The following is a 114,039-nucleotide window of genomic DNA, read 5'->3' on the forward strand; positions in this document are numbered from 1 at the left end:
GGCATCGCCGAACCCGAGTTGACCGCGTTCACCGCCGCTGGCGCCCGCCCGGTCCGCCTGGGCCCGTCCGTCCTGCGCACCTCCACCGCCGGCGTCGCGGCCCTCGCAGTCCTCTCCACCCGCCTCGCCCGCTGGTAACCCCCACCCCCAGGTGCCCGCGCACTCGTCGGGTGGGGGCGGGGTGGGTGGGGGTTAGGTGCGGAGGTGGCTGGCGCCGTTGAGGTCGATGATGGTGCCGGCGGCCCACTCCGCCTCGGGGCTGGCCAGCCAATGGATGGCGGCGGCGATCTCGTCGGGGCGGGCCACCCGGTTGAACGGGCTCTGGGCGCGGATCGCGGCGCCCCGCTCGCCGGCCAGGTGCTCCGTGGTCATGTCCGTCTCCACGAAGCCGGGTGCCACCGTGGCCACCGCGATGCCGTACGGGGCGAGGGCCACCGCGAGGGACTGGCCGAGCGCGTTCAGCCCCGCTTTGCTCGCCCCGTACGCCGGCTGATCCGGCTCGCCCCGGAACGCGCCTCGGGAGGAGACGTTGACGATCCGCCCGCCTCGCTCGCGCATGTGCTGGGCGGCGCACCAGGTCACGTTGGCCGCCCCGGTCAGGTTGGTCTCCAGCGCCTGCCGCCAGCGCCGCTGCCAGTCGGCGTAGGAGATGCCGAAGACCGGGTGCGGGGCGTCCCGCTCGCCGTACACCCCGGCGTTGTTGACCAGCACGTCCAGCCCGCCGAGGCGGGCCGCCGCGTCGTCGACCATGGCCCGTACCGCGTCGGGGTCGGTCAGGTCCGCGCGGACCACGACGTGCCCTTCGCCCGGCAGTTCCGCGCGTAGCTCCTCGGCCAGTTCCGCCGAGTCGCGGTGGTGGATCGCCACCCGGTCCCCGCCCGCCGCGAACCTCGTCGCCACCGCGCGCCCGATGCCGCGCGAGGACCCGGTCACCAGTACCGCCCGTGATGTCACGCAGGCCATCATGCCCGAGCCGGCCGGGACGCCCTACCATGCCCCAATGGGATCCGACTGCCTGTTCTGCCGCATCGCCGCCGGTGAGATCCCGGCGACCATCGTCCGGGAGACCGACACCACGCTGGCGTTCCGGGACATCGACCCGAAGGCACCGGTGCACGTACTGGTGATTCCGAAGGAGCACTACGCCGACGTGGCGGCCCTGGGCCGGGCGGACCCGGCGCTGGCCGGTGAGCTGCTGGCCGCGGCCGCCGTCGTGGCCGAGGACGAGGGCCTGCTCGGCGACGGCTACCGGCTGATGTTCAACACCGGGGCGTACGGCGGCCAGGAGGTCTTCCACGTGCACGCCCATGTGCTCGGCGGCGCGCCGCTCGGCCCGATGCTGTGCCGGTAGGCGGGCGAAGGTGAGCGAGGTCGACGGCCGCCTGGAGCGGATGGTCCGGCGGACGCAGGCCGATGGGCGGGTGCCGGCCGTCTCGGCCGCCCTGCACCGGGTTGACCGACCGTTGTGGACCTGCGCGGTCGGCGGCACCGGCAACGAGACACCGCTCGGCCCGCAGACGCTGTTCCGGATCGGCTCGGTCACCAAGACCTTCACGGCGGTGCTCGTCCTCCAGTGCCGGGACGCCGGCCTGCTCGACCTGGACGACCCGGTCGCCCGGCACCTCGACGTCCCCGCACACGGCGAGCTGACCGTGCGCCGACTGCTGTCGCACACCTCGGGTTTGCAACGGGAGCCGCACGGCGACGTCTGGGACACCCTGGTCGCCCCCGGGGCGGACGAGTTGCTGGCCGACCTGGCCCGCGCCGAGCGGGTGCTGCCGCCGGCCCGCCGCTATCACTACTCCAACCTCGCGATGGCGCTGCTCGGTCAGCTCGTCGCCCGGCTGCGCGGCGGTTCCTGGGCCGAGGTACTCGCCGAGCGGGTGCTCGTCCCGCTCGGTCTGAGCGCCACCACCGACAGGCCGGGCCCGGCGGCGGCCACCGGGTTTCTGGTCGACGCGTACTCCGACGAGGCGCACCCGGAGCCGCCGACCGACTTCGGCGCCCTCGGCCCGGCCGCCCAGCTCTGGAGCACCGCCGCCGACATGGCCCGGTGGGCGGCGTTCCTGGCTGACCCGGGGGCGCTCGACCCCGCCGGAGCCGTGCTCGCCCCGGCCACCCTGGACGAGATGCGCTGGCCGTTGACCGTCACCGACGAGACATCCTGGGGCGCTGGCTTCGGGCTGGGGCTGATCCTGGTTCCGCAGGGGGAACGGGTGGTGCACGTCGGGCACGACGGGGCGATGCCCGGGTTCCTGGCCGCCGTCTACGGCCGGCGCGGCGGCGACGGCACCGCCGGTGCGATGGGCGCGGCGGTGCTCGGCTCGTCCGGGATCGGGGTGGCGGTGATCGACCTGCCGCACCGGCTGCTGGCCGCGTCCGCCGAGTACGACCCGGCCGACGTCGAGCCGTGGCGGCCGGGGGAGCCGGCCCCGGCGCACCTGCGCGGGATGCTGGGCCGCTGGTGGGGCGAGGGCTTCGGATACGACTTCAGCTGGTACGACGGGGCCCTGCGGGCCCGGGGCGCGGACGATCCGGCGGGGAAGCCGCCGGCGGTCTTCGCCCCGCTGCCGGACCGGGCGGACGTGTTCCGCGTGGTCTCCGGGCGGGAGGCCGGCGAGCTGCTCCGGCTGACCCGGGACGCCGCCGGGACGGTGATCCGGCTGCACTGGGCCACGTACCGTTTCACCCGTGGCCAGGAGACCGCCGACCGGTACGACTTCCGGCGCTGATCCCCAGCCGGTCTGGTGCCCGGTTCGGGGCGGCGGAGGGCGATTCGCCCGTTTGGTCGGTGTGGTGGTCAACGGGCCCGGCTGCCGGCAGGAATGGGCGAGGTGCCGCCCTGGGGAAAACGATACGATGGGGGCAACGTCCGACCGCCGGCCCAGCAGGCCCGGCGCCGAGAGTGAGAGCAGGTGGCGCAGGGCCTTCCGGCCCGACCTATGACCGGCACCCCACCTCCCGGCCCGCTCCAGGCGCAGACCAGGATCACCGTCCCCGATCCCAAGATCATGGTCAACCTGCTGGGCGCGGGCGACGAGATCCTGCGACTCGTCGAGCGTTCGGTCACCAGCGACGTGCACGTCCGTGGCAACGAGATCACCATCACCGGAGCCCCTGCGGACAACGCCCTCGCCGAGCGGCTCTTCAGCGAGCTGCTCGAACTGATCGAGAAAGGCGAGACCCTGACCACTGACGCCGTCCGGCGTACCGTCGGCATGCTCGAACAGGGCGGTGCCGAGCGGCCCGCCGAGGTCCTGACGCTCAACATCCTCTCCCGGCGCGGCCGCACCATCCGCCCCAAGACCCTCGGGCAGAAGCAGTACGTCGACGCCATCGACGGGCACACCATCGTCTTCGGCATCGGCCCCGCCGGCACCGGCAAGACCTACCTGGCGATGGCGAAGGCCGTCCAGGCGCTCCAGGCCAAGCAGGTCGACCGGATCATCCTGACCCGCCCGGCGGTCGAGGCGGGGGAGCGGCTCGGCTTCCTGCCCGGCACGCTGAACGAGAAGATCGACCCCTACCTGCGCCCGCTCTACGACGCGCTGCACGACATGCTCGACCCGGAGACCATCCCGAAGCTGATGGCGGCGGGGACGATCGAGGTCGCGCCGCTGGCATACATGAGGGGCCGTACGCTCAACGACGCGTTCATCATCCTCGACGAGGCGCAGAACACCACGCCCGAGCAGATGAAGATGTTCCTCACCCGACTCGGCTTCGGTTCCAAGATCGTGGTCACCGGCGATGTCACCCAGGTGGACCTTCCCGGCGGGACGACCAGCGGGCTGCGGATCGTCCGGGGGATCCTGGAGAACGTCGAGGACGTGCACTTCGCGCAGCTCTCCAGCTCCGACGTGGTGCGTCACCGGCTGGTCGGGGAGATCGTCGACGCGTACGCCCGCTGGGACGCCGAGCGGGAAAACCAACAGGCGCAGAGCGCGCACGCCGTGCCGGGGCGGACGGCCCAGGGCGGCCGGGCCGACCGGCGCCACCAGACCTAGGGAACCCAGTTGTCCATCGAGATCGCCAATGAGTCCGGTGTCGAGGTCGACACCGACGCCGTGCTCGCCGTCGCCCGGTACGCCCTCGACGAGATGGGGGTCAACCCCCTCGCCGAGCTGTCCGTGCTGCTGGTCGACATCGACTACATGACCGAGCTGAACCACCGCTGGATGGGTGGCGACGGTCCGACCGACGTGCTCGCCTTCCCCATGGACGAGGGCAGCGTCGACCACGGGCCGGGCGAGGCCAGCGCATCCGGCGGCGAGCCGGCCCTGCTCGGCGACATCGTGCTCTGCCCGGAGGTGGCGGCCAAGCAGGCGGCCACCGCCGGCCACGCACCCTCCGACGAGCTGCACCTGCTCACCGTGCACGGGGTGCTGCACCTGCTCGGGTACGACCACGCCGAGCCGGAGGAGGAGCGGGAGATGTTCGAACTCCAGGCCCGGCTGCTGGCCGGCTGGCGGTCGACCCGGTCCCGGTGATGCCCACCCAGATATGGGCGGCCGTCGCCCCGGTCGGCCTGCCCGATCTGCAACTGCTCGTCTTCGCGGCCGGGCTGGTGGTGCTCGCCGGCCTGATCGCGATGACCGAGGCGGCACTCGCCAGGGTCTCCCCGGCCCGGGCGGCCGAGCTGGCCCGCGACGGCGCCCGGGGCGCCCGTACCCTCCAGGTGGTCGCCGGCGACGTGGTCCGCCACCTCAACCTGCTGCTCCTGCTCCGGCTGCTGGCCGAGCTGACCGCCACCACGCTGGTCGCGCTGGTGGCGGTCGACACGTTCGGTGCGGGCTGGCGGGCGGCACTGGTCACCGCCGGGGCGATGACCGTGGTCAGCTTCGTGGTGGTCGGGGTCGGCCCGCGCACCATCGGCCGCCAGCACGCGTACGCGGTCGGCCGGGCGGTCGCCCCGTTGGTGCGCTGGCTGGGGCGGGCGCTCAACCCGCTCGCCTCGCTGCTGATCCTGATCGGCAACGCGGTCACCCCGGGGCGCGGGTTCCGCGACGGGCCGTTTGCCACCCAGGTCGAGCTGCGCGAGCTGGTCGACCTGGCCGAGCAGCGCGGCGTCGTCGAGCACGGCGAGCGCCAGATGATCCACTCGGTCTTCGCGCTCGGCGACACCATCGCCCGTGAGGTGATGGTGCCGCGCACCGAGATGCTGTGGATAGAGGAACGCAAGACCCTCTCCCAGGCGCTGACGCTCTTCCTGCGTTCCGGTTTCTCCCGCATCCCGGTCATCGGGGAGAGCGTCGACGACGTGCTCGGCGTGCTCTACCTCAAGGACCTGGTCCGGCGCACCCGGGGCGGCGACCCGGCCGCGGCCCGGCTGCCGGTGGCCGAGCTGATGCGCCCGGCGACCTTCGTCCCGGAGTCCAAGCCGGTCGACGACCTGCTGTCGGAGATGCAGGCGGCCCGCAACCACCTGGTCATCGTCGTCGACGAGTACGGCGGCACCGGCGGCCTGGTCACCATCGAGGACATCCTCGAGGAGATCGTCGGCGAGATCACCGACGAGTACGATGTCGAACGCCCGCCGATCGAGTGGCTCGAGGACGGGTCGGTGCGGGTCACCGCCCGGCTGCCGATCGAGACCCTCGGCGAGCTGTTCGACGTCGAACTGCCCGCCGACGAGGTCGAGACGGTCGGCGGCCTGCTCGCCCAGGCCCTCGGCCGGGTCCCGATCCCCGGCGCCGAGGCAGAGGTGGCCCGGCTCCGGCTGCACGCCGAGGGCACCACCGGCCGGCGAAACCGCATCGACACGGTGCTGGTGAGCCGGGTCGAGCCGAACGATCACACCGACCCCATCCCGGGGCGCGGCGAGCCCGCCGAGTACCGGGGCAACCAGAACCGATCCGAGGAGAGGCAACCCGCCGATGCCTGAGTCACCCGCCGCGCCCGCCGCCCTGCCCACCCCGTCCGCGCCGGTCGAGCTGAGCGCCGAGGACGGCAAGCTGGTCGTCCTGGCCCGGGGGGCCCGGGGCCGGGCGGGCGCCGTGGAGGGAGCGGCGGTACGCGACCAGGACGGCCGCACGTACGCGGCGGCGAGCGTGTCGCTGCCCTCGCTGACCCTCACCGCCCTCCAGCTCGCGGTCGCGTCCGCCGTGGCGGCCGGCGCCAGCCGGCTGGAGGCCGCCGTGGTGGTGACCGAGGCGTCGACCCTGGACGGGGCGGGACACGCCGCCGTCCGGGACCTCGCCGCCGACGCGCCGATCCACGTGGCCGCCCCGGACGGCACCATCCTCGGCACGGTGATCGAGTGAGCGGCCGTCCCACTGCCGGTCGCCGTTCCGGCGGCCCGCGCAAGCGCCCGGTCGGCTCCGGTGGCCGCTTTGGCGGCCCGCGCAAGCGCCCGGCCAGCCCCGGCTCCGCCAGCCCCGGCTCAGCCGCCCCCGCCTCAGCCGGCCCCGTCGGCCCCGGTGTCTCGGCTGCTTCCCGTGGTGTTACCGGTGCCGGCGATCCGGGCGGCTTCGGGTCGCTCCGCGGGCCGGAGGACCCCCGCTACCGGGCCGGGTTCGCCTGCTTCGTGGGCCGGCCGAACGCCGGCAAGTCGACGCTGACCAACGCCATCATCGGCACGAAGATCGCCATCACCTCGAACAAGCCGCAGACGACGCGGCACATCATCCGGGCCGTGCTGCACCGGCCGGACTCGCAGCTCGTCCTGGTCGACACCCCCGGCCTGCACCGCCCCCGCACGCTGCTCGGCGAGCGGCTCAACGACCTGGTCCGCTCCACCTGGAGCGAGGTCGACGTGATCGGCCTGTGCATCCCGGCCAACGAGCCGGTCGGGCGGGGCGACCGGTTCATCACCGGCGAGCTGGCCGAGCTGAAGGCGACCGTGATCGCGGTGGTGACCAAGACCGACCTGGTCGACAAGCGGCGGCTGGCCGAGCAGTTGCTCGCGGTCAGCCAGATGGGCGAGTTCGCCGCCGTGGTGCCGGTCAGCGCGCTCTCCGGGCACCAGCTGGACACCCTGGTCGACGTGATGACCGGCTATCTCCCCGAGTCGCCGCAGCTCTACCCCGACAACATGCTCACCGACGACCCCGAACAGGTGTTGATCGCAGAGCTGATTCGGGAGGCGGCCCTGGAGGGGGTTCGCGACGAGCTGCCGCACTCCATCGCCGTGGTGGTGGAGGAGATGGTCCCCGAGGGCCAGGTCATGAAGGTCTACGCCGACCTGTACGTCGAGCGGCCCAGCCAGAAGGCGATCGTGCTCGGCCACCAGGCCAGCCGGCTCAAGGAGGTCGGCACCACCGCCCGCCTGCAGATCGAGGAACTGCTCGGCACCCGGGTCTATTTGGACCTGCACGTGCGGGTGGCGAAGGACTGGCAGCGCGACCCCAAGCAGCTCCGCAAGCTCGGCTTCTGACCCCGGATCCGCCCCGCATACCGGGACGCCCCGCGCACCGGGGCGTCCCGGCGCGCGGGGCGGATCTGAGCAGTTCTGAGGAGTGTCGGGGATTGCAGACCGTGGCCAGGGCTTCTTACTGTCCGTGCATGAACCCGACACAGTTTCTCAGCCACGAGCTGCGCGCGGTCCGGCAGCGGATGGGCATGACCCAGATCGAGTTCGGCCGCGCCATCCACTTCTCGGACTCGCACGTCTCGTCGGTGGAGACCGGGGCCCGGCCGCCCCGGGCCGACTACTGCCGGCGGGTGGACGAGGCCGCCGGCACCGGGCGGCTCTACCAGGGGCTGCTGCGCCTGGCCAGTCTGGACAGCGCCCCGTCGTGGCTGGCGAGCTGGCTGGAGTACGAGGCGCGGGCGACCGCGCTGCGCTCGTACCAGCCGCTGGTGATCCCGGGGTTGTTGCAGACCGAGGAGTACGCCCGGGCGATCCTGGCGACCGGGCTGGCCTCGCCCGACGAGCAGGTGAGGACGTTGGAGCTGCGGATGAGCCGGGCGGCGCTGGTGTTCGACCGCGAGTCGCCCCCGCTGACGACCTTCGTCATCGACGAGACGGTGCTGCGCCGGGGGCCGGCGGGGGTGCTGCGCCCGCAGTTGGCGCAGCTGCTGGCGATGAGTGATCGGCCCCGCGTCCTGATCCACGTGGTGCCGGCGTCGGCCGGGCTTCACCTCGGCCAGTCCGGCGCGTTCGTGCTGGCCAGCCTGTCTGACGGGGAGCCGGTCGGCTACCTCGACGACCAGCTTGCGGGGCGGGTGGTGGTGGAACCGGAGCACGTTGCCGCGCTGGAACGGACGTGGGAGGCTGTCCGGGCCGAGGCCCTGCCGCGCGTCCAGTCGCGCGACCTGATCAGGAAGCTGGTGGACGAGTCATGACCGATCCGTGCTGGCGTACGTCGACCCGGTCGAGCGCGAACGGCGGCGACTGCGTCGAGGTGGCCGACAACCTGCCGGGCCGGGTGCTCGTGCGGGACAGTAAGGACGTCGCCGGCCCGGTGCTCGCGTTCACCCCGGCGGGCTGGCGCTCCTTCGTCGCCGCGCCACCGTCCCGCTGACCCGCCCGATCTCCCGCTGTCCCGCTGTCCTGCTGCCTGCTGCCGGCCGCTGTCCTGCCGCTGGCCGCTGTCCTGCCGACGGCCGCTGGCCGCTTGCCGGCCGCTCTCCCGCTGATCTGCCGCTGCCCCGGCCGACGCCGACGCTGACCGGTCGACCGCACCCGGTCCCCGCCGTGGCAAATGCCGCCCGGTCACCATGCCGCGTCCGCGTGACCGGTGCGGGGAACGGGCATGCCGCCGCTGCTTACCCCTCCCTCCGGGAGGGCCGTCTCCCGTAGGCCGCCTGAAGTGCTGAACGCTGGGAGACGGACGGGTGCTGGACAGATCTTGGTAGGAAATAGCCCCTCCAGGGGCCGAATTCTTCCAAGGTCTGCCGCGGTGGCCTTGCAGAGCCGGCGGGCGACCGGTTCAGGTGCCGGCCAGGACGGGGCGAGTTTATGGCAATTTTCACTTCCGGGCCGATTTGCTGGCCGTTTGGCGGTACGGGGTCGGAGGGTAGGGAACGTTTGCTCCCTGCCCCCTGACATAGAAGCAGGCTGATGCGAAACCGATACCTGGACCTGCTCCGCTTTCTCGCCATCATCCGTGTCGTCGTCTACCACGTGACCGGATGGGCGACGCTGACGCTGATCTTCCCGGCCATGTCGGTGATGTTCGCGCTGGCCGGATCGCTGATGGCGGCCTCGCTGGACAGGACCGGGGTGCCTGCGGTGGGGCGGCGACTGCGCCGGCTGCTGCCGTCGCTGTGGGTGCTGGCCGCGATCATGGTCCCCGCCATGCTGCTCACCGGGCTGCCGCTGACGCCGAGGGTGTTGCTGTGGGCGTTCCCGATCGTGGACCCGCCGGCCAACGGGTGGGGCACACTGGCGCTCAGCGTGATCTGGTACCTGCGCGACTACCTGTGGTTCGTGCTCGCCTCGCCGGCCGCGCTCTGGCTGTTCCGGCGTGCCCCGTGGCCCGTGCTGCTGGCCCCGTACGTCCTGCTGGCGGCGATCGAGGTCGGCATGTTGCCGAATGCGCCGCCGGTGCTGCGGGACTTCGGCCTGTACTTCGGGGCCTGGCTGCTCGGCTTCGCCCACCACGACGGCCTGCTGCGGCGGACGGCCAACCGGGTGCTCTTCCCGATCGCGCTCGCGCTCGGGGCCGCCGGGGCGGCGTGGATCGTCACCCACCCGGGCCCCCGGGGGTACGACCTCAACGACATGCCCCTCGGTAACGCCCTCTGGTCGGCCGCGTTCATCCTGGTGGCGCTCGGCAGAGCCCCGGCGGCGGCCAGCTGGGTGGATCGCAACGCCCTGCTCAGCCGGGCGGTCACGGTGCTGAACCGGCGGGCCCTCACCGTCTACCTCTGGCACATGTCGTTCGTGGTTGTGCTCACCCCGTTGGTCGACGTGGTCGGCTGGTCCCACCAGGACCCGGTGGGCCTAGCCATCCGGGTGTTGCTGGTCTTCGCGCTGGTCGGCGTGGTCACCGTGCTGGTCGGTTGGGTGGAGGACGTGGCGGCACGCCGGCCCCCGGAGTTGTTCCCCGGTCGCCGGCACCGCGCGGCCGGCCCCGCCGGCACCGTGCCGATCCGTCCAGGCGGGACTGCGGGTACCGCCGGCGCCCCGGCGACGACCGGGCCCGGCACCACGGCGGCGTCCGGCGGTCCTGTCGTGCCGGTCAGTCCCGGGCCGTCAGGGCGGGCGGTGCCGGCACCCCGGGTGCCCGAGGAGTACACCCTCAAGCTCAGCGGGCGGTGACCGTCACGTTCCCGCTCTTTGCGCCCACGTCCAGCAGCAGTGACGCGCCGGGGTCGTCGGTGACGCCCAGGTCGGCGTCGCCGGAGTCGACGCTCGACCGCACCCGGTACCGGCCGGCGGGCACGACGAGCTGGACGTTCCCGCTGGAGGCGTGGGCCCGCGCCGAGGCCGGGACGGAGAGTTCCACGGTGAGGTCGCCGGAGTCGGTCTTGGCGTCGACCTGACCGCCGAGGCCCCGCCCGGTGATGTTGCCGGATCCGGCCCGCAGGGTGGCCGGGCCGCTGACGTCGTCCACCTCCAGGTCGCCGGAACCGGTCTCGGCCCGGACCGGGCCGGTGGCCCCGGTCACGGTGATGTTGCCCGAGCCGAGCCGGAACTCCACCGCACCGACCACGCCCAGCCGGACGTTGCCCGAGCCGCCCTCGCCACGCACCGCCGTCCCCGGGGGAACCGTCACGTCGTACGACACCGAGCAGCGGGAGCCGCAGTCGGAGTCCAGCACCAGCTCGCCGTTGTTGATTTCGTACCGGGTGTCGGGCTCGCCGCCCTGGTAGCGCACCACCCGCTTGACCCGTACCTGCCCGGCGGGCCCTGCGCCGCGTACCGTCACGTCACCCGACCCGGGGCGGACGACGACCCGGGTGACCGTCGCGGACTCGGTGGTGTCGAAGTCGAGCTGGCGCATCGACAGGGTGTCGCACCCGGCGACGAGAATCAGGGCGGCGAGGCCGCCGGCACCGGCGCCGACGGCGCGGGCGCGGGTGCGGCCGGCGGCCCGGGCGGGCGCGGCGGTGGGGTTCGGAGCCATGGCTGGCACGCTACGGCCGGTTCAGCCCGACGCACATCCGGGATCGCGCGCCCAGCTACCCCGATCCGACCCTGATTTCGCACCCTGAGGGAGAATGACCGGATGGCCGGGTACCGCCGACAGCTCTACCGCGACGACGCGGTGGTGCTGCGTGTGCAGAAGCTCGGCGAGTCCGACCGGATCATCACCCTGCTTACCCGCCGACACGGCCGGCTCCGCGCGGTGGCCCGGGGGATCCGCCGTACCACCAGCAAGTTCGGTGCCCGGTTGGAGCCGTTCGGCCACGTCGACGTCCAGCTCGCCGGCGACCCGAAGGGCAACACCGGCAGCTCGCTGCACAGCGTCAGCCAGGTCGAGGGGATCGACCTGTACGGCAAGCGGTTCCTCGGCGACTACCCGCGCTACACGACGGCCAGCGCGATCGCCGAGACCGCGGAGCGGCTCACCCCGGTCGAGCGGGAGCCGTCGCTGCGACTGTTCCAGCTCACCCTCGGCGCGCTGAAGTCTCTGGCCCGGGGCGAGCACGCCACCACGCTGGTGCTCGACGCGTACCTGCTGCGGGGGATGACGCTCGCGGGGTGGGCGCCGGCGCTCACCGCCTGCGCGGTCTGTGGCACCCCGGGGCGGCACCGGGCGTTCTCCGTGCCGGCCGGCGGCGCGGTCTGCCCGGACTGCCGGCCCCCCGGCGCGGCCCACCCCGCTCCGGCCACCGTGGATCTGATGTCGGCGCTCACCACCGGAGACTGGGTGCTCGCCGACGCCACCGAGACGGGGGTACGCCGGGAGTGCAGCGGCCTGGTCGCGGCGCACCTGCAGTGGCACCTGGAGCGCGCGCTACGCTCGCTGCCGCTGGTCGACCGGGGCGGCCCGGTCGTCGGCCCGGGGGAGCAGGCCGCGAGCAGGGAGAGAGCCGAGTGATCCGATCGATGAGGGCTGGCCGCCGCGAGCCGGTGCCGCCGACACCGCACCCGTCGGGCGTCCGGCCCCCGGCGCTGCCCCGCGACGTGGTGCCCCGGCACGTCGCCGTGGTGATGGACGGCAACGGCCGGTGGGCCAAGGAGCGCGGGTTGCCCCGCACGAAGGGCCACGAGGCCGGGGAGTTCAGCCTCTTCGACACCATCGAGGGCGCCATCGAGCTGGGAATTCCCTACCTTTCGGCGTACGCGTTCTCCACCGAGAACTGGCGGCGCTCGCCCGACGAGGTCCGGTTCCTGATGGGCTTCAACCGGGATGTCATCCGTCGCCGCCGCGACCAGCTCGTCGACCTGGGCGTACGGGTGGTCTGGTCCGGGCGGACCGGGCGGCTGTGGAAGAGCGTCATCTCTGAACTCCAGACCGCCGAGGAGATGTCCCAGGGGAACTCGACGCTGACCCTCCAGTTCTGCGTCAACTACGGCGGGCAGGCCGAGATCGCCGACGCCGCCGCCGCGATCGCCCGCGACGCGGCGGCCGGCCGGCTCGACCCTGACAAAATCACCGAGAAGACCGTGGCGAAGTACCTGTACCACCCGGAGGTCCCGGAGGTGGACCTCTTCCTCCGGCCGTCCGGCGAGGAGCGGATCTCCAACTTCCTGCTCTGGCAGACCGCGTACGCGGAGCTGGTCTTCCTGGACACCCTCTGGCCGGACTTCGACCGCCGCCACCTCTGGTACGCCTGCGAGCTGTACGCCCAGCGGGACCGCCGGTTCGGCGGCGCGCTGCCCAACCCGGTCGCCCCGCCGGCCTGACCCAGGCTTACCGAGCCGCCGGGCTGGGTATCACCTTCTCAGTAGCCACGACACGGAGGTGAGTCCCCATGATCCAGAAGCGGATTGCACAGTGGGCGACCATGGCGGTCGCCGTGCCACTGGCGGCGGCCGGCGCGCGCCGACTCAGCCACACGCTGGAGGCCCGCCGTGGCCCGACCGGCGTGAGCCGGGTGCTGAGCAAGGGCGCGGACCTGCTGCGCCCACAGAAGGCCAAGCGTCGTCGGTTCTGGTGAGCCGTCCGTCAGCGCCGTCCCTCCAAGGGGGGGCGGCGCTGACACCTTTCCGCAGGTCGCCGCAGCGGTCGGCGATAGGATCGGCAGCCCGGCCCGGCCTGACCGAGCCCGCCCGCCGAGCCAACGGCCCGTCGAGTCGGCGGGTCGGTCAGCCGGTGTCCTGAGCCGGGCTCAGGCCTCGACCTCGGAGCGGTTGCCGCCCCACAGCGTGTGGAACGCGCCCTCCCGGTCCACCCGGTGGTAGGTGTGCGCGCCGAAGTTGTCCCGCAGCCCCTGGATCAGCGCGGCGGGCAGCCGCTGCGCGCGTAGCGCGTCGAAGTACGCCAGCGACGAGGAGAACGCCGGCGTCGGCACCCCGGCCCGGGCCGCGTCGGCCACCACCCGCCGCCAGCCCGGCACCCCCTCGCCGACCTTGTCGGCGAACCACGGGGCCACCAGCAGCGTCGGCAGCTCCGGCTGCGCGTCGTACGCCTGGCGGATCCGGTCCAGGAAGCGGGCCCGGATGATGCAGCCGCCCCGCCAGATCGTGGCGGTACCGCCCAGGTCGATGTCCCAGTCGAATTCCCGGCTGCCGGCCCGGATGTGGTCGAAGCCCTGCGCGTACGCGACGATCTTGCTGGCCAGCAGCGCGCGGCGGACGTCCTCGACGAAGGTCTCCCGGTCCTCGACCCGCCACTGCTCACCGGCGTCGCCGAACGCCCGGCGGGCGGCCTCGCGCTGGTCGGCGTGCCCCGACAGCGACCGGGCAAAGGTGGCCTCGGCGATGCCGGTGATCGGGATGCCGAGGTCCAGGGCGCTCTGCACCGTCCATCGGCCGGTGCCCTTCTGCTCGGCCTGGTCCAGCACCACGTCCACGAAGGCGTGGCCGGTCGCCGCGTCGGTGTGCGCCAGCACGTCGGCGGTGATCTCGATGAGGAACGACTCCAGCTCGCCGGTGTTCCACTCCCGGAAGATCTCGGCGATCTCCGCCGGACTCGCCGACAGCCCGGCCCGCAGCAGGTCGTACGCCTCGGCGATGAGCTGCATGTCGGCGTACTCGATGCCGTTGTGCACCATCTTCACGAAGTGGCCGGCGCCGTCCGGGCCGATGTGCCGGCAGCACGGTGTGCCGTCCACCTGCGCGGCAATCTTCTCGAAGATCGGGCCGAGCTTCGCGTACGACTCGGCGGAGCCGCCGGGCATGATGCTCGGCCCGCGTAGCGCGCCCTCCTCGCCGCCGGAGACGCCGGTGCCGGAGAAGTGCAGCCCGTGTCCGCGCAGCGCCTCCTCGCGCCGGCGTGTGTCGGCGAAGTGGGCGTTGCCGCAGTCGACGATGATGTCCCCCTCCTCCAGCAGCGGGACCAGCTCGTCGATCACCGCATCGGTGGGGGCACCTGCCTTCACCATCACGATCACCGCGCGGGGGCGCTCCAGCGATGCCACGAAGTCCGCGAGGGACTCGGACGGCACGAACGTGCCCTCGTCGCCGTGCTCGGCGACCAGGCTGCGGGTCCGCTCCGGGGAACGGTTGTGCACCGCCACCGTGAACCCGTTGCGGGCGAGGTTGCGGGCCAGGTTGCGGCCCATCACCGCCAGCCCGGTCACGCCGATCTGTGCCGTCGCGTGTTGCGTCATTCGTACCTGCCATCTCTTGTGTCGTCTGTGCTGCGACCGTATCGCGGCTCGCTGCGCGCCGAGGGCGGACCTCGGAGCGGTGTCACAGGGTGGTCACGCTGGTCCGCGCGGGGGTGGAGCCCCGATGCGGTGTCGCAGGGGGTCGCGTGCGGCCCCGCCGCGGTATGTCGGCGGCGGTGTCGGTAATTCGGGTGCGTCGTTCGGTCCGGCGGACTACCGTCAGGTCCATGCGTAACTGACGCCCCTCTTTCGAAGCAGGCCCGCCGCTGTCGCTGCGGGCCGTTGCTCCGGGCGTCCGCATTCCCGTCGTCGCCGTCGATTTCGTTCGGCGTCCCTCGTGGTCGGGCCCGCCGGGGCACCTCGTTCCCCGCTCGCCGCGTCGTCGGCGCCCCGTTCCGGTGGCGTCGCGGCGCCCACCGGTCAGGAGGCCGCGTATGCCCGCCAAGCGCAGTTCCCGAAAGTCCCGCTCGTCGTCCCCGAGCCGGTCCCCGGTGAAGACGCCGCCGCCCGATCGTGACGGTGTCGCCGTAGTGCCGGTGGTCCCGGCTTCGCCGGTGGTACAGACGCCGCTGGTGGTCCCGGCTCCGCTGGTGGTCCAGACGCCGCCGGATCTTGACGGTGTCGCCGTCCTGCCGGCCGAAGGGGTTCCGCCGGTGGTGCAGACGCCGCCCGCGCCGAAGGCCGGCCCGCCGGTCCGCGGCGCCCGGTTCGCCGGTGCTGCCCGCAGCCAGCGCGCCGGGCAGGCCCGTCGATACGCCTTCCGCCGCAGCTGATCGGCCTAGATCGACTCCGGGTGCGACAGATCGCGGGTTTCATCGCTGGGAAACCCCGACCTGCCGTACCCGGAGTCGATCATTCACGGCTCGCGGTCACGACGGCCGGTAGCGCGGCCCGGTCGGGCGGCCGATCGGCGCGGCCCGGTCGGGCGGGGCTCGGCAGGTCAGCCGATCAGGGGGCGGAACGTGCCGAGCACGACGCTGACCGTCAGCGCCGCCCCGGCCAGCGCCGCCGCCCCGGCGATGAGCACGCCGTCGGCGGCCCGGAAGCGTTGCCGCCGGGCGACGGTGCGGGGGAGGCCCGAGTCGAACCCCCGGGCGTCCATCGCCACGGCCAACCGGGTGCCTCGCCGGATCGCCCCCACCAGCAGCGCGAATGCGGTCGAGACGAACAGCCGCAGTCGGGCCACCGGGTTGCGCCCGGCCTCGACCCCGCGTGCCCGCCGGGCCATGCTGATCATCTGCCACTCCTGGCCGAGCAGCGGCACCAGCCGGAACGCGGCCAGCGCGCCGATCGCGAACCGGGCCGGTGCCCTCGCGTTCTGGATCAGCGCGTCGGCCAGGTCGGTCGGGTCGGTGGTGGCGAAGACGATCACCCCGGGCAGCGCCACCGCCAGCACGCGCAGCGCCAGGCCGAGGGCGGTCAACAGCACCCCGGTGGTGACCAGCACCGGCCCCGCCTCGACCAGCACCCGGCCGGAGTGGTCGGCGGCGAAGAGGACCAGGGTCACCACGATGCCGACCGCGCTGAACAGCAGCGGCGCCGCCCGGCGGGCGAGCATCCGGTACCGGATGCCGAACAGGGGCAGCACGGCCAGCTCGACGCCGAGGGCGATCGCCGGAGCCACCGGGTCCAGGGTGGCGAGCAGCGTGAACGAGAAGATCAGCGCCGCCGCGACCTTCGCCACCGGATTACGCCGGGCCAGCGGTGCGCCGGGCGCGGCCACCGGTTCGATGCTGATCACGACATCCCCGCCGGATCGCGGGTCACGGTGATCCGCCGGTCGGCCAGGGCCGCGACGAAGTCCGAGTCGTGGGTGACGGTGACGACGCCGTGCCCGGCGTCACGCAGCTCGGCGAAGAGGTCGAGCAGCTCCCGCCACGTCCGCCGGTCCTGGCCGAAGGTCGGCTCGTCGCAGACCAGCAGCCGGGGCGCGGTGGCCAGGGCGGTCGCCACACTCAGCCGCCGAGCCTCCCCACCGGAGAGGGTGTACGGGTTGGCACGGGCCAGCGTCGTCAGGCGCAGCCGCTCCAGCAGGGCATCCACGGTCGACGTCACCGCCACCTCCGGCTGACCGGTACGGCGCGGCCCGAGGGCCAGCTCGTCGAAGACCGTACCGGTGACGAACTGGTGCTCCGGGTCCTGGAAGACCGACCCGATCCGGCGGGCCAGGGCGGGAGCGCGCCAGCGGTGCGGGGGAGTGCGGGCATCCCCGCCGGCCAACTCGCCGGTCGCCGCCACCCGGCCGGCCCCGGGCCGGAGCAGGCCGCCGAGCAGCAGGGCCAGGGTGGACTTGCCGGCACCGTTCGGGCCGAGCACGGCAAGCGCCTCACCGGCGCGTACCGCGAGGTCGACGGGCGCGAGACGGGGTGACAGGGCGACCCGGTCAGCGGTGAGCAACAGGTCGCCGGGGGCCGCGGTGGCGTGCCGGGGCGGCACGGTCCGGCCGGGCACCCAGACCCCCTCGGCGGCGAGGGCGTCGCCGTGCGCGGCGAAGACCGCCGCCGGCGGCCCGTCGGCACGGACCCCGCCGCCCGGCTCCAGCACCACCACCCGGTCGACCAGCGGCAGCGCCTCGGCGACCCGGTGCTCGACCAAAACCAACGTGGTGTCGCCGTCGAGCGCGTCGGCCACCGCGCGCCGGACCAGCGCCGCCCCGGCCGGGTCGAGGTTGGCGGTCGGCTCGTCGAGCAGCAGCAGCCCCGGCCGCAGGGCGAGCGCCCCGGCCAGGGCGAGGCGCTGCTGCTCGCCGCCGGAGAGGGCGGCGGTCGGCCGGTCCCGGTGGTACGGGAAGCCGACCCGGCGCAGCGCCTCGTCCACCCGGGGCCAGATGTCCTCGGCGGGCACGCCCCGGTTCTCCAGCCCGAACGCCACGTCGTCACCGCAGCGGGCCATCACGAGCTGAGTCTCCGGGTCCTGGAAGACGATGCCGACCCGCTCCCGGTCCTTGCGGGGATCCACCCCGTCGACCTCGACGGTCCCCTCCTGCTCGCCGGAGTCGTCGGGCAGGAGCCCGGCCAGCGCCGCGAGTAGGGTGCTCTTGCCCGCTCCCGAGGGCCCCAGCAGCAACACCCGCTCGCCGCGCTCGATGCGAAGGTCCACCCCCCGCACCGCCCACGCCCGGCGCCCGGCGTGCCGCCACCCGAACCCCCGCACCACCACCGCGCCCACGCCGCTCCCTCCCGGACCAGCCTCGTCGATCAACAGGTTTGCGTCAGGAGAACTCGCTCGGCTGACGCAAACCTGCTGATCAACACGAGTCGGCCGGCTGGCCGGTCAGACGACGGCCCGTTCGCGTCCGGCGGGGAAGCGGTCGAGGACGCCGGTACCCGCGAGGGCGCGGGTGAGCGCCCAGCCGCCCGCACCGGCGACGACCGTGGCGCTGACGATCGTGAGCAGCGCGTACGGGATGCGGTAGCTGGTCAGGTCGGTCTCGACGTTCCAGATGAGGAAGTCGAACAGGGCGGCGCTGAGGCCGGTGAGCGCCCCGGCGAGCAGCGCGGTGGGCAGCCGGAACGAGCGGTAGCGGAACGCCGCGAAGGCCAGTTCGGCACCGATGCCCTGGACCATGCCCTGCGGGATCACCGTGCCGGCCCACTGGCTACCCAGCAGGGCGGAGAGGACGGCGGCGACGGTCTCGCAGTACAGGGCGGCGCCCGGCTTGCGGATGACCAGGCCGCCGACCACGGCCGGCATCAGCCAGACCCCGTAGAGCAGGGTCTGTGCGGGCGGGAAGAACGCGAACGCCCCCTCGGTGGCGCTCCACACCAGGCCCCAGGCCCAGAAGATGACGCCGAAGGCGACCGCGATCACCGAGGCGACCACGATGTCTATCGTGCGCCACCGATTGTCGTTGTGGTTCATGATGGCTCCCAGTTCTGTGTGAACCAGGAGAAGACGCACGCCGCGCCTGGTGCCCTGGCGGGACCAGACGGCGGCGCGGCTGGAGGTCGACCGAACTCCCTGCGCTGGCATTACCCAGATCAGGTTCGAGGGTCTGCGGGCGATGCCCGCACTCTCAGCGCTGTGCGCTCCCCTGTCGGATGTGAAGTTGTCTCGTCAACGCTAACACCTCCAAAGATCAGCGGGCAAAGTGATCCTTCCGCAGCTCGCCCTGGACGCGGAAACGGCCATCTCGGCGGGGCGGTGCTGCGGTGAACCGGCAGGCGCAGGCCGTGGCCCTGCCGGAAATCAGTACGACTGGGCCGTGAGCACCGTGGGTAGGCTGCCGCTCATGCAGGTGCAGGCGCGAGGGCTGACGTTCGAGGTACGCACCGACGGGCCGGCCGACGGTGCGCCGGTGCTGTTGTTGCACGGCTTCCCGCAGCACAGCGGCGAGTGGGACGAGGTCACGCCCGCGCTGCACGCCGCCGGGCTGCGCACGTACGCGCCGGACCAGCGGGGATACTCGCCGCTCGCCCGGCCCGCCGACGTCGAGGCGTACCGTATTCCCGAGCTGGTCGCCGATGCGGTGGCCCTGCTCGACGCGCTGGGCGTCGACGCGGCGCACGTGGTGGGGCACGACTGGGGTGCGATCGTGGCCTGGGGGCTGGCCGCCGGTCACCCCGACCGGGTGCGCACCCTGACCGCCGTGTCGGTCCCGCACCCTGCCGCGATGGCGCACGCGCTGGCCACCGACACCGAGCAGAAGGCCCGTTCGTCCTACATCGCGCTGTTCCGCAGGCCGGGCAAGGCCGAGAAGGTGTTGCTGGCGCTGCGGGCCACCGCCCTGCGCAAGCTGCTCCGCGCGGTCGGTGGCGCAGCCCGGGTGGCCCGGTACGCCGATCCGATGCGCGAACCGGGTGCGCTGACCGCCGCCCTGAACTGGTACCGGGCGATGTCCCGGGCCGACCTCGTGGCGGTGGGGCCGGTGCCGGTGCCGACCACCTTCGTCTGGAGCGACCGGGACATCGCGATCGGCCGGACCGCCGCCGAGGCATGCGCCGCGCACGTCACCGGGGACTACCGCTTCGTCACCCTCTCCGGGGTGTCGCACTGGATCCCCGACGAGGCGCCCGGCCCGCTGGCCGAGGCCGTCCTGGCCCGGACGGGCACGGCACGGTGACCGCCTCCGCCGTCCCGCCCGCTCCCTGCACCTGGCCGAGTACCGGCAGCCCGCCCCGCCGCGGGAGCGGGTGGGCGCGGCGGTGCGGACCCCCGACGGGGGCCGGGAGCGGGCGTGGTGGGACGGCGTGGGTGCTCGACGCGGGGGACTTCTCCCGGCTCGGGGCGGAGCTGGCGGCGACCGGTGCGGTGCGGCCCGGTCGGCGGCGGGACGGGACGGTTGATGCGTCAGCGGACGGCGGTCGACTTCGCGGTGGGATGGGACGGTTGATGCGTCAGCGGACGGCGGTCGACTTCGCGGTGGGATGGTTGGCCCGTAATCGACAGACGGAGGACACATGACGGTGAGCGCCGAGGACTACCTCGCGGTGGTGACGGAGACGATCGGGCGGGTGTCGGCCGGCCAGCGGGAGGCGGTGGGCCGGGCCGCAGACCTGATCGCCGACGCGTTGCGCGCCGACGGGGTGGTCCATGCCTTCGGCACGGGCCACTCCGAGGCCCTCGCGATGGAGATCGCCGGTCGGGCCGGTGGCCTGGTGCCGACCAACCGGATCGCCCTGCGCGACCTGGTGCTGCGCGGCGGAGCCCCGGCCGACGTCCTGGGTCCACTGCTGGAACGGGACCCGTCGGTGGCCCACCGCCTCTACGAACTGGCCCCGGTCCGACCGTCGGACGTGTTCGTGATCGCCTCCAACTCCGGTGTCAACGGGGCCATAGTGGAGTTCGCCGCGCTGGTCACCGAGCGCGGCCACGGCCTCGTCGCGATCACCTCGGCGCAGCACTCGGCGCGGATGACCTCCCGGCATCCGTCCGGCCGGAAACTGACCGACTTCGCTGACGTGGTGCTGGACAACGGCGCCCCGTACGGCGATGCGACCCTGCCGCTGCCCGGCGGCGGTGCCGTCGGCGCGGTCTCCTCCATCACCGCCGCCCTGCTGGCGCAGCAGATCACGGTCGAGGTGGTGGCCCGGCTGCTCGCGGCGGGGGAGCGGCCCCCGGTCTACCTGTCGGCCAACATCGCCGGCGGCGACGAGCACAACAATGCCCTTGAGTCCCGGTACGCGGGCCGGATCCGCCGGGGGTCCTGACCGCGTCCGGTGACCAAATCGTGAAGCGGTTTCGTTCCGCGTCGCACGGGGAACAGGCGATGCTGCCGGCGGGATACACCCCGCCGGCAGCGCCGTCCCCGGAGGTAGCACGTGTCGAAGGAAACCGAGAAGCAGCGCTGGCAGCGCAACTTCGCCGATCTGCTCCAAGAACTGCGGGTCGCCCAGACGGGCGTGCAGATCCTCTTCGCTTTCCTGCTGACCCTGCCGTTCAGTAACGGCTTCACCCGTACCAGCGAATTCCAGAAGGACGTCTACATCGTCGCGCTGCTGTCGGCCGCCGCCGCCACCGCGATGATCATCTCCCCGGTCGCCTTCCACCGGGCGCTGTTCCGGCAGGGCCGCAAGCCGGAGCTGGTCCGGTTCGCCCACCGGATGGCCAGCGGCGGGTTGGCGTTCATGCTCGTCGCGATGGTCAGCGCGGTCCTGCTGATCACCGACTTCGTGCTGGACCGGGGGATCGCCTTCGTACTCACCGCCCTCACGGCGCTGTGGTTCCTGGCCTTCTGGGTGGTCCTGCCGATCAGCCGGCGCAGCTGGGGCGACGACGACATCGACGACGACGATGACGACCCGCAGGAGCCCATCACCGACTGATCCGGCCGGCAGCGCGGACGCCGGGCGAAATTCGAGGTGCACACAACGCTACCCCTGGGTAACTTGGCGGGGGTAGCGTTGCTTTTCGTCGAGCACGTTGACGCATCCGGACCGAGGTTCGAGGGGGCAGCCGTGACCACGACGGAGAACGATGGCGCCGGTCTGCTGCCGGCCGAGGCCGGGCAGGTGTCCGAGAAGCAGGCCAGGCAGGTCGCCGAGGCGGCCCGGGAGTCCACCTGGGACCGGCCCAGCTTCGGCAAGGAGCTCTTCCTCGGCCGGTTCCGGCTCGACCTGATCCACCCCTGGCCGCGTACGGATCCGGCCGAGGACGCCCGCGCGGCGGAGTTCCTCGGCCGGCTGCGCGCATACCTGGAGTCCGAGGTGGACGGCGCGGCGATCGAGCGCGACGCCCACATCCCCGACGAGGTGTTCCACGGCCTGGCTCGGCTCGGCGCGTTCGGCATGAAGATCGACCGGTCCCACGGCGGGCTCGGGCTGAGCAACCTGCACTACTGCCGGGCGCTGATGCTGGCCGGCTCGGTCAGCCCGGCGATCGGCGCGCTGCTCTCGGCGCACCAGTCGATCGGCGTCCCGCAGCCGCTGAAGATGTTCGGCACGGACGAGCAGAAGCAGCACTTCCTGCCCCGGCTCGCCGCCGGGGAGGTGTCCGCGTTCCTGCTCACCGAGCCGGACGTCGGCTCCGACCCGGCGCGGCTGGCCACCACGGCCGAGCCGACCGCCGACGGCACCGGATACCGGCTCAACGGGGTGAAGCTCTGGGCCACCAACGGCACCGTGGCCACCCTGCTGGTGGTGATGGCCCGGGTGCCCGCCGCCGAGGGCCGGCGCGGCGGAATCACCGCCTTCGTCGTCGACGGCGACGCCGAGGGCATCACCGTGGAGCGGCGCAACACGTTCACCGGCCTGCGCGGCCTGGAGAACAGCCTCACCCGGTTCCACGATGTCTTCGTGCCCAACTCTTACGTCATCGGCGGCGAGGGCAAGGGGCTGAAGATCGCCCTGACCACCCTGAACACCGGGCGGCTCTCGCTGCCGGCGATGTGCGTCGGCGCGGCGAAGTGGTCGCTGAACGTGGCCCGGGAGTGGGCCGCCGACCGGGTGCAGTGGGGCCGGCCGGTGGGCGAGCACGAGGCGGTCGCCCAGAAACTGGCCTTCATCGCCGCCACCACGTACGGCATGGAGACCATGCTCGACCTGAGCTGCCTGCTCGCCGACGACGACCGCAACGACATCCGGATCGAGGCGGCCCTGGTCAAGCTCTACGCCAGCGAGATGGCCTGGAAGGTCGGCGACGAGCTGCTCCAGATCCGGGGCGGGCGGGGCTACGAGACCGCCGACTCCCTCGCCGCCCGGGGCGAGCGCCCGGCCGCCGTCGAGCAGATGCTGCGCGACCTGCGGATCAACCGGATCTTCGAGGGCTCCACCGAGATCATGCACCTGCTCATCGCCCGCGAGGCGGTGGACGCCCACCTCTCCGTGGCGGGGGACATCATCGACCCGGACGCCGGGCTCGGCCGCAAGGCGAAGGCCGGGGCGCGGGCCGGCGCGTTCTACGCGAGGTGGCTGCCCACCCTCGCCGTCGGCCGGGGCCAGGCGCCGAAGGCGTACGCCGAGTTCGGCCCGCTCGCCGGGCACCTGCGCCAGGTCGAGCGATACAGCCGCAAGCTCGCCCGGTCGACGTTCTACGCGATGTCCCGCTGGCAGGGCAGGATGGAGCGCAAGCAGGCGTTCCTCGGCCGGGTGGTGGACATCGGCGCGGAGCTCTTCGCGATGTCCGCGGTCTGCGTCCGGGCATACGCGGAGAAGGACACCCGCCCGGAGAACGTCGAGCTGGCCGACCTCTTCTGTCGCCAGGCCCGGCTGCGGATCGAGGCCCTCTTCGCCGGCCTGTGGGCCAACACTGACTCCGTCGATGTGGCAGCGGCCAAGCGCATCCTCGCCGGCCGGTACGCCGCCCTGGAGGACGGGGTGCTCACCCCGCCCGCCGACCTGCCGTGGGTGGCCACCTGGGCCCCGGGCCCGTCCACGGCCGAGGACGTCCGCCGCCGCATCCCCCGCCCCGAGTGAAAGGAAGGGCCCCCTGTTAACGCCTTCGGGATAGCAAGGGCCCCTTCCTAACGGGTCGACCCGGCCATCAGCGGGCGATCGCCCAGGCCAGCACGGCGGCCAGGATCAGCCCGTTGATCGCCGCCAGCACCAGGTACGCCGCCGGTGGGATCTTGCGGCCCCGGCGGACGAAGTTGACCAGCACGGCGGCGTAGGCCAGCAGCAGCACGGCGAGGACGATCAGGAAGTAGAGCACCGGACCACCCTAGCGGCCGCCCCGCAGCCCGAGTCGGCGCAGCTCCAGCGCGGCGAGCGCGTCGACGGTGGCGTCGTCGCCGCGCCGCCACGCCTCGGCCACGTCCGGGGCGATCCGGGTCAGCTTCCCCAGCGGCTGACTGGTCAGTGCCCGCAGGGCCAGCAGGTCCCGGCCCGCCGGGACGGCGGAGAGCGCCTTGGCCGACGCGGCCCGGCGCATCCAGCGCAGCCGCAGCGGCAGCCAGCCGAACAGCACCAGGGCGAGCGGGAACACCAGCACCGCGATACCGAGCGCCAGGGCGAGTTGGCCGACCAGTTCCTGCTGGTCGCGGCCGGCCTCGGCCATCGACCGGGCGGCCTCGGCGGCCTTTTTGAAGGGGCCGGTCAGCTCGTCGCCGACCAGCGGCACCCGGCCCACCTTGCCGCCGGCGTCGGCCAGGTTGTCGGCGAGGCCGCCGCCGGCCCCCTCCAACTTCTGCCCGGGTACGGCGAGCTTCTGCACCAGGTCGTGCACCCAGAGCGCGAAGCGGATCGCGGCGTACACCCAGACGACGACGAGCAGGTCGGTGAGGAACTGACGGACGGCGGTCGGCAAGCGATCTGCGTAGATCTTCACGCCGGACAGCGTGCCACGACCCGGCCCATCGGGCACGGGTCGGAATTGTCAGCCGGCGCAGGCCGGGCAGGTACCGAAGATCTCCAGGGTGTGGCTGACGTCGACGTACCCGTGCTGCGCCGCCACCCGCTCCGCCCAGGCCTCCACGGTCGGCCCGGCCACCTCCACGGTGCGCCCGCAGGCCCGGCAGACCAGGTGGTGGTGGTGACCCTCGCTGCACCGCCGGTAGAGGTGCTCGCCGCCCGGCGGGCGCATCACGTCGACCTCGCCCGTGTCGGCGAGCCCCTGGAGGGTGCGGTAGACGGTGGTCAGCCCCACCCGCTCGCCCCGCTGACGGAGCATGGCGTGCAGGTTCTGCGCGCTGTGGAAGCCCTCCAACTCGGCCAGCAGGGCGCTCACCGCCGAGCGTTGCCGAGTGTTCCGGACGGCGGTGCCCTCGGTCATGATGCCTCCCCGGCGTGGCTGACCGCGTCGGCCACGATGTGCGCGACGTGTTCGTCGACCAGCGCGTACGCGATCTCACGACCCCGCCGGGAGCCTCGGACCACGCCGGCGCCGCGCAGCACCCGCAGGTGCTGCGAGACCAGTGGCTGGGTGGCACCGAGCGTCTCCACCAGCTCGTGCACGCACCGTTCACCCTGCGCCAGTTCGCTCACGATCGCCAGTCGGATCGGGGCCGCGAGGGCGCGCAGCAGCTCACCGGCACCCTCGTACGTCTCGTACCCTGATCCGCTGGTCACCCTGTCACGGTAACCAATCCCGCCGGCCCGCCGCGGCGCAGGATCAACCGAGCACCACCTCGTGGGGTTCGGCGGTCGGCGTCTCGGCGTCCGTGCGGCGCCGGCGCAGTGCCCGCCGGCCGGCGCCGACGATCGCGACGACGAGGAACGAGGCGATCGCCAGCAGCACCACGGACGCGCCGGGGGCGGTGTCGGCGTTGGCGGCCACCCAGACCCCGGAGCCGGCGGCGAAGAGCCCGAGCGCCATCGCCGCCGCCATCGTGCTGCGGAAGCCCCGGGTGACCTGCTGGGCGGTGGCCACCGGGACCACCATCAGCGCGCTGATCAGCAGCACCCCGACGGCCCGCATGGAGATCGTCACGGTGACCGCGGTGCCGACCGCGAGAAGCATGTTCAACGTCCGCACCGGCAGGCCGGCGACCCGGGCGTACTCCTCGTCGTGGCAGACGGCGAAGAGCGCCGGGCGCAGCGCCAGCATGGTGACCAGGAGCACCACGCCGAGCACCACGATGGTGGTCAGGTCCTGCGGCGAGATGGTGATCAGCGACCCGAACAGGTACGCGTTGAGGTTCGCGCTGGTGGCGTCGGAGAGCCCGACCAGCGTCACGCCGCCGGCGATCCCGCCGTAGAACAGCAGCGCCAGCGCCAGGTCGCCCGAGGTGCGGCCACGGGCCCGGACCAGCTCGATGGTGATCGCGCCGAGCGTCGCCACGACCACGGCCACCAGCACCGGTGAGCGGTTGAGCAGCAGCCCGGCGCCCACCCCGGTCAGCGCCACGTGCCCCACCCCGTCGCCGATCAGCGCCAGCCGCCGCTGCACCAGGTAGATGCCGAGCGCCGGGGCGGCCAGGCCGATGACCAGCGCGCCGATCAGGGCGCGCTGCATGAACGGGTACTGGAAAAGCTCCATGCTCAACTGCTCCACAGCCCGGTGGGCTCGTCGGGTCCGTGCGGGTGCACGTGGTCGTGGTCGGGCTCGGCGTGGTGACCGGCCGGTTCGGGGACCGCGCCGTCGTGCGCGATCCCACCGTGGTGCACCACCACGGCCCGGCTGATCAGCGGTCGCAGCGGCCCCAGCTCGTGGGCCACCAGCAGCACCGTCGCGCCGCCGTCGACGAAGCCGTGCAGCGCACCGGCGAACGCCTCCTGGCTGGCGGCGTCGACCCCGGCGGTCGGCTCGTCGAGGACGAGCAGCTCCGGCTCGCCGGCCAGGGCCCGGGCGATCAGGGTGCGCTGCTGCTGACCGCCGGAGAGGGTGGCCACCGGGTCGCCGGCCCGGTCGGCCAGGCCGACGGCGGCCAGCGCGGCGTCGACCGCGGCCCGGTCGGCGCGGCCCGGCGGGCGCAGCACGCCCCGGCGGGCCAGCCGGCCCGAGGCCACCACCTCGCGGACCGTGGCCGGCACGCCGCTGCCGGCACCGAGGCGCTGCGGGACGTACCCGATCCGTTGCCACTGACGGAACCGCCGCAGCGGGGTGCCGAAGAGCGCGATCGAGCCGGCGTTCAGCGGGACCAGCCCGAGCACCGCGCGGATCAGGGTGGACTTGCCGGAGCCGTTGGCGCCGAGCACGGCGACCACCTCGCCGGCGTCGACGGTCAGGGAGACGTCGCGCAGCACGGGGCGGCCGTCGTAGCTGACGACCCCGTGCGTGACGGCGATGACGGGTGCGCTCACGAGCAGCTCAACGCCGTCCGCAGGGTCGCCAGGTTGGTGCGCATCACCGAAAGGTAGTCCTCGTCGCCGTTGGCGGCGGAGAGTCCCTCCAGCGGGTCGAGCACCGCGGTCTTCGCGCCCACCTGGCGGGCGATGGTCTCGGCGACCTTCGGGCTGACCAGGCTCTCGAAGAAGATCGTGGTGGCCTGGTGCTTCCGGGCCTCCCGGGCGGCCTCGGCGAGGCGCTGGGGGGAGGGTTCGTTCTCCGGGGCCAGCCCGGTGATGCCGATCTGGTCGAGCTGGTAACGCTCGGTCAGGTAGCCGAACGCGGTGTGGCTCACCACGAGCTCCCGGCGCTGGCAGGTCTTCAGCCCGGCGGCGAACTCGGCGTCCAGCTTCGCCAGGTCGGCGCGGAGCGTCCCCGCCCGGGCGGTGTAGTCGGCGGCGCGGCCCGGGTCGACCTCGCCGAGCCGCTGGGCGAGCCGGTCGCCGACGCCCGCCAGCCGGGTCGGGTCGAGCCAGAGGTGCGGATCCTTGCCGCCGCTCGCCTCCTCGGCGTGCCCGGCCTCCTCGCCCTCGTGGTCGTGCCCGCCGGCGCTCGCGGCCAGCAGCGGCTGCACCCCGGCGACGTCGAGGGCCCGGTCGCCGCCGCTCTGGTCGATCGCCTCGTCCACGGCCGGCTGGAAGCCCTTCAGGTAGACGATCAGCTCGGCCTGGCTCACCTCGCCCACCTGCCCGGGGGTGAGTTCCAGGTCGTGCGGCTCGGCGCCGGGCTTGGTCAGGTTGGTCACCCGGACCGCGTCGCCGCCGACCCGCTCGACGACGAACTGGAGCGGGTAGAAGGCGGCGGCCACGTCGACCCGCTGCGGGTCCGCACCGGCACCGTCCTCGGCGCAGCCGGTGACGGCGCAGAGGGCGACCAGGGCGGTCGCGGCGGCCAGGGCGCGGGTCGGACGGCGGAAACTCATGCCCCAACTCTCCGCGATAACGAAATTGATTGTCAAAAACGCATGCTTGCATGTGACGCCCGGGTCTGCTAACACCCCGGTTCAGGGCAGGCGGGTTCCGCACCCCGGTTCGGGCAGCAGGCCGGCTCCGGCAGGCCGCGCGGGCGGTCAGCGCAGTCGCGGGAGGTCAGAGCAGTTTCGCCAGCGCCACGGTGATCAACAGGGTGAGCATCACCAGCCGGATCACCCGGTTGGCCGGGGCCTGCACCGGCCAGGTGGTCAGCAGCAGCGCGACCAGGGCGGCGGCGATCGCCAGCAACAACACCCCGCCGGCCACCCCCGGGGTGAAGAGCGCCACCAGCACCAGCACCAGGGTGACCAGGAAGATCGACGTCGGATTCGCCCGGGCCAACCGGCCCAGCAGGGGGCGCTGCGTACGCTGCATCCCACAGACTCTACGAGGAGGACCTCCGGTGCTGGTCACCAATCGGTTCGTGGTCGACGAGGACGTCGCACCCACCTTCACCGAACGCGCGCACGCCGCCCTCGCCGCGCTCGCCGCCCGCCCCGGCTACCAGCGCGGGGAACTACTCCGGGCGCTGGACGACCCGCGCCACTGGTGCCTGGTCACCGAGTGGGAATCCGTCGGGGCCTACCGGCGGGCGCTGGGCGGTTTCGACGTCAAGGTGCACGCCACCCCGCTGCTGGCCGAGTCGGTCGACGAGCCGTCCGCGTACGAGACGCTGGCCGGCGCCGCACCGGGCGGCGCGGTCGAGGTGAACCCCAGTGATCGGGCCGCTGCCCCGTACCGCTGAGAGGTTGGGCACTACCCTGCACCTATGACCGCACCCGGACCGGCCGGTCCACCCTCGTACCCCGTGGCTCCCGGGTCGGGCGGCCCGCCGCCGACACACCCGGAACCGGGGATCGCCGCGCCCCCGGCGGGTCCCGGGGTCGCGCCCCCGTTCGCCGCGCCCCCGACCGAGGGGCGCAGCGCCCGGCTCTGGTTCGGCATCGGGGCCGGGGCGCTGGCCGTGCTGCTCTGCTGCGGCGGTGGCGGGGCGGCCGTGGTCGGCCTGCTGGTCAGCAACGTGGAGGCGGTCCGGGAGCAGGGCCGCGCGGTGACCGACGACTACTACCAGGGGCTGGCCGAGCGGAAGTACGCGAAGTCGTACGACGTGCTCTGCGACGACGCGCAGCGCCGCGAGTCGCGGGCGGAGTTCGAGCGCCGCGTCGCCGCCGAGCCGCAGATCGACTCGTACCGGGTGGGCGACGTGGATCCCACCACCCTGACCGTGCCGGTCTCCGTCACCTTCAACGGCGGTAACCGGGGAGACCAGCAGGTCACCCTCGCGACCGACGGACAGACCGGGGCCATGGAGGTCTGCGGGGTCAGCTGACCACCCACCCGCGCCCCGAGCTCTGTCGGCCGGCGACCCCAGCACTCCAGGGTGCGGAGGTGGGCCGGGGTGGCCCGCCCCGTCCCGAGTATTCTGCTGGGCTCGGGGCTCCTGCGGTCGTACCGTTGTCCCGAACCGCCCGTTCCATCCACTTCGCGCCCCCGCCGACCGCCAGCCGGCGTAGGAGGAAACATGCCAGCCGACCGTATCGATGCCGTCGTCAGCCTTGCCAAGCGCCGAGGCTTCGTCTTCCCCTCCAGCGAGATCTACGGGGGTACCCGGTCGGCGTGGGACTACGGCCCCCTCGGCGTGGAGCTGAAGGAGAACGTCCGCAGGCAGTGGTGGAAGGCGATGGTCCAGCAACGTGACGACGTCGTCGGCCTGGACTCCGCGGTCATCCTGTCCCGCAAGGTCTGGGAGGCCAGCGGCCACATCGCCGAGTTCGTCGACCCGCTGACCGAGTGCCAGTCCTGCCACAAGCGGTTCCGCGCCGACCACCTGGAAGAGGCGTACGCCGAGAAGCACGGCAAGCCGCTGACCTCGCTGTCCGAGCTGAACTGCCCCAACTGCGGCAACAAGGGCACCTTCACCGAGCCGAAGATGTTCAACGGCCTGATGAAGACCTACCTCGGCCCGGTGGAGAGCGACGAGGGCATGCACTACCTGCGGCCGGAGACCGCCCAGGGCATCTTCGTGAACTACAAGAACGTGGAGACGGTCGCCCGCAAGAAGCCGCCGTTCGGCATCGCGCAGACCGGCAAGTCGTTCCGCAACGAGATCACCCCGGGTAACTTCATCTTCCGCACCCGCGAGTTCGAGCAGATGGAGATGGAGTTCTTCGTCGAGCCGGGCTCCGACGAGCAGTGGCACGACTACTGGCTCTCCGAGCGCTGGAACTGGTACCTCGACCTGGGCCTGTCCGAGGAGAACCTGCGCTTCTTCGAGCACCCCAAGGACAAGCTCTCCCACTACTCCAAGCGCACCGTCGACATCGAGTACCGGTTCCGCTTCGGCGGCAGCGAGTTCGCCGAGCTGGAGGGCATCGCCAACCGCACCGACTTCGACCTCTCCACGCACAGCAAGCACTCCGGCGTCGACCTGTCGTACTTCGACCAGGGCAAGGGCGAGCGCTGGATGCCGTACGTGATCGAGCCGGCCGCCGGCCTCACCCGCGCGGTGCTCGCCTTCCTGCTGGAGGCGTACGACGAGGACGAGGCCCCCAACACCAAGGGCGGGGTGGACAAGCGCACGGTCATGCGCTTCGACCCGCGCCTGGCCCCGGTCAAGGTGGCCGTGCTGCCGCTGTCGCGCAACGAGGCGCTCTCCCCGAAGGCCAAGGGCCTCGCCGCCGACCTGCGCAAGCGCTGGGTGGTGGAGTTCGACGACTCGCAGGCCATCGGCCGGCGCTACCGCCGCCAGGACGAGATCGGCACCCCGTTCTGCGTGACGATCGACTTCGACACCCTCGACGACGACGCGGTGACGGTGCGGAACCGGGACACGATGGCCCAGGAGCGCATCGCCCTGGACCAGGTCGAGCGCTACCTGATCGAGCGCCTCCCCGGCTGCTGAGATGCAAGGAAGGGCACCTTCTTAACACTTACGGTATAGAAGGTGCCCCTTCTCACAGCCCCTGTTCGGCGCGCGGGGCGGGGCGTACCCGGGTGGTGGCGCCGACGCCGCGCCGCGACTCGTACGCGTCCTCCACCAGGCGGCGGACCCGACCGGGGTCCCGGCGGATCTGAGCCGGCGTGAAGTGCAGGATCAGCACTCCATGCCGGCTCAGCTCGTTGTGCCGGTCCAGCGTCCGGGCCCAGTCGCCGGGGCTGAAGTGGTAATCCTGCGAGTCCACCTCCAGAGCCACCGCGGCGTCGGTCAGGTAGCCGTCCGGGGTGGGCAGCGTCGTGCCGTCCTCGGCCAGCAGGCGGGGGTTCCACAGGATCTCCGGCACCAACCGGCTGCCGGCCAGGCACTCCCGCAGCTCGGCCTCCGGCGCTGACCGGGTGCCGTCGACGACCTCCGAGAACGCCTTCCGGACCAGCGCCGTCCGGCTGCGACGTGCCCGGCGTATCTCCTCGTCGAGTGCGGGCAGATCGGCGAAGCCGCGCTGCACCGCCTCGGCGACGATCGCGCGGACCGGACGCAGTTGGCGCAGTCCCCGGGCTGCGTCGACCACGGCCCGGGCGGGCGAACAGACCGGGTAGACCTCCGTCCGCCGGGCCTTCGCGTCGAGCGCGAGGGCGCGGGCGACCACGGCGTGACCGGACGACCGGCGCCGCGCGTGATGCGGCACGATCAGGTGTACGTCGTCGCTGCGCGGGCTGTACCGGAAGCCGTACCAGATCAGGGCGGCGAGCCCGGTGAGCTGAGCCTCCGGGCCGGCGTAGAGGGCGGCGGAGATGCGGCGCTGCTCGTCGGTCAGCGTGCCGGTGAAGAGCGCGTACGTCGCCGGAAGGACGCGTTGCCACCGTCCCCGGCGAGCCTGTCGGTACAGGTACATGTCGTCGAAGCCGGCGGCCAGCAGTTGGCTTCTGGTGACGATCTGCTGCTGGTGCTGTGCCGCCCGGTCTAGCTCGGGTGAGTAGTCGGCCATGGCTGGCAGCATGGCCGCGCCGATAGCGTCGCGTCCTGCTTGACCACGCCGCCTGTGGATGACGGACCGCCCTGTGGATGACGCCCACGGAGCGCGCGGGTGTGATAAGCGTCGGGTTAATAGGGGGCCCCTGCTATGCAAGAAGCGTTAAGAAGGGGCCCTTCCTTACACTGGGTGGGTGAGTGGGATGGGGGAGGGGCGCGGGCTGCGCATCGGGTCGCACGAGGTGTGGCCGCCGGTGGTGCTCGCGCCGATGGCCGGGATCACCAACGTCGGGTTCCGCCGGCTCTGCCGGGAGCAGGGCGGCGGCATCTACGTCTGCGAGATGATCACCACCGTCGCGCTGGTCGAGCGGAACCCGAAGACCCTGCGGATGATCGCCTTCGGCGACGACGAGAAGCCGCGTAGCCTCCAGCTCTACGGCACCGACCCCGAGATCACCGCCGCCGCCGTGCGGATCGTGGTGGAGAGGGATCTCGCCGACCACATCGACCTGAACTTCGGCTGCCCGGTGCCCAAGGTGACCCGCAAGGGCGGCGGGTCGGCCCTGCCCTGGCGGCGCAGGCTCTTCGCCCGGCTGGTGCGGGCCGCGGTGGACGCCGCGTCGCCCGCCGGGGTGCCGGTCACCGTGAAGATGCGCAAGGGCATCGACGACGACCACCTGACGTACGTCGAGGCGGGGCTCGCCGCCCAGGACGCCGGCGTCGCGGCGGTGGCCCTGCACGGTCGTACGGCCGCGCAGCGCTACTCGGGCACCGCCGACTGGGATGCCATCGCCACCCTCAAGCAGGCCCTCGACGTGCCGGTACTCGGCAACGGCGACATCTGGGAGGCCGACGATGCGCTGCGGATGGTCTCGCACACCGGCGTCGACGGGGTGGTCGTCGGGCGTGGCTGCCTGGGCCGGCCGTGGCTCTTCGCCGACCTCCAGGCGGCGTTCGAGGGCCGCCCGGAGCGGCGGCTGCCCACCCTCGGCGAGGTGGCGGTAACCATGCGCCGGCACGCCGAACTGCTGGTCGACCAGTTCGTGGCGGGGGCGCGGAACCCGGCCCGGGGCGAGCGGGACGGCTGCACCGACTTCCGTAAGCACGTCGCCTGGTACCTCAAGGGCTTCCCGGTCGGCGGCGAGCTGCGCCGCTCCCTCGCCATGATCGAAAGCCTGGCCCAGCTCGACGATCTGCTCGGCAAGCTCGATCCGGCCGAACCGTTCCCGGTGACCGCCCTCGGCCAGCCGCGCGGCCGGACGAACTCCCCGGGCAAGGTCTTCCTCCCCGAGGGTTGGCTGTCCAGCCGGGACGACGACACCGTCCCCGAGGGCGCCGAACTGGCCGACTCGGGCGGCTGACCACCGGCACTGTGGACATGTTGAAAGGGCCGGCCCCCGTGTGGGGGTCGGCCCTTTCGTTGTCGTGGTGTGTGTGGTGTGGTCAGGAGGTGGCGTAGCCGCGGGTGGCGATCCAGTCGGCGAGGTTGTCGGTGGTGATGTCGTAGCTGGCGTGGTCGGGGTTGGCGGAGTCGGCGATCTTGACGGTGTTGCCGTTGTCGGTGTAGCCGACGACGCTGATGTAGTGGCCGCCTTCGTAGGCGTGGGTGGTGCCGTTGGTGTCGGTGCTGGTGCCGGCGATGTTGGCGACGACGGCGCGGCCCTGGTCGATGGTGTGGACGATGTCGGTGCGCAGGGTGTTGGTCTGCTTGTCGTCGGCCTTGGCGGTGGGGACCTCGACGCTGCGGTAGGCGTTGGTCTTGCCGGTTTCCTTGTTCAGGATGGGGGTGATGTCGTTGATGGAGTCGGTGCCGTTCTCGGTGGTGCGCATCTCCTTGGCCATGGCGTCGACGCTGATGGCCTTGCCCTGCACGCTCAGGGCGTTACGGGCGGCGGCGGGGCCGCAGTAGTAGAAGTTGGGCTGGGCCTCGTAGCGGACGTCGAGCTGCCGCTCACCGGTGGGCTTACGGTCGGCCTGCACCGAGGCGACCGTGGTGGCCGTGGTGGGGGTGGCGTGGGCGGCGATGGCGGGGGCGGCGATGCCGGTCGCGGTCGCGGCGATACCGGCGGCGGTCAGGGCGGTCTTACGGATCAGATCGGTACGCATGGTGGCGTGCTCCTCTGGTCAAAGGGGGATACGCGGCGCCCGCACGTCCGGGGAAACAACGACGACGACGCGCCACGAAAACAGGGGAAAGAAGCAGAAGACGGGCTGCCCGGCGGCTCGGCCTGCTCGGGTGTCCGGGGGGTGTAACCATCCAGGCCGGGCCCGCATTCCACGCGAGAACCGGCAGCCGGGGCACCTGGCCCCCAGTGGGTTACCCGACGCGGTGAGACAAGGGCCCGGGGGCGGCGGAGCGCCCGGGTATGCCATGTACAACGCCCCGGCCCCCGCCCGGATTCCACCGCCGGGGTGACGCCAGCCACCACAGGTCGCCACAAACCGGACACTCTTTCACGGGACGCCCTTCTGGTACCCGACGCCCTTGCGGTATCCAGACGCGCGGTGGGGCCGGGCGGATGTCGGGATCCGGGCCCGATACCTCGCGGTGGGGCGGAGGCGTGCCCGTAGGGGCGGGGCTCCGGGTGCAGTTCTTGTCGCCTGGGCAGCAACGCGCACCCGAAGGCGATGAAGTTCGGGGCCGGGCCACGCGGTGCCGCCGTCTTCCGCGCCGAAGAGCCGGCTCGGCGACGGCCGGCAGCCGAGGAGGCAGCTGACTCCGGGGCTATTTACGAGCGATGTGGCAATGGTGAGGTTTGGCGGAACCGGGGCCGCCGACGGAGCTTCAGCGGCCCCACCTGCGTGAACATGCGCGTGGAATCGCTCCCAAAGACCCGTATGAACGCGGATGGTGGTGATAGTTGTGCCGATTGTCACCGAACGGGCCCACCTCGCGCGATGTTCGCTTAGCCTTCGCCCACCGAACGGCGATGACATCGGGATTAGCGGTGGTCAACCCCGGGGTATGAGCAACTGAACCTTCGTTAAGTGTCAATTTCCGGCGCGCGTAGGAGGCTCTGGTGGCAGCACAAGAGGCGGTCGAGCACAAGTACGTCTACGGCTTCTCCGAGGGCAACAAGGAACTCAAGGGCCTCCTCGGCGGCAAGGGCGCGAACCTCGCCGAGATGACCAATCTGGGCCTGCCCGTTCCCCCCGGCTTCACGATCACCACCGAGGCCTGCAAGGCGTACCTCGCGACGGGCCAGGAACCGGACGGGCTCGCCGGCCAGATCGAGGCGTACCTGGAGTCGCTGGAACGGGGGATGGGCCGGCGGCTCGGCGACCCCGGCGACCCGCTGCTGGTCTCCGTCCGCTCGGGCGCCAAGTTCTCCATGCCCGGCATGATGGAGACCGTCCTCAACGTGGGCCTCAACGACCGCAGCGTCGTCGGGCTCAGCGCGCAGGCCGGGGGTAACGACCGGTTCGCCTGGGACTCCTACCGCCGGCTGATCCAGATGTTCGGCAAGACCGTCTGCGAGGTGCCCGGCGAAGAGTTCGAGCACGCCCTCGACGAGACCAAGCGCGCCAAGGGCACGCAGAACGACCTCGACCTGGACGCGGACGACCTGCGTGGGCTGGTCGGTGCGTACAAGAAGATCTTCGCGAAGCACACCGGGCGGGAATTCCCGCAGGCCCCGCGCGAGCAGCTCGACCTGGCCATCCGCGCGGTCTTCGAGTCGTGGAACGCCGAGCGCGCGGTGCTCTACCGCCGTCAGGAGCGCATCCCGGCCGACCTCGGCACCGCGGTCAACGTGGTGGCCATGGTCTTCGGCAACCTCGGCCCGGACTCGGGCACCGGCGTCGCGTTCACCCGCGACCCGGGCAGCGGGGCGCAGGGCATCTACGGCGACTACCTGGCGAACGCCCAGGGCGAGGACGTGGTCGCCGGCATCCGCAACACGGTGCCGTTGCAGGAGCTGGAGCAGCTGGACAAGAAGTCCTACGACGAGTTGCTCGGCATCATGGCCCGGCTGGAGGAGCACTACCGGGACCTGTGCGACATCGAGTTCACCATCGAGCGCGGCAAGCTCTGGATGCTCCAGACCCGGGTCGGCAAGCGCACCGCCGCCGCGGCGTTCGTCATCGCCGGGCAGCTCATCGACGAGGGGCTGATCGACCTGGACGAGGCGCTGCACCGGGTCAACGGCGCGCAGCTGGCCCAGCTGATGTTCCCCCGGTTCCAGCTCGAACACGACTTCGAGCCGGTGGCCCGGGGCATCGGCGCGTCGCCGGGTGCGGCGTCGGGCACGGTGGTCTTCACCTCCGCCCGGGCCGTCGAGCTGGCCGGCGAGGGGAAGTCGGTGATCCTGGTCCGCCGGGAGACCAACCCGGACGACCTGAACGGCATGATCGCCGCCCAGGGCATCCTCACCTCGCGTGGCGGCAAGACCAGCCATGCCGCCGTGGTGGCCCGGGGGATGGGCAAGACCTGCGTCTCCGGTGCCGACGCGATCGAGGTCAACGTCCCGGCGAAGAGGTTCACCGTCGGCGGGCGGACCGTGACCGAGGGCGACGTCGTCTCCATCGACGGCACCACCGGCAAGGTCTATCTTGGCGAGGTGCCGGTCATGCCGTCCGAGGTGGTGCAGTACTTCGAGGGCAGCCTCGACCCGGAGCACATCGACAACGCGCTGGTCCGGGCCGTACACCGGATCATGACGCACGCCGACACCCGGCGGCGGCTGGCGGTGCGGACGAACGCCGACACCGCCGCGGACGCCGCCCGGGCCCGGCGCTTCGGCGCGCAGGGCATCGGGCTGTGCCGTACCGAGCACATGTTCCTCGGCGACCGGCGGGAGCTGGTCGAGCGGCTGATCCTGGCCCGTTCCGACACCGATCGGCAGTCCTCCCTGGCCGCCCTGCTGCCGTTGCAGCGCGACGACTTCGTGAAGATCTTCCGCGAGATGGACGGGCTGCCCGTCACCGTCCGGCTGATCGACCCGCCGCTGCACGAGTTCCTGCCCCCGCTGGAGCAGCTCGCGGTCAACGTGGCCGTCGCGCAGGAGCGCGGTGAGGACGTGGCCAAGGAGGAGGCGCTGCTCGCCGCCGTCCGGCGGATGCACGAGGAGAACCCGATGCTGGGGCTGCGCGGGGTCCGGCTCGGACTGGTCATCCCGGGACTGTTCGCCATGCAGGTCCGGGCGATCGCGGAGGCCGCGGTCCGGGTCACCCGCGAGGGCGCGGATGCACGGCCGGAGATTATGGTCCCGCTGGTCGGCGCGGTCCAGGAGCTGGAGACGGTACGCGCCGAGGCCGAGAAGATCATCGCGGAGGTGGTCGGGGACAGCGGGGTCGAGGTGCTGATCGGCACGATGATCGAGGTGCCCCGGGCGGCGCTCACCGCCGGGCAGATCGCCGAGGCGGCGCAGTTCTTCTCCTTCGGCACCAACGACCTGACCCAGATGGGCTGGGGCTTCTCCCGCGACGATGTCGAGGGCGCGTTCTTCTGGCGCTATCTGGAGCTGGGCATCTTCGGGATCTCGCCGTTCGAGTCGATCGACCGCGACGGCGTGGGCCGGCTGGTGCGGATCGCCGCCGAGGAGGGCCGGGCTGCCCGGCCCGACCTGAAGCTCGGCGTCTGCGGTGAGCACGGCGGCGACCCGGAGTCCGTCCACTTCTTCCACGAGGTGGGGCTGGACTACGTCTCGTGCTCGCCGTTCCGCGTTCCCGTGGCCCGGCTGGAGGCGGGGCGGGCCGTGGTGGAGACCGACGGCTCGGACAGCCGCTGACGGGCAGCCGCTGACGGGTAACCGTTGGCGGCCCTCGTCGGTGGGCAGTCGTTGACGAGCCGACGGGATCAGATCGGCGGGCGCCGCCAGCTGTTGGTCCGGGGGGCGTTGGGGGACCGCCCCGGCAGCGTCGCCATCGGGGTCCGCACGGCCAGCGGCGCGTGCGGGTCCGGCATCGGCCCGGAGACGACCGTCATTCGTTGCCGGTCGAAGACGGAGCCCGCCCGGTCGGCCACCTCCCGGGCCTCCGTGTGCAGCGTCTCCAGGTTGGTGCCCGCCCCGGCGATCAGGGTGAGCAGGGCGTGCCGGCCCGCCGGGTAGGTCACCACACAGCCCCGGGCGGTGTGCACCACCGACTCCTGGAACTCGCCGTGCCGCACCGTGTCGGCCACCCGGTTGCCGAGGCCGAAGCTGGCTGCGGCCAGGGCCGCCAGGTGGGTGGCGTCGGTTGTCGGCAGGTCGCTGGAAATGAGCAGGCCGTCGGTGCCGGCGAGCACCGTGCCAGCGACCTCCGGGCGGCGTCGGCGCAGCCCGAGCAACTCGCTTCCCAGCACCGTGTCAGCGTCCACGAGCGTCACTTCCCGTCGTGCGATTCAGGTATATGGATCTCCGGTAACGTTCTGCGTCGGAAACGCTACCTGCCGCCATGGCGGGCCGCGATCCCCGTTACGGTCGGCAATTGGCCGACAACTCTCGACTGATCGGCTGTTGCGCAACCCTGACCCTGTGCGGTCGCCGCCGCGCCCTCCGCGTCGTCCCGGCGTAGCCTGAGCGCGCGAGGTGTCGTATCGCCGGTGGAGGGTGGACCGCATGACCAGCGTCTGGGAAAGTCTGACCGTGGACGCGCGGGACCCGGCCCGGCTCGCCCGGTGGTGGGCCGAGGCCCTGGGCTACCAGGTGGTCATCGACCGGCCGGACGAGGTGGTGATCCGTCAGTCCCCCGACCGGTTCCCCGGCCTCGTTTTCGTGCCGGTCCCCGACGACCGGCAGGTCAAGAACCGGCTGCACCTCGACCTGCGCCCGGCCGACCAGGAGGCCGAGGTCGAGCGGCTCGTCGACATGGGCGCCCGGCACGTCGACGTCGGGCAGGACGATGTCGACTGGATGGTGCTGGCCGACCCGGAGGGCAATGAGTTCTGCGTGCTGCGGCAGCGCGGATAGCGGACGGGTGAACGAAGCGTGATGGCGGAACAGGCGGACGATCAGCACCGGGTCGGCCCCGGCGGCGAGCCGGTCGACGCCGCACGCTGGGTCCCCGAGCCGCCCAAGGACGAGGGCCACGGCCGGTCGCCGTACGAGCGGGACCGGGCCCGGGTGCTGCACTCGGCGGCGTTCCGCCGGCTCGCCGCGAAGACCCAGGTGCACGTGGCCGGCACCGACGACTTCCTGCGTACCCGGCTGACCCACTCGCTGGAGGTGGCGCAGATCGCCCGGGAGATGGGTGCCCAACTGGGCTGCGACCCCGACGTGGTGGACACCGCCGGGCTGGCGCACGATCTCGGGCACCCGCCGTTCGGGCACAACGGCGAGGATGCGCTGGACGGGCTCGCCGCGGCCTGCGGCGGATTCGAGGGCAACGCGCAGACGCTGCGGGTGCTCACCCGGCTGGAGGCCAAGGTGCTCGCCCCCGACGGCGGCTCCGCCGGGCTCAACCTGACCAGGGCCGCGCTCGACGCGACCGGCAAGTACCCCTGGCCGCAGCGCCCGGGCGAGCGCAAGTTCGGGGTGTACGCCGACGACCGGCCGGTCTTCGACTGGCTGCGCGCCGGATCCCCCGCCGAGGGGCGGCGCTGCCTGGAGGCGCAGGTGATGGACTGGGCCGACGACGTGGCGTACTCGGTGCACGACGTCGAGGACGGCGTCCACGGCGGGTACGTCAGCCTCCGCCCGCTGCTGACCGACGCCGACGAGCGGGCGGCGCTCTGCGCCGACGTGGCCGCCGCGTACTCCGGGGAGTCCCTGACCGACCTGGGTGAGGTGCTGGTCGAACTGCTCGCCGATCCGGTGCTCGCCCCGCTCGCCGGGTACGACGGCAGCCACCGCGCGCAGGTCGCGTTGAAGGCCACCACCAGCGTGCTCACCGGCCGGTTCGTCTCGACCGTGGTGGCCGCCACCCGGGAGCGCTGCGGCCCCGGCCCATTGCGCCGGTACACGGCCGACCTGGTGGTGCCGCGCCGGGTCCGGGCCGAGTGCGCGCTGCTCAAGGGCATCGCGCTGCGCTACGTGATGCGCCGTCCCGGTTCCCGGTGCCGGTACGAGCGGCAGCGGCAGATCCTCGCCGAGTTGGTCTCCGCCCTGGGCCGCCGGGCGCCGGACACGCTCGACCCGATCTTCGCTCCGCTGTGGCGGGCCGCCCCGGACGACGCCGCACGGCTGCGGGTGGTGATCGACCAGGTGGCCTCGCTCACCGATCCGGCCGCATTGGCCTGGCACGAGCGGCTGCTGGCCGACTGATCGAGACTTAGGTTAGCCTAAGCACATGACGGAGCGATCGAAGAGTGTCACCACTGCCCGGGTCCTGCGGACCGAGCGGCCCACCCCGCACCTGGTCCGGATGGTTCTCGGTGGTGAGGAGCTGACCGGCCTGCCGGTGGGCGAGTACACCGACCACTACGTCAAGCTGGTCTTCGCCCCGCCCGGAGTGACCTACCCGGAGCCGGTCGACCTCGCCGCGATCCGCCGGGACCTGCCGTCGGAGCAGTGGCCCCGGCTGCGGACGTACACGGTGCGGGCCTGGGATCCGGGCGCCGGCGAGCTGACCATCGACGTCGTGCACCACGGTGACGAAGGGGTGGCCGGTCCCTGGGCGGCCCGGCTGCGCCCCGGCGACCCGGTGCCGTTCGTCGGCCCCAGCGGAGCGTACGCGCCGAGCCCCGAGGCCGACTGGCACCTGCTGGTGGGCGACGAGAGCGCCCTGCCGGCAATCGCCGCCGCCCTGGAGCGGCTGCCCCTCGGCGCCCCGGCGAAGGTCTTCGTCGAGGTCACCGACGCCACCGAGGAGCAGCGGCTGACCAGCCCCGGCGCGGTGGAGCTGACCTGGCTGCACCGGGGTGACCGGCCGGTCGGCGAGGCGCTGGTGGCGGCCGTGCGGGCGCTGGACTTCCCGCCCGGCGACGTGCACGCCTTCGTGCACGGCGAGGCGACCTTCGTCCGCGAGCTGCGCCGGCTGCTGCGCGTCGAGCGCGCCGTGCCCCGGGAACGGCTCTCGATCTCCGGCTACTGGCGGCGGGGCATGGACGACGAGGGCTGGCGCTCCGCCAAGTCCGACTGGAACCGTCAGGTCGAGGCCGACGAGGTGACCACCACCGTCTGACCCGAAGCCGCCGGCCCCGCTGAACCGTCCCGTGAGCGGGCCGGTGGCCGGGTGCGTCACCCGCCGTCCCCCCGACGCCGGATCGCCGCCCGCGGCAGGGCAGGATGTAAGGCCGAGGGGGTGTGGCGGATGGCTGGGCGGATCCGGGACGAGGACATCGCGCTGGTCCGGGAGCGCACCTCGATCGAGGAGGTCATCTCGGACACGGTGACCCTCAAGTCGGCCGGGAGCGGCAACCTCAAGGGGCTCTGCCCGTTCCACGACGAGAAGAGCCCGTCGTTCAACGTCTCGCCCGCCCGCAACGTCTGGTACTGCTTCGGCTGCGGGGCCGGCGGCGACGCGATCAAGTTTCTGATGGACGCCGAGCACCTCAGCTTCGTCGAGTCCGTCGAGCGACTCGGCGCCCGCGCCGGCATCCAGCTCCGCTACGTCGAGAACGACGAGACCGCCCCGCGTACCCGCCCCCAGCAGGGGCAGAAGCAGCGCCTGGTGGCCGCCCACGCCGCCGCCGGCGACTTCTACCGAGCCCAGCTCACCACCGTCGGGGCCCGCCCGGCCAGGGAGTTCCTCGCCCAGCGCGGCTTCGACCGGGCCGCCGCCGAGCGGTACGGCTGCGGCTTCGCCCCGGACGCCTGGGAACTGCTCACCAAGCACCTGCGTCAGCAGGGCTTCACCCACGACGAGCTGGTCACCGCCGGGCTGTCCCGGCCGTCGCGCTCCGGCACGCTCATCGACCGCTTCCGCCGCCGGTTGATGTGGCCGATCCGGGACATCACCGGCGACACGATCGGCTTCGGCGCCCGCAAGCTCTTCGACGACGACGACGGCCCGAAGTACCTGAACACCCCCGAGACGCCGATCTACAAGAAGTCGCACGTGCTCTACGGCATCGACCAGGCCAAGCGGGAGATCGCCAAGCAGGGCAAGGTGGTCGTCGTCGAGGGCTACACCGACGTGATGGCCTGCCACCTCGCCGGGGTGCCCACCGCCGTGGCCACCTGCGGCACGGCGTTCGGCGCGGACCACATCTCGGTGCTGCGCCGGTTGCTGCTGGACACCGACGACGTGGCCGGCGAGGTCATCTTCACCTTCGACGGGGACGCTGCCGGGCAGAAGGCCGCGCTGCGCGCCTTCTCCGACGACCAGCGCTTCGTCGGGCGTACCTTCATCGCGGTCAGCCCCGACAACATGGACCCGTGCGACCTGCGCCTGGCAAAGGGCGACCTGGCCGTCCGTGACCTGGTCGCCCGCCGCGAGCCGCTGGTCGACTTCGCGCTGCGCCACGTGATCAACCGGTACGACCTGGACACCGTCGACGGCCGGGTGGAGGCGATGCGCGCGACCGCTCCGCTGGTGGCGAAGATCAAGGACCGGGAGAAGCGCCCCGAGTACGTCCGCAAGCTCGCCGGCGACCTCGGCATGGAGATCGAGCCCGTGCAGCGGGCCGTCCTCGCCGCCGCCTCCGGCCAGCCCGCCGGGGACACGCGTTCCGCACCGGCCCGCGCCGCCCGGGCCGCGCCCGCCGTGGACAGCCCGCACGCGCTGGTCGAGCGGGAGGCGCTGAAACTCGCCCTCCAGGAGCCGGTGCTCGCCGGCCCGATGTTCGACGCGATCGATGCCACGGAGTACCGCCAGCCCGTGCACGCGGCCGTGCGGGAGGCGATCACGGCGGCCGGCGGCGCCTCCTCCGCGACCGGCGGTGCGGTCTGGGTCGAGGCGGTCCGCGACGCGTGCGACGACCTGGCCGCGCGGGCGATGGTCGGTGAACTGGCCGTGGAACCGTTGCGGATCGACGGCGAGCCCGATCCGCGGTACGTCTCGGTGACCGTCGCCCAGTTGCAGTGGGGGTCGGTGACCGGCCGGATCAGGGAGCTCAAGTCCAAGATCCAGCGGATCAACCCGGTCAGCAACAAGGACGAGTACTTCGCGCTCTTCGGGGAGCTGCTCTCGCTGGAGCAGCATGCGCGGGGGCTGCGCGAGCAGGCTGCTGGAGGGCTGTGATGGGACTGTTCAACCGTAGGCCGAAGCTGCCCCCGGCGGCCCGCCCGCCCCTGGCCGGCGACGAGCGGGTGCTCGCCTGGGCCACGGTCGGCGACGGCGCGGGCGACGGCGCGGTGGTCGCCAGCAACCTCGGCCTCTGGCTGCCGGGGCGGGAGCACCGGCTGGGCTGGCACGACGTCCTCAAGGCCGTCTGGTCGGGCCGGGAACTGACCGTCACGCCGGCCGAGCAGGTCGCCGAGCGCGACGGCTACGTGGTGGTGGCCGACTCCCCGGCCGAGACGTACCTGCTGCTCGATCCGGGGGAGCTGCCGCACCAGGTGCGGGCGCGGGTGACCCGCTCGGTGACGTACACCCAGCACCACCCGGTGCCCGGCGGCGCAGGCCGGATCGTCGCCCGCCGGGTGTCCGGCACGGACGGTCTGACCTGGACGGTCCGCTACGACCCGGGCACCCCCGCCGAGGACGAGCCGGTGGTCGCCGAGACGGATCGCCTGGTCGCCGCCGCCCGCGCGGCCACCACCCCCGCCGACCTCTAGGCAGGCTGGTCAGCGCATGCGGGTCAGCGCGGGAAAATCTGTGAGGGTGTCGGTGCTGGTCGGTAGGGTCGGGCGGTGATGACGGGGGAGCCACTGATTCGGGCGCGGGGGCTGGTGAAGCGGTTCGGCGACTTCACCGCCGTGGACGGGATCGACGTCGAGGTGCGCGCGGGGGAGGCGTTCGGGTTCCTCGGGCCCAACGGCGCGGGCAAGTCGTCGACCATGCGGATGATCGGCTGCACCTCCCCGCCGAGCGAGGGTGAGCTGCGCATCCTCGGCATGGACCCGGTCCGCGACGGCCCGGCGATCCGGGCCCGGCTGGGCGTCTGCCCCCAGCTGGACAACCTCGACCCGGAACTGACCGTCCGGGAGAACCTCACCACCTACGCCCGTTACTTCGGCATCCCGCGCCGGGCGGCCCGCGAGCGCGCCGCCGAGCTGCTCGACTTCGTCCAGCTCACCGACCGGGCCGACAGCAGGGTCGACCCGCTCTCCGGTGGCATGAAACGTCGGCTCACCATCGCCCGCGCACTGGTCAACGAGCCCGAGATCGTGTTGCTCGACGAGCCCACCACCGGGCTCGACCCGCAGGCCAGGCACCTGGTCTGGGAGCGGCTGTTCCGGCTCAAGCAGCAGGGCGTGACGTTGGTGCTCACCACCCACTACATGGACGAGGCCGAGCAGCTCTGCGACCGGCTGGTGGTGATGGACGGCGGCCGGATCGTGGCCGAGGGCTCGCCCCGGCAGCTCATCGAGCGATACTCGACCCGAGAGGTGGTCGAGCTGCGCTTCGCGGCCGAGTCGCAGGAGCCGTTCGCCGAGAAACTCGACGGGCTGGCCGAGCGGGTCGAGGTGCTCCCCGACCGGGTCCTGCTCTACGCCGCCGACGGTGACAAGGCAGTGGCCGAGGTCACCGCACTGGGCCTCACCCCAGCCACCGTGCTGGTGCGCCGCAGCAGCCTGGAGGACGTCTTCCTGCTCCTCACCGGCCGCACCCTCATCGACTGATCCCACCGGAGGCAGACCCCTCGTGCTCAGCGTTCCTCGGCGGCAGGCCGGACTGACCGCCCTCTACCTCGGCGTCTTCGCCACGATCTGGTTCAGCGTGCCGGCGGCGGAGCCGCCGCTGCGGGCGCTGCTGGTGGTCGCCAGCATCGCCGCGCTGGCCACGGCGGTGGCCGGGGCGGTCGTCGCGCTGCGCGCCCGCCCCGAGGCGGGTGCCGTCGGGGACCGCTCGGGCGATCGCCGGTACCTGCTCATCGTGGTGACCGAGTTCGCCGCTGCGGGGCTCGGCGCGGCGCTGCTGGCGGTGCTGGGGCAGTCGGCGTACGCCCCGGTGCTGGTCAGCGCCGTCGTCGGCGTGCACTTCTTCCCACTCACCCCCGTGCTGCGCGACCCGCGGCTGCCGCTGCTCGGCGTGGCGATCTGCCTGGTCGCGCTCGCCGGGCTGGTCACCGGCCTCGCCTCGGCGGTGACGCCGGGGCTGATCGTCGGCGTCGGCACCGGGCTGCTGCTCTGGGCGTACGGGGTGTGGGCCCTGGTCACCGCGCCCGGTCGGGGGCCTGACGGTGGGGGCGGCGGGTCGTAGGGTGGCCGGGGTCTGTCGTACCCCTGGGGTAGGAAGACTGTGAGACGCGCAGGGTGGGACGGGGGTGGTGAAACCAGTGAGCGTGGCGCGGGAGTTGTCCGAGCGGGCCCGACCGGCGCTGCCGAGGGTGCCCGCCCTGGCGGTGCTGGGTTACTTCCTGATGGGCTACCGGCGCACCTGGCGGGCCGGGGTGTTCTCCTCGTTCCTGCTGCCGGTGCTGACGGTGGTCGGTTTCGGGCTGGGGGTGGGTGCCTACATCGACCAGGGCGTCGACGGGGTGCGCTACCTCGACTGGATCGTGCCCGGCCTGATCGCCTCCACCGCTCTCCAGGTGGCGGTCGGAGACTCGATGTGGCCGGTCTACAGCAACTTCCAATGGGCGAAAATCTACTTCGCGCAGGGTGCCTCGCCGTTGCGGGTGGGCGACATCCTGGCCGGTCACCTCCTCTACGTGCTGTTCCGGGTGCTCACCTCCATCGTGGCGTTCCTGCTGGTGACCGCGCTGTTCGGGGCGCTGCGTTCGCCGTGGGCGGCGGCGGTGCTGCCGGTGGCGGCGCTGGTCGGGCTGGCCGTCGCCGCGCCGTTGTTCGCATACACGGCGGTGGTGGACAGCGACAGCTGGCTGTCCATGGTGTTTCGCTTCGCGGTGATCCCGATGACCCTCTTCGCCGGGGTGTTCTTCCCGGTCGAGTCGTTGCCCGGGGCGCTGCGCTGGCTGGCCTACGCGACGCCGCTCTGGCACGGCGTGGACCTGTGCCGGGCGGCCACCCTGGGCATCGCTCCGCAGTGGTCGGTCGCCGGCCACCTGCTCTACCTGGCCGCCTGGGCGCTGGGCGGCTGGCTGCTGGCCCACCGCGCGTTCCGTCGCCGGCTCGTCGTCTAGGAGGGACACGTGGTCACTCTCGTCCTGCCCCGGCTGGTCGGTCTCTCCGCAGCGTCCCGCCGCGCGGCCTCGGTGACCGAGCGCAACGTGGCGGCGCTGAGGGCGGTCTACTGGCTGCTGCTCGTCTCCGGCTTCGTCGAGCCGCTGCTCTACCTCTTCTCCATCGGTGTCGGGGTGGGTGCCCTGGTCGGCGACCTCACCCTCCCCGGTGGCCGGGCCGTGTCGTACGCGGCCTTCGTCGCCCCGGCGATGCTCGCCTCGTCGGCGATGACCGGCGCGCTGGCGGAGACCACCTTCAACTTCTTCGGAAAGATGAAGTACATGCGGTTGTACGACGGGGTGATCGCCACCCCGGTACGGCCGTTCGAGATCGCCCTCGGCGAGCTGGCCTGGGCGATGGTCCGGGGCAGCGCCTACTCGGCGGCGTTCCTGGCGGTGATGGTGGCGATGGGCCTGACCAACCCGGCCCAGGCGCTGCTCGCCCTGCCGGCGGCGGTGCTGATCGGCTTCGCGTTCGGTGCGCTGGGCATGGCGCTGGCGACCTTCCTGCGCAGCTGGCAGGACTTCGATCTGATGGGTTCGGCCCAGTTCACCCTCTTCCTCTTCTCCGGCACGTTCGTGCCCGCCACGGCATACCCGACGGCGCTGCGCTGGCTGGTGGAGGTCACCCCGCTGTACCGCTCGGTGCACCTGGTCCGGGGGGTCGCGCTGGGCGACAACGGGTGGTCCTGGCTGCTCGACGTGGCGTACCTGGTGGTGGTCACGGGGCTGGGGCTGGTGGTGGCGTCCCGCCGAATGGGGCGTCTGCTCTACCGATAGCGGGGTTAACCCTCACCGCCGCGGGGCATGTCGGTGCGGACACCGCGACCATGAGGAGGGGCGATGGCCTCTGACGAGACTTCCGCCCGCGACGGGCACGACCGGCAGGACGGGCACGACCGGCAGGACGGGCGGGACCGGCACGACGGGCGGGACCACGCGACGGGTGCCCGGCCGGTCGGCCCGGACGAGGGGCCGGACAGCCCGACGGAGCTGTCGGGCACCGGCTGGATGGCGACGCTCAAGCGCACCGTCCGGGAGTTCCAGGACGACAGCCTGACCGACTGGGCGGCGGCGCTGACTTATTACAGCGTGCTGTCGATCTTCCCCGGCGTGCTGGTGCTCATCTCGATCCTCGGGCTGCTCGGCCCGAGCGCCACCGAGGGGGTCAGGGACACCGTCAACCAGGCGGTGCCGGAGGGGAACGTCCGGCAGATCATCTCGGCCGCGATCGACCAGGCCACCAATGCTGGCGGGCTGGCCAGCGTCGCCGCCGTCATCGGTCTGCTCGCCGCGTTCTGGTCCGCCTCCGGTTATATTGCCGCGTTCATGCGGGCCTCCAACAGCATCTATGACGTGCCGGAGGGGCGGCCGATCTGGAAGACCCTGCCCATCCGGGTCGGGGTGACCGCCGTGATCGGCGTCCTGCTGCTGGCCAGCGCGGTGATCGTCGTCTTCACCGGTCGCCTCGCCGAGGAGGCGGGCAGCGCCATCGGGATCGGCTCGGCCGCGGTCACGGTATGGAACATCGCCAAGTGGCCGGTGCTGCTGGTGCTGGTCAGCCTGATGTTCGCGATCCTCTACTGGGCGTCGCCGAACGCCCGGCACGGCGGGTTCCGCTGGGTCAGCCCCGGCGGTGTGCTGGCCGTGGTGATCTGGCTGCTGGTCTCCGGCCTCTTCGCCCTCTACGTCACGAACTTCGGTTCGTACAACAAGACGTACGGCGCGCTGGCCGGCGTGATCATTTTCCTGGTCTGGTTGTGGCTGAGCAACATCGCGATCCTGCTGGGCGCGGAGTTCGACGCCGAGCTGGAGCGTGGCCGGGCGATTGCCGCCGGACATCCGGCCGAGGTGGAGCCGTACGTCGAGCTGCGCGACGACCGGAAGCTGAGGAAGAAGAAGCGCGCCCCCGTCGACCGCTGACCCGCCCGCGCCGCGCGGGTCGCCGCGCCTGCCCGATCGCCGCCCCGCCTCGCACCCCGCGAGGCGGGGCGGCGGCGCGCTGCGGCCCCCTTCTCTAGATCAATTACCAACTTTTGCTGGAACGGGCGAAAGTTAGGGGCTGGATCGGTCGAAGCTCTGGACAGGCGGTACGGAAGGCTCCTACTGTGTCGGACACAACACATCGACGTATCGTCGAGGTGACCGACTCCGATGCGGAGGAGAGTGCCGGTGCGCACGCTGGAGCCCCTGCACCTACGGCTGTTGCGGTTGCTCCGCGACGAGGGGGCGGTGTCCCGGGCCGAGCTGGGGGACCGGTTGCAGATGCCGCGCCCCCGACTGCTCGCCGAGCTGGAGCGACTGGTTGCCCTCGGCTACGTCGCCGAGGCCGGCCTCGCGGCGTCCCGGGGCGGGCGTCGCTCCACCCTGGTGGAGCTGAACCCCGAGCTGCGCTTCGCGGCGGTCGACCTCGGCGCCAGCTCGATCGACGTCGAGGTGGTCAACGGCCGACTCGAGCCCGTCGCCGCGTACGCGGAGCCGGCCGACATCCGCAACGGCCCGAAGGTGACCCTGCACCGGGTCAACGAGCTGCTGCACAAGGCGCGGGCCGACGGGGCGTACGAGCGGCTGCACGGGGTCGGTGTCGGGGTGCCCGGTCCGGTCAGCTTCCGTGACGGGGTGCCGGTCTCGCCACCGATCATGCCGGGCTGGGACCGGTTCCCGGTCCGTGAGCTGCTGACCCGCGAGCACGGCTGCCCGGCGGTGGTCGACAACGACGTCAACATCATGGCGATCGGTGAACGGCACGGCGGAGTCGCCCACTCGGTGGACGACTTCCTCTTTATCAAGATCGGCACCGGCATAGGGTGCGGGATCCACCTCGGCGGCGGCGTCTACCGGGGCACCGACGGCTGTGCCGGCGACATCGGCCACATCCAGGTGGACCCGCACGGTCCGGTGTGCTCCTGCGGCAACGCCGGCTGCCTGGAGGCGCTGTTCAGCGGCGTGGCGCTGGCCCGGGAAGCGACCGCCGCAGCCCGCAGCGGCGCGTCCCCGGCCCTGGCCGACCGGCTCGCCACCCGGGGCGTGGTCACCGCCCTCGACGTCGCCGAGGGCGCCGGCGAGGGAGACGTGGCCTGCATCCAGCTCATTCGCGAGGGTGGCCGGCGGGTCGGGGGCGTGCTGGCCGGCCTGGTCAGCTTCACCAACCCCTCGATGATCGTGATCGGCGGCGGGCTGGCCCAGCTCGGCCACATCCTGCTCGCCGAGATCCGCAGCGTGGTCTACCGCCGGTCGCTGCCGCTGGCGACCGGCAACCTGCCGGTCGTCCTGTCCGAGCTGGGCCCGCGCGCCGGGGTGGCCGGCGCGGCCGTGCTCGCCAGCGACGTGGCCTTCGGAGAGGCGTCATGACCACCCGCGACGAGACCGCCGGCCCGGCGAACGGCGAGGACGGCGGGACGGGCCCGCTGGTCGAGGCCCCCGCCGACGCCGTCCCCGGCGAGGTGGTGCTGCGCCTCACCGACGTGGTGAAGACCTTCCCCGGCGTACGGGCGCTGGACGGGGTGCAGCTGGAGGTGCGGGCCGGCGAGGTGCACTGCCTGCTCGGGCAGAACGGGGCTGGCAAGTCCACCCTGATCAAGGTCCTCGCCGGGGTGCACCGCCCCGACTCCGGCCGGGTCGAGTGGCGCGGCCAGCCCGCCGAGTTCGCCAACCCGCAGGCCGCGATGCGCGCCGGCATCGCCACCATCTACCAGGAGCTCGACCTGGTCGAGGACCTGTCGGTCGCCGAGAACGCCTTCCTCGGTCACGAGCCGCGCCGGGCCGGCTTCGTCCGCCGGGGCTGGATGGCCCGCCGGACGCGGGAGATCCTGGGCCGGCTGGGCCACGGCGAGATCCCGCCGGGGCGGATGGTCCGGGCGCTGCCGGCCGCCGGCAAGCAGATCGTCAGCATGGCCCGGGCGCTGTCCCACGAGGCCCGACTGATCATCATGGACGAACCCAGCGCCGTGCTGGCCCACGACGAGGTCGGCAACCTGTTCCGGATCATCCGCGAGCTGACCGGGCAGGGCATCGCCGTCATCTACATCTCCCACCGGATGGAGGAGATCCGGGAGATCGGCGACCGGGTCACCGTGCTCAAGGACGGCCGGACCACGGCCGCGAACCTGCCGGCGCGCGACACCCCGACCCGCGACCTGGTCGCCCGGATGACCGGCCGCACCATCGAGTTCGTCTTCCCGGATCGCCCGACGGGCTCGGCCACCGGCGCGGAGCTGCTGCGGGTCGACGGACTGACCCGGGCCGGAGAGTTCGCCGACGTCTCGCTCCGCGTGCGCGCCGGCGAGATCGTGGGGATCGCCGGGCTGGTCGGCTCGGGCCGCTCCGAACTGCTGGAAACCGTCTACGGCGCCCGCCGCGCACACGCCGGCACGGTCAGGATGGCCGGGCGTGCGCTGCGCCCGGGCAGCGTCGGCGCGGCGGTACGGGCCGGCATGGGCATGGCCCCCGAGGAGCGCAAGAGCCAGGCGTTGCTGCTCGGCGAGCCCGTCTACCGCAACGTCACCCTGGCCACCTTCGGCCGGTACGCCCGCCTGGGTTTCACCGACGCCGGGCGCGAGCGCGCCGAGGCGGGCCGGATCGCGGATTCCCTGGAGCTGCGCCCACGCGACGTGCGCCGGCCGGTGCGCACCCTCTCCGGTGGCAATCAGCAGAAGGTGGTGGTCGGGCGTTGGCTGCTCGGCGACACGAGGCTGCTGCTGCTCGACGAGCCCACCCGGGGCGTGGACGTCGGCGCCCGCGCCGAGCTGTACCAGGTGATCCGGGAACTGGCCGCCCGGGGCGTCGGGGTCCTGCTGGTCTCCAGTGAGGTCCCCGAGGTGCTCGGCCTGGCCGACCGGGTCCTGGTGATGCGCGAGGGCCGGATGGTGCGCGAGGCGCCCGCTGGCGAACTGGACGAGAACACGGTGCTCGACCTCGTCATGGCGGGGTCCCTGATGGAAGGCGCACCAGCATGACCGACCCCGCCCCCACCGCCACGCCGGACCGGCCGGCGCAGCTGCCGGCCCAGTCCCCGCCCGTGCGCCCCGCGGCGACCGCCGCCGTCGGCAAGGACCCCGGGCCCGGTCCCGCGGGTGCCGGCCGGTTCTCCTGGTGGCGCGGCGACGGCGGCGAGGGCACCCGGCGCAACCTGGGCCTGATCGGCGTCCTGGTGGTGCTGGTCGTGATCGGCGTCGCCACCCGCCCCGACCTCTACGGCGACTCGAACTGGGTGTGGGACAACATCCTGACCATCCTCAAGCTCGCCTCGGTCGTCGGCGTGGTCACCGTCGGCATGACCTTCGTGATCATCGGCGGCGGCATCGACCTGTCGGTCGGCGCGATCGTGGCGCTGGCCGGGGTCTGGAGCACCACGCTGGCCACCCAGAGCTACGGCGCGGGCGGCATGATCTTCACCGCCCTCGTCGTCGGCCTCTGCGTCGGCCTGGTCAACGGCCTGCTCGTCTCGTACGGGAAGTTGGTGCCGTTCATCGCCACCCTGGCCATGATGGTCGCCGCCCGGGGGCTGGCCGCCCAGATCTCCGGCAAGCAGACCCAGATGTCGGCCAACGCCGCCATCAACGGGATCGCCAGCACCAACCTGTTCGGCATCCCGCTGCTGGTCTACATCCTCGCCGCCGTGGTGATCGCCGGCTGGGTGTTGCTGAACCGCATGACGTTCGGCCGGCGCACCGTCGCCGTCGGCGGCAACCCGGAGGCCGCCCGGCTCGCCGGGATCAACGTGCGGCGGCACACCGTCGGGCTCTACGCGCTCTCCGGCCTCTGCTGCGGCATCGCCGCCGTCATGCTGACCGCGCAGGCCACCTCCGCCCAGGCGGCGATGGCGAACCTCTACGAACTGGACGCGATCGCCGCCGCGATCATCGGCGGCACGCTGCTCAGCGGCGGGCGGGGGACGATCGTCGGCTCCCTGCTCGGGGTGGTCATCTTCTCCACCATCACCAACCTCTTCGCCATCAACGGCCTCTCCACCGAGGCCCAGAACATGGTCAAGGGCGGCATCATCGTCGCCGCCGTCCTGGTCCAGCAGTTCCAGTTCCGCAGCCTCACCCAGTTCTTCGGTCGCAACCGGCTCACCACCTAGGGCCACCACCACGCGACCGGTCGCACCACCCGCACCGCCGCGCCGCACCCGGGGTCGCCGTCGCACCGACGGTGGCCGGGTCCTACACACCCTTTTTCCTCCCTCCACCACCCTTTCCCAGGAGGTCGTCATGACCCAGCACAGTCGGGACCTGTCACGCCGCCGGCTGCTGTTCGGCGGGGCCGCGCTCGGCGCCGGCGCACTGCTCGTCGGGTGTACCAGCAACGAGGCGGCGCCCACGGCGGCGCAGACCAAGGCGGCCGACAGCGCCGCGGGCGGCAACAGCACCCCCGGCAAGAGGGTGACCATCGGCTTCTCCGCCCCGGCCGCCGACCACGGCTGGATCGCCGCCATCACCAACAACGCCAAGGCACAGGCCGCCGCCTTCTCCGACGTGGAGTTCACGTCGGTCGAGGCCGGCGCGGACGCGGCGGCCCAGCGGGCGGCGCTGTCCACCCTGCTCGCGCAGAAGCCGGACGTGATCGTGCTGCTGCCGCACGACGGCAAGGAACTCAACGCGTTCGGCCTGGAGGCCATGAAGGCCGGCGTCCCGGTGGTCAACCTGGACCGGGCCTTCCCCGACGCCCGGGCCTACCGGCTCCAGATCAAGGGCGACAACTACGGCATGGGGGTGGCCGCCGCCACCTACATCGTCGCCCAGGTCAAGGCCAAGGGGATCAGCAACCCGATCATCGGCGAGATCCCCGGCATCGACGCGCTGGAACTGACCCAGGAACGCTCCAAGGGCTTCGCCGAGACCCTCGCCGCGAACGGCTTCAAGGTGGCCAACCGGCGGCCGGCGGAGTTCACCGCCGACTCCGGCCAGCAGGCCGCGACCGGGCTGTTCCAGGCCCTGCCGAAGCTCGACGCCCTCTGGAACCACGACGACGACCAGGGCATCGGCGTGCTCGCCGCGGTGACCCAGAGCGGTCGTAAGGAGTTCTTCATGGTCGGCGGTGCCGGCTCGAAGAAAGCGATGGAGGCCATCCAGGCCGACAACACGGTCCTGAAGGCCACCGTCACCTACAGCCCGTCGATGGCGTCCTCCGCGATCTCGCTGGCCCGGCTCATCGGCCAGGGCAAGGGCATGTCCGACCTGGTGGAGCTCCAGGTGCCCAAGGAGATCGTGCTGGCCTCAGAGACGATCACCAAGGAGAACGCGGGCACCTACCTCAAGCTCGGGTTCTGACACACGGGGGGAGACCCACCTTGTCCACTCACCACAGTCACCTGCGGGTCGGCATGGTCGGCTACGCGTTCATGGGCGCCGCGCACTCACAGGCGTGGCGCACCGTGAACCGGGTGTACGACTTGCCGGCGCGGGTCCGGATGTCGCTGGTCTGCGGCCGGGACACCGCAAAGGTGTCCGAGGCCGCCGACCGGCTCGGCTGGGAGGCGCACACCACGGACTGGCGGCGCCTCGTCGAGTCCGACGAGATCGACGTGGTCGACATCTGCACCCCGGGCGACAGCCACGCCGAGATCGCGCTCGCGGCGCTCGCCGCCGGCAAGCACGTGCTCTGCGAGAAGCCGCTGGCCAACACGGTGGCCGAGGCCCGCGCGATGGCCGCCGCCGCGGCCGCCGCACGGGCGGTCGGGGTACGGTCCATGTGCGGCTTCAACTACCGCCGGGTTCCCGCCGTGGCCATGATGCGGCGGCTGATCGCCGACGGACGGCTCGGCACCATCCGGCACGTCCGGGCGGCGTACCTCCAGGACTGGATCGTGGACCCGCAGTTCCCGCTGGTCTGGCGGTTGCGGCGGGAGAGGGCGGGCTCCGGCGCGCTGGGCGACATCGGCGCGCACATCATCGACCTGACCCAGTTTGTCACCGGGCAGCGGATCACCGGGGTCAGCGCGGTCACCGAGACGTTCGTCAAGGAGCGCCCGCTGCCGGCGGAGTCGAGCGGCCTGGCCGCGCACGCCGCCAACGGCACCGGCCCCGTCGACGGCCACGGCCCGGCCACCGGGGCGGTGACCGTCGACGACGCGGCGGTCTTCGTCGCCCGGCTCGACGGTGGGGCGCTGGCCACGTACGAGGCGAGCCGGTTCGCCACCGGGCGCAAGAACGCGCTCCGGGTGGAGATCAACGGCTCGCTCGGCACCGTGGCGTTCGACCTGGAACGCCTCAACGAGTTGGAGTTCTACGACGCCACCCGGCCGACGGTCGAGCAGGGCTTCACTCGCATCCTGATGACGGAGGAGGACCACCCGTACATGTCGGCGTGGTGGCCGCCGGGCCACATCATCGGCTACGAGCACTCTTTCACCCACCAGATGCGCGACTTCGTCGAGGCGGTGGCCACCGGCGTCGACCCGGCCCCCTCGTTCGCCGACGGGTTGCAGGTCCAGTTGGTGCTGGACGCGGTGACCCGGTCGGCGCAGCGGGGCTCCTCGTGGGCCGACGTGGAACCGCTGCTGGAGGCGGTCCCCGCTTGACGCGAGGTCGGCGGTGGCGCGGGTCGCCGCCGCCGGCCCGCCGCCGGCGGCCGCGCCGAAGGGCCGCGCACCGCGGATGCGGGGGAGGCAGGGACGGGACGCCGACCGGCCCTGCCTGCCAGCCCCGTCCGTCCCACCCGTCCCGGGTGCTTGTCCGGTTGCGGCGCCGCCGACTTCGCCGCCGGGCTCGTGCCGGGTGGGCGGGCGGACGGGGCGTGCCGCACCGGCAACGGCCTGTGGCCGGAGCACCGGTGGCCGGAACTTTTGCCGGAATGAGCGAAAGTTGAGCTTGAGTGGTCAGAAGGTATGGACATCTGTCAATCACGGCCGTTAATGTCTCGGGCATCACGAAGGTGTTTCGTCGAGGTGAACCGACGGCGCGGCAATCCATCGACTGGCGATCTCCGGGCACGTCCCCGCTCCGCCCGCCGGCCCCGGCCGGTCGGGCACGGCGCCCGGTGGCCCGGCCATCCTCCCGCTACGGCATCCGGCGCGACGGCGCGCGCCCCGCCCTGGCAGTCAGACGTCAGGAAGGGACTGCACAAAAATGTCCATCACGGACGCACCAACCCGCCACCCCCGACGGTGGCCCACCGCAACCTCGGCCCTGCTGCTCGCGGTCACCGCGGGCGCGGTCGGCCTCGGCGCCGGCCCCACCCCGGCCGCCGCGCACGTCATCACCGCCAGTGATTTCCAGCAGGTCGAGCTGGCCCGGGGCGTCGCCGAGACCGGCGAGCCGATGTCGCTGGCCGTGCTGCCGGACCGGTCGGTCCTGCACACCGCCCGTGACGGCACGCTGCGTCGCACCGACGCCGTCGGCACCACCACGGTCAGCGGCACCGTAGCCGTCTACAAGCACGACGAGGAGGGGTTGCAGGGCGTCGGGGTCGACCCGAACTTCGCCACCAACCGGCACATCTACCTCTACTACGCGCCGCCGCTGGCCACCCCCACCGGGGACGCCCCGGCCACCGGCACCGACTTCTCCGTCTGGCAGGGCGTCAACCGGCTGTCCCGGTTCACCTTGAACGCCGACTTCACCGTCAACCAGGCCAGCAAGGTCGACGTGCTGGACGTCCCGGCCGACCGGGGCATGTGCTGCCACGTCGGCGGGGACATCGACTTCGACGCCGCCGGCAACCTCTACCTCTCCACCGGCGACGACAGCAACCCGTTCGACTCCGCCGGCTACGCCCCGATCGACGAGCGGACCAACCGCAACCCCGTGTACGACGCGCAGCGCAGCGCCGGAAACACCAACGACCTGCGGGGCAAGATCCTGCGCATCAAGGTCAACGCCGCCGGGTCGTACTCGGTCCCGGCCGGGAACCTCTTCCCGGCCGGCACCGCCAAGACCCGCCCCGAGATCTACGCGATGGGCTTCCGCAACCCGTTCCGGATGAGCGTCGACAAGGCCACCGGCATCGTCTACGTCGGCGACTACGGGCCGGACGCCGGCACCACCAGCGCCACCCGGGGCCCCAGCGGCCAGGTCGAGTTCAACCGGGTCACCGGCCCTGGCAACTACGGCTGGCCGTACTGCACCGGCACCAACACCGCCACCGAGACGTACAACGAGTGGGACTTCGCCGCCGGCACCGGCGGGGCCAAGTACGACTGCGCGGGCGGGCCGACCAACAACTCGTTCCGAAACACCGGCCTGGGCAAGCTGCCGGCCGCGAAGCCCGCCTGGATCCGGTACGCCGGCGACGCCGGCACCCCGCCCGAGTTCGGCGGCGGCTCCGAGTCCCCGATGGGCGGCCCGGTCTACCGGTACAACGCCGCCTCCACCTCGACCACCAAGTTCCCGCAGTCCTTCGACGGGCAGTTCTTCGCCACCGAGTTCGGCCGCGGCTGGATCAAGCCGATCCACGTCAACGCCGACGGCTCGCCCGGCACCATCGACGCCTTCCCGTGGACCGGCAAGCAGGTGATGGACTCGGCCTTCGGCCCGGACGGCGCGTACTACGTGCTCGACTACGGCACCGGCTACTTCAACGGTGACGCCAACTCCGCCCTCTACCGCTTCGACCACATCGGCAGCGGCAACCGGGCACCGACCGCCCGGGCGGCGGCGGACAGGACGTCGGGGGCGGCCCCGTTGGCCGTGAGCTTCTCCTCGGCCGGGTCGACGGACCCTGACGGCGGGGCGCTGACCTACGCGTGGGCGTTCGGCGACGGCACCACCTCCACCGCCGCCAACCCGGCCAAGACGTACACCGCGAACGGGACGTACACCGCCACGCTCACCGTGCGGGACCCGCAGGGCGCGACCGGCACCGCCGGCGTCACCATCACGGTGGGCAACACCGCCCCGACGGTGATCGTGAACAGCCCCGGCAACGGCAAGCTCTTCTCCTTCGGTGACACCGTGCCGTTCAGCATCACCGTCACCGATCCGGAGGACGGCACGATCGACTGCACCAAGGTCAAGATGACCTATGTGCTCGGCCACGACCAGCACGGCCACCAGATCACCTCGGCGAACGGCTGCTCCGGCTCGATCGCCATCCCCGTCGACGGCGAGCACGACGACGCGGCGAACATCTTCGCCATCTTCGACGCCGAGTACACCGACGCGGGCGGGCTGACCACGCACACCCAGCAGACCCTCCAGCCCCGGCACCGGCAGGCCGAGCACTTCAAGACCTCCGCCGGCATCGCGACCTTCGACAAGACCACCGCCGAGGGCGGCAAGACCGTCGGCAACATCGAGAACGGGGACTGGATCGCGTTCCAGCCGTACCAGCTCGGGAACGTGACCTCGTTCAGCGCCCGGGTCTCCTCGGCCGGGGTGGGCGGCACCCTCCAGGTGCGGGCCGGCTCGGCGACCGGGACGGTCCTCGGCTCGGCTACCGTGCCGGTCACCGGGGCGTGGGACACGTTCGCCACGGTCACCGGCACGGTCTCCGGCGCACCCGCCGGCACCACCACCCTGTACCTCACCTTCGCGGGCGGGGCCGGGGCGCTCTACGACCTGGACGCGTTCACCCTGAACACCGCCACCGTCAGCACCCGGACCGGCCCGGTCATGGGTCTGGGCGGCAAGTGTCTCGACGTGCGCAACGGCGCGTCCGCCGACGGCACCCAGGTCCAGATCTACACCTGCAACGGCAGCGCCGCCCAGGTGTGGACGGTGACGTCGAACAGCACGGTGAAGGCCCTGGGTAAATGTCTGGACGTGTCGGGGGCCGGTACCGCCGACGGTACGAAGATTCAGCTCTGGACGTGTAACGGCTCGGGGGCGCAGAACTGGTCGGCGCAGGCCGACGGAACGCTGCGCAATGTCGGGTCGGGCAAGTGTCTGGACGTCTCCGGCAACACCTCCACTGACGGCACGGTCGTGCACCTGTGGACCTGTGGCACCGGCGCCAACCAGAAGTGGACCCTGCCCTAACCGGGTGCGAGGACGGGCTCCCTGCCGACGGATCCCGTCGGGCAGGGGGCCCGGTCGACCCCACCCTCCCGCAGCGCGAAGCCCCAGGAGAGCGACATGCGCAGACTTCTCCGTCCCGTCCTCGGCGCGGCCACCACGGCCCTCGCCGTCCTCGCCTGCACCATCCCCGCCACCCCCGCGTCGGCCGCCGATGCCCCGTACGACGTGCTGGTCTTCTCCAAGACCGCCGGTTTCCGGCATGACGCCATCGCGGTCGGCACCCAGGCCGTCCGCGACCTTGGCGCGGCGAACAACTTCACCGTCACCGCCACCGAGGACGCCGCCGCGTTCACCACCGCCAACCTGGCGAGGTACGAGGCGGTGCTCTTCCTCAACACCACCGGCGACGTGCTCGACCCGACCCAGCAGACCGCCTTCGAGTCGTACATCGGCTCCGGCGGCGGCTACGTCGGCGTGCACGCCGCCGCCGACACCGAGTACGACTGGCCGTTCTACGGCAACCTGGTCGGCGCCTGGTTCGCCTCCCATCCGGCCATCCAGCAGGCCACCGTCAAGGTGGAGGACCGGGCGCACGCCGCCACCGCCCACCTTCCACAGTCCTGGCCGCGCACCGACGAGTGGTACAACTACCGCACCAACGCCCGCTCCACCGCGCGCGTGCTGGCGACCCTCGACGAGTCGTCGTACTCCGGCGGGTCGATGGGCGGCGACCACCCGCACGCCTGGTGCAAGACGTACAACGGCGGCCGGGCCTTCTACACCGGCGGCGGGCACACCCAGTCGTCGTACGCCGAACCGGCGTTCCGCTCCCACCTGCTCGGCGGCATCCGGTACGCGGCCGGCCGGGCGAAGGCCGACTGCCGGCCCGAGACCGGCTACACCCCCCTGTACAACGGCTCCACCGCCGGCTGGTCCCAGGCCGGGCCGGGCAGCTTCACCAACGCCGACGCCACCCTCACCTCCGTCGGCGGGATGGGCCTGTACTGGTACAGCGCCAAACAGTTCACCAACTACTCACTCAAGCTGGACTGGAAGCTCGTGGGCGACGACAACTCCGGGGTGTTCATCGGCTTCCCGCCGTCGACCGACCCGAACTCCGCCGTGAACAACGGCTACGAGGTGCAGATCGACGCCACCGATGCCGCCGACCGCACCACCGGCGCGGTCTACACCTTCAAGTCCGCCGACCTCGCCGCCCGGGACGCCGCACTCAACCCGCCGGGGGAGTGGAACACCTACGAACTGCTGGTCGAGGGGGAGCGGCTCCAGGTCCTCCTCAACGGGGTGAAGATCAACGACTTCACCAACACCGACCCGGCCCGCTCGCTCGCCGGCCACATCGGCATCCAGAACCATGGCACCGGCGACGACGCCGCGTTCCGCAACATCCGGATCAGGGAGCTGGGCGGCCCGCCGACCGGGAACACCACCTTCCAGGCCGAGGCGTACAGCGCGGCCAGCGGCGTCAGCGCGTACCCCAAGGCCGGGGCCAACGGCGGCCAGACCCTGGGGTACGTCGACCCGGGCGACTGGGCCGGCTACCACGGCCTGAACCTGACCGGGGTGACCTCGGTGCGGGCCCGGGTGGTCTCCGGCGGGACCGGTGGGACCATCCAGTTCCGCACCGGCTCGGCCACCGGCGCCGTGCTCGGCCAGGTGGCGGTGCCCAACACCGGGGGCTGGACCACGTACGCCGACGTCAGCGCCCCGCTGACCGGGGTGCCGGCCGGCAACCAGAACCTGTACCTCACCTTCGCCGGCACCGGGGCGGGCCTGTTCGACGTCGACGACATCACCCTGGTCCGGTCGCCGCCCCCGACGAACGGCACCGGCCCGATCCGGGGCCTGGGCGGCAAGTGCCTCGACGTGCGCAACGGCGCGACCGCCGACGGCACCCAGATCCAGATCTACGGCTGCAGCGGCAGCGCCGCCCAGACCTGGACGGTGTCGCCGAACAGCACCGTCAGGGCCCTGGGCAAGTGCCTGGACGTGTCCGGGGCGGGCACCGCCGACGGTACGAAGATCCAGCTCTGGACGTGCAACGGCTCGGGGGCGCAGAACTGGTCGGCGCAGGCCGACGGCACGCTGCGTAACACCGGGTCGGGCAAGTGCCTGGACGTCTCCGGCAACAGCTCCACCGACGGCACGGTCGTGCACCTGTGGACCTGCGGCACCGGTGCCAACCAGAAGTGGACCCTGCCCTAACCGAGGTCGGCTCGCCGACCGGGGCCCCCGTTTCACGCGGGGGCCCCGCACTCACCCGAGGGGAGAAGAACAATGGCGCGACCCATCACGCTCTTCACCGGCCAGTGGGCCGATCTTCCGTTCGACGAGGTCTGCCGGCTCGCCTCCGAGTGGGGCTACGACGGGCTGGAGATCGCCTGCTGGGGCGACCACTTCGAGGTCGACAGGGCGCTCGCCGACGAGTCGTACGTCGACCGGAAGCGGGAGACCCTGGCCAAGCACCACCTGAAGGTCTTCGCCATCTCCAACCACCTGGTCGGCCAGGCCGTCTGCGACCACCCGATCGACGAGCGGCACCAGGACATCCTGCCCGCCCGGATCTGGGGCGACGGCGAGCCCGAGGGGGTCCGCCGGCGTGCTGCCGAGGAGATCAAGGACACCGCCCGGGCGGCGGCGAAGCTGGGCGTGGACACGGTCGTCGGGTTCACCGGCTCGTCGATCTGGCACACCCTGGCGATGTTCCCGCCGGTGCCCCCGGCCATGATCGAACGCGGTTACCAGGACTTCGCCGACCGGTGGAACCCGATCCTGGACGTCTTCGACGAGGTGGGGGTCCGGTTCGCCCACGAGGTCCACCCCAGCGAGATCGCGTACGACTACTGGACCACGAAGCGGGCCCTGGAGGCCATCGGGCACCGGCCCGCGTTCGGGCTGAACTGGGACCCGTCGCACTTCGTCTGGCAGGAGCTGGACCCGGTGAACTTCATCCTCGACTTCGCCGACCGGATCTACCACGTCGACTGCAAGGACGCGAAGGTCCGCACCGGCGACGGCCGGCGCGGCCGGCTCGCCTCCCACCTGCCCTGGGCCGACCTGCGCCGGGGCTGGGACTTCGTCTCCACCGGCCACGGCGACGTGCCGTGGGAGGACTGCTTCCGGGCGCTCAACGCCATCGGGTACGCCGGCCCCATCTCCATCGAGTGGGAGGACGCCGGGATGGACCGTCTCGTCGGGGCGCCGGAGGCGCTCCAGTTCGTCCGCGGGCTGGCCTTCGACGCCCCGTCCGCCGCGTTCGACGCGGCGTTCAGCAGCAACCGGGACTGACCGTCCCCGCGCCGGCCGGCCGGTCCCGGCCGGCGGTGCAACCGCAAGCGGGCCGGTCGCCCGAAGGCGGCCGGCCCGTTGTGGTGCGGTCGATCAGAGCGTGCTGCCGTTGGTCCCCGTGCCGGACGGCTTGGGGCGGGCCGCGGTGCTCGGGGTCACGCCGGTCGACGACGTCGAGCCGGTGCCGGTCGGGCTGCCGCCCGACTTGGCGCCGACCGTGGCCGGCGTGCCGGCGAACGGCTTGTCGGCGGAGGTCAGCCCCGTCGTGCTGTCGCTGCCGTTGGTGCTCAGCTTCTCAGCCAGCTTCGACTGGCTGAGCTTGTCCTTGCCCTCGCTGTAGAGCCGGTTGGCCTGGGCCTGCGCGACCCCGGCCGCCTCCTGGACGGTCGGGTGGTCGAGCACCTTACGGCCCCGGACGACCAGGTCCTCGTACTTCTCCCGGCCGGCACGGGCGCCCAGGACGAAGCCCGCAGCCAGCCCGCCAAGAAACATCATCTTTCCGCGCATGGCGGCTCCTTCCGTACCTGACGCTCCCGTCGCCTCCCCGGGGCGAGCCCCGTGGCGACGAATATCGCGCCTACGTCCTCTGTCGGCAGCTAACTACCCATCCTCCACCGCGCTCAAGCCTGGTTGTGCCCGGATGACGAATTGTCCGGTTATCAGTTCTCACCCAGGGGTGCCGATCCGGCCGGCTCGGTGGGCAACCCCCTGGACCAAACCCCCCTGGAGTCCTGTACTCTTGTGCCGTCGCCGAGGGTCGGAGAGATCCGGGTCGGGCGACAGCGGTCCCCCGTAGCTCAATTGGCAGAGCAGCCGGCTGTTAACCGGCAGGTTTTTGGTTCGAGTCCAAACGGGGGAGCCACGCTCCACTCATCGCCCGTCGGCATCGCCGGCGGGCGTCGCTGTTTCCGTCTCCGCCCCGCCCCGGCACCCGTCGCGCCAGCAGCTTCCTGCCAGCGCTCTCCGGACCGTTCGCCGGGGCCGTGTCGGGCGGCTGCATCCTGTTATTCTCGCGTAGCCCATCGTGCTGGATCGCCGGCGGGTTCTCCGATCCTGGTGGTCGGATGACGCGGCTTTGCGCTGGCCGGGGATCGACCGGACGGGTTAGGATCCGGCGCGGTAGCGGGGCGGTAGCTCAGCGGGTTAGAGCAGTCGACTCATAATCGATCGGTCACGGGTTCGAGTCCCGTCCGCCCCACCCAATGTTCGATGTTCAAACCCGCGACAGGAGCGGATTGAGCGTCGTCTCCTGCCTGTAGCCGCGTCTCGTAGGTCACTGCCTCGGTAAGGCTGCGGCACTCATCGCGGAGCTTGTCGCGCTCGGTCGCCAGCGTGCGACGCGCCACCTTCAGCTCCGATTCAACCGGCACCTGCTTTCCTGCCGACCCCACCGTGATGATCGTCGGCACGGCCGGACTGCAGGAGATGAACCGGGCGCCGCATCTGCACGGTCGTCACCACCTCGCCGCCGGGGGGAAGCCTTGGCGGGCCTGACACTGTGGTCTTATTTTCGGATACGCTGTAGCCTAAATAAAAGATGGCTCTGCTGATCCGGAGGTCTGACGTCGGGTCGTGATGGGAGTTCGTGATGGGCGGGAAGACTGAGGTGCTGGTCGTCGGAGCAGGCGCCAGTGGGTTGACGTTGGCGTGTGATCTGCAACGCAGAGGTGTGAACTACCGGATCGTGGAGGCTGCGGCTCGCGGGTTCGAGGGCTCGCGCGCGAAGGGCGTTCAGCCCCGCTCGTTGGAGGTGTTTGATGACCTTGGGGCGCTGCCGCGGCTAGAGTCTCGCGCGATGTTGTACCCGCCATTGGGCGTGCATCTGGGGCCGCTGTCGATCAGGCGGACGATGATCAAGCGTCATGAGCCGACGCCCGATGTCCCGCACGCGAACACGCTGTTGATCCCGCAGTACGCCACAGACGCGAGTCTTCGCGAGCGCCTGGAAGAGTTGGGCGGCCGGATCGAGTACGGGACGCGGCTCGTGTCCCTCGTCCAGGACGACGCCGGTGTCACCGCGAACGTTGTCAACGGCGACGGCGCCGAGGAAGAGATACGGGCGCGTTACCTCGTCGGTGCGGACGGTGGTGGCAGCACTGTTCGCCGTGGCGTCGGAATCAGGTTCGAGGGCGCAACGGACGAGAGCGATCGGATGATCGTCGCTGACCTGGAAGTCCGCGGCCTCTCACGTGACCGGTGGCATATCTGGCCACGACTGAAGGGTCGATTCGTCGCCCTCTGCCCACTTCCGGATGGGCCGTTCCAACTGATGCTGAAGCTCCGAGCGGGCGACGCGGCAGAATTCGACACGGCGGCGGTGCACGAGCTCGCGAAGACTGTGCTTCGGAGTACCAGAGTGCAGGTAGACAGGGTCTTGTGGTCGTCGGTGTGGCGCCCGAATACCCGCCTCGCGGAGCACTATCAGGCGGGGAGGGTGTTTCTGGTCGGGGACGCGGCTCATGTGCATCCGCCGACCGGTGCGCAGGGCCTGAACACTGGCGTGCAGGATGCCTACAACCTGGGGTGGAAACTCGGCCAGGTGCTCGCAGGAGCACCGAACACGCTGCTCGATTCGTACGAGGCCGAGCGTCAGCCGGTCGCCGCCAGGGTTCTCGGACTTGCCACCGGCCTGTACGCGCAGATGGGAGACCGGCCGCTGGCCGCCACGAAGCGAGGGGACGAGGAACGCCAGCTCCTGCTCAGCTACCGCGGCGGGCCACTGGGGTCAGAGCAGGGCGAGCCTCCGGCCGGTGTCGGTGCGGGCGATCGGGCACCGGACAGCCCGTATCTGGACGCAACCGGTGAACGGTCGACGCTGTTCGACGCCTTCCGCGGACCACACTTCACCGTCATCGTCATAGGCGGCCGAGCGATCGAAGCGGCGACGCGAATCCAGTGGCCCACCGCCGGCGCGGAAGTGAAGGTGCTCGCGCTCGACGGCGACAACGCCACCTGGCGGCAGGTGTACGGCGTTGACTCCGATGCCGCCGTGCTGGTCAGGCCTGATGGCTACGTCGCCGCCGTGATCCGGCCGCCGTTCGACGCTCTGCCATCACTCCTGAACCTTCCGTTGTTCCCGCGCACAGCAGCAGCGTGATCGGTCCCTCCAAGCCCAACGAACACCGCAAGGGAGCGTGGTTGCGACATGTCACTCCCCGCCTCACCGAACGTCATGTCCGAGCAGGTGATGACCCGGGCGTTCATCGCTCTTGAACGCCTCACCGACCCTCGTGCCGAACACCTTTCGTCCGAGTCCCAGGCAGCCCTCAGGCAATTCTCGACCGACCGGCTCATCGGCTACGGGGTCGATCGCGCTGACGCCCTGCGGCTACGGGAGATGGTTCTCGCCGGCGCAGAATGGCGAGCGGCCGCCGCAAATCTCGCCGACACCTGTCGCCTTCTCGCCGATGAGGCAGCTTCCCACGGCAGCGAGCTGACCTCCATGGTCTATCTCCGCCGGGCATCTGCGCTCCTGCGGATGAGCCAGGTCATGATGCTCGAAGACACACCCGACCGGTGCGAACTGTACAGAGAGGCGGGGCGGCTCTATGGCGCCGCCGCACAGCTCTCGGGCGATCGTTCCCGCGTCACCCTCTCGACTCCGACCGGACCGATGGTCGGATGGCACCTGACAACAACCTCGTCGCCCATCGGTGCAGCGTTGGTGATCGGCGGAGTCGAGGGCTGGGCGATGGACTTTGACTGCATCGGGGAAGCTCTTGCGGCCCGCGGTGTGGAGACCCTCATGCTCGATGGCCCCGGCCAGGGCGAAACCCGATTCGAGTACGGCAACTACCTCACTGAAGATTGGCGGCACGCATACACCGTCGCCTTGGACTTCCTCGAATCCCGGGTGCCGGAGCATCCGATCGGAATCGTCGGTAACAGCATGGGCGGTGCGATCGCGATGGCCGTTGCCGTCGGCGACCCCCGCGTGCGCGCGTGCTGCAGCAACGGCGGGATGCCCGCCCCCGGTTTGGTGCCGCCCAGCGTGGGCACCTTCTTCACGAAGATGGTGGCCTGCTGCGGAGATGTGTCCCCAGAGCGTTCCCAGGCCATCTGGTCGACCGTGTCGCCGCTCGCACCGGGATCGAATACGGGCTATCCCCTCCTCGTCCTCCACGGCGGCGCCGACCCGATGGTTACCGCCGAACTCGCCCAGGTCCTATTCGAGAAGGCGCCAACGTGCGACAAGCAGATGGTGGTCTTCTCCGATGGCGACCATTGCCTCTACAACCACAAAGCAGACCGCGATGCACATATCGCCGACTGGATACGCGGCAGGTTCACCGCTTCCTTGCCAACCGCCGGCGCCTACGGAGAACACGATGAAGATCACTGACGCGCAAATCCATCTGTGGAGCGGCGCCGGCGCACCCCCGCACCACATCCGCGCCCCGTTCACCATCGAACGCGCTCTCAGCGCAATGGACGAGGCCGGCATCGGCAGAGCCGTGAACTGCCCTGCCGTGTGGGACCCCGTCGCGAACGAGTATGCCGAGCAGGCCGCGATTGCCCACCCCGACCGGTTCGCCACGATGGGGTGGTTCTCCCTCGACAGCAGTAGCGGCCCCTCCGCCGTGGACGCGGCGATGAGTCGCACCGGCGCGCTCGGCCTGCGCTTCCTGCTGTACGCGGCCGAAGCCGGTCCGATCTTGGCCTCCGGGGCCCTCGACTGGCTATGGAGCGAAGTCAACGACCGAAACCTTCCAGTTGCGCTCATGGTCCTGCCCGAGCACCTGCCACTCATCGGCCCGATCGCGACTCGCCACCCTCAGATGCGCCTCCTGCTCGACCACCTCGCGATCGGCCCGTTCGACAAGCTTCCACAAGCCGCCGGGCACCTTGACGCCCTCCTGTCCTTGGCTGAGCACCCCAATGTCGCCGTCAAAGCCACCGGAACCCCCAGCATGGCAACCGACGACTACCCGTTCGGGAGCGTGCAGGGAGTCCTGCGTCGTACAGTCGATGCTTTCGGCCCCGAACGCACATTTTGGGGATCAGATATTACGCGCATGTCCTGCACCTGGCGTCAGTGCGTCACCATGTTCACCGAGGAACTACCCTGGCTGAAAGGCCACGATCTCGAACTGGTCATGGGCAACGGAATCTCCGACTGGATCGGCTGGACCTGAGCAATTTGGGGCGTGTGTCATGGGGCGGATACGGTAGATCGGACCAGCACAAAAAAGGCGATCACTAGGAGCCATGAATACGTGACAAGCGTACCGAAGCGTCGTCGTGGGCGTCCGCCGCTGCCCCTTGATCGGATCATCGAGACTGCCCTCGTCATGATCGACCACGATGGCCCTGACCAGTTCAGTTTCCGTGGGCTTGCGGATCGGCTCTCGTCAAGTACGGCCACGCTCTACCGCCATGTGAAAGACAAGTCCGAGTTGCTCGGGCTCGTGATCGAACGCACGCTCGCCGACGTTGACCTGCCTGAAGCCGCTGACGAGCAGTGGGACGAGACCTGCCGGACGACGATGTGCTCGGTCTTTGCAAGTCTCACCAAGCATCCGGGCGTAGCCCGAATCCTGATTCAGCAGTTTCCGAGCGGCCCACATGCGGCAGCGATCCGTGAGCGCGTCCTGCACGCACTGATTCAAGGCGGGTTCGGCCCAGGGACTGCGGCCGTTGGAGGCGCCACCCTTGCCCGATACACCCTCGGCTTCGCTGTGCAAGCGGCACTGGAGTCCGCTCACGCCTCCGATAACACCGTGGAATCCAACCCGCTCATGATCAACCAGTCCCGGTATCCCAGCACCGCTGCCGTAGCGCATCTGCTTCCCAAGCCACTCGCCGAGGAGTTCGATTTCGGCCTGCGTCTCCTGCTTCAAGGGCTCCGCTCGATGCGGGACGAAGGGCAATCCCCGTAGGCGTGTTCCACCGGTATCCCGCTCCGATGCACTCCAATTGCGCGACGCGCAGGACCGCGCGAAGGCAGCACCGGGCCGACCGGACCAGGAACGGCACCACCACCAAGTACGTCGGCGGGCACTCGGACGTCGTCGGGGGCGCGCCCGGCTCACGACCGCCACACCCGCTTCCCGGTGCCGCCAGCGGATCGCGTTGGCGAGGATAGTGATTGCGGTCAGGATGGCCCGCACGGTGCCTCCAGCCTGGCTTCCTCAGGAGTGCCGCCGAAACCAGGGGCCAGGAAGTGGCGCATGATGCCAGGTCGCCGCCACGACGCATTCTTGCCAGGATGGTCTACGTCACACCCTTTTGCCTGGTGCAAGTTGCATTCCGCATTGGGAGCGCTCCACACCCTTGACGCATTTGCCCGTTAGATTACATATGTGCTTGTTCGTGAGGCATGGGCGCAGAGGGTGGCCCGAATGTCAACACACAAACCGTGCGGCAATGCTGTGAGGTGAAAATCACTAACTCCGGGCGCGGGCGCGATTGGGCCGGCTTGATAGCTGAATAGGGCGTTACTCCCGCAACGGCCGAGCGTTGACAGAACGCGAGGGGGCGTACGGAGACCTTCTTCAGGTCACCGGTGTCTGAAGAGGAGAGAGGGCCTGAGGGCCCCAACGAAACAAACCCCGCACGCCTCGGGGCGCAGCCAGCACCCCGAGGCGACATTGGCCGGGCAGTGAAGGCGTTGGCCACCGCGTTCGACCTTGCAGCAGTAGTGCTGGAGGCCGAAGGAAGCGGTGGTCCTGCTGACGCAGCCAGGGCCACCGCCCTTCTGCTACATCTGATCGCCTCACTTGCCAGGTCGAACGATCAGAGGTAGCCGATCCAGGTGCGGGGTCGGCATGTGCCGGCCCCGCACCATTCTCTGCAACCAACGATGCCGGTGCCAGAACGATTCGCAAGTTTCACGGATGTGCTCTGAGGTGCGACAACGCGCGCGAGGGCCGTCATTGATGATCGTCGTGGCTCCTCACGCGGTCTATAGGGGACACCAGGAGCTATTTCGATGCAGTGCCGCTGAAGATCAGCGTGCGCCCTCGCGGATTCGGGCGCGTGCCCGGTCATCGAGCAGGCGCCAGCCGGGGTGAAGCCGGGGCGTGGGTTATCGCGTCCTCTCTTCCGCGTTGACGGTGTGGGCGTCGATGTAGGCGTTGAGGCTGCGGAGCGGGATGCGAATCGAGCCGTTCGGCCCGTCGCCCTTGACCGCCTCCAGCGCGCCGGCGTCGATGTAGCGGCCGACGCTCCACCGGGAGACCCGCAGGATTTCCGCGACCTCCTGGACGGTCAGGAAGCGATCCGTCTCCAGCTCCGTCACCTGCAACCACCTTGTATCGGTTAGTAGCGGATCCGTGCGTTACACGACGCTAGACGACGCACGCCCTCGATGCAAGACGCTACAGGGTTGGACATGTAGAAGGGGCCTGACCTGCGCTATCTAGGGGCGGGTCTATGTCCGGATCGTGTAGTCGTGCTACAACATGCACGTGACTCAGGGGCCTGAACGGGGCGTTGCGTACGACTTCTGGTGGCGTGTACGCACCGAACAGGACGCCCGCGGATGGACGGACGACGAACTACGCAACCGCTCGGGCGTCGCCCGCACGACGGTCGACCGCCTCCAGGTTGGTCGGCGGCCACCCACCGCCCGAGTTGTCAACGCCCTCGCTGACGCCCTCGACATCGACATGTCCGAGGCGCACCGGCTCGCTGGCCGCACTCCTGCCGCTCCGAACGCGGACATCGGCGAGGCGCAGGAGCCCAAGGTGAGCGCGCGCGAAGCGATCCTCGCCGACCGGATCTACACCGACCAGCAGCGCAAGACGATGCTGGAGCTGCTCGACATCTTCGAGCAGGCCAACCGCCGTCAGGCCTGACGGCCCGGCCGGCGAGCGTCCGCGACCGATACTCCAGCTCCCCCGGCGTGAGGGTGAATCAGGTTCGAGGCTCTCTGCTGGCGGCTGGTCGCATCCGGTGTCGCAGGCACGCTCCGGTGGGCCGCACCCTTTCAGGACATGCTCCTGACGAGGAGCTCGGTGGGCTGCCGGAGCGCCGACATGGCGCTCGCCCTGTCACGAAGTGGCCGCGAGGACCTCCGTTCGGATCGCGGCGATGCGGCGGCGGCGGATCGGGAGCATCACCGTCGGGTGGGAGATGCCCCAGGCCGCGCCCTTGCAGACGATCTCCTTGTAGCGGGCTGCCATCTTCCCCTTGATGAGGGACGGCTTGGCCCTGTCATCGGCGGTTACGAACTGGATGATGCCGTCGTGGCGGCCGAGGCTGATGCACTGGTGGAAGTAGCGGAGCAGGGTCTGGGGGATCTTCCGACCGGTCAGGCGCGCAGCGATGGCGTCGGCGGCCTGCCAGGCCATCGGGGCCCCTGAGGCGCAGGACATCCGCAGCGGCTTGCCGCCCGGCCCTTCGGCGAGTCCGGCATCGCCCACGGCGTACACGTCGGGGTGCGAGACCGAGCGCATCGTGGCGTCGACGACGATCTGCCCGGTCTCGGCGACCTCCAGGGTCGTGGCGGCGGCGATGGGGTGAACGGCGAAGCCGGCCGTCCACACGGTCACCTGGGCCGGGATCACCTGGCCGTCGCTGGTGACCGCGCCGGTCGCCTCGACCCGCGCGATGTCGGTGTGCTCGTGGACGGCGATGGTGAGCCGGTCGAAGACTTCGCGCAGGTAGTGCTGCGCCTTCTCGGTGAGCCAGTCACCGAGGCCACCGCGGGCGACGATCGCGACGTCGAGGTCCGGTCGGGCCTCGGCGATCTCGGTAGCCGCTTCGAGGCCGGTGAGGCCTCCGCCGACGACCAGCACGGTCCCGCCCGTGGCGAGTTCGTCGAGGCGATCGCGTAGTCGCAGCGCGGACTGCTTGCCGGCGATGTCGTAGGCGTGCTCGGCGACGCCGGGGACGTCGTGGTCTGCGGACGCGCTGCCGAGGGCGTAGACGAGGGTGTCGTAGGCGATCTCCTCGGCACCGTGCTCGTCACCGAGCGCGACGGTCTTGCGGTCGGCGTCGACGGCGGTGACCCGTGCCAGTCGTACCTTTACGCCCGTGCCCGCGTAGATATCGCTCAGCCTGCGGCGCTTGAGGTCCTGTCCAGTCGCGAGCTGGTGCATGCGGACCCGCTCGACGAAAGCGGCGTCGGCGTTGACGACGGTGATCTCGGTGTCGTCAGGGTGCAGCCGCCTGGCGAGGCGCCCGGCGGCGATGGCTCCGGCGTATCCGGCCCCGAGGACGACGATGCGGTGCTTCATGGCCTCACTCCTGTCTCGATGTGCTCGCTTCCTGAACCGGACAGCGACGAGATTCCTGACAGGAATTGGCTATGACCTGGGTCACCAGCCGTCGAGGAAGGGTTCCCCGTGCTCGGATGCGGACCATTGACGCGTGGCGCGTACGAGCTTGTCGGGGTTGGCCTGGGTGCGGATGGCCGCGATGCCCTCGGAAGTCACCTCCAGGGACATGACGGCGAGGACGCGGTCGCCGATCATGACCACCACTGCGGGCCCGCCGTTGACGACTTCGGTGTAGAGGGCGAGGCTGCCGCCTACCCTGTCCCGTGCGGCGTCGGTGGGCTTGAACAGGCCGCGCAGGAACCTCGCCACTGCCAGCGCGCCGATGATCGGCGTGGCACGGGCCGGGGCCTTGCCGCCGCCGTCGCCGGCGTTCATCGCGTCGTCGGTCAGCAGCTTGACCAGCCGCTGGGTGTCGCCGCTGGTGGCTGCGGCGAGGAACTCCTCGACGATCTTGCGCGCGGTGGTCCCGTCGACCTCCGTGCGGGCCCGGTGGGTAGCAACGTGCTGCTTGGCGCGCCGGTAGACCTGCTGGCAGTTCGACTCGGTGATGTCGAGGATCTCGGCGATCTCGCTGTGCGAGTAGGCGAAGGCCTCGCGCAGCACGTACACCGCACGCTCATTGGCCGAGAGCCGCTCCATGAGGGTGAGCACCGCCATCGAGACCGATTCGCGCTGCTCGGCGGTGTCGACCGGGCCGAGCATCCGGTCCCCGGCGAGGACCGGCTCGGGCAGCCACGTGCCCACATAGCTCTCATGTCTGGCCCGTGCCGAGGTGAGCTGGTTGCGGCACAGGTTGGTGAGCACCTTCGTCAGCCACGCCTCGGGCGTCTCGACGCGCTCCCGATCGGCGGCCTGCCAACGCAGGAACGTGTCTTGGACCGCGTCCTCGGCGTCGCTCGCCGAGCCCAGCAGGCGATAGGCGATCGCCGCCAAGCGGGCCCTGGATTGCTCGAACAGTTCGACCTCGTGCGGACTGAGCGGCATGGCTCGATAGTTAACCACGCTCGACGCGCGCCGTTTCGCACCTGCGCGGGTCGGTCCTTGTTGATCAAGGGCTGGTGTGTGAGCACGCGGCGAGTCGTCGGCCTTCCTGGAATCCGATCATCGCGCGGCTGGGCGGATGGTGAGGCGGGAGACCGCGACAACGGTGGCACCGGCGGTTGCCTCGGCCACCAACTGACGGTGGCCGGCATCGTCGGGGTCGCTGAGCGTCGCGGTGACGGTTAGGGGGGCACCCCCGTCGTCGGGCACCAGCAGCGGCAGCATGAACCGGGTCTCGTGGTCGAGCACTCCGGCCAGGTCCCCGACCCATTCGGTGACCGCCCGCGCGGTCAGCGCCATGGTGAGCATCCCGTGCCCGATCACGCCGGGCAGTCCCGACCGGGTGGCGGCGTGGTCGCTGAAGTGGATCGGGTTGAAGTCACCCGACGCGCCCGCGTAGCGCACCAGATCCTGTCGGGTGACCGTGAACTCGCGGGCCGGAAGCTTCTGGCCGGACACGGTCCAGGGCTGTCGCGGTTCCGCGCTGCGCTTGGCACCCTGGGGCCGGGTGCCCCGCTCCACCAGCGTCGAGTACGCCGTACAGACCGGCTCGCCGGCCGTGGTGGCGATCTCGCTGCGGGTGGTGACGATCTGGTGTACCCCGCGGGACTGGATCTGTTCGATGTGGACGGTCACCGTCAGCTCGTCGCCGGGCTGGACGCCTCGCGTGTGCCGGAATCGTTGGCTCCCGTGCACCACCCGGCTGTAGTCCAGACCGAGCGTCGGGTCGGACAGCGTGTTCCGAGTGGCGGGCAGGCTCAGCACGATGGGGAAGGTGGGTGGGACCACCGGCTGGCCGTCCTGGGCAGGGGCGGCTCCGGTGGCCAGGATGAACTCCTGGATCTTCTCCTGGCTGACCCGGTACGGCGCGGTGGGCGCGAACACCCGGCCGATGAACGCCTCGTTGAGCGGCATGTCTCTCTCCTGATCGGGTCTTCTAGAGCGCGGCGGCCAGCCACGCGACCAGGTCGACGTCGGTGGTCTTGAGGGTCATGACGTCGACCCCGGCATCCGCCCAGACCGTCAGCCGGTCCCGGATCCGTTCGCGGGGTCCCACCAGGGCAAGCTGGTCGATGAGCGCGTCCGGTACCGCGCCGGCGGCCTCGGCGCGGTGGCCGCCCAGGTACAACTCCTGGATCTGCTGGGTGGCCGCCTCGTAGCCCAGCCGGGACGCCAGGTCGGCGTAGAAGTTGCGGCCGCGTCCGCCCATGCCGCCCAGGTACAGGGCGAACGCCGGGCGCAGCGCGTCCCGACAGGCCGTGAGGTCGGCTCCGGGCGCGATGTGCACCGTGGCCACGACCTGTAGCGGGCCGAGGTCCGCAGGGCGGCGGGCCAGCCCGGGGGCGAGCATGTCCCGGTACAGCTCGGGCCGGTCCGGGCAGTAGAAGGCGGGCAGCCAGCCCTCGGCGAGCTGTCCGGCGAGCGCTACGTTGCGCGGGCCGTTGGCCGCCAACAGGACCGGTATCCGCGGGCGTACCGGGTGCAGGGTGGCCTTCAGCGGGCGCGGTGGTTCCCGGTCGGCGCGCGGATACGGCAGCGGGTAGTGGACGCCCGGGTAGGTCAGCGGTTCCTGCCGGGCCACCGCCGCGCGCACGATGTCGACGTACTCGCGGGTTCGGGCCAGCGGGGAGTCGAACGCGACGCCGTGCCAGCCCTCCACCACCTGCGGGCCGGAGGTGCCCAGGCCCAGCAGGAGCCGGCCGTCGCTGAGCTGGTCGAGGGTGAGCGCGGCCATCGCGGTGGCAGCCGGGGTGCGGGCCGGCATCTGGAGCACCGCCGTGCCCAGGCCGATTCGGCTGGTCACCGCCGACAGGTGGCCCAGCACGCTGACCGCGTCGGAGCCGTACGCCTCCGAGACCCACAGCGAGTCCAGGCCGGCGGCGTCGGCGCGGTGGGCCACGGCGCCGAGGTCCCGCAGGCCGGTTGAGTGTCCGAGGCTGAGTCCAAGTTTCATGAGGCCCGTTCTGTATGTAGAACGATCATCGTCTTGATTTCGAGAACAGTAAGGACGCTGGGGGATGGGCGTCAAGGGTGGGGATTCTCGAACTATGCCGAGGTAGAGGCCGGAAGAGGGTTGACAACCCGGATGGCCCATTCGATGATGTTCGCCACACAGGCTTTGAACGTTGTTCTACTGACAGACCGTCGGCGTTCACCCCCCGTCCGCTACTCGGACGCCGAGAGCCGGAGCCTCCGGCTCATCTCCTCAACACCCCCACAGCCCGACATCGCATGGCGATCGTCAGGGCTCCCCGGCCGCAATGCCCCACCCGCAGGAGCGACCATGCCCCGTACCCAAGCGGCGCGATGCCTGAGCATCGTGGCCACCTCACTCACGTTCGCCGCAATGCTCACCGCCTGCGGCGACGGCAAGGACTCCGGCGACTCGTCGTCCGGAGACATCGTCATCGGCATGGTCGAGGACACCGCGGGTGGCACCGCGGCCACCTCGGCCGAAGCGAGCACCGGGATCTCGCTGGCCATCGACGAGATCAACAAGGCGGGCGGCGTCGGCGGGCGATCGCTCAAGCTGATCCGCCAGAGCGACGGCAGTCAGCCCAGCCAGACTCCGGCCGTGGTACGCAAGCTCGTCAGCGACGGTGCCCGCGTCATCATCATGAACTCGTCGTCGGCGTCGGCCCAGCAGGTCAAGCCGGTCGTCGAGCAGGAAAAGATCGTGGCCATCTCGGCGACGAACATCGCCACCGCCATCGCGGAGCCGCCGAACAACACGTTCTCGTTCATCCTGGCCAACCCGATCACTGACATCGGCACCGTGTACGCGGCGGCGTTCAAGAAGATCGGCGTCACGCAGCTGGCCGTCATCAGCGACGACTCGCCCACCATGGCCGGGCTCAACAAGGGGCTGCTGCCCATCTTCGAGAAGTCCGGCATCACCATCGTCGCCAACGAGAAGGCGCCGCTCAACAGCACCGACGTGGCGCCGCAGCTGAGCCGCATCAATGGGGCCAAGCCCGACGCGCTGTTCGTGTCCTCGCTGGGCGGACAGTTGGAGGTGCTGTTCCACAACACCGCGAACCAGATCATGCCGGACCTGCCGCGGATCTCCCTGGCCTCGATCGGCAACCAGCCGGACACCTGGAAGCTCGCCAAGCCCGGCGCGTTTCGGCAGCTCGTCTACGCCAGCGCCATCTCCTCCGACAACACCCGCTCCATCGAGCTGGGCGACAAGCTCAAGGCCAAGCTGGGGGACAAGTACCTGGGGCTGACCGCGTTCGCCGCGCAGGGCTACGACACCGTGTACCTGCTGAAGCAGGCGATCGAGAAGGCCGGCGTGGACAGCGGCCCGGCGCAGGTGCGGGGCGGGCTCGAGCAGATCAGCGCGTTCCCGGCGAGTTGGGGACGGCAGGGCTTCACGATGAGCTTCACGTCCGCCAAGCACGTCGGCAGCGACGGGCTGTGCGGCATCGTGCTGCGCCGCTTCACCGAGCAGAACCAGCCCGGCGAGAACTGGGCCGACTACCAGCCGCAGTGCTCATGACCGACACGACACCTCAGCCACGTACCGCGTTCATCACCGGTGGCGCCCGGGGCATCGGGTGGGCGTTCGCACAGGCGCTCGTCGCCGACGGCGCCCGGGTGGTCCTGGCCGACATCGACGAGACGGCGGCGGTGCAGGCCGCCGCCGATCTCGGGGCCGCCGTGGCGCTCGGGGTCGCCTGCGACATTGCCGACGAGACGTCGGTGCAACGCGCGGTCGACGAGGCAGTGGCCCACTTCGGCGGTCTCGACATCCTGATCAACAACGCCGGCAAGCACCTGATGGCCTGGAGCCGACCGGTCACCGAGATCTCCACCGCCGGCTGGCGGGAGATCCTCGACGTGAACGTGCTGGGCATCGTCAACTGTGCCCGGGCCTGCCGGCCGCACCTGAGCCGCAGCGGCACGGGCGCGGTACTCAACATCTCGTCGGTGTCCGGGTTCGCCGCCACCGACGTGTACGGCATCACCAAGCTCGCCGTGCGTGGCCTGACCGCCGCGCTGGCGAAGGAGTTCGGGCCCGACGGGACACGGGTGAACTGCCTGGCCCCCGGGCCGATGGACTCCGAGTCGGCCATGGCCGACCTGCCCGAGGAGTTGCTTCGCGACTTCATCGCCAACAAGCAGCTCATCCAGCGTCAGGGCCGGATGGCCGACCTCGTGGGCGCCATGCGGTTCTTCTGCGGCGCGGACAGCGCCTTCATCACCGGCGAGACCCTGATCGTCGGCGGCGGTCACCCACTTCGGGTCTGACCCGCACCACCCGCATCACCACCACCCGCACCACCACCCGCACCACCACCACCCCCAAGGAGTGAGTTCCATGTCGTGGAGCCTGCATCACGTCAACCTGCCCGCCTCGGACGTCCGGGCGATGGCCGCCTTCTACTCGAAGGTGTTCGGCATGCAGGAGAAGAAGTTCCCGTTCGTCGAGGACGGCCGGGGCGCTCTGCAGACAGGCAACGACTTCGTCGCCCTGTTCGAGGACACCAATCAGCGGCAGATCCACATCTGCAAGCCGACCCCGACGCTGCCGTGGGACAACGACCTGCGGCTGCACCCGGTCATCAACGGACACATCGCCATCGAGGTCGACGACATCGACGGCGTGATGCACCGGCTGGCCGAGATGAAAATGCCCTACAACGACGCCGGCACGTGGGCGTTCAAGGGCTACCGGCAGGTCTACTGCTACGACCCGTCGATGAACGTCGTCGAGATCAACCAGAAGCACCCTTGATCCAATGATCCCCCTACAGGTCATCGTCTCGATCATCGAGACGGGATGCTTCTTCGGTCTGCTGGCCGCGGCGATGTTCGTGGTGCGGGAGAGTTCCGGATTCTTCAACTTCGCGATTGGCGGGTACGCGGTGTTCGCCGGGCTTGCCTCGGCGTACTTCACCAGCGTACGAGGGCTTCCCGCCGCCGCCGGAATCGTCATCGGGGTGCTCGGCGCGGTGGCGCTGGCGCTGCTGACCGAGGTGCTCGTGGTACGTCCGATGTGGAAGCCGGGCACCAACGAGGAACTGCCGATGGTGATCGCACTGGTGGCCACGCTGTTCGCCCTCGAACAGATCTCCGGGGTGCTGTTCGGCCGTGCCGCGCTGCCCGGGCCACAACTGGTCGGGGACGGCTCGGTACGGCTGGGCAGCGCCACGGTGACCGCGCAGGCCGCGCTTGAGGTCGGGCTGACCGCGCTGGCGTTCGGGTTGCTGCTGCTGTTCATCTACCGCACCCGGATGGGTCGGGGACTACGCGCGATCGGCGAGAACACCCCGGCCGCCATCGTCCTCGGGTTGCCGGTGCGGGCGGTACGCATCGCCTCGTTCACCCTCGCCGGGGTGCTGGCCGGCCTCGCCGGCAGCGTCTTCGCGGCGCGATCCGGGATCATTTTCGAAAGCGCGATGGACTACACCCTCTTCGCGTTCCTGGCCCTGGTGATCGGCGGTACCGCGTCGGTGTGGGGGCCGCTGGCCGGCGGGCTGATCCTGGCCGCCATCCAGTCGGCAGCCATCTTCTACTTCGGCGCGGCCGCCCTGCACTACGCGACGCTCGCCGCCGCCCTACTGTTCTTCGCCTTCCGCCCCCAGGGGATCTTCATGAAACGGGTACGGGTATGAGTGCCACCCGCCTGCGGCCCCTCGCCGAACCGGTCATCTCCGGCGTGCTGCTGATCCTCGCCATCACCTGGGTCGGCACCGACGGGTACCGGCAGGACCTCGCCGTGCTCACCGTCACGTACGGGCTGATCGGGCTCGGCCTGTACAGCCACTTCATCATGGGCGACTCGCTGTCCATCGCGTACAACGCGTACGCGGCGATCGGCGGCTACGCGCTGGGCCTGATCGCCACCAGGACCGGCTGGCCGCTACTGGTGTCGCTACCACTGGGCATCGTCGCCGCCGTACTCATCTCCGTGCTCCTGGGCATGGCCACCCGTCGGCTCAACGGCTTCTACCTGGCTGCCGTGACGCTGCTGTTCAGCGAGGCGTTCCAGGCGTGGCTCGTCGACGCGGACAGCGTCACCGGCGGCGCCGAGGGCGTGATCCTCACCCGGTCGCTCAGCATCTTCGGCACGGAGCTCGGCAGGGACCAGATCGTGGTCATCGCGCTGGTGCTGATGTGGCTCGTCGCGCTGATGCTGTCCCGGCTGCGCCGCTCGCCGTTCGGCGTCGCGCTGCGGGCCAAGGGACAGGCCGCGGTCGCCGTCGAGGCGGCCGGGGTGCCGGTGACCGCGCTGACCCTCATCTCGCTGAGCATCGGCGCCGCGATCGGATCGCTGTCCGGCGCCGTGTTCACCTCGGCGAACCTGTCGATCCTGCCGGAGTCGATCCCGGTGTCGGTGGCGTTCCTCGCGGTGTTCATCCCGTTCCTGGGCGGGCGGTCCAGCCCGTGGGGTGTGGTCATCGGTGCGTTGCTGGTCACCCAGCTCACCTTCAACCTCAACTTCTTCCAGGGTTCCGGGACGCTCCTGTTCGCCGTCGCCGTGGTGGCGGTGCTCATCTTCGCCCCGGAGGGCCTGATCGGCCTGGCCCGCGACCTGACCGGCCGGCTCGTCGGCGCTGTCAACAGAGGCGGACGCGATGAACGCTGACATCCTTTCCTGTCAAGAGCTGACCAAGTCGTACGGCGGCGTCAAGGCGGTCACCGGCGCCTCCTTCACGGTCGGTGCCGGTGAGATCGTCGGGCTGGTCGGCCCCAACGGCGCGGGCAAGAGCACGATGGTCGACCTGATCGGCGGCGAGCAGCAGCCCGACAGCGGCCAGGCGCTCGTCGACGGGGTGCCGCTGTCCGGCCCTCCGTCCCGCCGCGCCCGTCGCGCCGGGTTGGCCCGTACCTATCAGTATCCGCAGGTCGCCGGCGCGCTCACCGCCCGCGACAACATCATCGTCGGCGGCCTCGCCCGAGGCATGTCCTCCAGCCTCGCACTGCTGGGAGCGGCGGCGCGAGGCGTGGTCGCCCCGGGCGGCCGGGCGCTGCGCGAGGAGGCCGGGCAGATCGCCGCCCGCCTCGGGCTGTACCGGATCGACCGGCTGGCCGCCGACCTGACCCTCGGCGAGCTGCGGCTGCTGGAGGTGGCCCGCGCGCTGTTGCAGCATCCGCGCATCGCGCTGCTCGACGAGCCCTTCGCCGGGCTGGCCTCCGACGGCATCGCCGGTTTGTCCGAATCCATTCGCACGGTCGCCGCCGGCGGCACCGCCGTGCTGCTGGTCGACCACAACGTCGACATCGTGGCCTCGATGGCCGACCGGATGGTGCTGATGGCCGGCGGCACGGTCGTCTTCGACGGCGCACCCCGCGACTGCCTCGCCAGCACCGAGATGCAGGCAGTCTACTTCGGCACCGGGCAGGTGGATCGATGAGCGAGACGGGACTACGGGTCACCGAGCTGACCGTCCGATACGGACGGGCCAGCGCGCTGAACCTCACCGGTACTGAACTACGGGTACCTGCGGGACGGGTGACCCTCGTGGTCGGGCCCAACGGCGCGGGCAAGAGCAGTCTGGTCCTGGCACTGTACGGCTCAGTGCCAGCAGGCGGGCAGGTGTACCTCGGCGGCCGGGACGTCTCCGCGCTGACCACCCGGGTCCGGGCCCGGGCCGGACTCGCCCTGGTACCGCAGGGCCGGCAGCTCTTCGCCCGGATGAGCGTCCGGGAGAACCTGATGGTCAGCGCCGAACTGCTCCGCCTGGACCCGGATCGGGTGGAGCAGGCGCTGGACCGCTTCCCGATCCTGCGCACCCGCGCGAACCAGCCGGTCGGCGTGCTCTCCGGCGGCGAGCAGCAGATGATGGTGGTGGCCCGGGCGCTGATGACCGACCCCAGCGTGCTGCTGCTCGACGAGATGTCCACCGGGCTGGCCCCGCTGATCGTGGACGACCTGCTGCGTACCGTGCGTGAGCTGGCCCGGTCGGGCACCGCCGTGCTGCTGGCCGCGCCGACCATCGGCGTGCTCGGTCAGGTGGCCGACGGCGGTGTCGTGCTGATGCGCGGCCGCGTCGTCGCGGAACACGATGACGTCGCCGAACTGGACGCCGCCTACCAGGCCGCCATGGGCGCCATCGTGGAGGGCTGAGCCGTGGCCGACGCTGCCGTCGTGGTTGGTTTCGTGGGGCTGGGCAACATCGGCCGGCCGATGGCCGGTGCACTGGCGGGCACCTTCCCGGTGGTCGTGTACGACGTGAACGCGTCGGCCGCGGCCGACGTGCCCGGTGCCCGGGTCGCGGCCTCGCTGGCCGACGTGGGCGCAGCCGCCACCGTGGTGGGCGTCGCCGTGTACAACGACGCCCAGGTCCGTGACGTGGTGACCGGGTTGCTGGCCGGGATGCGCCCAGGCGGCACCATCCTGGTGCACAGCACGATCTCGCCGGGCACGGTGCGGGACGTCGCGGCCCAGGCGGGCGCGGCAGGGGTGGCGCTGCTGGACGTGGCGGTGGCCGGCGGCGACGTCCGGGCACGACGCGGCGAACTCACCCTGATGGTTGGCGGCGACCAGGCCGAACTGGCCCGCGTCCGCCCGGTCCTCGACGCCCTGGGCCGGGTCTATCACGTGGGGCCGGTCGGCGCGGGACTGGCCGCCAAACTGGCCAACAACCTGGCGCTGCACGTCGGGTTCCAGGTGCTGGAAGAGGCCCTGGCGCTGGGCGGCGACGCGGGCGTCGGCGAGGCGGCACTGTTGGAGGTGCTTAACTCCGGCACCGCGCAGTCCTGGCTGACCGGCAACTTCGCCTACTACCGGCGGCAGATCCGCGAGGTGCTGCCGCCCGGCATGGTCGCCAAGGACCTGCACGCCGCCGTCGCGCTGGCTGGCGACGGCACGGACATCCCGCTGACCCGGCTGGCCGCCGGCACCCCACGGGAGGCGGTGGTGGTGGCGGCGGTGCGGACCCCGCTGGGCCGCCGCCGGGGCGCGCTGAGCGGGACACGCCCGGACGAGCTGTTGGCCTACACCCTGCGCCAGCTCGTGCAGCGGGCCGGCATCGCGCCGGACACGGTCGACGACGTGATCGCCGGATGCGTCAACGCGGTCGGTGAGCAGGGGCGCAACATCGCCCGGGTGGCCGCGCTGGCCGCCGGCCTGCCGGTCACGGTGCCGGGTGTGACAGTCAACCGGATGTGCGGTTCCAGCCAGCAGGCGCTGCACTTCGCGGCGCACGCGGTGCTGAGCGGCCAGCAGCGGATGGTGATCGCCGCTGGCGTCGAGTCGATGTCCCGGGTACCGCTGGGCGCCGACGCGGCGGGCGTCACCCCACCGGACTCGGTCACCGGCCGGTACGAGCTGGTGGACCAGGGCGTGGCGGCGGACCGGATCGCCGCGCGCTGGCACCTGGACCGTGCCGAGCTGGACGCCTTCGCCCTGGCCAGCCACCGCAACGCCGAGGCGGCCTGGCGGGACGGCCGGTTCGCCGACGAGTGCGTACCGGTGCCCGCCGACCTCACTGCGGCGCTGCTCGCCGACGAGCTGCCCGACACCGGCTGGGTCATCGAGCGCGACGAGGGCATCCGGCCCGACACCTCGCTGGCGGCCCTGGCCGCGCTGAAGCCCGCCTTCGGTGCGGACGGCGTGCACCACGCCGGCAACTCCAGCCAGCTCACCGACGGCGCGGCGGCCGTGCTGGTCTGCGACGCCGCCGAGGCGCGACGGCTCGGCCTGGCGCCGCTGGCCCGGATCGTGGCCACCGAGGTCGTCGGCGTGGACACCGACCTGATGCTGCACGGCGTCATTCCGGTGACCCGGCGCATCCTGGAGCGCACCGGACTGACCCTTGCCGACATCGACCTGTACGAGGTCAACGAGGCGTTTGCCAGCGTCCCGCTGGCCTGGCTGCAGGAGACAGGCGCCGATCCCGGACGGCTCAACGTCAACGGTGGCGCCATCGCGCTGGGCCACCCCACCGGGTGCTCGGGTGCCCGGCTGGCCACCACCCTGCTGCACGAGCTGCGCCGCCGAGGTGGCCGGTACGGGTTGCAGGTCATGTGCGTCGGCTACGGGATGGCCACCGCGACGCTCTACGAACGGATGGGTGAGGCATGAGCGAACTGTTGTCGGCGCAGACCCGGGAGATCCTGGACGGGCTGCGTGACTTCCTGAACGCGGAGGTCCTCGCCCGCCACCGCGACGCCGGTGCGCTGCTGTCCGACCCGCGCCAGCGGTACGGGCCGGACGGCCGGCACGTTGCCGCCGTCGAGGAGCATCGCCGCGCGGTCCGGATGGCCTCGTCCCGCGCCGGGTACTACACGATGTGCGTTCCCGAGGAGTTGGGCGGCGGCGGGCAGGGCGCGGTCACCATGTACGCGGCGTGGGAGCTGATCAACCGGCTCTGCGGCAGCGGCGGCTGGCTGGGCAGCGAGGTCGTGGCGCACTGGGCCACCGGCCCGAGCGTGGTGTTCGCCCGCGCCGGGCAGCGGCTGCAGGACACCTTCCTGGGCTCCCTGCTCTCCGGTGAGCAGACCATGTGCTTCGCGATGTCCGAGCCTGGCGCCGGCTCGGACGTGTGGCAGATGTCGACCCGGGCGGTACCCGAGGCCGGCGGCTGGCGGCTCACCGGCGTCAAGCAGTGGATCTCCAACGGGCCGCATGCCGACCTGGCCATCGTCTTCGCGATCACCGACCCGGAGAGGGTACGGGCCAGGGCGGGCGGCATCTCGGCGTTCCTGGTGCCGACCGACGCGCCGGGATTCCAGGTGGACAGCGTCATCGGCCTGTACGGCCAGATGGGCGGCGAGCATGCCATCCTGTCGATGAACGAGGTGCGCGTCGAGGACTGGCAGCTGTTCGGCGAGCCGGGCGGCGGGCTGTCGCTCGGGCTGGACGGCATCGCCACCGGCCGGCTCTACAACACCGCGAAGGGCGTCGGGCTGTCCCGCTGGGCGCTGGGCCTGGCGGTCGACTTCGCCACCGAGCGGGAGACGTTCGGTACCCGGCTGTTCGACAACCAGGGCATCTCGTTCCCGCTGGCCGATGCCGCCACCCGGATCCACGCGGCGCACCTCATGGGACTGCACGCCGCCGAGCTGGTCGACGCCGGGCGACCCGCCCTGACCGAGGTGGCGATGGCCAAACTGTTCGCCACGGAGATGGCGACCGATGTCATCGACCGGGCCATGCAGACGCTGGGCGGAATGGGCATCACCACCGAGGTGGGGCTCGCGAAGGCTTGGCAGAGCATGCGGACGGTCCAGATCGCGGACGGCTCTTCGGAGATACTCAAGCGGCTCATCTCGCGGCGTATGGCCAATGGGGAGGTGAGCGGATGAGTCGAGGTGACGCTGCGATGACCGAGGAATATCGGGTTCCCGCCATCGAACGGGCCGTACGGGTGCTGCGGCTGCTTGCGGCGCAGGACTCAATGTCGCTGGCGAAGACAGTGGAAGCCACCGGCATGAACAAGAGCACCACCTACTACATTCTGCGCACCCTGCTGGCCGAGAATCTCGTCCAGTACGACGACACCGGACAGGGCTACCAACTCGGCCCCGCACTGGTCGAACTCGGTGCCGCCGCGGCCAACCAGATGAACGACGTCAGCATCGCCAAGCGCAGCCTGGCGAAACTGCTGGACCAGATGAACGCCACGATCGTGCTGTACCGGCGGATCAGCCTGACCGAGATCATTTTGGTCGACAAGCTGGAGCGCCCGCACCGGGTACGCATCACCCTGCAGGTCGGCTCGCCGGTGCCGATCCAGGGCGGCTCGTTCGGCCGGGTCTTCCTCGCCTACGACGAGCCCTCGCAGGTCAGTGCCGCGCTGGCCACCGGGCTGCAACTTTTCACCAGCAAGAGCGTCGCCCGCAAGGAGATCTTCCTGCGCGACCTGGAACGGGTGCGCGAGCAGGGTTTCGCGGTCGACCACGAGGGCTACGCGCTGGGCGTCAGCACCGTCGCCGCGCCGGTATTCGGGCCCGACGGGCGGATCCGGCTGGTCGCCGCCGCCGTGGCTTTCACCAGTGAGATGGACGAACAACAATCCGCCCTGTACGGGCGGCTGCTGCGCGAATGTTGCGAGCGGATCACAAAGATGCTCGCCGGTCGTATCGAACTCGTCGGTCAGCACGAGTCCTGGGTCGACCACCAATCTCCGAAGGATAGGGAGTACCACACATGACGGCTACGGCCTCGGTTTCAACACAGTCGCTCCGCGGTCAGGTAGCCGTGGTCACCGGTGGCGCGGGCGGGCTGGGCCTGGCCATCAGCCGGGAACTCGGAATGGCCGGCGCCATCGTGATCGTCGCCGACATCGCCGCCGAACCCGCCGCCCGCAGTGCCGAGCAACTCGCCGCGGACGGCGTCGAGGCACACCCGCACGTGCTGGACGTGACGTCCCGGCAGAGCATCGACGCGATGGCCGCCGAGGTGAACGCCCGCCACGGCCGCATCGACATCCTGGTCAACAACGCCGGCTTCCCGGTGGACCGGCCGCTGGTGTCCATGAGTGACGAGGACTGGCACCAGGTGCTCAACGTGTGCCTGTACGGCACCTTCGCGTGCAGCCGGGCGGTGGTGCCGGGCATGATCGAGCGCGGCTACGGACGGCTCATCAACATCAGCTCCCGCGCGTACCTCGGCAACCCGGGGCAGGCGAACTACGCGGCGGCCAAGGCCGGCATCGTCGGCCTGACCAGTACGTTGGCCAAGGAACTCGGCAAGCACAACATCACGGTCAACGCGGTCGCCCCCGGCCTGATCGCCACCGACACCGTCCGCCGGCACCCGAAGTTCGACGCCATCGCGGAACGGGCGCAGCGCGCCAACTCGATCCGCCGCCTCGGCACCCCCGAGGACATCTCCGCCGCCGTGCTGTACCTCGCCTCGCCGGCAGCCTCATTCGTCACCGGGGACGTGCTGCACGTCACCGGCGGCCGGTTCAGCTGAGGCGGCGGCGATGGACGTCATGCTGAGTGAGGACGAGCGGCTGCTGCGCGACAGCGTGCGCTCGTACCTCGACGCGAAGATCGCACCGATCGTGACCGAGCACGAACGGGCCCGCACCTTCCCCTGGCATCGGCTGGCCGAGCTGTACGAGTTCGGGTACGTGCGCGGCGTGGTGCCGGAGGCGGACGGCGGCGACGGCGCCAGCCACATGGTGCTGGCGTTGCTGATGCAGGAGGCCGGCCGCTGCTGGGGTTCGCTGCGCACCACGCTCAACGTGCAGAGCATGCTGGCCCGGGTACTGAGCACGGCCGGCACGCCGGAGCAGAAGGAACGGTTCCTTCGGCCGCTGTTGGCCGGGCAACGGTTCGGCTGGTTCGCGCTCACCGAACCCGACGCGGGTTCCGACGCCGGTGCGCTGCGCACCACCGCCCGGCGCGACGGGGATGACTATGTCATCAACGGGCGGAAGCTCTACATCACCAACGCCCTGGCCGGCGACTTCGGGGTCGTGCTGGCCCGGGTGCCGGACACCGGCGAGGTCAGCGCGTTCCTGGTGGAGCAGACGGAGTCGGAGTACCAGGCCTACGACATTCCGCACATGCCGCTGCGGGCCACGACCAGCTGCGAACTGGTCTTCGACCAGACCCGCATTCCGGCGGCCAACCTGCTCGGCGAGTTGGGCCGTGGGCTGTCCCTGGCGATGTCCGGCGTCAACCTGGGCCGGTTGAACATGGCGATGGGCGCGGTCGGGCTGGCCCAGGCGTGCCTGGAGTCCTGCGTGGACTTCGCCCGTACCCGGGAACAGTTCGGCCGCCCGATCGCCGGGTTCCAGCTGGTGCAGCAGATGGTGGTGGAGGTCGCCACGCTCACCGAGACCGCCCGGCTGCTGGGCTACCAGGCGGCCCGCACGCTCGACGCCGGGCTGCCGGGCCGGTACGAGTGCTCGATGGCCAAGTACTACTGCGGCGAGGCGGCCGGTCAGGCGGCAACGCTCGCGTTGCAGGTGCACGGCGGGGCCGGGCTGATGGAGGAGTCCCCGGTGGAGCGCTACTTCCGTGATGCGCGGGAGGCGACCATCCCCGAGGGCACCAGCCAGATCCAGATCCTGCATCTGGGCAAGCACCTGCTCGGGGTGTCGGCACTGCGATGAACACAGCACATATCGGAGGAGATGTCATGTCCGGGCCGCTGCAGGGCGTACGGGTCATCGAGGTGGCGGCGTTGGGCCCGGTGCCGTTCGCCGGGATGCTGCTGGCCGACATGGGCGCCGAGGTGATCCGGGTCGACCGGGTGGGCGCCCCCGCGCCGGGTGCCGGAGCGAGCGTCGAGACGGATCCGCGGCACCGGCACCGGCGCACCGTGGCACTGGACCTCAAGCGGCCCGAGGGCGTGGATCTGTTGCTGCGCCTCGTGGAGGGCACCGACGTGCTGATGGAGGGGATGCGGCCCGGCGTGATGGAACGGCTGGGCGCCGGCCCGCAACCCTGCCTCGAACGCAATCCGGGGCTGGTCTACGCGCGGATGACCGGCTGGGGGCAGGACGGGCCGCTGGCCCAGCGGGCCGGGCACGACATCAACTACATCGGGATCGCCGGAGCGCTGTACCCGATGGGGCCGGCCGAGCTGCCACCACCGGTGCCGTTGAACCTGGTCGGCGACTTCGGCGGCGGCGCGATGTACCTGGCCTTCGGCATCGCCTGCGCGCTGCGCGAACGGGAGCGCTCCGGGGCCGGGCAGGTCATCGACGCGGCCATGGTGGACGGTGCGGTCTCGCTGACCGCGATGTTCCACGGGATGCTGGCCGCCGGCACCTGGTCGGACCGGCGGGAGAGCAACGTGCTCGACGGCTCGGCGCACTTCTACCGCACGTACCGCACCAGCGACGGTGGCTTCATGGCGGTCGGCGCGATCGAGCCGCAGTTCTACGCCCAGCTGCTGTCCGGGCTCGGGGTGGCCGCCGCCGACTTTCCGCAGCACGACCGGGAGCGCTGGCCCGCGTTGGCCGCCGAGTTCGCCCGGATCTTCGCCACCCGCACCCGGGACGAGTGGACCGCGGTGTTCGACGGCACCGACGCCTGCGTCACACCGGTGCTGTCGATGGCCGAGGCCGCCGCTCACCCGCATCTGGCCGCCCGGGGCACGCTGGTGCCGGTCGCGGGTACGCCCCAGCCGGCACCCGCACCGCGGTTCTCCCGGACCGCAGCGGTGCCGCCGGGCCCGCCGGTCGGGTACGGCCGGCACACCGACGAGCTGCTCGCCGGCCTCGGACTGTCCGTGGCAGACATCGAACGGCTGCGCGCCGAGCGGATCGTGGGTTAGCGACATGACGAACGAGGACATCGAGTACGACGAGCGCGACGGCATCGCCACCATCCGGCTCAACCGGCCGGAGGTGGGCAACGCGCTGTCCCGACGGATGCGGCCCCGGCTGCGCGAGTTGTGGGCGAAGGTACGCGACGACCCGTCGGTACGGGTGGTCATCGTCACCGGCACCGGGGACCGGCACTTCTGCACCGGTGCCGACGTCCGCGAGGTGGCCGACGCCGGTACGACCTCGTCCGGGCACGGCACGGTGGCCGAGGACATCGTCTGGTCACCGTTGCAGAACCAGGTGTGGAAGCCCGTCATCTGCGCCGTGAACGGGTTGGTCGCCGGAGGCGGGCTGCACTTCGTCGCGGACGCCGACGTCGTCCTGGCCGCCGAACATGCCCAGTTCATGGACACCCATGTCAGCGTCGGGCAGGTCGGTGCGGTGGAGAACATCGGACTGGCCCGCCGCCTGCCGCTGGGCACGGTGCTGCGGATGACGCTGGCGGGCAGGGGCTTCCGGCTCGACGCGGCCCGCGCGTACCAGCTTGGTCTGGTCGACGAACTGGTGCCGGCGGCCGGCCTGATGGACGCCGCGCGGGAACTGGCCGTGGCCATCGCTGCCAACTCCCCGAGTGCCGTGTCGCGCTCGAAGCAGGCCATCTGGGGTGCGGCCGAACGGCCACACCAGGAGGCCCTGGAGTACGGCTGGGAACTGGCCCGCCGGCAGTGGACCCACCCCGACTTCATCGAGGGTGCGCGCGCCTTCGTGCAGCGACGCCCTCCCCAGTGGAACACCGAGGTGCCGGCATGAGGTGGGCCTTCACCGCCGATCAGGAACGCCTGCGCGACGAGGTGCGGGCCTTCCTGGCCGAACATGCGCACCAGCGCGACCCGATGCAGTACTTCCACGGACGCGGCGGCGCCAGCCGCGAGCTGTACCGCGAGCTCGGCCAACGCGGCTGGCTACGGCTGGCCTGGCCGCGTGAGTGGGGCGGGCAGGGCGCGCGGCCCTCCACCGAGTTCATCGTCTGGGACGAGCTGGCCTACGCCCGCGCGGTCCGCCCCGACCTGGCCGCCGGGATCGTCGCGAAGACCATCATCGGGCACGGTACGGACGAGCAACAGGCCCGTTTCCTGCCCGGCATCGGCCTGGGCGAGATCAGCTTCGCGTTGGGATACTCGGAGCCGGAAGCCGGATCGGACCTGGCCGGGGTGCGCACCCGGGCGGTACCCGACGGCGACGGGTACCGGGTCACCGGCGAGAAGCGGTGGACCTCCGACGCGCACAACTCCGACTACCTGTGGCTGCTGTGCCGTACCCCGGAAAGTGGTCACACCCTGCTGATGCTCGACCTCACCGCGCCCGGGGTGCAGATCCGGCCGATCGACACCATCGACGGGCACCGGCTCAACGAGGTGAGCCTCGACGACGTGTACGTGCCGCAGGAGAACCGGATCGGTGCCGAAGGCGAGGCATGGCGGCTGATCCGGGCCGCGCTGGCCGTCGAGCGGCATCTGATGGTGCTGCCCGGCCGGGTCCGCCGCGACTTCGAGGATCTGCTGCGCTGGTCGACCGAGCGGGGCTGGTCGGCCAATGCCCGGACCCGTGACGACATCGCCGACATCGCGCTGGACGTGGCCGAGGTGGAGGCGGCGGCCATGAGCACCCTCGCGGCCCTGGAGGCCGGCCACGACGGTGCCGCGCAGGCGGCGCGGGCGAAGCTGTTGGGCAGCAGGACCCTGCAACGCATCGCGCGGCTGCCGTTCGACGTCGGCGATGCCGGGGCCGCCCGCACCGGCACGCCGAGTTTCCTGTGGCACGAGACCTTCATGGAGACCATCGCCGGAGGTACCTCGGAAATCATGCTGGGCGTGTTGGCCCGCGAGGCGCTCGGGCTGGGAGGACGCCGATGACCGGGTACCTGGACGTGCTCGCCGACCACGCGCGGCACGCGCCGAACGCGCCGGCGCTGATCGACCCGGTCGGCGAGTACACCTACGCGGAACTGTGGACCGCGGTCGAGGAGCACGCCGCCGCGCTGCGCGCCCTCGGCGTCGTCCCCGGCGACCGGGTGGTCACCGCGCTGGCGCCCGGCGCCCCGCATCTGGCCGCGTTGTTCGGGGTGATGGCCGCCGGGGCGGTCGCGGTGCCGCTGAACATCCGACTCGCCCGGCCCGAGGCGTACGCCTTCCTGGCCCCGCTCCGCCCGGCCCAGTTGCTGGCCGCCGTACCCGACACCGAGCTGGCGGCCCGGCTGGGCTGCGGCCTGGCCACCCTGCCCTCGGCCGGCACTTCCGGATCGTTGACCGACCGGATGTCGCTGACCGTCGTGACGCCCGCCTCGTCGTCGCCCGAGTTCCGCGACGAAACGGCCGCGATGATCATCGGCACCGGCGGCACCACCGGCGAACCGAAGGGTGCCACCTGGACCCATTCGGCGCTGTACCAGTACGCCGCGTCCTGTCAGGCGCAGATGGACATCCGGCGTACCGACGTGGAGCTGTACTTCTCCCCGTTCTTCCACATCGCGGTGGCCACGATCGTGTTCTCGACCCTGTTCGCGGGCGGCACCGCCTGGCTGCTGCCGCGCTTCGACGAGGCCGCTGTCCTCGACGCGCTCGCCACCGGCCGGCCCACCCGGCTGTTCGGCGCACCCACCGCACTGGTGCGGCTGCTGGAGCACCCCGGCTTCGGCGCGGAGCACGGTGCCTCGATCCGCCGGGTGCTGTTCGGCTCCACCGCCAGCGTGCCTGCCTTCCCCGGTCGGCTGCGCGCCGCGTTTCCGCAGGCCCACCTGATCACCGGGTACGGCGCCACCGAGTTCGGCGCGGTGGCCCGGCTCCGCTCCTGGGAACAGGAGGACGGCGTCGACCGGGGGCTGGGTCGCCCGGTGCCGGGCGCGTCGATCCGCATCGTCGACGACGCCGGCCACGACGTGCCCCGGGGCAGCGTCGGTGAGGTCGTGGTCCGCGCGCCGTGGCAGATGTCCGGGTACTGGGCGCGGCCGGAACAGACCCATGCCACGGTGGTCGACGGTGCGATCCGCTCCGGTGATCTCGGCCGGCTCGACGAGGACGGCTTCCTCCACCTGGCCGGCCGTGCCAAGGACATGATCATCTCAGGGGGCGAGAACGTCTTCCCGATCGAGGTGGAGAACGTGATCGCCCGGCATCCGCAGGTCCACCAGGTTGCGGTGTTCGGCGTGGACGACCCGCTGTGGGGCGAACGGGTGGAGGCCGCGGTCGTGCCGCACCCCGGCAGCGGCGTGGATTTCGAAGGGGTGCGCGAGCACTGCCGGGCGGCACTGGCCGGATACAAGGTGCCTCGCCGGTTCCACGTGCTCGACGCGCTGCCAGTCACCCCAGCGATGAAGGTGGACAAACGTGCCCTACGGGAGGTCACCCGTGACGCTTGAGGTGGACTACGGTCAGCAGCCGCGCGAGTTCGCGGAGGCGGTGCGCACGCTGTGCCGGCGTCATGAGGAAGGTTGGCGTCACCTGCCCGGCGACGGGTTTCCCGAGGAGACCTGGCAGGACCTCGCCGACATCGGGTTCCTCGGCCTCGCGGCCGAGGGCACCGAGGTGGCCGGCGAGATCGCCGCCGTCATGGAGGAGCTGGGCGGCCTCGGCTGCCCCGGCCCGCTCTGGGAGACCGTCCTGGCGACCCGCGCCGCCGCCGAACCACCGGCGGACGGCATCGCCACCGTGGGCACCGGCGGCCCGCTGCCCTGGGGACACCGCGCCACCGTGTTCTTCGCGCTCACCGACGACGGCCTCTGGGAGTGTGAGCCGGTCGGCGAGGCGGTGCCGACACCGATGCTCACCGGTGAGCTGTGGGCAGAGGTGCCGCTGGCACCCCGCAGGCGGGTTCCCGACGAGTGCGGCGCGCTCGCCCTGGGGGACCTGGCGCTCGCCGCGCAACTCGTCGGAGCCGGTGCCCGGCTGGTTCGGGACGCCGCCGAGTACGTGGCCGGCCGCCACCAGTTCCGCCGGCCGCTGGGCGACTTCCAGGGCGTGGCCTTCCCGCTCGCCGAGGCCGACATCCAACTGGCCGCCGCGCGGGCCCTGACCAGCCGGGCCGCGTCCCGGCTGGCGGATGGCGGTGCGGACGCCGCCCGCGCCGCCCGCGCCGCCGTCCTTTCCGCCGCCCGCGCGGCCCGTACCGCCACGTACCACACCTTCCAGGCGTACGGCGCGATGGCGTTCACCGAAGAGGGTGGCGTGGCCTGGTACGGGCGGCGCATCGCGCAGCTGCGCACCCAGGCGCTGACCCCGTACCGCAGGGCGGCGTGGACCGCCGACGTCTTCGAGAGGAATTCCCCATGACCGACGAGGTTGTCGTCCTCGCCACGGCCCGTACCCCGTTCGGCCGCTTCGGCGGCGCCCTTCGTGACCTGCCCCTGCCCGACCTCGGCGTGATCCCGGTGGGCGCCGTGCTGCACCGCGCCGGGCTGACCGGCGCGGACGTCGACGAGCTGGCGTTCGGGGTGAACTTCCCCGGCTCCGAGCGTTCGGTGGCCCGGCAGGTGCTGCTACGGGCCGGCATCCCCGAGGAGAAGGTGGCGTACACCGTCGACCGGGCCTGCTGCTCGTCGCTCGCGGCGATCACGCTGGCCAGCCGGGGACTGCGGCTCAACGACACCGCGCTGAGCATCGCCGGCGGCGTGGAGAACCTGAGCCGGGTGCCGTACTTCGTGCACGCGGCCCGCTTCGGAAACCGGATCGGCGACATCGTGCTCACCGACCAGCTCGTGGTGGCCTGCCCGCACACGGGGGTACCCCGGGCCGTGCAGGCCGGCGCCGAGGCCACCGAGTACGGGGTGGACCGCGCCGAACAGGACGACTGGGCGCTGCGCAGCCAGCAACGGTACGCGGACGCCCTGGCCCGTGGCTGCTTCGACGACGAGATCGTGCCGGTGGACGTGCCGGACCGGACCGGCCGCCCGGTACGGCTGGCCGTCGACGAGGCGCCGCGGCCCGACACCACCGCAGAGCGACTGGCTGCGCTGCCGACGGTCTACGACAGCGCCACGGTGACGGCGGGCAACGCGCCCAACATGAGCACCGGCGCGGTGGCCCTGGTGCTGGCCAGTACGGCGGAGGCGACCCGGCGCGGCACCACTGGCCTGGCCACCGTCAGCGCGTGCACCCAGGTGTCGGGCGATCCGCAGCGCCTGGCGTCGATGCCCGCGCGGGCGGCCCAGCGGGCACTGGCCCGGGCCGGCCTGACCCTGGAGGACATCGACCTGATCGAGGTCAACGAGGCATTCGCGGCGGTGCCCCTGGTCACCACACTTGCTCTGGCGGACGGGGACCGGGGCGAGGCGCTGCGGTTGCGCGAGCGGACGAACGTCAACGGCGGCGCTGTCGCAATCGGCCACCCCACGGGCGCGACGGGCGGCCGGCTGGTGATGACAATGATCAACGAGCTGCGCCGACGGGGCGGGGGGAGGGGCCTGGTCGCCATCTGCGGCGGCGTCGGCGAAGCCGAGTCGGTCATCGTCACCGTCCGCTGACCCGCCCGCCTTCCTTCTCAAGGCGGCCTGCGCTCAGCCAGCCAGGCCAGGTCGGGCTCGCCGAGCTTGACCAGCAGTTGGGCGGCGAGCCGGTACATCCGCACCGGCAGATCGGCGGCGGCGGGCGTGTCGTCCGGCTGGGCGGGGTAGGCGCGGCGGCTGTCGGCGAGCAGGTCGGGCAGCATCCGTAACACTCGGGCGTGGTGGCCGTTGCGGTAGGCCGTCCAGGCGTACCCGATCTGGCCGTCATGCTGCCGCAGCGACGCCGCCGGCGGGCGGTCGCCGCCGGTCCTGGGTACGTCGTAGCGCGCCAACGCCTCGCGTACCCGCTCCACGGCGATGCCGGTGTCGGTGCCGGCGACCGATCTCCGCTGGGCCTTGCCGCCGAGCAGCACGGCCGGGGTGACCCCGAGGGCCGTAGCCACCGTTTCAATCACCGAGAACCGATCGAGGGTGCGGACGCCGCGCTCGACCTTGTCCACCCAGCTCTCTTGCCGACCCGGTCGGCGAAGACCTGCTGGCTCATGCCCCGATTGACCCTCAGCTCCGCTACCCGCCGCCCGATCGGCGGCTTGTCGCCGTTGCGCCGGCCGGACCGGGTCATCGCTTTCGCTCCGTCGGTGGCATGGCCAACGTGGACTCCCCGCAGCGCGGACACCACCGCGACTTGATACGGAAGGGCCGCAGCCTTCCTCATCGCCAACCGACGAGGCGGACACGCTGCGCCCGGCGCTTTGAACGACTTCGACACAGGTGCTAACGGCTCACTCGGCGCTCTCGGGCCAGATGAGGCCCTGGTCGGTCCAGATGACACCCTTGTTGTGGCAGAGGCAGAAGGGGTGGCCGACAAGGGCGGTGTAGACCCGAAAGCCGTAGCCCTCGGGCCCCATGGAGTCTCGCTTCAGGGTCGCACCGAGGCCTAGGACGCGGCTCTGCTCCGCCTCGATATCGTCTACTTCGAAGTCGAGGTGGAACTGTTTGGGGTGCTCATCGTCGGGCCACTGGGGGGCTCGGTAGTCCTCCACCCGGTTGAAGGCCAACTCGATCTCGCCGAACTGGATACCGGCCCAATTCTCGTCGCTGCCCTCCTTCACCGGGCGACCCGTCACCTCGGAGTAGAAGGCTGCCAGCTTCATCGTGTCCGGGCAATCGATGATGAAATCGGTGAGTCGCAGCATCCGGCGATGCTGTCACAGATGAGATGGCCGAGGGTGGCGACCCTGGTAGAGGCGGGTAGGAAGCAGGTGGCCGCCCTCACTCAGGCGCGGCTCCGGCGCCGGGAAAGCTCCGCTTGGCGGTGCTCGTAGTCGACCACCCGGTCCCGCCGCAGCCAGTAGACATCCGGCCGGCGCGCCGAGGCCAGCGCGCAGATCGTGCCGAGGTTTGCCTACACCAGCTCGATGATCTCCCGGATCGCCACGTCCCCCGGGAAGAGGAACATGTGCACCTTGGCGTCGAGTAGCGCCCTGAGCTCGACCTCACGCTTCAGGATGTTCTGGTCGCGCCCGAACACCACCCAGCCATGGTCGCCGATGACCGGTAGCCAGTCTTCGTCCCTGAGTAGAACTCAGGCGGCGCGGCCCAGGAGGACGCGCGCGGCGGCTCTGACTTCAGCGAGGCGGTATCCACGAGGCCCGCAGTCCGCTCGAAGGCCCCGACCGGCCGGGACGCCGAGTTTCGCCTTGGCCGCGCGGACCGTCTTCACCCGGCGCGTCGATAGGTCGTGGGTGCGGGCGACGTTCATAATTGGCCCCGGTCGGCCCCCGCGTTCCTTGGGCCGCTGGGCGTACACGTCGGGGCTGCGAAGCGGATGCGCCGGTCGGGGCGTGATCGTCGATGACCAGGGCTGATGTGCCGCGAGTGGGCGGTGGAGACAGGAGCTTTCAACGCATGACCGATGCAGCAGTAGAACACCGCGCCGCTGCCAGGGCGTTCACCGAGCGTGTCCGAGGTGTCGCCCCCTCTGCCTGGGACAACCCCACCCCCTGCGAAGGCTGGGTGGCGAGGGACGTGGTGCGCCACCTGACTGAGTGGCTCCCGGCGTTCCTGAGCGCAGGCGCTGGCGTCCAGTTGCCGAAGGGGCCGGCGGTGGACGACGACCCGGTGGCTGCCTGGGTGGCGCACAACGACGGCGTGCAGGCGCTGCTCGACGACCCCTCGACGAGTGGACGGACCCTGTCGAACCCGCATCTCGGCGAGATGTCGATCGAACAGGCGATCAGCATGATCTACATCCCTGACGTCTTCATCCACACCTGGGACCTGGCCCGAGCCACCGGGCAGGACGAGCGACTCGATCCCGACAGGTGTGCCCGGCTCCTTGAGGGAATGCGGAAGATGGACGGCGCGATGCGGGGGAGCGCGTTCGGGCCGCAGGTCGAGGTTGCCGAGGACGCCGACGTGCAGACCCGCCTGCTCGCCTTCACCGGTCGCAGGCCGTGAGCCCGTGCTCCTGAGGCCAGGCCAACCCGAGCCCGGCCCGGCCAGGGCCGGTGTCAGGCCCGGGTGGGGTCGATGGTGGCGGCGAGGGGGGGTTCAGCTGGTTGCGGTCCTCGTCGATCCAACCGGCGACGATCATTTCCGCCCTGGGCAGGTGCCGTTGCAGCGGCGTGAGGATGTAGCCGGGATGCACCGAGGCGGCGCGCACCCCCGAGGAGCGGCCGAGCACGTCGAGGTGGATGGCGAAGAGCTTGTTGGCCCGCTTCGCCTGCGAGTACGCCTGCCACTTGTCGTAGCGCTCAGCGCGTAGGGGACCTGCGCCGGGTAGGGCCGCCCGCCCCAGGCAGCTAAGTCGTGGGAAGGTGGACGGCCCGCTGGATCAGCTCGTTCACCCGCTCGCTCAGTTCGCGTACGGCCGCCGGGTCGTCGCCGTCCACGGCCGTGATGCCGTCGACCAGCGCCGCGTACTCGGAGGTCAGGCGCAGATACCTGCGGCGGAACTCCCGGTCGACCTTGCCGCCGCGTGTGCCCGCCTGGGCGTACCGCTGGTCGAGGTCGATGATCTGCTGGGCGAGCACGGCGGTGGCGGCGCTGAGCGCGGTGCGGTCGTCCGCCCGGTCGTCGCGGCGGGCGCGGCGGGCGGTCGCCAGCCGGCCGGCCCGGCGGCCCGCGACGTAGAGCGCCGCCGATCCGGCGACGACGGCCGTGATCGCCGCGCCCGCGAGCAGGTACCGGGGCAGGGAGGGGCTGATGGTACGGGCGCCGTCGGGAGCGATGCCGGCGCCCACCAGCCGGTCGTAGTTGACGGCGATGATCTTCAGCGCCTCCAGCGGGCGGTCGACGAAGGTGTCGGTGCCGTTGCCGACGGTGGTCTCCGCGACGGCGGCCCGGCCGAAGTTCTTCTTGTCGCGTTTGGGCAGCAGCGCGCAGCCGTAGGTGTCCCAGTCCTCCCCGTCGCGGCTCATCACCAGCACCACCGTCCCGTCGGCGGCGCGTTTGACCTGGTCGCAGGCGTCGCGGAGCTTCGCCCCCGGTTCCAGCAGGATCACCACCAGCCGGCGGTTGCCGATGATCTTTTCTGCCGCGGCCCGGTCCAGGTCGACGCCGGGCGCGGCGTACACCGACGAGGTGCGGACCTGGCGGGCGATCGGCCCGTCCAGCGCGCCGCCGGTCCACAGCGCCCACCCGGCCAGCACCGCGCAGGCCAGGACCGCGAGGCCGAAGGGCGTGCCGAGCAGGTCACCGAGCCTGCGGCGTACGGACGGTCTCACGTCAACCTGCCCTGTAGATAGATGTCCGGCCGGTAGCCGGGGATGCCCAGCGTGCGGGCGGCGTCGTCCAACTCGTTGGCCGCCTTCGCCAGCAACGTGTGGACGTGCCGGTCCGGCAGCTCCTCGCCGAGCGCCTCGCGGGCAGCCTGTAGCCGGACGATGCCCCGGGTCAGCGCCGGATCGCTGCGGACGTCCGTCAACAGGGACATCTCCACGGCGAGGGCGGTGAGCCCGGCCAGCCGGGCCGGCACGCCGCCCCGGTGCGGGCCACCGGCGATGCGGCCCCGCAGGCCGCCCCCGGCGCGGCGCAGTGACCGGACCGACAGGGCCAGGAACGCCGCCACGCACGCCGCGAAGACCCACGGCAGCGCCGGCAGCGCCACCCGCAGCGGGTCGGCCGGCCGGTACGGCAGCGGCCGGTCGAACAGTCCCGCGTAGCGGACGTCGGTGACCCGGTTCAGATAGACGCCCAGCGCGTTGCGCTGCGGGTAGTCGGAGCGGCTGAGCAGGTCGGCGAACTGACCGTAGAAGCTCGCCTCGACCAGCTCGGCGAAGTCCTCCCGCCCCGGGCCGTGGTACTCGATCCAGAGCCCGTGCAGCACCACGATCGGCTGGTCCGGGAAGAGCTTGGCCAGCGCCGGGCCGTACCGGGGCAGCGGGGTGCCGTCGCGCTGCGCGGGGAACGCGGCGAACCACGCGCCGTCGGGGAAGGCTTCCTTCGCGGTCTTGGCGGGAACGTCGGTCAGGGTGGCCCCGGCCGCGCAATGCAACCCGCTCGCCCGCAGGTCGGCGGCGACGACGGCCAACTCCCGCGCGGTCGGCTCACGCGTGGTCAACTCGTCGAGGTCCGGCGGGGCGGGGCGGTCCTGCAACGCCGTGATGAGTGTCAACAGCGGCCCCGTCACGTCGCCGACGGCGAACTGGGCCCGCCAGCTCGGCAGGTCGTCGGCGACGGCCCGGTAGAAGCCGCCGCTGACCTCGGTGCCGACCACCAGGACGGTGGCGTTCTCCACGTCCCGGAGCCGCTTGCGTTCGTCCTCGTCGAGGCCGGGCGGCGCGACCAGGATGCGGACGTCGGTGCTGCCGATGACCTCCCGGACCCGCTGCTCGTTCCACCGGGCGATCGATCCGGGCAACCGGACCACCGGGTCGGCCGCCACCAGTGCGGTCATCTCCTCCACCGAGGGCACGCTGGCGGCGCTCGACTCGCCGGCCGAGCCCGTCGTGCCCCCCGCCGAGGACGACGACGGTGACCGACCGTAGCTGACGTCGACGCTCTGCCGTTGGGCCTGCAGGAAGACCACCAGGACCACCACGGCGACGCCGAGCGACGCCCAGCGCAGCGCCTCGAGGGCACGCCGACGGCGACGGACGCTCATGCCTGCCCCCGCCACAACCGGTCGGCCCGCCGGGCGTGCTCCGCCGCCTCCCGCGCCGCCGCCGGCCCGCCCCGGCCGGCGGCGATCAGCTCGGCGCGGTTGAGCAGCCGCTCGGCCTCGGGCACCCGAGTCGCCGCCGCGTCCCGGCTGACTGCGGCGCCGTCGATCTCCGCCCGCGCGGTCGACCAGGCGGTCCGGCGCGCTCGGTCGCGGGCCCGCCACCGGGGCAGCAGGGTCGTCACGAAGCCCGCGCCCACCAGCAGCAGGCCACCGGCGAGCCAGATCGGGAGGGTCTGTGCCATGCGCTCCAACCTTGTGCCGAGGGCCGAGCCCCGCCTGGGCGGCCCACCCCTGCCTGAGCTGCTCGGAGGCGCCTCCGAGCAGGACGAGGTACGGGCCGAGTCTGGCTGATCACGTCAACCCGGGCCACTCGGGGCCGGTGCGGGTCAGGACTTCCTCTGAGAGCGGCCGTCAGAGGCTGGTGGCGGTCCGGACCATGTCGCCACCGACCTCAACGGCTTCCGTGGCGTGCGTACGCCGAAGGAAGGGGCGGTGATCGCCATCCGTCTGGCCACCCTGCCCGACGACGGCCCCACCGGCGGGTTCTTCGAGGACGCCGGAGTCGTGCCCTGGTGACAGACGCCCCACCCGCACACGGGCACTGGCCCGACCACGACCGGCGATGACCCACGGTCAGTGGCCACCAGCGCGACAGGGCCCGGTGCCCGAGCAGGGTGGCGGTCGATGGTGAAGGATCATGCTGTGCATACCTCGACGCGTACGCGGGCTTTGCTCGGTGGGGTGGTCCTCGCGGTGGCGACGGTCGCGCTCTGGTGGGCCTGGCTCGGCTGGGACACGCAGTACACGGTCGACCCGGAGACCTCCTCGACCAGCGGCCCGTACGAGGGATGGCAGGTCGTCGGTTGCGTGCTGTCCCTGATGGCGCTCGCGGCCGTCGGCGGCTGGTTGTTCAGCCCCTGGCTGGTGGTGCCGGTGATGACGGTCTCCTTCACCGCCGCGTGGGCCTGGCGGGCGGCGACGAGCGACGACTCCGGCCTCTGGGTGATCGGCGCGGTCGGGATGCTGGTCGGATTGGCGTCCGGCAGCACCGCGGTCAGCGCCGGCGTCCGCCTGTTCCGCCGCCGCCGGGAAGCGTCCCTGACCAGCCCCCGGGACGCTTCCCGGCGCTGACTAACCCTGGGCGCGGATCCCGGCGTCGACAGGGTCAGCCGACCAGGCGGCGCTCCCAGGCCCAGGCGGCGATCTCCACCCGGTTGCGGGCGTCCAGCTTCGCCTGCACGCTGCCCAGGTGCGTCTTGACGGTGCCGACGGAGATGAACAGCTTCGCGGCGATCTCGGCGTTCGTCGCGCCCCTCGCCACCAGCCGCACCACGTCCAGCTCCCGGGGCGACAGGCCACCGTCCCCGGTCCGGGGGGCCGTGGGCGGGTTCAGGTGCCGCAGCAGCCGTACGGTGATCGACGGGCTGATCAGCGCGTCGCCGGAGACGGCGGCCCGGACCGCCTCCACCAGCAGCGCGGGACCCGAGTCCTTGAGCAGGAAGCCGCAGGCGCCGTTGCGCAGCGCGGTGTGCACGTACTCGTCGAGATCGAAGGTGGTCACCACGACCACCCGGATGGGGTCGACGACGTCGGGGCCGGCGAGCTGACGCAGGGCGTCCAGCCCGTTCAGTCTCGGCATCCGGATGTCCAGCAGGACGACGTCGGGGCGCAGCCGGCGGGCCGCCTCGACCGCCTCGACACCGTCGGCGGCCTCGCCGACCAGTTCCATGTCCGGCTGCGCGTCGATGATCATTCCGAACCCGGTCCGCACCATCGCCTGGTCGTCGGCCACCAGCACCCTGATCATCGGCCGCTCCTCGTCTCGTCGCCCCCGACCGGCAGCGCCTGACCGCCCCGAGCCGCCAGCGTCTCGGGCGACCACGCCTCTGCTGCCAGTTCCTCCGCCGGCAGCGCATCCGGGGGCAGCGGCCCGCCGTCCAGCGGCAGCGCCGCCGCCACGACCCATCCGCCGCGCTCCCCGGGGCCGGCGCGCAGCCGCCCGCCCCGCGCCTCCACCCGCTCCGTCAGCCCGGCCAGCCCGAAACCCCGCCGGCCGGCGCGCCGTCCCGACCCGTCGTCGACCACCCGCACCAGCAGCGACCGGGGCGTGCGGTGCAGGCGCACGTCCACCCGGCTCGCCCCGGCGGCGTGCCGCCGGACGTTCGTCAGCGCCTCCAGTACCACCCGGTACGCCGAGGACGCCACCTCGACCGGCAGACCGTCGAGCGGCCCGTCCGTGTGCAGTCGGGCCCGCACCGGGCCGGCGGCGGTGAAGTCCTCGACCAGTTCCGGCAGGTCGGCCACCCCGGCCAGGGGTGCCATCGGGGCGTCGGGCGGGGCGTCGGCGTCGCGGAGCACGCCGATCATCCGGCGCATCGCCGCCATGGTCTCCGCGCCCGCGTGCTCGATCCGTTCCAGGGCGAGCACCGCCCGCTCGGGGTCCTGCGCGGCGACGTACCGGGCCCCCTGGGCCTGGACCACGATGCCGGTGACGTGGTGGGCGATGAAGTCGTGCAGGTCCCGGGCGAACTCGGCGCGTTGCTCGGCGCGTACCGCCGCGAGCTGCCGTTGCCGGGCGTTGGCCACCAGCCGCAGGTACGTGCCGGCGGCGGCGGCCCCGGCGGCGAGCAGCGCGTATCCCATGCCGATGGCGAGGTGGCCGTTGTCGACCCCGGCGCGCATCGGCAGCAGGGTCACGGCCAGGCCGGTCGCGGCGACGGCGACCAGCGCCGGCAGCGGGGCGGCCCGCCGGGCGACCACGTAGGCCGTCCCGAGCAGCCCGCAGGACTCCGCCAACCCCCACATCTGGGCCGCCGTCAGCAGCGGCACCCGACCGTCCTGCCCGCCGGTGAGCCGCAGGTAGCCGTAGCCGACCGTGGTGGCCAGCGACCACAGCGCCACCGCAACGGCCGCCGCTGCCAGCCGGCGGGAGTTCTGCGGGTGCGCGGGCAGCCACACCGCCGCGGTGGCGACCGCCAGGGCGACCTGGGCCGCAGCGGCCGGCAGGGCCAGGGTGCCGCCGACGAGGAAGACGTAACCACCGCCGACGTCGACCAGCCCGAGCAGTGCCATGCCGAGCAGGGCGGCGAGCTGCCCGGCCCGGCGCCACCGGCGGCGGGGAAGTGGGATCACCGAAACCACGGTAGCCACTCGGCCGGCCCGGGGGATCTGCCGAAAGTCGGACCCGGCCGGCGGCGGGTCCGCCGGCGGACCGATGCGCCGCCCACCTGCGGCGACGCAGGCTGGCCGGGTCCCGTCAGAGCTGGAGGAATCATGACCACCCACCATCCGGACCCGAGCCCGGCCGTCGCGGCCGTCGACCTGGTCAAGGTGTACGGCAGGGGAGAAGCGGCGGTACGCGCCCTCGACGGCGTCTCCGTCGGCTTTCGTCGTGCCGCGTTCACCGCCATCATGGGTCCGTCCGGGTCCGGCAAGTCCACCCTCATGCACTGCCTGGCGGGGTTGGACACGGCCACCTCGGGGCAGGTGCTGCTCGGCGACACCGACCTGGGCCGGCAGTCGGACCGGGCGCTGACCCGGGTACGCCGGGACCGGATCGGGTTCGTCTTCCAGGCGTTCAACCTGCTGCCGCAGCTCACCGCAGTGCAGAACATCACCCTCCCGCTCGACCTGGCCGGCCGGGCCCCCGACCGGGAGCTCCTCGCCCGCGTGGTGGACGCGCTGCGCATCGGCGACCGGCTGACCCACCGCCCCAGCGAGCTCTCCGGCGGCCAGCAGCAGCGGGTGGCGTTGGCCCGTGCGCTGGTCGCCCGCCCGGAGGTCGTCTTCGCCGACGAACCGACCGGCAACCTGGACTCCCGCGCCGGGGCGGAGGTGCTCGCCCTGCTCCGCGACTGCGTGCGTACCCTCGGCCAGACCGTGGTCATGGTCACCCACGACCCGGCCGCCGCCGCGTACGCCGACCGGGTGGTGCTGCTGGCCGACGGCCGGATCGCCGGCGACCTGGCCTCGCCCGACCACGCCTCGATCACCGCAGCCCTGCACGCCGTCTCCCTGCGCGACGAGGCCCGGCACGAACGCATCCTGCGCGACCGCGACCGCGACCCGGCCCTGCGCGACCCGGCCCTGCGTGGTTCGGCGGTGACCCGGTGACCCGGCGCACGAGCGTGCTGCGCGCCCAGCTCGTTGACGCCGTCCGCCGCCCGGCCCGGACCCTGCTGACCGGGTTGGCGGTCGTCGTCGCGGCATTCGTGGTCTTCGGCAGCGTGCTGGGATACCAGATCACCGAGCGGACCGTGCTCGCCGACATCGGCGGGACCCCGGCGGCGGTCGACCTGCTCGTCTCCGGCGAGGACGGGGTCAGCACCGAGGCCCTCGCCGCGATCCGGAAGGTGCCGGGGGTGGCCGAGGCGGTGGGCCGCACCGACAGCTTCCACGAGTTCCCGGGCACCAGCGGGGACGGGATCTCGGTCTACGCCGACCCAGGCTCCGGCCCGTTCGCCACGGTCCGGTTGCTCTCCGGCGACTACCCCGACGCGGCCGACGAGATCGCCGTTACCCCGCGCACCGCGCAGCGGCTCGGCCTGGACGTCGGCGGCACGGTCCGGCTGGCGGCGGCTGACCGGGGCCGGCCGGTCACGTTGACCGTCGTCGGCGTCGTGGCCACCCCCGACGACCACGGCACGACCGGCTACACCACCGAGACCTTCGCCGCCCGCCTCGCCGGCCAGGACAGGCTCCGCCAGATCGAGCTGCGGCTCACCCCGGGTGCCGACCCGGCCGAGGTCACCGCCGCCGTCACCGCCGCGCTGAGCCGCGCTACACCGGCCGGCGTGCAGAGCCGCGCGACATCGGCCGGCGCGCAGCCGGTGGTCCGCACGGGCGCGGAGGTCCGCCAGGAGGAGGCCGAACGGGCCGTTGCGGGGGTCCGGAACCTCTTCGCCCTGGCCACGATGTTCGTGGCGATCGCCGTGGTGGCCGCCGTCCTGGTCGCCGTCTCCACCTTCCGGATCGTCTTCGCCCAACGGATGCGCCAGCTCGCCCTGCTGCGTGCCGTCGGGGCCGGCCGCGCCGGCCTGCTCCGGGCTCTGGTCGCCGAGGGCGCGTTCACCGGCCTGGTCGCCGGCCTGGCCGGCGTGCTGGGCGCGTACGCCCTCGGCCACGCGCTGCCGCCGCTGCTGCGGGCCTTCGGCCTGGACGTCGCCGCACCCGGTCACCCGGTGGGGGCGGCGCTCGCCGTGGTCCTCGGCGCGGCCGGGGTCACCGCGCTGGCCGTGCTCGCGCCGGCCGCCACCGCCGTGCGGGTCGCCCCGCTGGAGGCGCTGCGCACGGCCACCACCACGGCCGGCCGGCGGGGTATCGGCCGGCTCCGGTTGGTCACCGGGATCCTGCTCGCCGCCGGCGCGGCGCTGGTGGGCGGCCTGGTGGTGACCATGCTGCCCGGCCCGAACCCGGAGAACTACGACCCGCTCGGGCCGCTGCTGGTGATCGTGGCCTCCGGCGCGTTGGCGTTCGCCGCCCTGGTCGCGCTCGGGCCCCTGCTGGTACGCCCGGCGCTGGCCGTGCTGGGCTGGCCGCTGCGCCGCCTCGGACCCCTCGGCCGGCTCGCCGTCGGCGGTGTCGGTGGGGCACCCCGCCGGGCGGCGGCGGTGGGCGTCGTCGTCGCGCTCGGGGTGACGCTGACCGCCGGCGCGCTGATCGGCGTCGCCACGCTGAACACGCTGATTCGGGGGGAACTGGCCGGGATGGCCCCGGCCGACATCGGCGTCACCGACCCCGATGCCGCCCCGCTGCCGCCCGGCCTGGTGGAGCGGGTGCGGGCCGTCGGCGCGCTGGACCGGGTGGTGCCGTACCGCAGCAGCGCCGACGTCCGGGTCGACCAGGTGGACCACGACGGCCTCGCCGCCGTCGACCTGGAGCTGCGCGCGCTGGGCACCTGGGGGGAGTTCGGGGCGAGCGCGGGCAGCCTCGCCGACGCCGGCCCGGGTCGGGTGGTGCTGCGGCGCAGCCTCGCCGACGCGGCGGGCGTCGGCCCGGGTGACAGCGTGACGGTCGTCCGGGGCGACCGGTCGGTGCGGCTGCGGGTGACCGCCACCATGACCGACACCCCGGTACGCGCCGGGCTGCTGGTCGACCCGGCCGACCTTGACCGGCTCGGCGTCCCGGCCGGGCCGACCGGGGTGCTGGCCGACGTGGCCGACGACGGCGAGCAGGCCCGCTCGGCGGCGGTACGGGCGCTGCGCAGCGCCGTCGGCCCCGAGGCGAGCATCCAGGTGCACGCCGACGACCGCGACGATCTCGACGGGCGGCTGCGTGAGCTGTCCACGGTGCTGCTCAGCCTGGTCGGGCTGACCGTGCTCGTCGCCGTGGTCGGCGTCGGCACCACCACCGGCCTGTCCGTGGTGGAGCGCACCCGGGAGTCGGGGCTGCTCCGGGCGGTCGGGATGACGCGGCGACGGCTCGCGGCGATGCTGACCGTCGAGGCGGGGCTGTACGGCGTCGTCGGCGCCACCTTCGGCCTGCTGCTGGCCCTGCCGTACTCGTGGCTGGCCATCGTGGCGGTCGACGCCCAGGTGACCGTGGAGTTCCCCGCCGGCCCGCTCGCCCTGGTGGTGCTGATGCTCGCGGCGGCGACGGCGCTCGCCGGCCTGCTGCCCGCGCGCCGGGCGAGCCGGGTGAGCCCGATGGCGGCCCTGAGCACCGGCGAGTGAGCGCACCGGCGGCGGGCGTCCGCCGTGGACGTTCGGTGCCGCAGTCGTGCGGGACGTCCGGAGCGGGCGTCCGCCGCTGCGGGGGGACGGCGGAGACGTCGAAGGCTCGGTAGGGTGCCCCACCATGCGGGGTGGGGCCGGGCGGGTCGGGGCGGGGCATGGCCGGGCCGACGCGCGGTGGTGGGCGTCGGTACCGCCGCGCCAGGTCAGCCACCTCGCGGGCGTCGATCCCGAGCTGCTTCGGCTGGCCCTCGATCCGCTGCCGCCGTCCGCGCCGGCCGTGCTCGCCTACCGCCCGGGGCGCGGCCTGGCCCTGGGCGGCCTGGTCACCGCCGTGCTCGACGAGTGGGAGGGCGCCGCGCGGGCGTTGCTGCCACGCTGGCTGCCCGGTGCGGGCCGACTCGACGGCGGCGGTCCGCTCTCCCGGGCGGCCGTCCGGGGGAGTGCGGCCCGGCTCGCGGCCCGCTCCGCGCACTTCGGACCGTTCCTCGCCGACCTGGCCGAGCGGGCGCTGCGCGCCGACGATCCAGGCACCCCCGCCGCCGTCACCCCCGCCGCCGGCCGGGCCGTCCGCCGCCCGCGCTTTCCCGCCGAGGTACGCGCCGCCGGCCTGGCCCGGGTCCTCGCCGAGGCGTACGGGCGGGACGCCCTGGCGCTGCTGGTCGAGCCACCGCAGGGTGCCGGCCCGGAGGACGAGCGGGTCCTCGTGGCGGCGGCGGAGTGGCTGGTGCAGCACGGTCGCTGCGCCGTGTGGCTCGCCGGCCCGCTCGGCCACGGCACGGACCGGGTGCGGTCGGTGCCGATCGTGCTTCCGGCGCATCTCACCGAGCTGACGCCGGCACCCCGTCGGGTTCCCGACCCGGCGGGCGGAGCGGGTTTGGCGTACCCGCCGGTGGCCGGGGCGCCGCGCCCGGACAGTGCCGCCGAGCAGGCCCTGGAGCGGGCCCTGGCCCCGCACGACTGGGCCCGGGGCCGGCGGTGGAACCATGTGTACGAGTGGCACCCGCTGGGCCGGTCGTACCGATTGGATGTCTTCTGGTCGGTCGAGGGGCTTGCGGTCGAGGTGGACGGCCCGGAGCATCGGGGGCGCATGATGTTCGCCGACGACCGGCGGCGCGACGTCCAGCTCCAGTTGCTCGGGCTCGACGTTCTCCGGTTCACCAACGAGCAGGTGCTGGCCGACGTCGAGGCCGTGGCCCGGAGCATCCGGGACCTGCTGGCCCGGCGACGCGCGGCCGGCGCGCACCCCGCACAGGAATGAGGAAACCCCTTGTCGAGCGACACCGCTGACCTTCCGAATCTCACCCCCAACCAGATCAACGTGCTCGTCGTGCTGATGGTGGAGGCCCGGAAGCTGAACAACACCGAGCTGCGGGAGCTGGCCGGCTTCACCCTCACCGGCAAGGACAACAAGAAACTGGTCGATCTCGACCTGGTCGAGACCGACAAGAAACACCGCCCGTTCTCCCACGAACTCACCGACGAGGGGTGGCGGGTGATGCGGGAGCTGCACACCGGCACCCCGCCCAAGACGGGCGGTTCGGGCAGCCGATCCCTGTTCACCCTGCTCGGCAACCTGCACCGGGGCCTGGGCCGGCTCCGGGTCAGTCACGCCGACTTCTTCAGTCAGGCCAGCGCTGCCCCGCCGGCCGCCGAGGCCGCCGCCCCGCCGCTGCCCGCCGAGGCTGCCGAGGCCGCCGAGGCCGCAGCCTCGCCGTCGGCCGCCGAGGCCGCCGCCGCGCCCGCGATGCCCACCACCGCCGGGGACGTGGCGGAGCTGATTCGGGCCGCGTACGGGGAACTGGCCAAGGCCCCCGGCGCGTGGGTCGGCCTGGCCGACCTGCGTGAGCGGCTCGGCGAGGTCGACCGGGCCGCCGTGGACGCCGCGCTGCGGGTGTTGGTCCGGCAGGCCGGCGTACGGATCATCCCGGTGGCCAACAGCAAGTCGCTGACCGCCCGGGACCGGGCGGCGGCGGTACGCATCGGCGAGGAGGACAACCACATCCTGTCGATCGGCGCGGCATGATCGACGACGACGAGCGCACCGCGCTGGAGGCGCTGACCTTCAACCCGGCGGTCACCCCGGACGACGTCTGGCGTCCCGCCCCGCACGACGTGCCCGAGCTGCACGAGCGGGTGGTCGCCGAGATCCTGCGCGGAGTGGCGCGGGCCCGCACCGACGATGACAGCCGTCCCCTCGGGGTGGCCATGCAGGGCCGGGCGGGTTCCGGCAAGACCCACCTGCTCGGCGCGGTCCGCGAGCGCATCCAGCGCGACGGCGGCTATTTCTTCCTGGTCAACATGGTCAGCGGGAAGACGTTCTGGGCGAGCGTCGCGCTGGCCATGGTGGAGGGAATGGGCCGGGAGGAGCACCGCTGGGGCACCCAGCTCCGCAAGTTCCTGCGCCGGCTCACCTCGCAGCTCGGCATCCCGGCTGAGGTCCGCGACGCGGTGGCCGGTCTCCGGCCGCTCACCCGCGACGACCTGGACACCTTCGTCCGGGCCCTGCGGACCCACCACCGGGAAGTGGGCCGGGACTGCCAGGACACCGCGCGGGCGCTGGTGCTGCACGGCTCCGGGGACTTCGACGACCAGGACGTCGGGTACGCCCACCTGATCAGCGAGCCCGGCGACCCGGTGGGCCGGGCGGCCTGGGGACTGACCCCCCGGCTCTGCACCCCGCAGCAGGTCGTCCAGGACATCTCCCGGCTGATGGCGTTGACGCTGGACCCGACGGTGATCGCCCTGGACCAGCTCGACACGCTCTTCGCCCAGACCAGCACCTCCATGTTCGACCCGCGCGCCGAGCTGGACCATGCCCAGGCGACCGCGTTCGGGCCGATCGCCGACGGGCTGCTGACCCTGCGTGACGTGACCCGCCGGTCGCTGATCGTGGTCTCCTGCCTGCCCGACACCTGGGAGTTGCTGATCCGCAGCGCGCCCACCTCGGTCGCGGACCGGTTCCGGGTCTCCGTCCTGCCGGACCGCATTCCGACCCCGGAGATCGGGCTGGCCATCGTGGAGAAGCGCTTCACCGCTGCCTTCGCCGCGCTGCGCTTCACGCCGCCCACGCCGACGTGGCCGATCAGCCCGCAGGCGTTCGCTGATGCCCCGAACCTGACCCCACGGGCCCTGCTGCGCCGGGTGGACCGGCACGTCTCCTGGTGCCGGGATGCCGATGAGGTGGCCCCGCTGGACCGGCTGATCGACGGCGGCGACCCGCCGGTGGTGCCGCCGTCGGCGACCGGGGCGATGGACCTGGGGCCGTTGGACGAGCGGTTCGCCCGGCTGGTCGAGGCGGCCGAGGTGGGTTCGGCGCTCGAGCACCGGACCGAGGACGAGCACCTGCCGCCGCTGCTCGCCGCCGGGCTGGCCGCCTGGATCGCCGAGCAGGCCCCGACCGGGGCCACGTACAAGCACGACCCGCCGCCGGGCCGCAAGCCGGCCCTGCACGGCCGGCTGATCGAGGTGCTGGACGAGGCCACCGAGAACGAGGCGCACTGGTGCTTCCGGGCCATCGCCCACCCGAACGCCATCGCCACGATCGCCCGGGTCAAGGCGGCCTCCACGATGGCGGGGCTGGACCGGCAGTACCCGCAACGCCGGCTGGTGCTGTTGCGCAACGGCCCCTGGCCGACCGGGAAGCGTACGGCCGAGGTGCTGGCGGCGTTCCACGCGGCCGGCGGGACGAGCTGCCCGGTGCCGGAGGCGGACCTGCGGGTCTTCGCGGCGCTGCGCGAGCTGGGCGCTCGCCCGGACGCGGCGTACCAGGAGTGGCTGGTGGCCCGCCGCCCGGCCGGCGGCACCACCCTGTTCCGCGCGGTCTTCGGCGACCCGGACACCACGCCGGCCGTGCCTGGCCCGGTCGAGCCGCCGGCCCCGGGCATCACCGCCGAGGGGCCGGTCTCGGGTGTCACCGGCACCGGGCTGGTCTCGGTTTCGGGTTCGGTCGGGGAGCCGGTCCCGGGTGGTGCCGACGGCGAAGTTTTCGGTCCGGGCGAGGAACGGGTGTCGCCGCCGGTGGTCGGGGACGGCCCGGCGGTGGGGGCCCGGCCGGTCGGCGGCGATCAACCGGCCGGCGGCGGGGGTGCGACGGTCCGGCTGGGTCACACCACGGACGGGCGGGAGCCCTTCCTGGTGAACCTGGAGTCGCTGCGCCGGCACACGGTGATTTTCGCCGGCTCCGGATCGGGCAAGACCGTGCTGATCCGACGGCTCGTCGAGGAATGCGCCCGGCAGGGCGTCTCCTCGATCGTGCTGGACCCGAACAACGACCTGGCCCGGTTGGGGGACCCGTGGCCGCAGCCGCCGGCCGGCTGGGGGCCGGGCGACGACGAGCGGGCCTGGGACTACCTGGACCACACCGAGGTCGTCGTCTGGACGCCCCGGGTCCTCGCCGGCCGGCCGCTGAGCTTCCAGCCGCTGCCGGACTTCGCCCCCGTGCGGGACTCGCCCGACGAGTTCGACCAGGCGATCCGATCGGCGGTGGAGGCGCTCGCGCCCCGGGCGGGGGTGAACCGCCCGACCCGGCTCGCCCAGCAGGGCAAGGCCGTGCTGACGGAGGCGCTGCTGGCGTACGCGAGGACGGGCATGGTGGGCCTGCCCGGCTTCACCGAGTTCCTCGCCGACCTGCCCGACGGGGTGAGCCGCCTCGTCCGGGCCGACAAGCTGGCCCTGGAGCTGGCGGAGGCACTGAAGGCGGCGATGGTCACCGACCCGCTCTTCGGCGGCGCCGGTGCCCCGGCTGACCCGGGTCTGCTGCTCACCCCGACGCCCGGCTGGCGGGCCCGGGTGTCGGTGGTCAGCTTCGTCGGCCTCACCTCCGACCAGGAGCGGCAGAGCTTCGTCAACCAGTTGCAGATGGCGCTCTTCGCCTGGATCAGGCGGCACCCGGCCGGGGATCGGCCGCTGGGCGGCCTCTTCGTCATGGACGAGGCGCAGACCCTAGCCCCGTCGGCCGGGGGCACCGCCTGCACGGCCAGCTCCATCGCCCTGGCCTCGCAGGCCCGCAAGTACGGCCTCGGGCTGGTCTTCGCCACCCAGGCACCGAAGGGCCTGCACAACCAGATCTCCGGAAACGCCACCACCCAGTTCTTCGGCCTGCTCAACGCCCCCGCGCAGATCGACGCGGCACGGCAGCTCGCCGAGGCCAAGGGCGGCCGGCTGCCGGACATCGGGTTGCTGACCAGCGGCCAGTTCTACGCGGCGGGGGAGGGCTTCCCGTTCGTCAAGGTCGACACCCCGCTGTGCCTGACCCACCACCCCAAGGCGCCGCTGACGCCCGAGGAGGTGATCGCGAGGGCGGGCTGACCCGCGCCCGCGCAGGGCTCGTCCTGCGGGGAGGGTGCTAGAGGGTGGCGCGTCGGCGGTCGGCGGCGAACCACAGGTAGCCCAGCGCGCCGCCGACGGCCAGGACGGCCTGGAGGAGCACCCGCTGCCAGGACGGCCCGGCGACGCTGTCGGCGCCGAACAGGGCGGTCAGCATCGGCAGGCCGAGCGGTACCAGCAGGTCCAGGCCGGTGAGCAGCCAGAGCAGCGGGCCGGGCGGGAAGGCGCCCATCGGCGTGTCGATCAGCGGCAGCCCGTGGTTGATCGCGCCGATCCGGGCGCGGCGTAGCGCGGCCACCCCGGCGACGGGGCCGAAGGCCAGCCCGAGCGCCCACCACGGCCCCGGTGGCAGACCGCCCAGCAGGGCCAGCGCCGTGAGCGCCAGCGCGCACCAGAGGGAGGCCAGCGCGGTCGCCGTCAGCAGCCGCACGGCGAGCACCCGGCGGGCGGGCAACCCGAGCAGCCGGAGCAGCGCCGGTTGCGCGACGTCCCGCCGGGTGGCCTCGGCAGTCGTCGAGGCGCTGGTCAACGCGCCGCCGACCAGGGCGAGCGCGAGCATCCAGCTGGCGCCGTCGGCCAACATCGCCGGCACCGCCGCCGCCCCGGCGAGCCAACCGAGGCGGGGCAGCTTGCGCCGGAGCACTCGCAGCTCGTGCTGGGCCGGCACGGGCATCCCCCGGCGCAGCGGGGCCGAGCGCAGCGTCCGCCGCCGCCAGAACCGCCGCTCCCGCAGGTCGGTCGTGAAGGACGGATCCATCACGTACGCCGAGTCCAGGTAGGCGCCGACGTCCGCCGCCGGCTCGTGCAGGGCGGCGGCCGGGAAGAGCCTCAGGCCTCGTACGGTCGCGGCGGTGAACGCCCCGGCGGCGGTCACCGTCAGCGCCGCCAGCAGCCCCGGCCCGGGAATCGTCGGCGTCGCCGGAGCGGCCGGTTCCAGCAGCACCACCGCACCGAGCGCGCAGAGTGCCACCGTGAGCATCCGGTCCAGCCAGCGGCCGAGCCTCGGGTCGCGCTGCGCGGCCGTAGCCAGCAGGGCCGCGCACCCGCCCGCACCCGCCCCCGCAGCCAGCCAGGCGGCCGTCTCCGCGCCGTCAGTCGGCCGGGGCGCGAGGCGACCGACGGCGAGCAGGGCCAGGGTCGCGCCCGCCACGGCGGCGAGGCAGAGGGCCCGGGCCAGCGCCGGCAGCAGCAGGCCCCGGCGGGACACCGGGGTGTGCAGCAGCCAGGCCAGGTCGCTGCGCCCGAGCACCAGCGGCCCGAGCCGGCGCAGCGTCAGCAGCAGCGCCACACCCGCGGCGGCGAGCAGCGCCGAGGTCGCGGGCCAGGCCGAGGCGTCGACGGGTACGGCCGGCCAGAGCACCCGGCGCAGCCAGGACCCGAGCAGCGCGATCGCGATGGCCGCCGTCACGGCCAGCACGTAGAGGGTTTCGAGGGATACGGACGCCCGGGCGGCGACCTGCCGCCGGCGGACCCACCGGCGCAGCTCCCGGACGGTGGGCTCCCGCCCGAGGCCCGGGGTGGGCGTGGGGCGACCCGTTTCGACGGCGGCCGCGTCGCGGAGCTGGCTCACGCGGGGAGGGCCGGCGGCAGGGCGTCGGCGTGCGACGGCGGGCTGGCGTGCGACGGGGAATTGGCGTGCGGCGGGGGATCAGCGTGCGACGGCGGGCCGGCGTGCGGCCGGGGATCGGCGTGCGGCCCGGGATCGGCGTGCAGTGGCAGGACGGCGCAGCCGAGGGCCGCGACGAAGGCCGGGTCGTGGCTGGCCAGGAGCACGCTGGCCCCGGCGGCGAGCCGCCCGCGCAGCAGCCCGGCCACCACCTGCCGGCCCTCGGTGTCGAGGCGCTGCTCGGGCTCGTCGAGCACCAGCAGCTCGCCGGGCCGGGCGAGCACGGCCGCCAGCAGCAGCCGCTGCCGCTGCCCGGAGGAGAGCTGGTTCGGGGCGCTGTCCCCGACCCGGGTCAGCCCCAGCGCGCTGAACAGCTCGTCGACGCACCCGTCGGCCGGGTCGGCCCCGCCGGCCAGCCGCACCAGCTCGACGTGCTCGCGGACGGTCAGCCCCACGTACCAGCTGGGGTTCTCGATCGTGGTGACGACCCGGCGCCAGAAGGCCGCCGAGTCGTCCGGCGGGCTGCCGAAGACCCGGACCGTGCCCTCGTCGGGGGTCAGCAGGCCGGTGACGCAGCGCAGCACGGTGGACTTGCCCACGCCGTTCTCACCGGTCAGGCAGAGCGCGTCGCCCGCGTCGAGATCGAGGTCGAGGCCCCGGAGCACGGGGGTGCCGCCGAAGGAGACGCAGAGCGCGCGTGCGGAGACCACGGGTGGTGACGGCATGCCCCACCGTATCTGTCGGCCCCGTCGCGGGTGGTCCCGTTCGCGCGGTCCCGGGCGGCCCGGGGGCGCCGGCGCGGCGGGCTCCCTATGCTCGGGACATGGAACTGCGGATCTTCACTGAACCACAGCAGGGGGCCAGCTACGACCAGTTGCTCGCCGTGGCCCGCTGCGCCGAGGACGCCGGCTACGCCGCCTTCTTCCGCTCCGACCACTACCTGATGATGGGTGCGGCGAGCGGCGAGCCGGGCCCGACCGACGCCTGGACCACCCTGGCCGGCCTGGCCCGGGAGACCTCCCGGATCCGGCTCGGCACCCTGATGACCGCAGCCACGTTCCGGCTGCCCGGCCCGCTGGCGATCACCGTCGCCCAGGTCGACCAGATGAGCGGCGGCCGGGTCGAGCTGGGCATCGGCACCGGCTGGTACGGCGATGAACACACCGCGTACGGCATCCCGTTCCCGGCGCTGGGCGAGCGGTTCGACCGGCTGGAGGAGCAGCTCGCCGTCATCACGGGGCTGTGGGAGACCCCGGCCGGTCAGACGTTCGACTTCGCCGGCCGCTACTACCCGGTTGCCGACTCACCGGCCCTGCCGAAGCCGGTGCAGCGCCCGCGCCCGCCGATCCTGCTCGGCGGGATGGGGCCGAAGCGCACGCCCCGCCTCGCGGCCCGCTACGCCGACGAGTTCAACCTGCCGTTCGTCTCCGTCGCGGACACGGTGGCCCAGTTCGAGCGGGTCCGCGCCGCCTGCGTCGAGATCGACCGGGACCCGGCCGGGATGCGCTGGTCCAACGCCCTCGTGCTCTGCTGCGGGCGCGACGAGGCGGAGATCCGGCGGCGGGCCGAGGCGATCGGCCGGAAGCCGGACGAACTGCGCGAGAACGGCCTCGCCGGCACCCCCGCCGAGGTCGTCGACCGGATCGGCCGGTACGCCGAGGCCGGCAGCGAGCGGATCTACCTCCAGGTTCTCGACCTGGCCGACCTGGACCAGGTCGAGCTGGTCGCCGCCGAGGTGATGCCGCAGCTCTGAGCCGCGTCGATCGACGCCGGGGCCCGCAGCAGGACCGGCCCCGGCGTCGACGCGGACGTGGCCGCCGGTCGCGCAATCCGGCCGTCCGGGCTGCCTCGCGCATCGACAGCCCCAGCGTGGGCGTGGGTTTTGCCGCCGGGCGGCGGTGCGGGATGATGCCGAGCGTGGGGAGGACGGACGTGAGCGCCGGGGAGCAGGGGCCGGTGGCCGGTGTGCCGGGCCGCAACTGGGCCGGCAACGTCCGGTACGCGGCGACGCGGCGGCACCGCCCGTCGAGCGTGGACGAGCTGCGCCGGCTGGTCGCGGGCAGCGACCGGGTCCGCGCGGTCGGCACCGGGCACTCGTTCAACCGGCTCGGCGACACCACCGGCGACCTGGTGTCGCTGGCCGGGCTGCCGCCGACCGTGGAGGTCGACCGGGAACGACACACGGTCACGGTGGCCGCCGCCGTACGCTACGGCGACCTGGCGACCCGGCTGCACGCCGCCGGGTACGCCCTGCCGACGATGGCATCGCTGCCGCACATCTCGGTGGCCGGCGCGGTGGCCACCGCCACCCACGGCTCGGGCGTCGGGATCGGCAACCTCGCCACCGCCGTGGCCGCCCTGGAGCTGGTCACCGCCGACGGAGAGCTGCTGACCGTACGCCGGGACACCGACGGTGACCGGTTCGCCGGGATGGTGGTCGCCCTCGGCGCGCTGGGCGTGGTCACCCGGGTCACCCTGGACGTGATGCCCGCCTTCGACGTGCGGCAGTACGTCCGGCTCGACCTGCCGCGCGCCGCGCTGGACGAGGCGTTCGCCTCGGCGTACAGCGTCAGTCTCTTCACCGACTGGCGCGGCGACCGGATCGGCCAGGTGTGGCGCAAGCAGCTCGCCGACGCCCCGCCGCCGGCGGACGACTGGCTCGGCACCACGGCGGCGGCCGGGCCGGTGCACCCGGTGCCCGGCATGCCGGCGGGGAACTGCACCGCGCAGCTCGGCGAGCCGGGCCCGTGGCACGAGCGACTGCCGCACTTCCGGCTCGGCTTCACCCCGAGCAGCGGCGACGAACTCCAGTCGGAGTACCACCTGCCCCGGGCGGTGGCGGCCGACGCGCTGGCCGCCCTCGACCCGGTGGCGGACCGGATCGCCGCCGTGCTCCAGGTCAGCGAGCTGCGTACGGTCGCCGCCGACGAGCTGTGGCTGAGCCCGCAGTACGGCCGGGACAGCCTCGCCGTGCACTTCACCTGGACCGGCGACGCCGACGCGGTAGCCCCTGTGGTGGCCGAGGTGGAACGGCGGCTGGCTCCGTACGCGCCCCGCCCGCACTGGGGGAAGGTGTTCACGCTCGACCCGGCGGCGGTCGCCGACACGTACCCCCGACACGCCGACTTCCTGGCCCTCCTGCACGACCTGGACCCGGCGGGCAAATTCCGCACCGACCTGCTGGACCACTACTTCCCGATCAGCGGCGGCCGGTTGCCGCCTGGTCGCGGAGGCTGGCGCGTTGCACCGCCCGGCTGATGTCGCTGGGCGAGACGATTCCGACCAGGAGCTGGTCGGTCACCACCAGCGCCCGGCCGTCGGCGCACCCGTTGAGCCGGGGGAGCAGGTCGGTGAGCTGTTCGTCCGGCGAGGCCAGCACGAGCTGGTCGGCCCGGC

The 114,039-nt window shown here is 72.2% G+C and carries 105 protein-coding genes, 2 tRNA genes, 5 pseudogenes and 1 riboswitch (2 of these 113 cut by a window edge); of the genes and pseudogenes, 77 read left to right on the plus strand and 35 right to left on the minus strand.

Annotated features, from left to right (window positions below; all coding sequences use genetic code 11):
* Positions 1–138, plus strand: the 3' end of a protein-coding gene (locus tag SNR22_RS12250; protein ID WP_320066650.1) for a 16S rRNA (uracil(1498)-N(3))-methyltransferase. The gene continues 597 nt to the left of window position 1, outside the view; 138 of the gene's 735 nt are visible here — the last part of the coding sequence; the start codon falls outside the window, past its left edge; it ends in the stop codon at positions 136–138.
* Positions 139–192: 54 nt separating this feature from the next.
* Here the strand turns inward: SNR22_RS12250 and SNR22_RS12255 are convergent, their stop codons facing one another.
* Positions 193–954: an SDR family oxidoreductase gene (locus tag SNR22_RS12255; protein ID WP_320066651.1), complete on the minus strand. Its 762-nt coding sequence runs from the start codon at positions 952–954 to the stop codon at positions 193–195.
* 46 nt (positions 955–1,000) lie between these two features.
* Here SNR22_RS12255 and SNR22_RS12260 point away from each other — a divergent pair, with 46 nt between their 5' ends.
* From SNR22_RS12260 to SNR22_RS12305, 10 genes and pseudogenes are all read left to right on the plus strand, one after another.
* Complete coding sequence (locus SNR22_RS12260) at positions 1,001–1,351, plus strand: histidine triad nucleotide-binding protein (RefSeq protein ID WP_320066652.1); 351 nt, start codon at positions 1,001–1,003, stop codon at positions 1,349–1,351.
* 40 nt (positions 1,352–1,391) lie between these two features.
* On the plus strand, positions 1,392–2,732 hold the full coding sequence (locus tag SNR22_RS12265; RefSeq protein ID WP_413775625.1) for a serine hydrolase domain-containing protein: 1,341 nt from the start codon (positions 1,392–1,394) through the stop codon (positions 2,730–2,732).
* Positions 2,733–2,942: 210 nt separating this feature from the next.
* Positions 2,943–4,007: a PhoH family protein gene (locus SNR22_RS12270; RefSeq protein WP_320066890.1), complete on the plus strand. Its 1,065-nt coding sequence runs from the start codon at positions 2,943–2,945 to the stop codon at positions 4,005–4,007.
* Positions 4,008–4,016: 9 nt separating this feature from the next.
* Positions 4,017–4,490: an rRNA maturation RNase YbeY gene (gene ybeY / locus SNR22_RS12275; protein WP_320066654.1), complete on the plus strand. Its 474-nt coding sequence runs from the start codon at positions 4,017–4,019 to the stop codon at positions 4,488–4,490.
* Positions 4,466–5,884, plus strand: coding sequence for a hemolysin family protein (locus tag SNR22_RS12280; RefSeq protein ID WP_413775626.1), 1,419 nt, complete (start codon positions 4,466–4,468; stop codon positions 5,882–5,884). The genes ybeY and SNR22_RS12280 overlap by 25 nt, the downstream gene beginning before the upstream one ends.
* A complete protein-coding gene (locus tag SNR22_RS12285; protein ID WP_320066656.1) occupies positions 5,877–6,263 on the plus strand; it encodes a cytidine deaminase in 387 nt (128 codons plus the stop codon). Before SNR22_RS12280 ends, SNR22_RS12285 begins: the two co-directional genes overlap by 8 nt.
* 239 nt (positions 6,264–6,502) lie before the next feature.
* Positions 6,503–7,375: pseudogene (gene era, locus SNR22_RS12290) on the plus strand (GTPase Era); the annotation flags it as partial.
* Positions 7,376–7,503: 128 nt separating this feature from the next.
* On the plus strand, positions 7,504–8,286 hold the full coding sequence (locus SNR22_RS12295; protein ID WP_320066657.1) for a helix-turn-helix transcriptional regulator: 783 nt from the start codon (positions 7,504–7,506) through the stop codon (positions 8,284–8,286).
* Positions 8,283–8,465 (plus strand): DUF397 domain-containing protein, encoded by a 183-nt coding sequence (locus SNR22_RS12300; RefSeq protein ID WP_320066658.1) that lies wholly within the window; start codon positions 8,283–8,285, stop codon positions 8,463–8,465. Before SNR22_RS12295 ends, SNR22_RS12300 begins: the two co-directional genes overlap by 4 nt.
* A 539-nt stretch (positions 8,466–9,004) precedes the next feature.
* Positions 9,005–10,207, plus strand: coding sequence for an acyltransferase (locus SNR22_RS12305; RefSeq protein WP_320066659.1), 1,203 nt, complete (start codon positions 9,005–9,007; stop codon positions 10,205–10,207).
* On the opposite strand, the gene SNR22_RS12310 is transcribed toward SNR22_RS12305, so the two are convergent.
* Positions 10,194–11,015 carry a DUF4097 family beta strand repeat-containing protein gene (locus SNR22_RS12310; RefSeq protein ID WP_320066660.1) on the minus strand — a complete coding sequence of 274 codons (822 nt, stop codon included), beginning with the start codon at positions 11,013–11,015 and terminating at the stop codon, positions 10,194–10,196. The two genes, SNR22_RS12305 and SNR22_RS12310, sit on opposite strands and share 14 nt — an antisense overlap.
* A gap of 102 nt (positions 11,016–11,117) precedes the next feature.
* On the opposite strand from SNR22_RS12310, the gene recO reads away from it, so the two are divergent.
* The 3 genes from recO (at position 11,118) to SNR22_RS12325 (ending at position 12,996) form a co-directional block, all read left to right on the plus strand.
* On the plus strand, positions 11,118–11,933 hold the full coding sequence (gene recO / locus SNR22_RS12315) for a DNA repair protein RecO (protein ID WP_320066661.1): 816 nt from the start codon (positions 11,118–11,120) through the stop codon (positions 11,931–11,933).
* Between the two features lie 8 nt (positions 11,934–11,941).
* On the plus strand, positions 11,942–12,742 hold the full coding sequence (locus tag SNR22_RS12320) for an isoprenyl transferase (RefSeq protein ID WP_320066891.1): 801 nt from the start codon (positions 11,942–11,944) through the stop codon (positions 12,740–12,742).
* A gap of 68 nt (positions 12,743–12,810) precedes the next feature.
* Positions 12,811–12,996, plus strand: a complete 186-nt coding sequence (locus SNR22_RS12325) for a hypothetical protein (protein ID WP_320066662.1) — start codon at positions 12,811–12,813, stop codon at positions 12,994–12,996.
* A gap of 171 nt (positions 12,997–13,167) precedes the next feature.
* Here the strand turns inward: SNR22_RS12325 and gndA are convergent, their stop codons facing one another.
* Complete coding sequence (gene gndA / locus SNR22_RS12330; protein ID WP_320066663.1) at positions 13,168–14,610, minus strand: NADP-dependent phosphogluconate dehydrogenase; 1,443 nt, start codon at positions 14,608–14,610, stop codon at positions 13,168–13,170.
* A gap of 554 nt (positions 14,611–15,164) precedes the next feature.
* On the opposite strand from gndA, the gene SNR22_RS12335 reads away from it, so the two are divergent.
* Positions 15,165–15,383, plus strand: a complete 219-nt coding sequence (locus SNR22_RS12335) for a hypothetical protein (RefSeq protein ID WP_320066664.1) — start codon at positions 15,165–15,167, stop codon at positions 15,381–15,383.
* Positions 15,384–15,550: 167 nt separating this feature from the next.
* Here the strand turns inward: SNR22_RS12335 and SNR22_RS12340 are convergent, their stop codons facing one another.
* From SNR22_RS12340 to SNR22_RS12350, 3 genes are all read right to left on the minus strand, one after another.
* On the minus strand, positions 15,551–16,351 hold the full coding sequence (locus SNR22_RS12340) for an energy-coupling factor transporter transmembrane component T (protein ID WP_320066665.1): 801 nt from the start codon (positions 16,349–16,351) through the stop codon (positions 15,551–15,553).
* Complete coding sequence (locus SNR22_RS12345) at positions 16,348–17,778, minus strand: ABC transporter ATP-binding protein (protein ID WP_320066666.1); 1,431 nt, start codon at positions 17,776–17,778, stop codon at positions 16,348–16,350. The genes SNR22_RS12340 and SNR22_RS12345 overlap by 4 nt, the downstream gene beginning before the upstream one ends.
* Positions 17,779–17,883: 105 nt before the next feature.
* Complete coding sequence (locus SNR22_RS12350; protein WP_320066667.1) at positions 17,884–18,471, minus strand: ECF transporter S component; 588 nt, start codon at positions 18,469–18,471, stop codon at positions 17,884–17,886.
* A gap of 78 nt (positions 18,472–18,549) precedes the next feature.
* Positions 18,550–18,655: riboswitch (TPP riboswitch) on the minus strand.
* 186 nt (positions 18,656–18,841) lie between these two features.
* Between SNR22_RS12350 and SNR22_RS12355 the strand changes: the two genes are divergently transcribed.
* The 4 genes from SNR22_RS12355 (at position 18,842) to SNR22_RS12370 (ending at position 23,462) form a co-directional block, all read left to right on the plus strand.
* Complete coding sequence (locus tag SNR22_RS12355; RefSeq protein WP_320066892.1) at positions 18,842–19,672, plus strand: alpha/beta fold hydrolase; 831 nt, start codon at positions 18,842–18,844, stop codon at positions 19,670–19,672.
* A 337-nt stretch (positions 19,673–20,009) separates the two neighbouring features.
* Entirely contained in the window at positions 20,010–20,759 is a 750-nt protein-coding gene (locus SNR22_RS12360; RefSeq protein ID WP_320066668.1) for an SIS domain-containing protein, read from the plus strand.
* A 111-nt stretch (positions 20,760–20,870) separates the two neighbouring features.
* On the plus strand, positions 20,871–21,374 hold the full coding sequence (locus SNR22_RS12365; protein WP_320066669.1) for a DUF6328 family protein: 504 nt from the start codon (positions 20,871–20,873) through the stop codon (positions 21,372–21,374).
* Between the two features lie 132 nt (positions 21,375–21,506).
* A complete protein-coding gene (locus SNR22_RS12370; protein ID WP_320066670.1) occupies positions 21,507–23,462 on the plus strand; it encodes an acyl-CoA dehydrogenase family protein in 1,956 nt (651 codons plus the stop codon).
* A 67-nt stretch (positions 23,463–23,529) separates the two neighbouring features.
* On the opposite strand, the gene SNR22_RS12375 is transcribed toward SNR22_RS12370, so the two are convergent.
* The 8 genes from SNR22_RS12375 to SNR22_RS12410 all read right to left on the minus strand — a co-directional run bounded on the left by SNR22_RS12375 (position 23,530) and on the right by SNR22_RS12410 (position 28,097).
* On the minus strand, positions 23,530–23,697 hold the full coding sequence (locus SNR22_RS12375) for a hypothetical protein (protein WP_320066671.1): 168 nt from the start codon (positions 23,695–23,697) through the stop codon (positions 23,530–23,532).
* 9 nt (positions 23,698–23,706) lie between these two features.
* Positions 23,707–24,312: a hypothetical protein gene (locus SNR22_RS12380; protein ID WP_320066672.1), complete on the minus strand. Its 606-nt coding sequence runs from the start codon at positions 24,310–24,312 to the stop codon at positions 23,707–23,709.
* 48 nt (positions 24,313–24,360) lie between these two features.
* Positions 24,361–24,756 (minus strand): Fur family transcriptional regulator, encoded by a 396-nt coding sequence (locus SNR22_RS12385; protein WP_320066673.1) that lies wholly within the window; start codon positions 24,754–24,756, stop codon positions 24,361–24,363.
* Complete coding sequence (locus SNR22_RS12390; protein WP_320066674.1) at positions 24,753–25,052, minus strand: metalloregulator ArsR/SmtB family transcription factor; 300 nt, start codon at positions 25,050–25,052, stop codon at positions 24,753–24,755. The genes SNR22_RS12385 and SNR22_RS12390 overlap by 4 nt, the downstream gene beginning before the upstream one ends.
* 43 nt (positions 25,053–25,095) lie before the next feature.
* Entirely contained in the window at positions 25,096–25,962 is an 867-nt protein-coding gene (locus tag SNR22_RS12395) for a metal ABC transporter permease (protein WP_320066675.1), read from the minus strand.
* 2 nt (positions 25,963–25,964) lie between these two features.
* Positions 25,965–26,726: a metal ABC transporter ATP-binding protein gene (locus SNR22_RS12400; protein WP_320066676.1), complete on the minus strand. Its 762-nt coding sequence runs from the start codon at positions 26,724–26,726 to the stop codon at positions 25,965–25,967.
* Positions 26,723–27,673 (minus strand): metal ABC transporter substrate-binding protein, encoded by a 951-nt coding sequence (locus SNR22_RS12405; RefSeq protein WP_320066677.1) that lies wholly within the window; start codon positions 27,671–27,673, stop codon positions 26,723–26,725. Before SNR22_RS12405 ends, SNR22_RS12400 begins: the two co-directional genes overlap by 4 nt.
* 166 nt (positions 27,674–27,839) lie before the next feature.
* Positions 27,840–28,097, minus strand: a complete 258-nt coding sequence (locus SNR22_RS12410; protein ID WP_320066678.1) for a hypothetical protein — start codon at positions 28,095–28,097, stop codon at positions 27,840–27,842.
* Between the two features lie 28 nt (positions 28,098–28,125).
* Between SNR22_RS12410 and SNR22_RS12415 the strand changes: the two genes are divergently transcribed.
* The 3 genes from SNR22_RS12415 (at position 28,126) to SNR22_RS12425 (ending at position 30,624) form a co-directional block, all read left to right on the plus strand.
* On the plus strand, positions 28,126–28,467 hold the full coding sequence (locus tag SNR22_RS12415) for an antibiotic biosynthesis monooxygenase family protein (RefSeq protein WP_320066679.1): 342 nt from the start codon (positions 28,126–28,128) through the stop codon (positions 28,465–28,467).
* A gap of 111 nt (positions 28,468–28,578) precedes the next feature.
* Positions 28,579–29,052, plus strand: coding sequence for a hypothetical protein (locus SNR22_RS12420; protein ID WP_320066893.1), 474 nt, complete (start codon positions 28,579–28,581; stop codon positions 29,050–29,052).
* Positions 29,053–29,244: 192 nt separating this feature from the next.
* Positions 29,245–30,624 carry a glycine--tRNA ligase gene (locus SNR22_RS12425; RefSeq protein WP_320066680.1) on the plus strand — a complete coding sequence of 460 codons (1,380 nt, stop codon included), beginning with the start codon at positions 29,245–29,247 and terminating at the stop codon, positions 30,622–30,624.
* Positions 30,625–30,676: 52 nt separating this feature from the next.
* Here SNR22_RS12425 and SNR22_RS12430 read toward each other — a convergent pair whose 3' ends face one another.
* Positions 30,677–31,645 (minus strand): type IV toxin-antitoxin system AbiEi family antitoxin domain-containing protein, encoded by a 969-nt coding sequence (locus SNR22_RS12430; protein WP_320066681.1) that lies wholly within the window; start codon positions 31,643–31,645, stop codon positions 30,677–30,679.
* Positions 31,646–31,832: 187 nt separating this feature from the next.
* On the opposite strand from SNR22_RS12430, the gene dusB reads away from it, so the two are divergent.
* Entirely contained in the window at positions 31,833–32,990 is a 1,158-nt protein-coding gene (gene dusB / locus SNR22_RS12435; protein WP_320066894.1) for a tRNA dihydrouridine synthase DusB, read from the plus strand.
* Between the two features lie 82 nt (positions 32,991–33,072).
* Here the strand turns inward: dusB and SNR22_RS12440 are convergent, their stop codons facing one another.
* Entirely contained in the window at positions 33,073–33,735 is a 663-nt protein-coding gene (locus SNR22_RS12440; protein WP_320066682.1) for a C39 family peptidase, read from the minus strand.
* A gap of 914 nt (positions 33,736–34,649) precedes the next feature.
* Here SNR22_RS12440 and ppdK point away from each other — a divergent pair.
* Complete coding sequence (gene ppdK, locus SNR22_RS12445) at positions 34,650–37,358, plus strand: pyruvate, phosphate dikinase (protein WP_320066683.1); 2,709 nt, start codon at positions 34,650–34,652, stop codon at positions 37,356–37,358.
* 68 nt (positions 37,359–37,426) lie between these two features.
* Here ppdK and SNR22_RS12450 read toward each other — a convergent pair whose 3' ends face one another.
* Positions 37,427–37,927 (minus strand): roadblock/LC7 domain-containing protein, encoded by a 501-nt coding sequence (locus tag SNR22_RS12450; protein WP_320066684.1) that lies wholly within the window; start codon positions 37,925–37,927, stop codon positions 37,427–37,429.
* Positions 37,928–38,168: 241 nt separating this feature from the next.
* Between SNR22_RS12450 and SNR22_RS12455 the strand changes: the two genes are divergently transcribed.
* The 18 genes from SNR22_RS12455 (at position 38,169) to SNR22_RS12540 (ending at position 60,924) form a co-directional block, all read left to right on the plus strand.
* The gene (locus SNR22_RS12455; protein ID WP_320066685.1) at positions 38,169–38,519 is read left to right on the plus strand and encodes a VOC family protein; all 351 of its coding nucleotides are present in this window, start codon (positions 38,169–38,171) and stop codon (positions 38,517–38,519) included.
* Positions 38,520–38,540: 21 nt separating this feature from the next.
* Positions 38,541–39,812 carry a deoxyguanosinetriphosphate triphosphohydrolase gene (locus SNR22_RS12460; protein WP_320066686.1) on the plus strand — a complete coding sequence of 424 codons (1,272 nt, stop codon included), beginning with the start codon at positions 38,541–38,543 and terminating at the stop codon, positions 39,810–39,812.
* A gap of 25 nt (positions 39,813–39,837) precedes the next feature.
* Positions 39,838–40,671: a siderophore-interacting protein gene (locus tag SNR22_RS12465; RefSeq protein WP_320066687.1), complete on the plus strand. Its 834-nt coding sequence runs from the start codon at positions 39,838–39,840 to the stop codon at positions 40,669–40,671.
* A gap of 129 nt (positions 40,672–40,800) precedes the next feature.
* Positions 40,801–42,672 (plus strand): DNA primase, encoded by a 1,872-nt coding sequence (dnaG, locus tag SNR22_RS12470; protein ID WP_320066688.1) that lies wholly within the window; start codon positions 40,801–40,803, stop codon positions 42,670–42,672.
* A complete protein-coding gene (locus SNR22_RS12475) occupies positions 42,672–43,208 on the plus strand; it encodes a hypothetical protein (RefSeq protein WP_320066689.1) in 537 nt (178 codons plus the stop codon). Before dnaG ends, SNR22_RS12475 begins: the two co-directional genes overlap by 1 nt.
* A gap of 75 nt (positions 43,209–43,283) precedes the next feature.
* Positions 43,284–44,216 (plus strand): ABC transporter ATP-binding protein, encoded by a 933-nt coding sequence (locus SNR22_RS12480; RefSeq protein ID WP_320066690.1) that lies wholly within the window; start codon positions 43,284–43,286, stop codon positions 44,214–44,216.
* Between the two features lie 22 nt (positions 44,217–44,238).
* Positions 44,239–44,796 (plus strand): hypothetical protein, encoded by a 558-nt coding sequence (locus SNR22_RS12485; RefSeq protein WP_320066691.1) that lies wholly within the window; start codon positions 44,239–44,241, stop codon positions 44,794–44,796.
* A 160-nt stretch (positions 44,797–44,956) separates the two neighbouring features.
* Positions 44,957–45,679, plus strand: a complete 723-nt coding sequence (locus tag SNR22_RS12490) for an ABC transporter permease (RefSeq protein WP_320066895.1) — start codon at positions 44,957–44,959, stop codon at positions 45,677–45,679.
* A 9-nt stretch (positions 45,680–45,688) separates the two neighbouring features.
* The gene (locus SNR22_RS12495) at positions 45,689–46,498 is read left to right on the plus strand and encodes an ABC transporter permease (protein WP_320066692.1); all 810 of its coding nucleotides are present in this window, start codon (positions 45,689–45,691) and stop codon (positions 46,496–46,498) included.
* A 63-nt stretch (positions 46,499–46,561) separates the two neighbouring features.
* Positions 46,562–47,641 (plus strand): YihY/virulence factor BrkB family protein, encoded by a 1,080-nt coding sequence (locus SNR22_RS12500; protein WP_320066693.1) that lies wholly within the window; start codon positions 46,562–46,564, stop codon positions 47,639–47,641.
* 249 nt (positions 47,642–47,890) lie between these two features.
* Entirely contained in the window at positions 47,891–49,069 is a 1,179-nt protein-coding gene (locus tag SNR22_RS12505) for an ROK family protein (RefSeq protein WP_320066694.1), read from the plus strand.
* Positions 49,066–50,673 carry a sugar ABC transporter ATP-binding protein gene (locus SNR22_RS12510; RefSeq protein ID WP_320066695.1) on the plus strand — a complete coding sequence of 536 codons (1,608 nt, stop codon included), beginning with the start codon at positions 49,066–49,068 and terminating at the stop codon, positions 50,671–50,673. The genes SNR22_RS12505 and SNR22_RS12510 overlap by 4 nt, the downstream gene beginning before the upstream one ends.
* A complete protein-coding gene (locus SNR22_RS12515) occupies positions 50,670–51,800 on the plus strand; it encodes an ABC transporter permease (RefSeq protein ID WP_320066696.1) in 1,131 nt (376 codons plus the stop codon). Before SNR22_RS12510 ends, SNR22_RS12515 begins: the two co-directional genes overlap by 4 nt.
* A 130-nt stretch (positions 51,801–51,930) precedes the next feature.
* On the plus strand, positions 51,931–52,989 hold the full coding sequence (locus SNR22_RS12520; protein WP_320066697.1) for a substrate-binding domain-containing protein: 1,059 nt from the start codon (positions 51,931–51,933) through the stop codon (positions 52,987–52,989).
* Positions 52,990–53,042: 53 nt separating this feature from the next.
* Positions 53,043–54,239, plus strand: a complete 1,197-nt coding sequence (locus SNR22_RS12525) for a Gfo/Idh/MocA family protein (protein ID WP_413775627.1) — start codon at positions 53,043–53,045, stop codon at positions 54,237–54,239.
* A 547-nt stretch (positions 54,240–54,786) separates the two neighbouring features.
* Positions 54,787–57,636: a PQQ-dependent sugar dehydrogenase gene (locus SNR22_RS12530; protein WP_320066699.1), complete on the plus strand. Its 2,850-nt coding sequence runs from the start codon at positions 54,787–54,789 to the stop codon at positions 57,634–57,636.
* A 96-nt stretch (positions 57,637–57,732) separates the two neighbouring features.
* A complete protein-coding gene (locus tag SNR22_RS12535; RefSeq protein WP_320066700.1) occupies positions 57,733–59,841 on the plus strand; it encodes a ThuA domain-containing protein in 2,109 nt (702 codons plus the stop codon).
* 72 nt (positions 59,842–59,913) lie between these two features.
* A complete protein-coding gene (locus tag SNR22_RS12540) occupies positions 59,914–60,924 on the plus strand; it encodes a sugar phosphate isomerase/epimerase family protein (RefSeq protein ID WP_320066701.1) in 1,011 nt (336 codons plus the stop codon).
* A 93-nt stretch (positions 60,925–61,017) separates the two neighbouring features.
* On the opposite strand, the gene SNR22_RS12545 is transcribed toward SNR22_RS12540, so the two are convergent.
* Entirely contained in the window at positions 61,018–61,431 is a 414-nt protein-coding gene (locus tag SNR22_RS12545; protein WP_320066702.1) for a hypothetical protein, read from the minus strand.
* Positions 61,432–61,710: 279 nt separating this feature from the next.
* Here SNR22_RS12545 and SNR22_RS12550 point away from each other — a divergent pair.
* The 6 genes from SNR22_RS12550 (at position 61,711) to SNR22_RS12575 (ending at position 66,803) form a co-directional block, all read left to right on the plus strand.
* Positions 61,711–61,786, plus strand: a tRNA-Asn gene (locus tag SNR22_RS12550).
* A gap of 262 nt (positions 61,787–62,048) precedes the next feature.
* Positions 62,049–62,122: transfer RNA gene (locus SNR22_RS12555), tRNA-Ile, on the plus strand.
* A gap of 390 nt (positions 62,123–62,512) precedes the next feature.
* Positions 62,513–64,021, plus strand: a complete 1,509-nt coding sequence (locus tag SNR22_RS12560) for an FAD-dependent monooxygenase (protein ID WP_320066703.1) — start codon at positions 62,513–62,515, stop codon at positions 64,019–64,021.
* A 75-nt stretch (positions 64,022–64,096) separates the two neighbouring features.
* Positions 64,097–65,266 carry an alpha/beta hydrolase gene (locus SNR22_RS12565; RefSeq protein ID WP_320066704.1) on the plus strand — a complete coding sequence of 390 codons (1,170 nt, stop codon included), beginning with the start codon at positions 64,097–64,099 and terminating at the stop codon, positions 65,264–65,266.
* On the plus strand, positions 65,253–66,059 hold the full coding sequence (locus SNR22_RS12570; RefSeq protein WP_320066705.1) for an amidohydrolase family protein: 807 nt from the start codon (positions 65,253–65,255) through the stop codon (positions 66,057–66,059). Before SNR22_RS12565 ends, SNR22_RS12570 begins: the two co-directional genes overlap by 14 nt.
* Positions 66,060–66,140: 81 nt before the next feature.
* Complete coding sequence (locus SNR22_RS12575; RefSeq protein WP_320066706.1) at positions 66,141–66,803, plus strand: TetR/AcrR family transcriptional regulator; 663 nt, start codon at positions 66,141–66,143, stop codon at positions 66,801–66,803.
* Between the two features lie 1,148 nt (positions 66,804–67,951).
* Here the strand turns inward: SNR22_RS12575 and SNR22_RS12580 are convergent.
* Positions 67,952–68,164, minus strand: coding sequence for a helix-turn-helix domain-containing protein (locus SNR22_RS12580; RefSeq protein ID WP_320066707.1), 213 nt, complete (start codon positions 68,162–68,164; stop codon positions 67,952–67,954).
* Positions 68,165–68,333: 169 nt separating this feature from the next.
* On the opposite strand from SNR22_RS12580, the gene SNR22_RS12585 reads away from it, so the two are divergent.
* On the plus strand, positions 68,334–68,723 hold the full coding sequence (locus tag SNR22_RS12585) for a helix-turn-helix transcriptional regulator (RefSeq protein WP_320066708.1): 390 nt from the start codon (positions 68,334–68,336) through the stop codon (positions 68,721–68,723).
* A 195-nt stretch (positions 68,724–68,918) separates the two neighbouring features.
* On the opposite strand, the gene SNR22_RS12590 is transcribed toward SNR22_RS12585, so the two are convergent.
* The 5 genes and pseudogenes from SNR22_RS12590 to SNR22_RS12610 all read right to left on the minus strand — a co-directional run bounded on the left by SNR22_RS12590 (position 68,919) and on the right by SNR22_RS12610 (position 73,143).
* Positions 68,919–70,106, minus strand: a complete 1,188-nt coding sequence (locus tag SNR22_RS12590; protein WP_320066709.1) for an NAD(P)/FAD-dependent oxidoreductase — start codon at positions 70,104–70,106, stop codon at positions 68,919–68,921.
* Positions 70,107–70,187: 81 nt separating this feature from the next.
* The gene (locus tag SNR22_RS12595) at positions 70,188–71,132 is read right to left on the minus strand and encodes an RNA polymerase sigma-70 factor (RefSeq protein WP_320066710.1); all 945 of its coding nucleotides are present in this window, start codon (positions 71,130–71,132) and stop codon (positions 70,188–70,190) included.
* A gap of 117 nt (positions 71,133–71,249) precedes the next feature.
* A complete protein-coding gene (locus SNR22_RS12600) occupies positions 71,250–71,648 on the minus strand; it encodes a MaoC/PaaZ C-terminal domain-containing protein (RefSeq protein ID WP_320066896.1) in 399 nt (132 codons plus the stop codon).
* Between the two features lie 63 nt (positions 71,649–71,711).
* A pseudogene (locus SNR22_RS12605) lies at positions 71,712–72,104 on the minus strand (MaoC family dehydratase N-terminal domain-containing protein); the annotation flags it as partial.
* Between the two features lie 22 nt (positions 72,105–72,126).
* A complete protein-coding gene (locus SNR22_RS12610; RefSeq protein WP_320066711.1) occupies positions 72,127–73,143 on the minus strand; it encodes an LLM class F420-dependent oxidoreductase in 1,017 nt (338 codons plus the stop codon).
* Positions 73,144–73,473: 330 nt separating this feature from the next.
* Here SNR22_RS12610 and SNR22_RS12615 point away from each other — a divergent pair, with 330 nt between their 5' ends.
* From SNR22_RS12615 to SNR22_RS12705, 19 genes and pseudogenes are all read left to right on the plus strand, one after another.
* A complete protein-coding gene (locus SNR22_RS12615; protein ID WP_320066712.1) occupies positions 73,474–74,691 on the plus strand; it encodes an ABC transporter substrate-binding protein in 1,218 nt (405 codons plus the stop codon).
* Complete coding sequence (locus SNR22_RS12620) at positions 74,688–75,443, plus strand: SDR family oxidoreductase (protein WP_320066713.1); 756 nt, start codon at positions 74,688–74,690, stop codon at positions 75,441–75,443. The genes SNR22_RS12615 and SNR22_RS12620 overlap by 4 nt, the downstream gene beginning before the upstream one ends.
* Before the next feature lie 70 nt (positions 75,444–75,513).
* Positions 75,514–75,930 (plus strand): VOC family protein, encoded by a 417-nt coding sequence (locus SNR22_RS12625; protein WP_320066714.1) that lies wholly within the window; start codon positions 75,514–75,516, stop codon positions 75,928–75,930.
* A gap of 4 nt (positions 75,931–75,934) precedes the next feature.
* Positions 75,935–76,810: a branched-chain amino acid ABC transporter permease gene (locus SNR22_RS12630; RefSeq protein ID WP_320066715.1), complete on the plus strand. Its 876-nt coding sequence runs from the start codon at positions 75,935–75,937 to the stop codon at positions 76,808–76,810.
* Positions 76,807–77,784, plus strand: coding sequence for a branched-chain amino acid ABC transporter permease (locus SNR22_RS12635; RefSeq protein ID WP_320066716.1), 978 nt, complete (start codon positions 76,807–76,809; stop codon positions 77,782–77,784). The genes SNR22_RS12630 and SNR22_RS12635 overlap by 4 nt, the downstream gene beginning before the upstream one ends.
* Positions 77,774–78,553, plus strand: a complete 780-nt coding sequence (locus tag SNR22_RS12640) for an ABC transporter ATP-binding protein (protein ID WP_320066717.1) — start codon at positions 77,774–77,776, stop codon at positions 78,551–78,553. The genes SNR22_RS12635 and SNR22_RS12640 overlap by 11 nt, the downstream gene beginning before the upstream one ends.
* On the plus strand, positions 78,550–79,266 hold the full coding sequence (locus tag SNR22_RS12645) for an ABC transporter ATP-binding protein (protein ID WP_320066718.1): 717 nt from the start codon (positions 78,550–78,552) through the stop codon (positions 79,264–79,266). The genes SNR22_RS12640 and SNR22_RS12645 overlap by 4 nt, the downstream gene beginning before the upstream one ends.
* A gap of 33 nt (positions 79,267–79,299) precedes the next feature.
* A pseudogene (locus tag SNR22_RS12650) lies at positions 79,300–80,028 on the plus strand (NAD(P)-dependent oxidoreductase); the annotation flags it as partial.
* Complete coding sequence (locus SNR22_RS12655) at positions 80,029–81,225, plus strand: thiolase family protein (protein ID WP_320066897.1); 1,197 nt, start codon at positions 80,029–80,031, stop codon at positions 81,223–81,225.
* Positions 81,222–82,448, plus strand: a complete 1,227-nt coding sequence (locus SNR22_RS12660; RefSeq protein ID WP_320066719.1) for an acyl-CoA dehydrogenase family protein — start codon at positions 81,222–81,224, stop codon at positions 82,446–82,448. The genes SNR22_RS12655 and SNR22_RS12660 overlap by 4 nt, the downstream gene beginning before the upstream one ends.
* A 17-nt stretch (positions 82,449–82,465) precedes the next feature.
* Positions 82,466–83,296: an IclR family transcriptional regulator gene (locus tag SNR22_RS12665; protein ID WP_320066720.1), complete on the plus strand. Its 831-nt coding sequence runs from the start codon at positions 82,466–82,468 to the stop codon at positions 83,294–83,296.
* Positions 83,293–84,063 carry a 3-oxoacyl-ACP reductase FabG gene (locus SNR22_RS12670; RefSeq protein WP_320066721.1) on the plus strand — a complete coding sequence of 257 codons (771 nt, stop codon included), beginning with the start codon at positions 83,293–83,295 and terminating at the stop codon, positions 84,061–84,063. Before SNR22_RS12665 ends, SNR22_RS12670 begins: the two co-directional genes overlap by 4 nt.
* Positions 84,064–84,073: 10 nt before the next feature.
* A complete protein-coding gene (locus tag SNR22_RS12675; protein ID WP_320066722.1) occupies positions 84,074–85,213 on the plus strand; it encodes an acyl-CoA dehydrogenase family protein in 1,140 nt (379 codons plus the stop codon).
* Between the two features lie 26 nt (positions 85,214–85,239).
* Complete coding sequence (locus SNR22_RS12680; RefSeq protein WP_320066723.1) at positions 85,240–86,382, plus strand: CaiB/BaiF CoA-transferase family protein; 1,143 nt, start codon at positions 85,240–85,242, stop codon at positions 86,380–86,382.
* Positions 86,383–86,386: 4 nt separating this feature from the next.
* Complete coding sequence (locus SNR22_RS12685; RefSeq protein WP_320066724.1) at positions 86,387–87,184, plus strand: enoyl-CoA hydratase/isomerase family protein; 798 nt, start codon at positions 86,387–86,389, stop codon at positions 87,182–87,184.
* Positions 87,181–88,287 (plus strand): acyl-CoA dehydrogenase family protein, encoded by a 1,107-nt coding sequence (locus SNR22_RS12690; RefSeq protein WP_320066725.1) that lies wholly within the window; start codon positions 87,181–87,183, stop codon positions 88,285–88,287. Before SNR22_RS12685 ends, SNR22_RS12690 begins: the two co-directional genes overlap by 4 nt.
* Positions 88,284–89,789, plus strand: a complete 1,506-nt coding sequence (locus tag SNR22_RS12695) for a class I adenylate-forming enzyme family protein (RefSeq protein ID WP_320066726.1) — start codon at positions 88,284–88,286, stop codon at positions 89,787–89,789. Before SNR22_RS12690 ends, SNR22_RS12695 begins: the two co-directional genes overlap by 4 nt.
* Positions 89,779–90,699 carry an acyl-CoA dehydrogenase family protein gene (locus SNR22_RS12700; protein ID WP_320066727.1) on the plus strand — a complete coding sequence of 307 codons (921 nt, stop codon included), beginning with the start codon at positions 89,779–89,781 and terminating at the stop codon, positions 90,697–90,699. Before SNR22_RS12695 ends, SNR22_RS12700 begins: the two co-directional genes overlap by 11 nt.
* On the plus strand, positions 90,696–91,889 hold the full coding sequence (locus SNR22_RS12705; RefSeq protein ID WP_320066728.1) for a thiolase family protein: 1,194 nt from the start codon (positions 90,696–90,698) through the stop codon (positions 91,887–91,889). Before SNR22_RS12700 ends, SNR22_RS12705 begins: the two co-directional genes overlap by 4 nt.
* 17 nt (positions 91,890–91,906) lie before the next feature.
* Here the strand turns inward: SNR22_RS12705 and SNR22_RS12710 are convergent, their stop codons facing one another.
* From SNR22_RS12710 to SNR22_RS12720, 3 genes and pseudogenes are all read right to left on the minus strand, one after another.
* Complete coding sequence (locus SNR22_RS12710) at positions 91,907–92,371, minus strand: hypothetical protein (protein ID WP_320066729.1); 465 nt, start codon at positions 92,369–92,371, stop codon at positions 91,907–91,909.
* Positions 92,372–92,653: 282 nt separating this feature from the next.
* The gene (locus SNR22_RS12715; protein ID WP_320066730.1) at positions 92,654–93,067 is read right to left on the minus strand and encodes a VOC family protein; all 414 of its coding nucleotides are present in this window, start codon (positions 93,065–93,067) and stop codon (positions 92,654–92,656) included.
* Positions 93,068–93,276: 209 nt separating this feature from the next.
* Positions 93,277–93,432 (minus strand): annotated as a pseudogene (locus SNR22_RS12720) (hypothetical protein); the annotation flags it as partial.
* Positions 93,433–93,779: 347 nt separating this feature from the next.
* Between SNR22_RS12720 and SNR22_RS12725 the strand changes: the two are divergent.
* Positions 93,780–94,331, plus strand: coding sequence for a TIGR03086 family metal-binding protein (locus SNR22_RS12725; RefSeq protein WP_320066731.1), 552 nt, complete (start codon positions 93,780–93,782; stop codon positions 94,329–94,331).
* A gap of 344 nt (positions 94,332–94,675) precedes the next feature.
* On the opposite strand, the gene SNR22_RS12730 is transcribed toward SNR22_RS12725, so the two are convergent.
* Genes SNR22_RS12730 through SNR22_RS12740 form a run of 3 tightly spaced genes read right to left on the minus strand, consistent with a single transcriptional unit; the run spans position 94,676 to position 97,280 of the window.
* Positions 94,676–95,599, minus strand: a complete 924-nt coding sequence (locus SNR22_RS12730; protein ID WP_320066732.1) for a hypothetical protein — start codon at positions 95,597–95,599, stop codon at positions 94,676–94,678.
* On the minus strand, positions 95,596–96,978 hold the full coding sequence (locus SNR22_RS12735; protein ID WP_320066733.1) for a hypothetical protein: 1,383 nt from the start codon (positions 96,976–96,978) through the stop codon (positions 95,596–95,598). Before SNR22_RS12735 ends, SNR22_RS12730 begins: the two co-directional genes overlap by 4 nt.
* Positions 96,975–97,280 (minus strand): DUF6403 family protein, encoded by a 306-nt coding sequence (locus SNR22_RS12740; protein ID WP_320066734.1) that lies wholly within the window; start codon positions 97,278–97,280, stop codon positions 96,975–96,977. The genes SNR22_RS12735 and SNR22_RS12740 overlap by 4 nt, the downstream gene beginning before the upstream one ends.
* A gap of 460 nt (positions 97,281–97,740) precedes the next feature.
* Between SNR22_RS12740 and SNR22_RS12750 the strand changes: the two genes are divergently transcribed.
* Entirely contained in the window at positions 97,741–98,169 is a 429-nt protein-coding gene (locus SNR22_RS12750; protein WP_320066735.1) for a hypothetical protein, read from the plus strand.
* Positions 98,170–98,203: 34 nt separating this feature from the next.
* Here SNR22_RS12750 and SNR22_RS12755 read toward each other — a convergent pair whose 3' ends face one another.
* Positions 98,204–98,845 carry a response regulator transcription factor gene (locus tag SNR22_RS12755; protein WP_320066736.1) on the minus strand — a complete coding sequence of 214 codons (642 nt, stop codon included), beginning with the start codon at positions 98,843–98,845 and terminating at the stop codon, positions 98,204–98,206.
* Positions 98,842–100,170 (minus strand): sensor histidine kinase, encoded by a 1,329-nt coding sequence (locus SNR22_RS12760; RefSeq protein WP_320066737.1) that lies wholly within the window; start codon positions 100,168–100,170, stop codon positions 98,842–98,844. Before SNR22_RS12760 ends, SNR22_RS12755 begins: the two co-directional genes overlap by 4 nt.
* A gap of 141 nt (positions 100,171–100,311) precedes the next feature.
* On the opposite strand from SNR22_RS12760, the gene SNR22_RS12765 reads away from it, so the two are divergent.
* The 5 genes from SNR22_RS12765 to SNR22_RS12785 all read left to right on the plus strand — a co-directional run bounded on the left by SNR22_RS12765 (position 100,312) and on the right by SNR22_RS12785 (position 109,019).
* Positions 100,312–101,151 carry an ABC transporter ATP-binding protein gene (locus SNR22_RS12765; protein ID WP_320066738.1) on the plus strand — a complete coding sequence of 280 codons (840 nt, stop codon included), beginning with the start codon at positions 100,312–100,314 and terminating at the stop codon, positions 101,149–101,151.
* Complete coding sequence (locus tag SNR22_RS12770; protein ID WP_320066739.1) at positions 101,148–103,709, plus strand: FtsX-like permease family protein; 2,562 nt, start codon at positions 101,148–101,150, stop codon at positions 103,707–103,709. Before SNR22_RS12765 ends, SNR22_RS12770 begins: the two co-directional genes overlap by 4 nt.
* Positions 103,710–103,833: 124 nt before the next feature.
* Complete coding sequence (locus SNR22_RS12775) at positions 103,834–104,970, plus strand: DUF559 domain-containing protein (protein WP_320066740.1); 1,137 nt, start codon at positions 103,834–103,836, stop codon at positions 104,968–104,970.
* A gap of 9 nt (positions 104,971–104,979) precedes the next feature.
* Entirely contained in the window at positions 104,980–105,735 is a 756-nt protein-coding gene (locus SNR22_RS12780; protein WP_320066741.1) for a hypothetical protein, read from the plus strand.
* Positions 105,732–109,019, plus strand: a complete 3,288-nt coding sequence (locus SNR22_RS12785; RefSeq protein ID WP_320066742.1) for an ATP-binding protein — start codon at positions 105,732–105,734, stop codon at positions 109,017–109,019. Before SNR22_RS12780 ends, SNR22_RS12785 begins: the two co-directional genes overlap by 4 nt.
* A 37-nt stretch (positions 109,020–109,056) precedes the next feature.
* Here SNR22_RS12785 and SNR22_RS12790 read toward each other — a convergent pair whose 3' ends face one another.
* Positions 109,057–110,607, minus strand: coding sequence for a DUF6297 family protein (locus SNR22_RS12790; protein WP_320066743.1), 1,551 nt, complete (start codon positions 110,605–110,607; stop codon positions 109,057–109,059).
* 140 nt (positions 110,608–110,747) lie between these two features.
* Positions 110,748–111,368 (minus strand): annotated as a pseudogene (locus SNR22_RS12795) (ATP-binding cassette domain-containing protein); the annotation flags it as partial.
* 98 nt (positions 111,369–111,466) lie between these two features.
* Here SNR22_RS12795 and SNR22_RS12800 point away from each other — a divergent pair.
* Both SNR22_RS12800 and SNR22_RS12805 read left to right on the plus strand, forming a co-directional pair.
* Positions 111,467–112,396, plus strand: a complete 930-nt coding sequence (locus SNR22_RS12800) for an LLM class F420-dependent oxidoreductase (RefSeq protein WP_320066745.1) — start codon at positions 111,467–111,469, stop codon at positions 112,394–112,396.
* 179 nt (positions 112,397–112,575) lie between these two features.
* A complete protein-coding gene (locus SNR22_RS12805; RefSeq protein ID WP_413775624.1) occupies positions 112,576–113,901 on the plus strand; it encodes an FAD-binding protein in 1,326 nt (441 codons plus the stop codon).
* On the opposite strand, the gene SNR22_RS12810 is transcribed toward SNR22_RS12805, so the two are convergent.
* Positions 113,843–114,039: the 3' end of a site-2 protease family protein gene (locus SNR22_RS12810; protein ID WP_320066746.1), read on the minus strand. The gene runs 946 nt beyond the window's last position; only the last 197 of its 1,143 coding nucleotides appear in the window; the start codon falls outside the window, past its right edge; the stop codon is at positions 113,843–113,845. The two genes, SNR22_RS12805 and SNR22_RS12810, sit on opposite strands and share 59 nt — an antisense overlap.

Origin of the sequence: Micromonospora sp. RTGN7, assembly GCF_033804645.1 — a bacterium.
GTDB lineage: Bacteria > Actinomycetota > Actinomycetes > Mycobacteriales > Micromonosporaceae > Micromonospora.

Excerpts from the sequence above, each read along its gene's own strand:
- SNR22_RS12595 (WP_320066710.1), bottom strand. The coding sequence starts at position 71,132 with ATGCCGCTCAGTCCGCACGAGGTCGAACTGTTCGAGCAATCCAGGGCC.
- SNR22_RS12630 (WP_320066715.1), top strand. The coding sequence starts at position 75,935 with ATGATCCCCCTACAGGTCATCGTCTCGATCATCGAGACGGGATGCTTC.
- SNR22_RS12680 (WP_320066723.1), top strand. The coding sequence starts at position 85,240 with ATGTCCGGGCCGCTGCAGGGCGTACGGGTCATCGAGGTGGCGGCGTTG.
- gndA (WP_320066663.1), bottom strand. The coding sequence starts at position 14,610 with ATGACGCAACACGCGACGGCACAGATCGGCGTGACCGGGCTGGCGGTG.
- SNR22_RS12265 (WP_413775625.1), top strand. The coding sequence starts at position 1,392 with ATGGTCCGGCGGACGCAGGCCGATGGGCGGGTGCCGGCCGTCTCGGCC.
- recO (WP_320066661.1), top strand. The coding sequence starts at position 11,118 with ATGGCCGGGTACCGCCGACAGCTCTACCGCGACGACGCGGTGGTGCTG.
- SNR22_RS12455 (WP_320066685.1), top strand. The coding sequence starts at position 38,169 with ATGACCAGCGTCTGGGAAAGTCTGACCGTGGACGCGCGGGACCCGGCC.
- SNR22_RS12540 (WP_320066701.1), top strand. The coding sequence starts at position 59,914 with ATGGCGCGACCCATCACGCTCTTCACCGGCCAGTGGGCCGATCTTCCG.
- SNR22_RS12740 (WP_320066734.1), bottom strand. The coding sequence starts at position 97,280 with ATGGCACAGACCCTCCCGATCTGGCTCGCCGGTGGCCTGCTGCTGGTG.
- SNR22_RS12635 (WP_320066716.1), top strand. The coding sequence starts at position 76,807 with ATGAGTGCCACCCGCCTGCGGCCCCTCGCCGAACCGGTCATCTCCGGC.
- SNR22_RS12570 (WP_320066705.1), top strand. The coding sequence starts at position 65,253 with ATGAAGATCACTGACGCGCAAATCCATCTGTGGAGCGGCGCCGGCGCA.
- SNR22_RS12395 (WP_320066675.1), bottom strand. The coding sequence starts at position 25,962 with ATGGAGCTTTTCCAGTACCCGTTCATGCAGCGCGCCCTGATCGGCGCG.
- SNR22_RS12300 (WP_320066658.1), top strand. The coding sequence starts at position 8,283 with ATGACCGATCCGTGCTGGCGTACGTCGACCCGGTCGAGCGCGAACGGC.
- SNR22_RS12670 (WP_320066721.1), top strand. The coding sequence starts at position 83,293 with ATGACGGCTACGGCCTCGGTTTCAACACAGTCGCTCCGCGGTCAGGTA.
- SNR22_RS12590 (WP_320066709.1), bottom strand. The coding sequence starts at position 70,106 with ATGAAGCACCGCATCGTCGTCCTCGGGGCCGGATACGCCGGAGCCATC.
- SNR22_RS12645 (WP_320066718.1), top strand. The coding sequence starts at position 78,550 with ATGAGCGAGACGGGACTACGGGTCACCGAGCTGACCGTCCGATACGGA.
- SNR22_RS12665 (WP_320066720.1), top strand. The coding sequence starts at position 82,466 with ATGACCGAGGAATATCGGGTTCCCGCCATCGAACGGGCCGTACGGGTG.
- SNR22_RS12440 (WP_320066682.1), bottom strand. The coding sequence starts at position 33,735 with ATGCGTACCGATCTGATCCGTAAGACCGCCCTGACCGCCGCCGGTATC.
- SNR22_RS12800 (WP_320066745.1), top strand. The coding sequence starts at position 111,467 with ATGGAACTGCGGATCTTCACTGAACCACAGCAGGGGGCCAGCTACGAC.
- SNR22_RS12690 (WP_320066725.1), top strand. The coding sequence starts at position 87,181 with ATGAGGTGGGCCTTCACCGCCGATCAGGAACGCCTGCGCGACGAGGTG.
- SNR22_RS12320 (WP_320066891.1), top strand. The coding sequence starts at position 11,942 with ATGAGGGCTGGCCGCCGCGAGCCGGTGCCGCCGACACCGCACCCGTCG.
- SNR22_RS12475 (WP_320066689.1), top strand. The coding sequence starts at position 42,672 with ATGGGACTGTTCAACCGTAGGCCGAAGCTGCCCCCGGCGGCCCGCCCG.
- SNR22_RS12410 (WP_320066678.1), bottom strand. The coding sequence starts at position 28,097 with ATGCAGCGTACGCAGCGCCCCCTGCTGGGCCGGTTGGCCCGGGCGAAT.
- SNR22_RS12560 (WP_320066703.1), top strand. The coding sequence starts at position 62,513 with ATGGGCGGGAAGACTGAGGTGCTGGTCGTCGGAGCAGGCGCCAGTGGG.
- SNR22_RS12520 (WP_320066697.1), top strand. The coding sequence starts at position 51,931 with ATGACCCAGCACAGTCGGGACCTGTCACGCCGCCGGCTGCTGTTCGGC.
- SNR22_RS12385 (WP_320066673.1), bottom strand. The coding sequence starts at position 24,756 with ATGACCGAGGGCACCGCCGTCCGGAACACTCGGCAACGCTCGGCGGTG.
- SNR22_RS12360 (WP_320066668.1), top strand. The coding sequence starts at position 20,010 with ATGACGGTGAGCGCCGAGGACTACCTCGCGGTGGTGACGGAGACGATC.
- SNR22_RS12325 (WP_320066662.1), top strand. The coding sequence starts at position 12,811 with ATGATCCAGAAGCGGATTGCACAGTGGGCGACCATGGCGGTCGCCGTG.
- SNR22_RS12285 (WP_320066656.1), top strand. The coding sequence starts at position 5,877 with ATGCCTGAGTCACCCGCCGCGCCCGCCGCCCTGCCCACCCCGTCCGCG.
- SNR22_RS12355 (WP_320066892.1), top strand. The coding sequence starts at position 18,842 with ATGCAGGTGCAGGCGCGAGGGCTGACGTTCGAGGTACGCACCGACGGG.
- SNR22_RS12755 (WP_320066736.1), bottom strand. The coding sequence starts at position 98,845 with ATGATCAGGGTGCTGGTGGCCGACGACCAGGCGATGGTGCGGACCGGG.
- SNR22_RS12615 (WP_320066712.1), top strand. The coding sequence starts at position 73,474 with ATGCCCCGTACCCAAGCGGCGCGATGCCTGAGCATCGTGGCCACCTCA.
- SNR22_RS12725 (WP_320066731.1), top strand. The coding sequence starts at position 93,780 with ATGACCGATGCAGCAGTAGAACACCGCGCCGCTGCCAGGGCGTTCACC.
- SNR22_RS12565 (WP_320066704.1), top strand. The coding sequence starts at position 64,097 with ATGTCCGAGCAGGTGATGACCCGGGCGTTCATCGCTCTTGAACGCCTC.
- SNR22_RS12525 (WP_413775627.1), top strand. The coding sequence starts at position 53,043 with ATGGTCGGCTACGCGTTCATGGGCGCCGCGCACTCACAGGCGTGGCGC.
- SNR22_RS12775 (WP_320066740.1), top strand. The coding sequence starts at position 103,834 with ATGCGGGGTGGGGCCGGGCGGGTCGGGGCGGGGCATGGCCGGGCCGAC.
- SNR22_RS12535 (WP_320066700.1), top strand. The coding sequence starts at position 57,733 with ATGCGCAGACTTCTCCGTCCCGTCCTCGGCGCGGCCACCACGGCCCTC.
- SNR22_RS12510 (WP_320066695.1), top strand. The coding sequence starts at position 49,066 with ATGACCACCCGCGACGAGACCGCCGGCCCGGCGAACGGCGAGGACGGC.
- SNR22_RS12640 (WP_320066717.1), top strand. The coding sequence starts at position 77,774 with ATGAACGCTGACATCCTTTCCTGTCAAGAGCTGACCAAGTCGTACGGC.
- dnaG (WP_320066688.1), top strand. The coding sequence starts at position 40,801 with ATGGCTGGGCGGATCCGGGACGAGGACATCGCGCTGGTCCGGGAGCGC.
- SNR22_RS12715 (WP_320066730.1), bottom strand. The coding sequence starts at position 93,067 with ATGCTGCGACTCACCGATTTCATCATCGATTGCCCGGACACGATGAAG.
- SNR22_RS12425 (WP_320066680.1), top strand. The coding sequence starts at position 29,245 with ATGCCAGCCGACCGTATCGATGCCGTCGTCAGCCTTGCCAAGCGCCGA.
- SNR22_RS12785 (WP_320066742.1), top strand. The coding sequence starts at position 105,732 with ATGATCGACGACGACGAGCGCACCGCGCTGGAGGCGCTGACCTTCAAC.
- SNR22_RS12405 (WP_320066677.1), bottom strand. The coding sequence starts at position 27,673 with ATGAGTTTCCGCCGTCCGACCCGCGCCCTGGCCGCCGCGACCGCCCTG.
- SNR22_RS12350 (WP_320066667.1), bottom strand. The coding sequence starts at position 18,471 with ATGAACCACAACGACAATCGGTGGCGCACGATAGACATCGTGGTCGCC.
- SNR22_RS12465 (WP_320066687.1), top strand. The coding sequence starts at position 39,838 with ATGACGGAGCGATCGAAGAGTGTCACCACTGCCCGGGTCCTGCGGACC.
- SNR22_RS12735 (WP_320066733.1), bottom strand. The coding sequence starts at position 96,978 with ATGAGCGTCCGTCGCCGTCGGCGTGCCCTCGAGGCGCTGCGCTGGGCG.
- SNR22_RS12705 (WP_320066728.1), top strand. The coding sequence starts at position 90,696 with ATGACCGACGAGGTTGTCGTCCTCGCCACGGCCCGTACCCCGTTCGGC.
- SNR22_RS12460 (WP_320066686.1), top strand. The coding sequence starts at position 38,541 with ATGGCGGAACAGGCGGACGATCAGCACCGGGTCGGCCCCGGCGGCGAG.
- SNR22_RS12430 (WP_320066681.1), bottom strand. The coding sequence starts at position 31,645 with ATGGCCGACTACTCACCCGAGCTAGACCGGGCGGCACAGCACCAGCAG.
- SNR22_RS12295 (WP_320066657.1), top strand. The coding sequence starts at position 7,504 with ATGAACCCGACACAGTTTCTCAGCCACGAGCTGCGCGCGGTCCGGCAG.
- SNR22_RS12765 (WP_320066738.1), top strand. The coding sequence starts at position 100,312 with ATGACCACCCACCATCCGGACCCGAGCCCGGCCGTCGCGGCCGTCGAC.
- SNR22_RS12675 (WP_320066722.1), top strand. The coding sequence starts at position 84,074 with ATGGACGTCATGCTGAGTGAGGACGAGCGGCTGCTGCGCGACAGCGTG.
- SNR22_RS12530 (WP_320066699.1), top strand. The coding sequence starts at position 54,787 with ATGTCCATCACGGACGCACCAACCCGCCACCCCCGACGGTGGCCCACC.
- SNR22_RS12610 (WP_320066711.1), bottom strand. The coding sequence starts at position 73,143 with ATGAAACTTGGACTCAGCCTCGGACACTCAACCGGCCTGCGGGACCTC.
- SNR22_RS12685 (WP_320066724.1), top strand. The coding sequence starts at position 86,387 with ATGACGAACGAGGACATCGAGTACGACGAGCGCGACGGCATCGCCACC.
- SNR22_RS12695 (WP_320066726.1), top strand. The coding sequence starts at position 88,284 with ATGACCGGGTACCTGGACGTGCTCGCCGACCACGCGCGGCACGCGCCG.
- SNR22_RS12260 (WP_320066652.1), top strand. The coding sequence starts at position 1,001 with ATGGGATCCGACTGCCTGTTCTGCCGCATCGCCGCCGGTGAGATCCCG.
- SNR22_RS12310 (WP_320066660.1), bottom strand. The coding sequence starts at position 11,015 with ATGGCTCCGAACCCCACCGCCGCGCCCGCCCGGGCCGCCGGCCGCACC.
- dusB (WP_320066894.1), top strand. The coding sequence starts at position 31,833 with ATGGGGGAGGGGCGCGGGCTGCGCATCGGGTCGCACGAGGTGTGGCCG.
- SNR22_RS12515 (WP_320066696.1), top strand. The coding sequence starts at position 50,670 with ATGACCGACCCCGCCCCCACCGCCACGCCGGACCGGCCGGCGCAGCTG.
- SNR22_RS12625 (WP_320066714.1), top strand. The coding sequence starts at position 75,514 with ATGTCGTGGAGCCTGCATCACGTCAACCTGCCCGCCTCGGACGTCCGG.
- SNR22_RS12660 (WP_320066719.1), top strand. The coding sequence starts at position 81,222 with ATGAGCGAACTGTTGTCGGCGCAGACCCGGGAGATCCTGGACGGGCTG.
- SNR22_RS12500 (WP_320066693.1), top strand. The coding sequence starts at position 46,562 with ATGGCCTCTGACGAGACTTCCGCCCGCGACGGGCACGACCGGCAGGAC.
- SNR22_RS12305 (WP_320066659.1), top strand. The coding sequence starts at position 9,005 with ATGCGAAACCGATACCTGGACCTGCTCCGCTTTCTCGCCATCATCCGT.
- SNR22_RS12620 (WP_320066713.1), top strand. The coding sequence starts at position 74,688 with ATGACCGACACGACACCTCAGCCACGTACCGCGTTCATCACCGGTGGC.
- SNR22_RS12545 (WP_320066702.1), bottom strand. The coding sequence starts at position 61,431 with ATGCGCGGAAAGATGATGTTTCTTGGCGGGCTGGCTGCGGGCTTCGTC.
- SNR22_RS12490 (WP_320066895.1), top strand. The coding sequence starts at position 44,957 with ATGGGCTACCGGCGCACCTGGCGGGCCGGGGTGTTCTCCTCGTTCCTG.
- SNR22_RS12270 (WP_320066890.1), top strand. The coding sequence starts at position 2,943 with ATGACCGGCACCCCACCTCCCGGCCCGCTCCAGGCGCAGACCAGGATC.